At 62.9% G+C, this 111605-nt stretch carries 107 protein-coding genes, 2 tRNA genes and 3 pseudogenes; 49 read left to right on the forward strand and 63 right to left on the reverse strand.

Annotation, left to right across the window (positions count from 1 at the left end):
* Positions 1-235: 235 nt before the first annotated feature.
* Positions 236-1357, forward strand: a complete 1122-nt coding sequence (locus AC0L2C_RS13930) for a carbohydrate ABC transporter permease (protein ID WP_128170029.1) — start codon at positions 236-238, stop codon at positions 1355-1357.
* Between the two features lie 11 nt (positions 1358-1368).
* Positions 1369-2286: a carbohydrate ABC transporter permease gene (locus AC0L2C_RS13935; protein WP_027155318.1), complete on the forward strand. Its 918-nt coding sequence runs from the start codon at positions 1369-1371 to the stop codon at positions 2284-2286.
* A 274-nt stretch (positions 2287-2560) separates the two neighbouring features.
* On the opposite strand, the gene AC0L2C_RS13940 is transcribed toward AC0L2C_RS13935, so the two are convergent.
* Positions 2561-3304, reverse strand: a complete 744-nt coding sequence (locus tag AC0L2C_RS13940; protein WP_473523587.1) for a creatininase family protein — start codon at positions 3302-3304, stop codon at positions 2561-2563.
* A gap of 299 nt (positions 3305-3603) precedes the next feature.
* Here AC0L2C_RS13940 and AC0L2C_RS13945 point away from each other — a divergent pair, with 299 nt between their 5' ends.
* A complete protein-coding gene (locus AC0L2C_RS13945; RefSeq protein WP_473523588.1) occupies positions 3604-4626 on the forward strand; it encodes an aldo/keto reductase in 1023 nt (340 codons plus the stop codon).
* A gap of 75 nt (positions 4627-4701) precedes the next feature.
* On the opposite strand, the gene AC0L2C_RS13950 is transcribed toward AC0L2C_RS13945, so the two are convergent.
* The 4 genes from AC0L2C_RS13950 to clpP all read right to left on the reverse strand — a co-directional run bounded on the left by AC0L2C_RS13950 (position 4702) and on the right by clpP (position 10085).
* On the reverse strand, positions 4702-4974 hold the full coding sequence (locus AC0L2C_RS13950) for an HU family DNA-binding protein (RefSeq protein WP_023798342.1): 273 nt from the start codon (positions 4972-4974) through the stop codon (positions 4702-4704).
* 194 nt (positions 4975-5168) lie between these two features.
* Positions 5169-7580, reverse strand: coding sequence for an endopeptidase La (gene lon, locus AC0L2C_RS13955; RefSeq protein ID WP_287229749.1), 2412 nt, complete (start codon positions 7578-7580; stop codon positions 5169-5171).
* Between the two features lie 306 nt (positions 7581-7886).
* Complete coding sequence (clpX, locus tag AC0L2C_RS13960) at positions 7887-9161, reverse strand: ATP-dependent Clp protease ATP-binding subunit ClpX (RefSeq protein ID WP_027155315.1); 1275 nt, start codon at positions 9159-9161, stop codon at positions 7887-7889.
* A gap of 294 nt (positions 9162-9455) precedes the next feature.
* Positions 9456-10085 carry an ATP-dependent Clp endopeptidase proteolytic subunit ClpP gene (gene clpP / locus AC0L2C_RS13965; protein WP_128170025.1) on the reverse strand — a complete coding sequence of 210 codons (630 nt, stop codon included), beginning with the start codon at positions 10083-10085 and terminating at the stop codon, positions 9456-9458.
* A gap of 623 nt (positions 10086-10708) precedes the next feature.
* On the opposite strand from clpP, the gene AC0L2C_RS13970 reads away from it, so the two are divergent.
* Positions 10709-11008, forward strand: coding sequence for a hypothetical protein (locus AC0L2C_RS13970; protein ID WP_473523589.1), 300 nt, complete (start codon positions 10709-10711; stop codon positions 11006-11008).
* A gap of 1 nt (position 11009) precedes the next feature.
* Here AC0L2C_RS13970 and AC0L2C_RS13975 read toward each other — a convergent pair whose 3' ends face one another.
* Positions 11010-12113 (reverse strand): NAD(P)/FAD-dependent oxidoreductase, encoded by a 1104-nt coding sequence (locus AC0L2C_RS13975; protein WP_473523657.1) that lies wholly within the window; start codon positions 12111-12113, stop codon positions 11010-11012.
* A 255-nt stretch (positions 12114-12368) separates the two neighbouring features.
* On the opposite strand from AC0L2C_RS13975, the gene AC0L2C_RS13980 reads away from it, so the two are divergent.
* Entirely contained in the window at positions 12369-13622 is a 1254-nt protein-coding gene (locus AC0L2C_RS13980) for a cytochrome P450 (RefSeq protein ID WP_473523590.1), read from the forward strand.
* On the opposite strand, the gene AC0L2C_RS13985 is transcribed toward AC0L2C_RS13980, so the two are convergent.
* The 6 genes and pseudogenes from AC0L2C_RS13985 to AC0L2C_RS14010 form a co-directional block, all read right to left on the reverse strand.
* Positions 13623-13973, reverse strand: coding sequence for a cupin domain-containing protein (locus AC0L2C_RS13985; RefSeq protein WP_128170022.1), 351 nt, complete (start codon positions 13971-13973; stop codon positions 13623-13625).
* Positions 13974-13994: 21 nt separating this feature from the next.
* Positions 13995-15275, reverse strand: a complete 1281-nt coding sequence (locus AC0L2C_RS13990) for an O-acetylhomoserine aminocarboxypropyltransferase (protein ID WP_287363268.1) — start codon at positions 15273-15275, stop codon at positions 13995-13997.
* A 179-nt stretch (positions 15276-15454) separates the two neighbouring features.
* Positions 15455-15976, reverse strand: a complete 522-nt coding sequence (locus tag AC0L2C_RS13995) for a CoA-binding protein (protein ID WP_287363269.1) — start codon at positions 15974-15976, stop codon at positions 15455-15457.
* Positions 15973-16074, reverse strand: a pseudogene (locus tag AC0L2C_RS14000) (AAA family ATPase); the annotation flags it as partial. The gene AC0L2C_RS13995 and the pseudogene AC0L2C_RS14000, both read right to left, overlap by 4 nt.
* A gap of 7 nt (positions 16075-16081) precedes the next feature.
* On the reverse strand, positions 16082-16504 hold the full coding sequence (locus AC0L2C_RS14005) for a VOC family protein (RefSeq protein WP_287363270.1): 423 nt from the start codon (positions 16502-16504) through the stop codon (positions 16082-16084).
* Positions 16505-16519: 15 nt separating this feature from the next.
* Complete coding sequence (locus AC0L2C_RS14010; protein WP_473523591.1) at positions 16520-17341, reverse strand: enoyl-CoA hydratase; 822 nt, start codon at positions 17339-17341, stop codon at positions 16520-16522.
* Positions 17342-17492: 151 nt separating this feature from the next.
* Between AC0L2C_RS14010 and AC0L2C_RS14015 the strand changes: the two genes are divergently transcribed.
* The 3 genes from AC0L2C_RS14015 (at position 17493) to rpsI (ending at position 19137) form a co-directional block, all read left to right on the forward strand.
* Positions 17493-17957, forward strand: a complete 465-nt coding sequence (locus AC0L2C_RS14015; RefSeq protein WP_023798352.1) for a PaaI family thioesterase — start codon at positions 17493-17495, stop codon at positions 17955-17957.
* Between the two features lie 231 nt (positions 17958-18188).
* A complete protein-coding gene (gene rplM / locus AC0L2C_RS14020; protein ID WP_023798353.1) occupies positions 18189-18653 on the forward strand; it encodes a 50S ribosomal protein L13 in 465 nt (154 codons plus the stop codon).
* A 1-nt stretch (position 18654) separates the two neighbouring features.
* Positions 18655-19137, forward strand: coding sequence for a 30S ribosomal protein S9 (rpsI, locus tag AC0L2C_RS14025; protein WP_027155304.1), 483 nt, complete (start codon positions 18655-18657; stop codon positions 19135-19137).
* Between the two features lie 287 nt (positions 19138-19424).
* Here rpsI and AC0L2C_RS14030 read toward each other — a convergent pair whose 3' ends face one another.
* Positions 19425-20327, reverse strand: coding sequence for a LysR family transcriptional regulator (locus AC0L2C_RS14030; protein ID WP_473523592.1), 903 nt, complete (start codon positions 20325-20327; stop codon positions 19425-19427).
* Positions 20328-20421: 94 nt separating this feature from the next.
* Between AC0L2C_RS14030 and AC0L2C_RS14035 the strand changes: the two genes are divergently transcribed.
* Complete coding sequence (locus tag AC0L2C_RS14035; protein ID WP_473523593.1) at positions 20422-21294, forward strand: aldo/keto reductase family oxidoreductase; 873 nt, start codon at positions 20422-20424, stop codon at positions 21292-21294.
* A gap of 440 nt (positions 21295-21734) precedes the next feature.
* Here the strand turns inward: AC0L2C_RS14035 and AC0L2C_RS14040 are convergent, their stop codons facing one another.
* Positions 21735-22793: a glycerophosphodiester phosphodiesterase family protein gene (locus tag AC0L2C_RS14040; protein WP_473523594.1), complete on the reverse strand. Its 1059-nt coding sequence runs from the start codon at positions 22791-22793 to the stop codon at positions 21735-21737.
* Between the two features lie 403 nt (positions 22794-23196).
* Between AC0L2C_RS14040 and speB the strand changes: the two genes are divergently transcribed.
* The 3 genes from speB to AC0L2C_RS14055 are packed head-to-tail and all read left to right on the forward strand — an operon-like array spanning position 23197 to position 26007.
* On the forward strand, positions 23197-24204 hold the full coding sequence (speB, locus tag AC0L2C_RS14045; RefSeq protein ID WP_473523595.1) for an agmatinase: 1008 nt from the start codon (positions 23197-23199) through the stop codon (positions 24202-24204).
* A 31-nt stretch (positions 24205-24235) separates the two neighbouring features.
* Positions 24236-25168 (forward strand): N-acetyl-gamma-glutamyl-phosphate reductase, encoded by a 933-nt coding sequence (gene argC, locus AC0L2C_RS14050; RefSeq protein ID WP_473523596.1) that lies wholly within the window; start codon positions 24236-24238, stop codon positions 25166-25168.
* Positions 25165-26007, forward strand: a complete 843-nt coding sequence (locus tag AC0L2C_RS14055) for an aminoglycoside phosphotransferase family protein (RefSeq protein ID WP_473523658.1) — start codon at positions 25165-25167, stop codon at positions 26005-26007. The genes argC and AC0L2C_RS14055 overlap by 4 nt, the downstream gene beginning before the upstream one ends.
* Here the strand turns inward: AC0L2C_RS14055 and AC0L2C_RS14060 are convergent.
* Positions 25997-27088 carry a COX15/CtaA family protein gene (locus AC0L2C_RS14060; protein ID WP_473523597.1) on the reverse strand — a complete coding sequence of 364 codons (1092 nt, stop codon included), beginning with the start codon at positions 27086-27088 and terminating at the stop codon, positions 25997-25999. The genes AC0L2C_RS14055 and AC0L2C_RS14060 overlap by 11 nt on opposite strands.
* A gap of 152 nt (positions 27089-27240) precedes the next feature.
* Here AC0L2C_RS14060 and AC0L2C_RS14065 point away from each other — a divergent pair, with 152 nt between their 5' ends.
* The 10 genes from AC0L2C_RS14065 to AC0L2C_RS14110 all read left to right on the forward strand — a co-directional run bounded on the left by AC0L2C_RS14065 (position 27241) and on the right by AC0L2C_RS14110 (position 38177).
* A complete protein-coding gene (locus tag AC0L2C_RS14065) occupies positions 27241-27459 on the forward strand; it encodes a DUF2842 domain-containing protein (RefSeq protein ID WP_473523598.1) in 219 nt (72 codons plus the stop codon).
* 447 nt (positions 27460-27906) lie between these two features.
* Positions 27907-28914 carry an ABC transporter substrate-binding protein gene (locus AC0L2C_RS14070; RefSeq protein WP_128170006.1) on the forward strand — a complete coding sequence of 336 codons (1008 nt, stop codon included), beginning with the start codon at positions 27907-27909 and terminating at the stop codon, positions 28912-28914.
* 917 nt (positions 28915-29831) lie between these two features.
* Entirely contained in the window at positions 29832-30836 is a 1005-nt protein-coding gene (locus tag AC0L2C_RS14075) for an ABC transporter substrate-binding protein (protein ID WP_287375954.1), read from the forward strand.
* Between the two features lie 29 nt (positions 30837-30865).
* Positions 30866-31876: an ABC transporter substrate-binding protein gene (locus AC0L2C_RS14080; RefSeq protein WP_128170004.1), complete on the forward strand. Its 1011-nt coding sequence runs from the start codon at positions 30866-30868 to the stop codon at positions 31874-31876.
* A 138-nt stretch (positions 31877-32014) separates the two neighbouring features.
* Positions 32015-33022, forward strand: coding sequence for an ABC transporter substrate-binding protein (locus AC0L2C_RS14085; protein ID WP_473523599.1), 1008 nt, complete (start codon positions 32015-32017; stop codon positions 33020-33022).
* Entirely contained in the window at positions 33019-33603 is a 585-nt protein-coding gene (locus tag AC0L2C_RS14090) for an SCO family protein (protein ID WP_473523600.1), read from the forward strand. Before AC0L2C_RS14085 ends, AC0L2C_RS14090 begins: the two co-directional genes overlap by 4 nt.
* The gene (locus tag AC0L2C_RS14095) at positions 33569-36223 is read left to right on the forward strand and encodes a GAF domain-containing protein (RefSeq protein WP_128170001.1); all 2655 of its coding nucleotides are present in this window, start codon (positions 33569-33571) and stop codon (positions 36221-36223) included. Before AC0L2C_RS14090 ends, AC0L2C_RS14095 begins: the two co-directional genes overlap by 35 nt.
* Positions 36220-36585 carry a response regulator gene (locus AC0L2C_RS14100; RefSeq protein ID WP_128175946.1) on the forward strand — a complete coding sequence of 122 codons (366 nt, stop codon included), beginning with the start codon at positions 36220-36222 and terminating at the stop codon, positions 36583-36585. Before AC0L2C_RS14095 ends, AC0L2C_RS14100 begins: the two co-directional genes overlap by 4 nt.
* A gap of 13 nt (positions 36586-36598) precedes the next feature.
* On the forward strand, positions 36599-37747 hold the full coding sequence (locus tag AC0L2C_RS14105) for an adenylate/guanylate cyclase domain-containing protein (RefSeq protein ID WP_473523601.1): 1149 nt from the start codon (positions 36599-36601) through the stop codon (positions 37745-37747).
* A gap of 190 nt (positions 37748-37937) precedes the next feature.
* The gene (locus tag AC0L2C_RS14110; RefSeq protein ID WP_287326626.1) at positions 37938-38177 is read left to right on the forward strand and encodes a hypothetical protein; all 240 of its coding nucleotides are present in this window, start codon (positions 37938-37940) and stop codon (positions 38175-38177) included.
* A gap of 263 nt (positions 38178-38440) precedes the next feature.
* Here AC0L2C_RS14110 and AC0L2C_RS14115 read toward each other — a convergent pair whose 3' ends face one another.
* Positions 38441-39496, reverse strand: coding sequence for a polysaccharide deacetylase family protein (locus tag AC0L2C_RS14115; protein WP_473523602.1), 1056 nt, complete (start codon positions 39494-39496; stop codon positions 38441-38443).
* A 91-nt stretch (positions 39497-39587) separates the two neighbouring features.
* On the opposite strand from AC0L2C_RS14115, the gene AC0L2C_RS14120 reads away from it, so the two are divergent.
* Complete coding sequence (locus AC0L2C_RS14120; protein WP_473523603.1) at positions 39588-40817, forward strand: GNAT family N-acetyltransferase; 1230 nt, start codon at positions 39588-39590, stop codon at positions 40815-40817.
* Between the two features lie 134 nt (positions 40818-40951).
* Here AC0L2C_RS14120 and AC0L2C_RS14125 read toward each other — a convergent pair.
* Positions 40952-41218: pseudogene (locus AC0L2C_RS14125) on the reverse strand (endonuclease domain-containing protein); the annotation flags it as partial.
* Between the two features lie 288 nt (positions 41219-41506).
* On the reverse strand, positions 41507-43741 hold the full coding sequence (locus tag AC0L2C_RS14130) for a GumC family protein (protein WP_473523604.1): 2235 nt from the start codon (positions 43739-43741) through the stop codon (positions 41507-41509).
* A 259-nt stretch (positions 43742-44000) separates the two neighbouring features.
* On the opposite strand from AC0L2C_RS14130, the gene AC0L2C_RS14135 reads away from it, so the two are divergent.
* The 4 genes from AC0L2C_RS14135 (at position 44001) to AC0L2C_RS14150 (ending at position 48616) form a co-directional block, all read left to right on the forward strand.
* A complete protein-coding gene (locus tag AC0L2C_RS14135; RefSeq protein WP_091591533.1) occupies positions 44001-44564 on the forward strand; it encodes a polysaccharide biosynthesis/export family protein in 564 nt (187 codons plus the stop codon).
* A gap of 5 nt (positions 44565-44569) precedes the next feature.
* The gene (locus AC0L2C_RS14140) at positions 44570-45700 is read left to right on the forward strand and encodes a glycosyltransferase family 4 protein (protein WP_473523605.1); all 1131 of its coding nucleotides are present in this window, start codon (positions 44570-44572) and stop codon (positions 45698-45700) included.
* Between the two features lie 124 nt (positions 45701-45824).
* Positions 45825-47360: an undecaprenyl-phosphate glucose phosphotransferase gene (locus AC0L2C_RS14145; protein ID WP_023798379.1), complete on the forward strand. Its 1536-nt coding sequence runs from the start codon at positions 45825-45827 to the stop codon at positions 47358-47360.
* On the forward strand, positions 47357-48616 hold the full coding sequence (locus AC0L2C_RS14150; protein ID WP_473523606.1) for an O-antigen ligase family protein: 1260 nt from the start codon (positions 47357-47359) through the stop codon (positions 48614-48616). Before AC0L2C_RS14145 ends, AC0L2C_RS14150 begins: the two co-directional genes overlap by 4 nt.
* Positions 48617-49127: 511 nt before the next feature.
* Here the strand turns inward: AC0L2C_RS14150 and AC0L2C_RS14155 are convergent.
* The 3 genes from AC0L2C_RS14155 to AC0L2C_RS14165 all read right to left on the reverse strand — a co-directional run bounded on the left by AC0L2C_RS14155 (position 49128) and on the right by AC0L2C_RS14165 (position 50345).
* Positions 49128-49517: a hypothetical protein gene (locus AC0L2C_RS14155; protein ID WP_473523607.1), complete on the reverse strand. Its 390-nt coding sequence runs from the start codon at positions 49515-49517 to the stop codon at positions 49128-49130.
* Between the two features lie 47 nt (positions 49518-49564).
* A tRNA-Pro gene (locus AC0L2C_RS14160) sits at positions 49565-49641 on the reverse strand.
* 176 nt (positions 49642-49817) lie between these two features.
* Entirely contained in the window at positions 49818-50345 is a 528-nt protein-coding gene (locus AC0L2C_RS14165) for a helix-turn-helix domain-containing protein (RefSeq protein ID WP_473523608.1), read from the reverse strand.
* A 212-nt stretch (positions 50346-50557) separates the two neighbouring features.
* On the opposite strand from AC0L2C_RS14165, the gene AC0L2C_RS14170 reads away from it, so the two are divergent.
* Positions 50558-50833 carry a hypothetical protein gene (locus AC0L2C_RS14170; protein WP_023798384.1) on the forward strand — a complete coding sequence of 92 codons (276 nt, stop codon included), beginning with the start codon at positions 50558-50560 and terminating at the stop codon, positions 50831-50833.
* A gap of 53 nt (positions 50834-50886) precedes the next feature.
* On the opposite strand, the gene AC0L2C_RS14175 is transcribed toward AC0L2C_RS14170, so the two are convergent.
* A complete protein-coding gene (locus tag AC0L2C_RS14175) occupies positions 50887-51225 on the reverse strand; it encodes a hypothetical protein (protein WP_473523609.1) in 339 nt (112 codons plus the stop codon).
* 150 nt (positions 51226-51375) lie between these two features.
* The gene (locus AC0L2C_RS14180) at positions 51376-51918 is read right to left on the reverse strand and encodes a MerR family transcriptional regulator (RefSeq protein WP_023798386.1); all 543 of its coding nucleotides are present in this window, start codon (positions 51916-51918) and stop codon (positions 51376-51378) included.
* Here AC0L2C_RS14180 and AC0L2C_RS14185 point away from each other — a divergent pair.
* Positions 51917-52102, forward strand: a complete 186-nt coding sequence (locus AC0L2C_RS14185) for a hypothetical protein (protein ID WP_473523610.1) — start codon at positions 51917-51919, stop codon at positions 52100-52102. The two genes, AC0L2C_RS14180 and AC0L2C_RS14185, sit on opposite strands and share 2 nt — an antisense overlap.
* Before the next feature lie 10 nt (positions 52103-52112).
* Here AC0L2C_RS14185 and AC0L2C_RS14190 read toward each other — a convergent pair whose 3' ends face one another.
* The 5 genes from AC0L2C_RS14190 to AC0L2C_RS14210 all read right to left on the reverse strand — a co-directional run bounded on the left by AC0L2C_RS14190 (position 52113) and on the right by AC0L2C_RS14210 (position 55857).
* On the reverse strand, positions 52113-52436 hold the full coding sequence (locus tag AC0L2C_RS14190; RefSeq protein WP_023798387.1) for an integration host factor subunit alpha: 324 nt from the start codon (positions 52434-52436) through the stop codon (positions 52113-52115).
* 105 nt (positions 52437-52541) lie between these two features.
* Positions 52542-53513 (reverse strand): beta-ketoacyl-ACP synthase III, encoded by a 972-nt coding sequence (locus tag AC0L2C_RS14195; protein ID WP_287229669.1) that lies wholly within the window; start codon positions 53511-53513, stop codon positions 52542-52544.
* Positions 53514-53522: 9 nt separating this feature from the next.
* Positions 53523-54593, reverse strand: coding sequence for a phosphate acyltransferase PlsX (plsX, locus tag AC0L2C_RS14200; protein WP_473523611.1), 1071 nt, complete (start codon positions 54591-54593; stop codon positions 53523-53525).
* A 131-nt stretch (positions 54594-54724) separates the two neighbouring features.
* On the reverse strand, positions 54725-55288 hold the full coding sequence (locus AC0L2C_RS14205; protein ID WP_023798390.1) for a YceD family protein: 564 nt from the start codon (positions 55286-55288) through the stop codon (positions 54725-54727).
* 26 nt (positions 55289-55314) lie between these two features.
* Complete coding sequence (locus tag AC0L2C_RS14210) at positions 55315-55857, reverse strand: ubiquinol-cytochrome C chaperone family protein (RefSeq protein ID WP_027154625.1); 543 nt, start codon at positions 55855-55857, stop codon at positions 55315-55317.
* A 114-nt stretch (positions 55858-55971) separates the two neighbouring features.
* On the opposite strand from AC0L2C_RS14210, the gene AC0L2C_RS14215 reads away from it, so the two are divergent.
* A complete protein-coding gene (locus AC0L2C_RS14215) occupies positions 55972-56517 on the forward strand; it encodes an outer membrane protein assembly factor BamE (protein WP_128175972.1) in 546 nt (181 codons plus the stop codon).
* A gap of 292 nt (positions 56518-56809) precedes the next feature.
* Here AC0L2C_RS14215 and AC0L2C_RS14220 read toward each other — a convergent pair whose 3' ends face one another.
* Together AC0L2C_RS14220 and AC0L2C_RS14225 are read right to left on the reverse strand one after the other, a co-directional pair.
* Entirely contained in the window at positions 56810-58951 is a 2142-nt protein-coding gene (locus AC0L2C_RS14220) for a sodium-translocating pyrophosphatase (RefSeq protein ID WP_128175974.1), read from the reverse strand.
* Positions 58952-59202: 251 nt separating this feature from the next.
* On the reverse strand, positions 59203-59316 hold the full coding sequence (locus tag AC0L2C_RS14225) for a DUF2165 family protein (RefSeq protein ID WP_128175976.1): 114 nt from the start codon (positions 59314-59316) through the stop codon (positions 59203-59205).
* Positions 59317-59425: 109 nt separating this feature from the next.
* Here AC0L2C_RS14225 and AC0L2C_RS14230 point away from each other — a divergent pair, with 109 nt between their 5' ends.
* Positions 59426-59626 (forward strand): type II toxin-antitoxin system HicB family antitoxin, encoded by a 201-nt coding sequence (locus tag AC0L2C_RS14230; protein WP_023798395.1) that lies wholly within the window; start codon positions 59426-59428, stop codon positions 59624-59626.
* A 49-nt stretch (positions 59627-59675) separates the two neighbouring features.
* On the opposite strand, the gene AC0L2C_RS14235 is transcribed toward AC0L2C_RS14230, so the two are convergent.
* The 17 genes from AC0L2C_RS14235 to AC0L2C_RS14315 all read right to left on the reverse strand — a co-directional run bounded on the left by AC0L2C_RS14235 (position 59676) and on the right by AC0L2C_RS14315 (position 74992).
* Complete coding sequence (locus AC0L2C_RS14235) at positions 59676-60440, reverse strand: ABC transporter permease (protein WP_128246704.1); 765 nt, start codon at positions 60438-60440, stop codon at positions 59676-59678.
* On the reverse strand, positions 60437-61375 hold the full coding sequence (locus AC0L2C_RS14240) for an ABC transporter ATP-binding protein (protein WP_473523612.1): 939 nt from the start codon (positions 61373-61375) through the stop codon (positions 60437-60439). Before AC0L2C_RS14240 ends, AC0L2C_RS14235 begins: the two co-directional genes overlap by 4 nt.
* Positions 61372-62538, reverse strand: coding sequence for an ABC transporter permease (locus tag AC0L2C_RS14245; protein WP_287221734.1), 1167 nt, complete (start codon positions 62536-62538; stop codon positions 61372-61374). The genes AC0L2C_RS14240 and AC0L2C_RS14245 overlap by 4 nt, the downstream gene beginning before the upstream one ends.
* 38 nt (positions 62539-62576) lie before the next feature.
* Positions 62577-63488 carry a glycine betaine ABC transporter substrate-binding protein OsmF gene (osmF, locus tag AC0L2C_RS14250; RefSeq protein WP_473523613.1) on the reverse strand — a complete coding sequence of 304 codons (912 nt, stop codon included), beginning with the start codon at positions 63486-63488 and terminating at the stop codon, positions 62577-62579.
* 251 nt (positions 63489-63739) lie between these two features.
* On the reverse strand, positions 63740-64957 hold the full coding sequence (locus AC0L2C_RS14255; RefSeq protein ID WP_473523614.1) for an MFS transporter: 1218 nt from the start codon (positions 64955-64957) through the stop codon (positions 63740-63742).
* Positions 64954-65454 (reverse strand): transcription antitermination factor NusB, encoded by a 501-nt coding sequence (nusB, locus tag AC0L2C_RS14260; RefSeq protein ID WP_023798402.1) that lies wholly within the window; start codon positions 65452-65454, stop codon positions 64954-64956. The genes AC0L2C_RS14255 and nusB overlap by 4 nt, the downstream gene beginning before the upstream one ends.
* Positions 65451-65945, reverse strand: coding sequence for a 6,7-dimethyl-8-ribityllumazine synthase (ribH, locus tag AC0L2C_RS14265; RefSeq protein WP_091591567.1), 495 nt, complete (start codon positions 65943-65945; stop codon positions 65451-65453). Before ribH ends, nusB begins: the two co-directional genes overlap by 4 nt.
* 373 nt (positions 65946-66318) lie before the next feature.
* Complete coding sequence (locus tag AC0L2C_RS14270; protein ID WP_473523615.1) at positions 66319-66936, reverse strand: riboflavin synthase; 618 nt, start codon at positions 66934-66936, stop codon at positions 66319-66321.
* A complete protein-coding gene (locus AC0L2C_RS14275; RefSeq protein WP_473523616.1) occupies positions 66936-67115 on the reverse strand; it encodes a hypothetical protein in 180 nt (59 codons plus the stop codon). Before AC0L2C_RS14275 ends, AC0L2C_RS14270 begins: the two co-directional genes overlap by 1 nt.
* On the reverse strand, positions 67112-68233 hold the full coding sequence (gene ribD, locus AC0L2C_RS14280; protein WP_473523617.1) for a bifunctional diaminohydroxyphosphoribosylaminopyrimidine deaminase/5-amino-6-(5-phosphoribosylamino)uracil reductase RibD: 1122 nt from the start codon (positions 68231-68233) through the stop codon (positions 67112-67114). The genes AC0L2C_RS14275 and ribD overlap by 4 nt, the downstream gene beginning before the upstream one ends.
* A gap of 2 nt (positions 68234-68235) precedes the next feature.
* Positions 68236-68712 (reverse strand): transcriptional regulator NrdR, encoded by a 477-nt coding sequence (nrdR, locus tag AC0L2C_RS14285; RefSeq protein WP_023798407.1) that lies wholly within the window; start codon positions 68710-68712, stop codon positions 68236-68238.
* A gap of 133 nt (positions 68713-68845) precedes the next feature.
* Positions 68846-69436 (reverse strand): invasion associated locus B family protein, encoded by a 591-nt coding sequence (locus tag AC0L2C_RS14290; RefSeq protein ID WP_353842942.1) that lies wholly within the window; start codon positions 69434-69436, stop codon positions 68846-68848.
* Positions 69437-69517: 81 nt separating this feature from the next.
* On the reverse strand, positions 69518-70831 hold the full coding sequence (gene glyA, locus AC0L2C_RS14295; protein ID WP_287237386.1) for a serine hydroxymethyltransferase: 1314 nt from the start codon (positions 70829-70831) through the stop codon (positions 69518-69520).
* A 312-nt stretch (positions 70832-71143) separates the two neighbouring features.
* On the reverse strand, positions 71144-72397 hold the full coding sequence (locus AC0L2C_RS14300; RefSeq protein ID WP_287237385.1) for a L,D-transpeptidase family protein: 1254 nt from the start codon (positions 72395-72397) through the stop codon (positions 71144-71146).
* Between the two features lie 360 nt (positions 72398-72757).
* The gene (ldtR, locus tag AC0L2C_RS14305) at positions 72758-73273 is read right to left on the reverse strand and encodes a transcriptional regulator LdtR (RefSeq protein ID WP_027154640.1); all 516 of its coding nucleotides are present in this window, start codon (positions 73271-73273) and stop codon (positions 72758-72760) included.
* Between the two features lie 256 nt (positions 73274-73529).
* Positions 73530-73952, reverse strand: coding sequence for a DUF6163 family protein (locus tag AC0L2C_RS14310; RefSeq protein ID WP_287237383.1), 423 nt, complete (start codon positions 73950-73952; stop codon positions 73530-73532).
* Complete coding sequence (locus AC0L2C_RS14315) at positions 73949-74992, reverse strand: enoyl-CoA hydratase/isomerase family protein (RefSeq protein WP_287237382.1); 1044 nt, start codon at positions 74990-74992, stop codon at positions 73949-73951. The genes AC0L2C_RS14310 and AC0L2C_RS14315 overlap by 4 nt, the downstream gene beginning before the upstream one ends.
* 205 nt (positions 74993-75197) lie before the next feature.
* On the opposite strand from AC0L2C_RS14315, the gene hemB reads away from it, so the two are divergent.
* A complete protein-coding gene (gene hemB / locus AC0L2C_RS14320; protein WP_287237380.1) occupies positions 75198-76229 on the forward strand; it encodes a porphobilinogen synthase in 1032 nt (343 codons plus the stop codon).
* A gap of 418 nt (positions 76230-76647) precedes the next feature.
* Positions 76648-77292, forward strand: a complete 645-nt coding sequence (locus AC0L2C_RS14325; protein ID WP_287237379.1) for a dihydrofolate reductase family protein — start codon at positions 76648-76650, stop codon at positions 77290-77292.
* A 217-nt stretch (positions 77293-77509) separates the two neighbouring features.
* On the opposite strand, the gene ppk2 is transcribed toward AC0L2C_RS14325, so the two are convergent.
* Positions 77510-78430, reverse strand: a complete 921-nt coding sequence (gene ppk2, locus AC0L2C_RS14330) for a polyphosphate kinase 2 (RefSeq protein WP_287241815.1) — start codon at positions 78428-78430, stop codon at positions 77510-77512.
* A 255-nt stretch (positions 78431-78685) separates the two neighbouring features.
* On the opposite strand from ppk2, the gene AC0L2C_RS14335 reads away from it, so the two are divergent.
* On the forward strand, positions 78686-79729 hold the full coding sequence (locus AC0L2C_RS14335; protein ID WP_473523618.1) for an aldo/keto reductase: 1044 nt from the start codon (positions 78686-78688) through the stop codon (positions 79727-79729).
* A gap of 34 nt (positions 79730-79763) precedes the next feature.
* Here the strand turns inward: AC0L2C_RS14335 and AC0L2C_RS14340 are convergent, their stop codons facing one another.
* On the reverse strand, positions 79764-80732 hold the full coding sequence (locus AC0L2C_RS14340) for a glycosyl transferase family 90 (protein ID WP_473523619.1): 969 nt from the start codon (positions 80730-80732) through the stop codon (positions 79764-79766).
* A 203-nt stretch (positions 80733-80935) separates the two neighbouring features.
* On the opposite strand from AC0L2C_RS14340, the gene AC0L2C_RS14345 reads away from it, so the two are divergent.
* On the forward strand, positions 80936-81094 hold the full coding sequence (locus AC0L2C_RS14345) for a hypothetical protein (protein ID WP_023798419.1): 159 nt from the start codon (positions 80936-80938) through the stop codon (positions 81092-81094).
* Between the two features lie 269 nt (positions 81095-81363).
* Here the strand turns inward: AC0L2C_RS14345 and AC0L2C_RS14350 are convergent, their stop codons facing one another.
* Positions 81364-81621, reverse strand: a complete 258-nt coding sequence (locus AC0L2C_RS14350; RefSeq protein ID WP_023798420.1) for a DUF982 domain-containing protein — start codon at positions 81619-81621, stop codon at positions 81364-81366.
* 148 nt (positions 81622-81769) lie between these two features.
* Between AC0L2C_RS14350 and AC0L2C_RS14355 the strand changes: the two genes are divergently transcribed.
* Positions 81770-83023 carry a multidrug efflux MFS transporter gene (locus AC0L2C_RS14355; RefSeq protein ID WP_473523620.1) on the forward strand — a complete coding sequence of 418 codons (1254 nt, stop codon included), beginning with the start codon at positions 81770-81772 and terminating at the stop codon, positions 83021-83023.
* Positions 83024-83057: 34 nt separating this feature from the next.
* Entirely contained in the window at positions 83058-83432 is a 375-nt protein-coding gene (locus AC0L2C_RS14360; RefSeq protein ID WP_287241808.1) for a DUF423 domain-containing protein, read from the forward strand.
* A gap of 32 nt (positions 83433-83464) precedes the next feature.
* Here the strand turns inward: AC0L2C_RS14360 and AC0L2C_RS14365 are convergent, their stop codons facing one another.
* Entirely contained in the window at positions 83465-83620 is a 156-nt protein-coding gene (locus AC0L2C_RS14365; protein ID WP_473523621.1) for a hypothetical protein, read from the reverse strand.
* Positions 83621-83689: 69 nt separating this feature from the next.
* On the reverse strand, positions 83690-83833 hold the full coding sequence (locus tag AC0L2C_RS14370; RefSeq protein WP_287241803.1) for a hypothetical protein: 144 nt from the start codon (positions 83831-83833) through the stop codon (positions 83690-83692).
* Between the two features lie 121 nt (positions 83834-83954).
* On the opposite strand from AC0L2C_RS14370, the gene AC0L2C_RS14375 reads away from it, so the two are divergent.
* On the forward strand, positions 83955-85037 hold the full coding sequence (locus tag AC0L2C_RS14375; RefSeq protein WP_473523622.1) for a LacI family DNA-binding transcriptional regulator: 1083 nt from the start codon (positions 83955-83957) through the stop codon (positions 85035-85037).
* A 319-nt stretch (positions 85038-85356) separates the two neighbouring features.
* On the opposite strand, the gene AC0L2C_RS14380 is transcribed toward AC0L2C_RS14375, so the two are convergent.
* Positions 85357-86571: an OpgC family protein gene (locus AC0L2C_RS14380; RefSeq protein WP_473523623.1), complete on the reverse strand. Its 1215-nt coding sequence runs from the start codon at positions 86569-86571 to the stop codon at positions 85357-85359.
* A 203-nt stretch (positions 86572-86774) separates the two neighbouring features.
* On the opposite strand from AC0L2C_RS14380, the gene AC0L2C_RS14385 reads away from it, so the two are divergent.
* Positions 86775-87446: an alpha/beta hydrolase gene (locus tag AC0L2C_RS14385; protein WP_023798428.1), complete on the forward strand. Its 672-nt coding sequence runs from the start codon at positions 86775-86777 to the stop codon at positions 87444-87446.
* A gap of 13 nt (positions 87447-87459) precedes the next feature.
* Here AC0L2C_RS14385 and sthA read toward each other — a convergent pair whose 3' ends face one another.
* The gene (gene sthA / locus AC0L2C_RS14390) at positions 87460-88848 is read right to left on the reverse strand and encodes a Si-specific NAD(P)(+) transhydrogenase (RefSeq protein ID WP_091591857.1); all 1389 of its coding nucleotides are present in this window, start codon (positions 88846-88848) and stop codon (positions 87460-87462) included.
* 222 nt (positions 88849-89070) lie between these two features.
* Between sthA and AC0L2C_RS14395 the strand changes: the two genes are divergently transcribed.
* From AC0L2C_RS14395 to AC0L2C_RS14405, 3 genes are all read left to right on the forward strand, one after another.
* Positions 89071-89535: an RDD family protein gene (locus AC0L2C_RS14395; protein WP_023798430.1), complete on the forward strand. Its 465-nt coding sequence runs from the start codon at positions 89071-89073 to the stop codon at positions 89533-89535.
* A gap of 137 nt (positions 89536-89672) precedes the next feature.
* Positions 89673-90437: an arginyltransferase gene (locus AC0L2C_RS14400; protein ID WP_027154654.1), complete on the forward strand. Its 765-nt coding sequence runs from the start codon at positions 89673-89675 to the stop codon at positions 90435-90437.
* Between the two features lie 128 nt (positions 90438-90565).
* Positions 90566-91462 carry a DMT family transporter gene (locus AC0L2C_RS14405; RefSeq protein ID WP_128170674.1) on the forward strand — a complete coding sequence of 299 codons (897 nt, stop codon included), beginning with the start codon at positions 90566-90568 and terminating at the stop codon, positions 91460-91462.
* Here AC0L2C_RS14405 and AC0L2C_RS14410 read toward each other — a convergent pair.
* Both AC0L2C_RS14410 and parC read right to left on the reverse strand, forming a co-directional pair.
* A complete protein-coding gene (locus AC0L2C_RS14410; protein ID WP_023798433.1) occupies positions 91450-92658 on the reverse strand; it encodes an AI-2E family transporter in 1209 nt (402 codons plus the stop codon). The two genes, AC0L2C_RS14405 and AC0L2C_RS14410, sit on opposite strands and share 13 nt — an antisense overlap.
* Positions 92659-92916: 258 nt before the next feature.
* Entirely contained in the window at positions 92917-95169 is a 2253-nt protein-coding gene (gene parC / locus AC0L2C_RS14415; protein WP_419696782.1) for a DNA topoisomerase IV subunit A, read from the reverse strand.
* A gap of 251 nt (positions 95170-95420) precedes the next feature.
* Between parC and AC0L2C_RS14420 the strand changes: the two genes are divergently transcribed.
* Entirely contained in the window at positions 95421-96611 is a 1191-nt protein-coding gene (locus AC0L2C_RS14420) for a hypothetical protein (RefSeq protein ID WP_473523624.1), read from the forward strand.
* A gap of 243 nt (positions 96612-96854) precedes the next feature.
* Here the strand turns inward: AC0L2C_RS14420 and aspS are convergent, their stop codons facing one another.
* Entirely contained in the window at positions 96855-98645 is a 1791-nt protein-coding gene (aspS, locus tag AC0L2C_RS14425; RefSeq protein ID WP_473523659.1) for an aspartate--tRNA ligase, read from the reverse strand.
* A 258-nt stretch (positions 98646-98903) separates the two neighbouring features.
* Here aspS and AC0L2C_RS14430 point away from each other — a divergent pair, with 258 nt between their 5' ends.
* The 3 genes from AC0L2C_RS14430 to rnd all read left to right on the forward strand — a co-directional run bounded on the left by AC0L2C_RS14430 (position 98904) and on the right by rnd (position 102062).
* Entirely contained in the window at positions 98904-99407 is a 504-nt protein-coding gene (locus AC0L2C_RS14430; protein ID WP_473523625.1) for a DUF3280 domain-containing protein, read from the forward strand.
* 161 nt (positions 99408-99568) lie between these two features.
* The gene (locus tag AC0L2C_RS14435; RefSeq protein WP_128176021.1) at positions 99569-100813 is read left to right on the forward strand and encodes an MFS transporter; all 1245 of its coding nucleotides are present in this window, start codon (positions 99569-99571) and stop codon (positions 100811-100813) included.
* 97 nt (positions 100814-100910) lie between these two features.
* Entirely contained in the window at positions 100911-102062 is a 1152-nt protein-coding gene (gene rnd, locus AC0L2C_RS14440; protein ID WP_023798439.1) for a ribonuclease D, read from the forward strand.
* 374 nt (positions 102063-102436) lie between these two features.
* Here the strand turns inward: rnd and AC0L2C_RS14445 are convergent, their stop codons facing one another.
* The gene (locus AC0L2C_RS14445; protein WP_473523626.1) at positions 102437-102976 is read right to left on the reverse strand and encodes a hypothetical protein; all 540 of its coding nucleotides are present in this window, start codon (positions 102974-102976) and stop codon (positions 102437-102439) included.
* 25 nt (positions 102977-103001) lie between these two features.
* Positions 103002-104504: an IMP dehydrogenase gene (guaB, locus tag AC0L2C_RS14450; protein ID WP_473523627.1), complete on the reverse strand. Its 1503-nt coding sequence runs from the start codon at positions 104502-104504 to the stop codon at positions 103002-103004.
* Positions 104505-104881: 377 nt separating this feature from the next.
* Here guaB and AC0L2C_RS14455 point away from each other — a divergent pair.
* A pseudogene (locus tag AC0L2C_RS14455) lies at positions 104882-106276 on the forward strand (MFS transporter); the annotation flags it as partial.
* Positions 106277-106489: 213 nt separating this feature from the next.
* Here the strand turns inward: AC0L2C_RS14455 and AC0L2C_RS14460 are convergent.
* Entirely contained in the window at positions 106490-107185 is a 696-nt protein-coding gene (locus AC0L2C_RS14460; protein ID WP_027154665.1) for an RlmE family RNA methyltransferase, read from the reverse strand.
* A gap of 136 nt (positions 107186-107321) precedes the next feature.
* Positions 107322-108695: a Ppx/GppA phosphatase family protein gene (locus AC0L2C_RS14465; protein WP_473523628.1), complete on the reverse strand. Its 1374-nt coding sequence runs from the start codon at positions 108693-108695 to the stop codon at positions 107322-107324.
* Between the two features lie 374 nt (positions 108696-109069).
* Between AC0L2C_RS14465 and AC0L2C_RS14470 the strand changes: the two genes are divergently transcribed.
* Positions 109070-110002 (forward strand): lysylphosphatidylglycerol synthase domain-containing protein, encoded by a 933-nt coding sequence (locus AC0L2C_RS14470; protein WP_473523629.1) that lies wholly within the window; start codon positions 109070-109072, stop codon positions 110000-110002.
* Positions 110003-110142: 140 nt separating this feature from the next.
* A tRNA-Gln gene (locus AC0L2C_RS14475) sits at positions 110143-110216 on the forward strand.
* Positions 110217-110263: 47 nt separating this feature from the next.
* Here AC0L2C_RS14475 and AC0L2C_RS14480 read toward each other — a convergent pair.
* Together AC0L2C_RS14480 and AC0L2C_RS14485 are read right to left on the reverse strand one after the other, a co-directional pair.
* Positions 110264-111307 (reverse strand): tyrosine-type recombinase/integrase, encoded by a 1044-nt coding sequence (locus AC0L2C_RS14480; protein WP_473523630.1) that lies wholly within the window; start codon positions 111305-111307, stop codon positions 110264-110266.
* Complete coding sequence (locus AC0L2C_RS14485; protein WP_473523631.1) at positions 111291-111482, reverse strand: hypothetical protein; 192 nt, start codon at positions 111480-111482, stop codon at positions 111291-111293. The genes AC0L2C_RS14480 and AC0L2C_RS14485 overlap by 17 nt, the downstream gene beginning before the upstream one ends.
* Between the last annotated feature and the right edge of the window lie 123 nt (positions 111483-111605).

Consider the following 111605-nt stretch of genomic DNA (forward strand, 5'->3'; position numbering starts at 1 on the left):
TGGCCGCCGCGGGGCCCAAGCTCCCCCCCCACAGCGCCCGTAAAAACCACAACAAGCTAAACACGCCCCCGCGCGGATTTTTGGTTTATTTTTTCGCACCCGGGGCCGGGCGCCCAAACGCCGCGGCACCACAGCTTGACCGGCCTGCCGGTCATAGCACCCTGACCGGCCAGCCGGTCATAACAGCTTGACCGGCCTGCCGGTCATAGCAGCCTTCAGTGAACGGACGGGACGCGTGGCTGACCAGACCTTGCCCACCAGTGCGTGGCCGGCAAACGCCGCTCCATCCGATCTGATATCGCCGGGCCGCAAGCGGCTCGGCCGGGCGTTGATGGCCGCTGCGACGCTCGGCCTGCTGGCCGTGATCGCAGTCCAAATCCTTTACAAGTCAGAGGTCAACACTATCGGCTTCGAGACCTGGCGGCCGGTCGTCTATGCCTATGTGCTGTGGGGTGTTGCACTCGGCGTCGGCCAGGTGCTGACACGCGGCGAAGACGGCCAGCGCGCGCTGTTCCTGCTGCCGGCGCTGCTGTTCACCATCGCCATGGTGATCTTCCCGACGCTGTTCGGCTTCTACATTGCGCTGACCGACTGGAACCTCAGTTCCTTCTCCGGCCGCAAGTTCAACGGGCTCGACAATTTCTGGCAGATGCTGGCGGATCCCTATTACCGCAACGCGCTGTTCAACATGGTGCTCTATGTGCTGGCGGTGCTGGTCGAATACGTCATCGCTTTCGGCCTCGCTTTGCTGCTCAACGCACAGATCCGCGCGCGTAAATTCTTCCGTGTCGTCTTCCTGATGCCGTTGATGCTGTCGCCGGTCGCGGTGTCGTGGATGATCGGCAAGTCGCTGATGGAATACCGCTTCGGGCCGGCCGCGGCGCTGGCGCGCCAGCTCGGCTGGGAAAACCCCGCCTTCTTCTCAAACCCGATCACCGCCCGCATCTCGATCATGGTGCTGGACGCCTGGACGTTCATCCCGTTCATGATGATCATGCTGCTCGCCGGGCTTCAGGCGATGTCGCGCGAGGTGCTCGAGGCGGCCAGGGTAGACGGCGCCAATGCCTGGCAGACCTTCTGGCAGGTCACCTTTCCGCTGATGCTGCCGGTATCGGTGACGGCGATCATCCTGCGCATCATCTTCAAGTTGAAGCTTGCCGACATCATTATCACCGTCACCTCGGGCGGCCCGGGCGGCGCGACCGATTCGGTGTCGAGCTTCATCTACCGCGAGTATCGCGACCGCTCGAATGTCGGCTACGGCACCATGCTGGCGATGGCCTACCTCATCATCATCATCGTGTTCGTGACGTGGCTGTTGAAATTCGCAAACCGCTTCGTGCGCAACGTCAATTGACAGGCGGCCAGATGAGCGTCCAGACCACCGACTATGCCGCTTCCGAAATTCGCTCGCCGGCGAGCTTTTTCGCCAACCGCGTCTTCATCTATGGCGCGCTGGTGTTCTGGGCCTTCATCTGCCTGTTCCCGATCTACTGGACGATAACCACCTCGTTCAAGACCGCGGTCGACGTCACCCAGGGCCATCTCATCCCGTTCGTCGACTTCCAGCCGGACTGGAAGGGCTGGCGCTCGCTCGGCCTGTCGCCGGATGCGATCTTCCGGACCTCGACGGTGCGCGACGAGTTCATCAAGCGCTTCATGAATTCGGTCATCACCTCGGTCGGCGCATCGAGCCTCGCCATCGTCATTGGCAGCCTCGCCGCCTACGGCCTCACCCGCTTCCGCTATCACTTCGCCTGGTTCAAGAACGAGGACATCTCCTTCTTCTTCCTGTCGCAGCTGATCCTGCCGCCGGTGGTGCTCGCCCTGCCCTTTCTCGTGCTGTACCGGGAAGTCGGCATGCTCGACACGCGCATCGGGCTGATCCTGCTCTACACGCTGATGGTGCTGCCGATCGTTATCTGGATCATGCGCGACCAGTTCAACTCGATCCCAGTCGAACTGGAGGAAGCAGCCCTCGTCGACGGCCTGTCGATCTGGGGCGCCTTCTTCCGCATCGTCATGCCGATCGCGCTGCCGGGCATGGTCGCGGCGTTCATCCTGGCGATGGTGCTGTGCTGGAACGAGTATTTCTTCGCCGCACTGCTGACCTCGACCGACGCAAAAACCATTCCCGTGATGGTGGCGAGCCAGACCGGCTCGCAGGGCATCAACTGGTGGTCGATGGCCGCACTCGCCACCGCCGCGATAACACCGCTCGCCGTCATCGGCATCGCGCTGGAGCGCTACCTCATCATGGGCATGACCGCAGGCGCGGTGAAGTAGGCCCTCGCCACTCCTTCGAGCGTTGCAACTGTGGATGCTTTTGAACGCCGGCGGGACAGCGCCCCCCTCTGTCCTGCCGGACAGCGCCCCCACTTGGGGGGAGATCGGCCGTCACGCCGGTTTTCGCTAATCTCCAACGCCGCAGGAATGAGCGGGGCGCTGAAACAGCGAATCTCCCCCCTTGTGGGGGAGATGTCCGGCAGGACAGAGGGGGGCGCGAAGGATCGCTACGGTTTTCATCCTGCATCCTGCAACGCTCGAAATGGCGCATCCGTTAGCGTGACAATATCGCCCGCATATGCTCGAGGATCATCGCGACACCCTTTTGCCCCAGTTCCGTCGAGGCCTCAGGGGCGGTCGCCGTATACCATCCCGTATTGTCGGCGAAGTGGCCGGCGTCCACCGCTTCTGGGCACAGCGCCAGCATCAGCGACGTCTCGCCGATGCCGGCATGATCGAAGGGATACTGGCCGTCCGTCACCGTCGGCATCAGCGGATGCACTTGTATCCAGTTGAAGAAATTGCCGCCCTCGGCGTGCTCGGCATAGTGGCCGGCCATCGTCTCGGAGGCCCACCAGCCCTCGCCGCGCTCCTTCTCCAGAAAACGGAAGATCGCCTGGCGGCCAGCGGTCTTGAAGGCGAGATCGGTCGGCATGCCGGCAACAAAGTTCTCGGTCTGGTGGTGGATGATGGCGTGGATGTTGCGAAAACCGATGCGCAGCAGGCTGTAGAACAGTTCCTCCGCGAACGGCGCCAGCGCCCTGCCGCCGACCTGAACCGAGCCATTGCCCTCTGGCGGCGCCACCGCGTAGCTCGCCGCGCCATAGTAGAAGGCTGGCAGGATGGCGATGTTGGCTTCCTTTTCGAACAGCTCCAGCATCTTGACCACCGCCAGCGTATCCATGCCGACGGCCATGTGCTCACCATGGTATTCGAGCACGCCGAGCGGGAGCACGACCGGCCAGTTCTCGGCGATCGCCTTGCGGATCTGGTGCGGCAGCATCAGCTCGTAGCGCATGACGCCTACTCCATGTTGGTGTGGCGGGCGGCGTCGATACGGCTTTCGCCGATCCGAGCCAGCACCGTGCCACGTTCGTCGAGTGCAATCCTGAACAGATCTGTGCCGGCATTTCGTACAGACCCACCAGCTTGCTGCCCTCAAAAACCCATCTGGATTGTTTGGTCACATCTTCCCCGAACAGCTTGTTTTTGCTCATGCTATCACCGTGAAAGTTCGTGTCCAACGGCTCGGAGTGCTTTTGCAGCGCCTCAGGCATGATAGTCTCGGGACATACGGAAATGAGGAAACGGCAGCATATGAAGACACGGCATTTCGACCGCATCGGCAATGGCGGCATCAGTTTCACGGAACTCGGCTTCGGCACGGCGCCGCTCGGCAATCTTTATCGTGCCGTCTCCGACGAGGATGCCAACGCCACCCTGGAGGCTGCATGGCGGGTCGGTTGCCGCTACTACGACACCGCACCGCTCTACGGGCTTGGCCTGTCGGAAACGCGGCTCAATCCGTTCCTGCGCTCGAAAAAGCGCGACGACTATGTGCTGTCGAGCAAGGTCGGCCGCATCATGCGCGCCTGCCCGCCGGACCAGCGCACCGGCATCGGCAAGTTCTTCGACACGCCGTCGCGCCGCGAGGTCTACGACTACAGCTATGACGGGGTCATGCGCTCCTTCGAAGCCTCGCTGGAACGCCTCGGCGTCGACCGCATTGACATCCTTTTCGTGCATGACGTCGACGTCTTCACGCATGGCAGCAAGGCGGCCGCGGACCAGCGCATCGAGGAGTTCATGCGCTCGGGCTATTACGGGCTGCTGTCCCTGCGTGACCAGGGCATCATCAAGGCGTTCGGCGGCGGCATCAACGAATGGCAGGTTGCCCAGACGCTTGCCGAGCGCGGCGACTTCGACCTGTTCCTGCTTGCCGGGCGCTATACGCTGCTGGAGCAGGAGGCGCTGCAATCCTTCCTGCCGCTATGCCAGAAGCGCGGCATCGGCATCGTTCTCGGCGGGCCGTATAATTCCGGCATCCTGGCAACCGGTCCGAAGCCCGGCGCCTACTACGATTATACCGAGGCGCCGCAGGACATCATCGACCGCGTCACGCGCATCGAGGCTGTCTGCAAGCGCCACAGTGTGCGCCTGATCGAGGCGGCACTGCAATTTCCGCTGCTGCACCCTTCGGTCGTGTCGGTGATCCCCGGCGGCCAGCGGCCGAGCGAGGTCGAAAGCAATCGGTCGCTGCTCGACGCGAAGCTGCCATCGGCACTCTGGGCCGATCTCAAGCAGGAAGGGCTGATGCGCGCCGATGCACCGACGGCATAGAGCCCGCCAAAGTGGCGCGAAAGAAAAGCCGGGCATGCCCGGCTTTTCTGGTCTCTGAAAAGGGTACCAAGGCGCTTAGTTGACTGCGTCCTTGAGGCCCTTGCCGGCCGAAAACTTCGGCACGGTGCGCGCCGGAATCTGCACTTCGGCGCCGGTCTGCGGATTGCGGCCGGTCGAGGCAGCGCGTTTTGACACTGTGAAATTTCCGAAGCCGACAAGCCGGACATCGCCGCCCTTCTTCAGTTCGCCGGTGATGACGGAGAACACCGCATCGACAGCCGACTGCGCGTCACCCTTCGAAATACTCGCGGCGTCGGCGACAGCGGACACCAGTTCGTTCTTGTTCATAAAAATTCCCTTCCATGAGAAACCGGAACGTACGACTCATCCGGCAGGAAACGGACTTTAGAAAGAAGCGCTTCCGCAACCAAGTCGAAAAGCGTCAAAAGAGTCGAAAAAACCCCGGAATTCCGGGGTTTTTCACATGAAAGAGCCGGGCTCTAGGCCCGGCTCTCCGTTGTGCATTGCAACTTTAGCACGTGCTAATGAGCTAGCGACTTGCTGGCGTCGTCTCCGGCATCCACCGCAGCCGGCGCATTGACCGGCTCGACCCACTCGATCGCCTCCGGCATACGCACCAGCGCATGGCGCAAGACTTCACCGACCCGCCCGACCGGAACGATCTCCATACCGTTCTTCACGTTGTCCGGAATCTCCGCCAGATCCTTGGCGTTGTCTTCCGGGATCAGCACCTTCTTGATGCCGCCGCGCAGTGCTGCAAGCAGCTTCTCCTTGAGCCCGCCGATCGGCAGCACTCTGCCGCGCAGCGTGATCTCGCCGGTCATCGCCACGTCGGCCCTGACCGGGATGCCGGTCAGCACCGAGACGATCGCCGTCGCCATCGCCACGCCCGCCGACGGTCCGTCCTTGGGCGTTGCGCCTTCGGGCACGTGGACGTGGATGTCGCGCTTGTCGAACAGCGGCGGCTCGACGCCGAAATCGAGAGCCCGCGAGCGGACATAGGAGGCCGCCGCCGAGATCGATTCCTTCATCACGTCGCGCAGATTGCCGGTCACCGTCATGCGGCCCTTGCCGGGCATCATGACGCCTTCGATCGTCAGCAGCTCGCCGCCGACTTCCGTCCAGGCGAGCCCGGTGACAACGCCGACCTGATCGTCGGCCTCGACCTGACCGAAGCGGAAGCGCGGAACACCAAGGTAATCGGCGAGATTGTCCGCCGTGATGTCGACCGTCTTCTTCTTCGTCTTCAGGATCTCGGTCACCGCCTTGCGGCCGAGCTTCATCAGCTCGCGCTCCAGACTCCTGACGCCCGCTTCACGGGTGTAGGTCTGGATGATGCCGCGGATCGCGTCCTCGCCGACGGAGAACTCGTTCGGCTGCAGCGCGTGATCGCGGATCACCTTCGGCATCAGGTGGCGCTTGGCGATCTCGATCTTCTCGTCCTCGGTGTAGCCGGCGATACGAATGATCTCCATGCGGTCCATCAAGGGTGCCGGAATGTTCAACGTGTTCGCCGTGGTCACGAACATCACGCTCGACAGGTCGTATTCGACCTCGAGATAGTGGTCCATGAACGTCGAGTTCTGCTCGGGATCGAGCACCTCGAGCAACGCCGACGACGGATCGCCGCGGAAATCCTGGCCCATCTTGTCGATCTCGTCGAGCAGGAAGAGCGGGTTGGATTTCTTCGCCTTCTTCATCGACTGGATGACCTTGCCGGGCATCGAGCCGATATAGGTGCGCCGGTGACCGCGGATCTCGGCCTCGTCGCGCACGCCGCCCAGCGCCATGCGGATGAACTCGCGGCCGGTCGCCTTGGCGATCGATTTGCCGAGCGAGGTCTTGCCGACGCCGGGAGGCCCGACGAGGCACAGGATCGGCCCCTTCAGCTTCTTCTGGCGGCTCTGCACGGCGAGATATTCGACGATGCGGTCCTTGACCTTGTCGAGGCCGAAATGGTCGGTGTCGAGCACGTTCTGCGCGAAGCCCAGATCCTGCTTGACCTTGGAGTTCTTGCCCCACGGTATCGACAGGATCCAGTCGAGATAGTTGCGTACGACGGTCGATTCAGCCGACATCGGCGACATCGTCCGCAGCTTCTTCAGTTCGGCTTCCGCCTTTTCGCGGGCCTCCTTGGAGAGCTTGGTCTTCTTGATGCGCGCCTCGATCTCGGCGGCCTCGTCGCGGCCGTCCTCGCCCTCGCCGAGCTCCTTCTGGATCGCCTTCATCTGCTCGTTGAGGTAGTATTCGCGCTGGGTCTTCTCCATCTGGCGCTTGACGCGCGAGCGGATGCGCTTCTCGACCTGCAGGACGGAGATCTCGGCTTCCATGAAGCCCATCGCCTTTTCCAGCCGCTCCTTGACCGAAAGCGTGGCCAGCATCTCCTGCTTCTCGGGGATCTTGATGGCAAGATGCGAGGCGACCGTATCGGCGAGCTTGGAATAGTCGTCGATCTGGCTGGCGGCACCCACCACTTCGGGCGAGATCTTCTTGTTCAGCTTGACGTAGTTCTCGAAGTCGGTGACGACGGAACGGGCCAGCGCCTCGACCTCGACCTCTTCCTCATCCGGTTCGACCAGTGCTGCGGCGCGGGCCTCGTGAAAATCGGGACGGTCGGTGAACGAAACGATTTTCGCGCGCGAGGCGCCTTCGACCAGCACCTTGACGGTGCCGTCCGGCAGCTTCAGCAACTGCAGCACATTGGCGAGCGTGCCGATGTCGAAGATCGCATCGGACTCGGGATCGTCATCGGCGGCATTCATCTGGGTCGCAAGCAGGATCTGCTTTTCCTGACCCATCACCTCTTCCAGCGCCTTGATCGACTTTTCACGCCCGACAAAGAGCGGAACGATCATGTGCGGGAACACCACGATGTCGCGCAGTGGGAGGACTGCGAAGACGCCGTCGCTGGGAGCCTTGGATATTTTGGCCATTGTCCAACCTTTCATGTCGCGACCGCCAATCGGCCAACCGCGATTCTCATATTAACGACCGGGGATGGTTCCGCCTACCACCGTTTGTGACGGGAGTTTTACAGCACAGAATTCGGCGCCACGGCCTTCTTCCGTTAGTTGGAGGCACGCGAGGCAAAGATCAAGGGTCGACACGAAACCGTTCATCCAATCCGTCATAATCCATTCATCACAAGTCGGGCCGTTCATCATAGCCTGCCCATCCACAAACGGCAAAACGGCGCCTTGCGGCGCCGTTTGAAGAACTCCACTACAACAGGGCTGACGTCAGGCGCTGACGTTGCCCTTCTTTTCCTTCTGCTCGGAATAGATGTAGAGCGGCCTGGCGTTGCCGGACACCACCTCTTCCGAAATAACCACTTCGCGCACGCCTTCCAGCGCCGGCAGCTCGAACATCGTGTCGAGCAGGATCGCCTCCATGATCGAGCGCAGGCCGCGCGCGCCGGTCTTGCGCTCGATGGCGCGCTTGGCGATCGCCGACAGCGCATTCTCGTGGAAGGTCAGGTCGACATTCTCCATCTCGAACAGCCGCTGGTATTGCTTGACCAGCGCGTTCTTCGGCTCGGTCAGGATCTGGATCAGCGCCGGCTCGTCGAGGTCCTCCAGCGTTGCCAGGACCGGCAGACGGCCGACGAACTCAGGAATGAGGCCGAACTTCAACAGATCCTCAGGCTCGACCAGACGGAAAACGTCGCCGGTGCGGCGATCCTCGGGTGACGCGACGGTGGCGCCGAAGCCGATCGAGGTCTTGCGGCCGCGATCCGAGATGATCTTGTCCAGCCCGGCGAAGGCGCCGCCGCAGATGAACAGGATATTGGCGGTGTCGACCTGCAGGAATTCCTGCTGCGGGTGCTTCCTGCCGCCTTGCGGCGGCACGGAAGCGACCGTGCCTTCCATGATCTTCAACAGCGCCTGCTGGACGCCCTCGCCCGACACGTCGCGGGTGATCGAGGGATTGTCCGACTTGCGCGAAATCTTGTCGATCTCGTCGATGTAGACAATGCCGCGCTGGGCGCGCTCGACATTGTAGTCGGCCGACTGCAACAGCTTGAGGATGATGTTCTCGACGTCCTCGCCGACATAGCCGGCCTCGGTCAGCGTCGTCGCATCGGCCATGGTGAACGGCACGTCGATGATGCGGGCCAGCGTCTGCGCGAGCAGCGTCTTGCCGCAGCCGGTCGGGCCGATCAGCAAAATGTTGGACTTCGCCAGTTCGACGTCGTTGTTCTTGCCGGCATGCGCGAGGCGCTTGTAGTGGTTGTGGACGGCCACCGACAGCACGCGCTTGGCGTAGGGCTGGCCGATGACGTAGTCGTCGAGAACCTTGAGGATCTCCTGCGGGGTCGGCACGCCCTCGCGGGACTTCACCATCGAGGTCTTGTTCTCCTCGCGGATGATGTCCATGCAGAGCTCGACGCATTCGTCGCAGATGAACACCGTCGGGCCGGCGATCAGCTTGCGCACTTCGTGCTGGCTTTTGCCGCAAAACGAGCAATAAAGCGTGTTCTTGGAATCACCGCCGCTGTTGCCGACCTTGCTCATTTTCATGTCCTTTCATAGCCGCCCGCCGATGGTCTGGTTGAAAGGGCGCATAACTCAATCTATCGCGGGAAATCGCCGCCGCCAGTAGTCCGGCTCCCGCAACGCATTCCATACGAAACACATATCAGAAAACGTCGCAATGATTCGCATCAACCCCGCACAAAGCTAAGCCGTCGAAAATCAACATAGGCTTAACGTAGGCAATCGCTCCCGTCGAGGGAACAGCCAATTGTGGCCGAAATGCCGCAAGCGGCATCAAAAGCGTGTTTTCCCGCCATCCAACTGCCACCGGGCTTATGTGGCAAGACCCTCGATCGGCTCACGCGACGAAATGACCTTGTCGATGAGGCCGAATTCCCTGGCCTCGTCGGAGGTCATGAAATGGTCGCGGTCGAGCGTCCTTTCAATCTCGTCGTAGCTCTTGCCGGTGTGCTTGACATAGACCTCGTTGAGGCGGCGCTTCAGCTTGATGATGTCCTGGGCGTGGCGCTCGATGTCGGAAGCCTGGCCCTGAAAACCACCGGAAGGCTGGTGGACCATGATGCGGGCGTTCGGCGTGGCGAAGCGCATGCCCTTCTCGCCGGCGGTGAGAAGCAGCGAGCCCATCGAGGCGGCCTGGCCGATGCACAGCGTCGCCACCGCCGGCTTGATGAACTGCATGGTATCGTAGATCGCCATGCCCGAGGTGACGACGCCGCCGGGCGAATTGATGTAGAGGTTGATTTCCTTCTTCGGATTCTCCGCTTCGAGGAACAGGAGCTGCGCGCAGACCAGCGTCGCCATGCCGTCCTCGACCGGACCGGTGATGAAAATGATGCGCTCTTTCAGGAGCCGAGAGAAAATGTCGTAGGCCCGCTCGCCGCGATTGGTCTGCTCGACCACCATCGGAACGAGGTTCATGTAGGTTTCGACGGGGTTCTTCATGGACTATCCCTTATTGAAGATGGGATTCCGGCGCCGGAGATGAGCAAGTCGGGCAGAATCGGTTCTGGATCGTTATCCCTGTAAATAGGATGTCGGCTCACCCTAGCGCAAGGCCGCCCCTCCTAGCCATCCGGTTAAGTCGAATCAAGGTTTCTGCACAGAATTCGGCCGAAGCTGCGCCGGCTGCTGTTGAAGCGGCGCGGCTGCGCTGCCGGGTAACAGTTTCTTAACCGCGTCGCTTAACGAAATGTGCCGAAACTGCTTTCCCGGGATACGGCTTCCCCTACAATTCAACGTTGAGCTTGCGTGGAAAGTTCAAACTGGGGGGAGTGCAATGATCGGGAAAACTGCTTCCTCGGCCATCGCCAGCCTCGCCGTCCTCGGCATGATGTCCGAAACGGCTGCCGGCGGGCGCGCCGTCGAGTGCTACGAGCAGGTCAACAGGCCGGCCGTCTACGAGACCGTCTACGAAAACGTGCTCGTCAGCCCGGCCGGTCAGCAGGTGGAATCCGTTCCGGCGATCTACGGGACGCGCGAGCGGGTGGTGCAGATCGCACCGGCGCGTGTCGGCTACGAGATCGTGCCTGCCATCACCCGCACCATCTACCGCACGGTGAAGGTCGATGACGGGCTACTCCTGGGAATGGCGCGTCATCAACGGCCGCAAGGTGCTGTGCAAGGTCAGGCACAAGGCGCGCTATCAACGGGTGGCCGAGACCGTGGTGGTGCAGCCGGAGCGCCAACGGCGCGTCGTCAGTCCCGCCGAGTACGAGAGCGTCGCCGAGGAGGTTCTGGTGCAGCCGGAGCAGCGGCGGATCGTCAATTTTCCCGCCACCTACCAGACAGTGGCGCGCCGGGTTCTGGTCCGCGAGGGCTCGTCGCGCTGGCGGCAGGTGCGTGTTCCGCGGCACTGCCGGTTTTAGGTCAGACCGCCTCCGCCCGCAGCCACGCTTTCAGGCCGCCGACGTCGCCATTGCCGACGGTCGCTGCGACGCGCCTGCCGACCGCCGCGCCGAACTTGTAGCCGTGGCCGGAGCAGGCCGAGACGACAAGGCATTTGCCCTTCTCATGCGCCAGGAACTTTTCGTCGACGGTGAAGGTGTAGGCGCAGGTGACGACCTCGGTGACCTTGTATTCTTCGATACGGGCGATCGGCGGCGAAAACAGGTCGCGGATCGCCTCGCCCTCGCCCGCCACCGGCTGGCGGTTCCAGTCGGCATCGCTGGTCGGCACCCTGTGCAGCCCTGAGCCGAATTTCATGCCGGCGCCGCCGGACGGCGGGATCACGTAGCCGTCGACAGCGCCGCCGACGTCGAGGATGACCGGGGCCGAATGCCATGCCGCTTTCAGATCCGCCGGCGGTTCGACATAGGCGAGCGCGGTGCGCCAGGTCTCCAGGTCGCCGCCCAGCTCCGGAAACAGTTTCAGCACCCAGGCGCCAGCGGTGACGACGATGCGGTCGGCCTGCATCGTCTCGCCGCTTTCAAGCACGAGGCGGCCAGCCTCGGCGTCGACCTCCACCGCCTTGCTGTTTTCGTAGACATTGGCGCCGGTTCTCCGCAGCCATTCGGCGAGGCGGGAGGCAATCTTGCGACAATGCAGCGCACCACCCTCCGGCGAAAAATATGCGTAGCGGAACGAGCCGGGCTGCAGGAACCGCCAGCGCTTGGCTGCGGCGTCCGGCTCGAACAGTTCGATCGGGTAGTTTCCGGCTTCCATGCCCTCGCGGTATTCCTCGGCTTCGTCTCCCGGCTCCCGCGAAATGCAGATGAAGCCGCGCGGGTCGAGATGGTTCTCGCCGAGGTCGGCCCACATCTCGTCCCAGGCTTCATAGGCTTCGGTGATCAGCCGGCCATAACCCGAGGCTGCGCCATAGGCGCGGCGGATGACGCGGTGATGGTCGCCCGAGGCGGCAAGCGGATTGGGAATCGGTCCCTGCTCGACGATTGAGACCCGGTGCCCGGCCTTGACCAGCGACCAGGCCGTCGAAAGCCCCGCAATGCCTGCGCCGACCACGATCACATTCATCAAGTCAGTCTTTCCGCAGCCGCGCCGGCTGGCTAAATGCGCTTTTGTGCATGTCGTTGTTGCAAAACCGCTTCACACTTTTGGGCGACATGCATCGATTGCCGGGCGCCAACATACGATCTGGCATCAAGCTGGCAAGCCTTGGAGCGCCGCGCGTCGTTCGACGCGCAAAGGACGCTCCAAAACGTTGAATCTGCGCATGATCCTTTCCGAAAACCGATTCCGGTTTTCGGGGTCATGCGTTAATTGTCTCGCATGACCAAATTGAAGCCGACCTATCTTGCCTTCGATTCCTCGACCCGCCATGTGCGACTGGACCCACACGAGGCGGCTTTCTTCCAGAACCCCTACGCGGCCTATGCCTTCATGCATGGCGCATCGAATGTCTTCTTCTGGGAAGAGTTCGGCTTCTGGTGCTTTGGCGGCTTCGACGACGTCAGCCGGCTGCTGCGCGACCGGCGCTTCGGCCGCCAGAACCCGGCCGGCATCCCTGACAGAAGCGGCGTCGGCCAAGACCGCACCCATCTCAGCAGCTTCGACGGCATCGAGGCCAATTCGATGCTGGAGCTGGAGCCACCCGTTCACACCAGGCTCAGAACACTGGTCAACCGCGCCTTCGTCTCGCGTCAGGTCGAGCGGCTGAGGCAGCGCGTCGAGGCGCTGGCCAACGAGCTGATCGACCGTTTCGAGCCGGGCCAGGTCGACCTGCTGCCAGCCTTCGCATCGCCTTTGCCGATCACCATCATTGCCGAGATGCTCGGCGTGCCGGTCGAGATGGGGCCGCAACTCCTCGACTGGTCGCATCGGATGGTCGCCATGTACATGCACGGCCGCACCCGCGAAACGGAAGAGACGGCCAATCGCGCAGCACATGATTTTTCGGATTTCCTGCGCGGCCATGTTGCCGAGCGGCGCAAAAACCCCGGCGACGATCTGCTGTCGCTGCTGATCTCGGCGCAGGACGATGGCCAAAAACTCTCGGAGGACGAGCTGGTGTCCTCGGCCATCCTGCTGCTCAATGCCGGCCACGAGGCGACCGTCCACCAGACCGGCAATGCGGTGCGCGCGATCCTCGCGCAGGGCGGCGACCCGCGCCGCTTCTTCGCCTCGCCGCAAACGACCACCGCCACGGTCGAGGAATGCCTGCGCTTCGATGCGCCGCTGCACATGTTCACACGTTATGCCTATGAAGAGTTCGAGGTCGGTCCCGGTGTCATCGTGCGGCCGGGCGAGACGATCGGCCTGCTGCTCGGCATGGCCAATCACGACCCGATGGCCTTTGCCGAACCCTTCGCCTTCCGGCCGGATCGCGCCGACCAGAAAAACGTCTCGTTCGGCGCCGGCATCCATTTCTGCATCGGAGCGCCGCTGGCCCGGCTCGAATTGCAGGTATCGCTGAAAACCTTGTTCGACCGGCTACCGCGGCTGCATCTGGCCGAACAGCCGCGTTTTCGCGACAGCTACCATTTCCACGGGCTGGAAAGGCTCGCCGTGCACAGCGGACAATGATCAAAGCTTGATCACATACTCCTTGCGTGTCGTTTCAAGCACTTCCCAGCTTCCCTTAAACCCCGGCCTGAGCACGAAACTGTCGCCAGCCCTGACGGTGCGCGCCTCGCCGCCCGCCTCTGAAATCACCGAGACGCCCGACAGGATGTGGCAGAACTCCCACTCGTCATACTCGATGCGCCATTTGCCTGGCGTCGCCTCCCAGATGCCGGCATAGAGGCCGCCGTCGCGTTCCTCGACATTCCAGGTGCGGAACTTTGGATCGCCTGAAATCAGGCGATCCGGCGCCGGCGCGCCAGGTTCCGGGTCAACGCTTTCAACATCGACGGAGAGGAATTTTGGCGCGGTCATGGAAACTCCTTGCAGCAGGGGTCAGACCTTGGCGAGAGCCTGTTCCAGATCGGCGACGATGTCGTTGACATCCTCGATGCCGACCGAGAGCCTGACCGTATCCGGCCCAGCGCCGGCGGCGACCTTCTGTTCGTCGGACAATTGCCGATGCGTGGTCGACGCTGGATGGATGACCAGCGACTTGGTGTCGCCGACATTGGCGAGGTGCGAGAACAGTTCGAGTGCCTCGACGAATGCGATGCCCGCCGCATAGCCGCCCTTCAGGCCGAAGGTGAACACCGCACCGGCGCCAAGCGGCGAATACTTCTTCTGCAGCGCGTTGTTGTTGTCGCTGGGCAGGCCGGGATAGGACACCCAGGCGATCTTTGGGTGGTTGGACAGCCACGCGGCGACGGTGACCGCATTGTCGCAATGGCGCTGCATCCTGAGCGGCAGGGTTTCCAGCCCGGTCAGGATCAGGAACGCATTGAAGGGCGAGATCGCCGGGCCCATGTCGCGCAGGCCGAGCACGCGCGCGGCAATGGCGAAAGCGAAATTGCCAAATGTTTCGTGTAGGACGAGGCCGCCATATTCGGGGCGCGGCTCAGACAGCATCGGATATTTGCCGGATTTCGACCAGTCGAAGGTACCGCCATCGACAATGGCGCCGCCGATCGAATTGCCGTGGCCGCCGATGAACTTGGTCAGCGAATGCACGACGATGTCGGCGCCATGCTCGATCGGCCGCACCAGATAGGGCGAGGCCAGCGTGTTGTCGACGATCAGCGGCAGACCATGTTTGCGGGCGATGTCGCCGATCTTTTCGATGTCGACGAAGACGCCGCCCGGATTGGCCAGGCTCTCGATGAAGATCGCCTTGGTCTTTTCGTCGATCTGGCTTTCGAAGGTCGAGATGTCGTTGGTGTCGGCCCAGCGCACCTGCCAGCCGAAATTCTTGAAGGCGTGGCCGAACTGGTTGATCGAGCCACCGTAAAGCCTTGTCGCGGCGACGAAATTGTCGCCGGGCTGCATCAAATTGTGGAACACGAGCACCTGCGCGGCATGGCCCGACGCCACGGCCAGCCCCGCGGTGCCGCCTTCGAGTGCCGCGATACGCTCTTCCAGCACCGCCTGCGTCGGGTTCATGATCCGGGTGTAGATGTTGCCGAAGGCTTTTAGCCCGAACAGCGAAGCGGCATGGTCGGCATCATCGAAGACAAAGGAGGTCGTCTGATAAATCGGCGTGGCACGCGCGCCGGTCGCCGGATCGGGCTTGGCGCCGGCATGGACGGCGAGCGTGTTGAAACCGGGCGTGCGGGTCATGGATTACCTCCCCTGAATGCTGAATGCTGAATGCTGAGTGGTGAATGGTGAAGGGTGAAGGGTGAAGGGTGAAGGCAACGTCGGCCAGCCCCATCGTGATTGCAAGCGGCTCATATGCCGCTGTGGCCGCCTTCCGGAAAAATCCTTCTATTCACCATTCACTATTCACCATGTACCACCTACTTCCGGCGGACGCCAAAACTCTGGAATCCCGGCCGCATCAGCGGCTTCTTCGACGACAACACGCCTGAGTTGACGCCGGTCCAGCCGATTTCGCCCGACAGCTTGCCATATTCGATCTTGGGGCAGCGGTTCATCACCACATTGATGCCGGCGGCCTCGGCGCGTGCGGCTGCCTCGTCATGGCGCACGCCAAGCTGCATCCAGATGACTTTCGGCAACGGATCGAGCCGCAAGACGTCGTCGACAACGCCCGGCACCGCCGCCGAGCCGCGAAACACGTCGACCATGTCGATCGGCTCGGGCACATCGGCGAGCCTGGCATAGGTCATCCGGCCAAGGATTTCCTTGCCGGCCTGGCCGGGATTGATCGGGAACACCGAAAAGCCCTTGCCCAGCAGGTATTTCAGCACGAAATAGCTCGGCCGCACATCGTTGGCGGACGCACCGACCATGGCGATGGTCTTCACCGAATTGAGGATGCCGGCGATATAGGCATTGTCGTAGGCGTCATGGTTCATGCCTCGTCCTCATACAGGGCTTCGTCGAGGAAACCATCCGGATCGTTGCAGAAACTGCGCATCATGCGGAAATGATCGGTATCGCGGAAAGCGGTGGGAAACGGGTCAACCCGGCAGCGAGATCCTGCCGTCTTCCGCGATCGGAAAAGCCGGATTGTGCGCCACTTCCCAGACATGCCCTTCGGTGTCGGCGAAATAGCCATACCAGCCGCCCCAGAAGGCGCGGCCGGCCGGCTTGACGATCCGGCCGCCGGCCTTCTCGGCCATCGTCAGCACGTCATCGACCTCCGCGTCGGAGCGCGTGTTGTAGGCGAGGTAGATCGCCGACGGCGCCCTACCGAACGTAACGCCTGAATCGGCTTCGGCGCTTTCGCGCGGGAACAGCCCGAGAATGACGCCGCCCATCTGGAAGAAGGCGACGCCCTCGGTGATCCCGGCATGGCGGGTCAGGCCCATCGCCTCGTAGAAGCGCGTGGCGCGCTCGAGATCATCGACGGCAATGGTGATGATGGAGATGCGAGGCTCCATGTCTATTCTCCGTCCCTATTCCTCCGTCCATTCCGGCTTGCGCTTGCCGATGAAGGCGCCGATGCCCTCTTCAGCGTCGCGCGCCAGCATGTTCTCGACCATGACGCGGCCGGTATAGGCATAGGCGTCGGCCAGCCCCATTTCGGCCTGCGCGTAAAAGGCTTCCTTGCCGGTCTTGACGACCAAGGCCGATTTTGCAGCAATGGTTTGCGCGTATTTGGTGACAATCTGATTGAGATATTCGCGCGGCACGACGCGGTTGATCAGGCCGAATTCCTTGGCCGTCGCCGCATCGATGGTCTCGCCGGTCAAAAGCATCTCTATCGCCTGCTTGCGCGAAACGTTGCGCGACAGCGCCACCATCGGCGTCGAGCAGAACAGCCCGATATTAACGCCCGGCGTGCAGAAGGTCGCCTCGTGCGAGGCGATCGCCAGATCGCAGCTCGCGACCAGTTGTGCCCCGGCAGCCGTCGCCAGGCCATCGACCTCGGCGATCACCGGCCTGGGATGGCGCACGATCGCCTGCATCAGTGCCCCGCAGGCGGAAAACGTCTCCTCGAAGAACGCCTTGCCGCGATCGGCATCGGTGCGGCGCGCGGTCATTTCCTTGAGGTCGTGTCCGGCGCAGAACATTTTTCCGGCCGCCGCCAGGACGATGACGCGGACGGATCTGTCGGATTTGGCACGGTCGAGTTCCGCCGTCAGCGCCGCCATCACCGCCAGCGACAGCGCATTGGCCGGCGAATTGGCGAGCGTCAGGCGGAGCACGCCCTTGTCCAGCCTCGTGACAACAGGACCTTCGGCAACAGCAGGCTTGATGGCGACGATTTCAACCATTTTTCAAACCTCTTCCCATGTCTCCAACCTCATTATTGGCCAGCGGCATCGGGTTCGCGGGGCCATGGAACAAAAGAACTAGCACGCTGCCGATTGAAGAACAGGCTTAAGGCGTGTTTTCTCAGGCCACGGCACATATAGGAAACCGCGTATGCCTGCGCAAAAAAATCTCAAGCCGGTGCTGACCGCGGCGCAGGTCAATGCGCTGATGGAGACCGTCTATCCGCAGCTCAACGACCAGTTCACCTTCTACGAAGCGATCGAGGTGTTTGCGGGCGGCTGCACGGTACGCCTGAATGCCGACGAGCGGCATTTGCGCCCCGGCGGAACCGTGTCGGGCCCGTCGCTGTTCACGCTGGCCGACATAGGCGGCTATGTCTGCGTGCTTTCGCATGCCGGGCCGGACGCGCTTTCGGTCACCACCAATCTCACCATCAATTTTGTCCGCAAGGCCGAGGCCGGACCGATCGATGGTCATTGCCGCATCCTGAAGCTTGGCAAGAGCCTGATGGTGTTCGAAATCGACATCGTCGCCGGACCGGACGGACACACGGTAGCGCACGCCACGGGAACCTATTCAATCCCGCCGAAGCGGTTTGATCATGTGGTAAAATAATACCTTTATCTCAAACCGTTGTTTTCACTTTGTTTTCTCCGCCCTGTTGGTTTTCATCAGCCTTGACGTGATACCTCCCCCTCGCCTATAAGCCCTCACGGAACAGCGGCCCGCGAAGGCCGCCGTTTTGTTATTGGCGGCGGGCGAGCTCTCGGCGTCAATCCAAGCAACAAGAAACGCCTTTCCTTGTCGTTCGTCGATGGGGAAGGTCCGAACCGAAAGCAACAATCCATGGCAACCTTTTCGCAGAAGCCTGCGGATGTGGTGAAGAAGTGGGTGCTGATCGACGCCGAGGGTCTCGTCGTCGGCCGTCTCGCCACTGTCATCGCCAATCATCTTCGCGGCAAACACAAGCCCACCTTCACCCCGCATGTCGACGACGGCGACAACGTCATCGTCATCAATGCCGACAAGGTGGTGTTCACCGGCAAGAAATTCACCGACAAGGTCTATTACTGGCACACTGGCCACCCCGGCGGCATCAAGGAGCGCACCGCGCGCCAGCTGCTCGAGGGCCGTTTCCCCGAGCGTGTCGTCGAGAAGGCCGTCGAACGCATGATCCCGCGTGGTCCGCTCGGCCGTCGCCAGATGAAGAATCTCCGCGTCTATGCAGGCACGGAACATCCGCATGTCGCCCAGCAGCCCGTCACGCTCGACGTGGCCAAGCTGAACGCCAAGAACAAGAAGGTTTCGTAAAATGGCTGAGCTTTCCTCGCTCGCAGAACTCGGAACTGCCACCGGCAACACCAACACGCAGCCGGCTGCACCCGTCCACGTCCAGAAGCTCGACAAGTCGGGCCGCGCCTATGCCACCGGCAAGCGCAAGAACGCCATCGCCCGTGTCTGGGTGAAGCCCGGCTCCGGCAAGATCGTCGTCAACGACAAGGTGTTCGCCGAATATTTCGCGCGCCCGGTCCTGCAGATGATCCTCAACCAGCCGATCATCGCCGCCAACCGCGCCGGCCAGTACGACATCGTCGCCACCGTCATCGGCGGCGGCCTTTCCGGCCAGGCCGGTGCCGTGCGTCACGGCATCTCCAAGGCGCTGACCTATTACGAGCCGGCGCTGCGCGGCGTGCTCAAGAAGGGCGGCTTCCTGACCCGCGACAGCCGCGTCGTCGAGCGCAAGAAATACGGCAAGGCGAAGGCCCGCCGCTCGTTCCAGTTCTCGAAGCGCTAAGCACTGCTTCTGCTTCAGACAGTCGAAAAGGCCGCCTCCGGGCGGCCTTTTCTTTTGGTGCCGAGCCCACCCGCGCCTGCGGCGCGACCTCCCCATCAAGAGCCATCAAGGGGAGGTAGAAGGTCGGGACAGCTTCCCGCTCGCCGAACGGTCTGCAAAAGCCGGCCGGGCGCCGGACGATGGTCTGAGTGTAAAGCGCGACGCCCTACCTCCCCTCGATGGGGAGGTCGGTGCGCAACGCCAGGTGGGGTGACGGCGCCGGGCGCAGTTCATGCCCGACGCAGGCCTCAGGTCCGGCTGTCCCTGATGAAATCGATAAACGCCCGCAACGGCGCCGGCACGAGACGCCGGCCGGGATAATAGAGGAACGGCCCGGGGAAGCTCTGCCACCAAGGTTCGAGGACGGGTTCGAGCGCACCGCTCTCGAAGTAAGGGCGAAGCCAATCCTCGAACAGGCTGACAATGCCGGTACCGGCGATGGCTGCATCGACGGCGAGATCGGCCGCTCCGCCCAGGGTCACGAGAAGCGGCCCCGTCGGATCGACCCGCACCACCTCGCCGTCGCGCTCGAATTCCCATGGCGGCATCGCCCCGCTGGCGAAGCGGCCGCGCAGGCAGGCGTGACCGAGCAGGTCGCGCGGGTGTTGCGGCCGGCCATGGCGGTCAAGGTAGGCAGGGCTGGCGGCGGTGGCAAAGCGCTGCAGGCGCGGTCCGATCGGCACCGCGATCATGTCCTGCTCCAGCCGCTCGTCATAACGGATGCCGGCATCGCAGCCTGCCGCGAGGACGTCGACAAAGCTCTCCTCGGCGACCACCTCCAGCCGGATGCCGGGATAGGCAGCGAGAAACCCCGGGACGATGCTGGGCAGCACCAGCCGCGCCGCGCTGACCGGCACGTTGAGGCGCAACGTGCCTGCCGGCCTGTCGCGGAAGCCATTCACAACGTCGAGGGCCGATTCCACCTCGGTCAAGGCTGGGCCGAGCCGGGCCAGCAAGCTCGCGCCCGCTTCGGTCGGGACGACGCTGCGGGTCGTCCGGTTGAGCAGCCTGACACCGAGTTGCGTCTCGAGGCGGCGCACCGCCTCGCTCAAGCCCGACGCACTGCCGCCGCTGGCGCGGGCGCCATCGCGAAAACCCTTGGCCCGCGCCACGGCGACGAAGGCGTTCAGATCTCCGAGATCGACCTTCATTTTTCGACATTCCGTACAGCCCGTGCGGAATGTACCCAATTATCGTGAGATCGGACAGCGCCTATCTCAACCTCATCCTGAACGGAGATAGACCATGTCCAGCATTGACCTTTCCGGCACGTTCACTCTCGGCGACCGCACCGTGAAGCGGCTCGGCTACGGCGCCATGCAGCTCGCAGGACCCGGCGTCTTTGGTCCGCCCAAGGACCATGGCGCGGCATTGGCCGTGCTGCGCGAAGCTGTTGCGCTTGGGGTCAATCACATAGACACCAGCGATTTCTACGGCCCCCACGTCACCAATCTACTCATCCGCGAGGCGCTCGCGCCCTATTCCGACAATCTGACGATCGTCACCAAGATCGGCGCCCGTCGCGTCGCGGATGGCTCGTGGCTCCCGGCCTTCTCGCCCGAAGCGCTGACGGAGGCGGTGCACGACAATCTGCGCAATCTCGGGCTCGACGTGCTTGACGTCGTCAATCTCAGGATCATGTTCGACGCGCATGGCCCCGCCGAAGGGTCGATCGAGGCGCCGCTCACCGTGCTGGCCGAGCTTCAGCGACAGGGCCTGGTGCGTCACATCGGGCTCAGCAATGTCACGCCGGCACAGATCGAAGAGGCGCAACGGATCGCCCGGATCGTCTGTGTGCAGAACCAATACAACCTGGCGCACCGGGGCGACGATGCCTTGATCGACCAACTCGCCCGCGACGGTATCGCCTATGTGCCGTTCTTTCCGCTCGGCGGCTTCAACCCGCTGCAGTCGTCTACCCTGTCCGGCGTCGCTCAGCGCCTGGGCGCCACGCCGATGCAGGTCGCGCTCGCCTGGCTGCTCGGTCGCGCGCCCAATATCCTGCTCATCCCCGGCACGTCTTCCGTTGCGCATTTGCGGGAGAATCTTGCCGCGGCCGAACTTGAACTGCCGGAGGATGCCGTGAGGGAGTTGGACGGCGTGGCGATGGCGGCATGAGGATTGGCGAAAGCGGCAACGAGCCAATCTCGCCATGATCGACAGGCTGGCGGGACAGCGCCCCCCTCTGCCCTGCCGGGCATCTCCCCCACTTGGGGGGAGATTGGCAGCTTCGCGGACAGCGCCCTTTTTGCAAGGTTGGTGGTTGGCGAAATCAGTGATGAAGGCCAATCTCCCCCCAAGTGGGGGAGATGCCCGGCAGGGCAGAGGGGGGCGCGAAGGATCGCAACAGAGCGCTTTTATTCTGAGCCGCTGCATTCTTCGGCGGATGTCACGGAATGGATCCCAGGGTCTGCAGCGCGTCGCTTCGCTCCTTGCTCCGCCCTGGGATGACGAAGGCATGGTGGCCTGTGGCTAATCCCCAGCGTCAGAGATGTTGGCTGCAGGCCGGCCGGCAGCGCGACCGCCGGTCAAAGAACCAAATCCACGGTGCAGAGGAACTAGTTGATGCTCGCTGTATTCGCCGGCTCCGCCGGCCGCGCCTCATCCGAATAAGGCACGCGGTAGCCGTTTGCCGCCAGCCAGTCGATCGCCGCTTTCGGCTCGTCGGTCTGGATGATGGTGGCGCCGCGCTCGGCCCAGAAGCCGTAGGTCTCGCGCGGCAGGCTGGCGAACACCGCCAGTTCATCGCCGCGACCGCCGGCAAGGAAGCCGCCCGGCTTGTTGACGATGGCGTAGGTATTGGCCCAGATGTGCCAGTCGCCCCTTATCGCCGCGGCGCGCATGCGCGGGCTGAACAGCGGACCGCCGGTCTCGGTCAGCGTCTCCGCGCCGTCCCGCCAGTTGATCATCTCGACCGCGCGCGGCGAAAAGGCGCCGCTGACTTTCTCGGCGAAACCGGCGTCGCGAACCGCGTCGTCGGCAATGATCGGCATGAACTGGAAACCGCTGCCGATCGCGCCCATGGCGGCCTTGACAGCGGTGATCCTGGCCGGGTTCCACAGGTTCTCCTTGACGATCACCTGTTCGGCCATGCCAAGGTCACGCGCCACCGCGATCATGCCGGCCAGGCTGTCGACGTCGAGCTTGTTGTCGATGTTGACGAGGATCCTGTCCCTGGTCGCCATCAGCATCTCGCGCAGCGTCGAAACCGGCTCGTCGGTGACGGCGCCGGTGCCCTCGATCACCAGCCTGCAGGTTTTGAGTTCGGCCAGCGTGCGCTTGACCACCTCGCCCGTGCAGTTCGTCGTGCGGTCGAGCCAGCTGTCATGCATGACGACGAACTGGCCGTCCTTCGAGCGCCTGACATCGACCTCGACGATTTCGGCGCCAAGCGCGATCGATGCCTCGAGGGCGGCGATCGAGTTCTCCGCAAACAGCGTCTTGCGGGCCTGCAGGCTGCCGGCGCGGTGTGCCGCCACCATGACATGGTCGCGCCACTGGTTGGCGTGTTCGAAACGGTCGAGAATCTGCCTGGCGCGTGTTTCGCCAGCCAATGCCGAGCCAGTGAACAGCACCGAGGAGGCGGCAAGCACAAGTTTCAGCCAGGTCGTTCGCATGAGAATCGCTCCTACCGGATGCAAACCCGGATAAGCGACGCGCGTGACAGCCCAGTGAACGAAGCCGGCTTCGCAAATGCCGGAAAGTCAGGTCAATGCCGGCTGAAGCGGCCGTTCTTCAATCTCGACTTGCCGAGATCGATGCCGCCGTCCTGGTGGTCGGTGGCCAGCTTGGCGTGCTGAAATCTGCTGCGTTCCCCGGCTGACAACCATCCCGCGCAAGGACGGGTGGCTACTTTCGGTTGTATTCATGCATATCTACGCAAATTCCGGGTTGCCATGCGGGCTCACCTGGCAAGCAAGAAGTTGTGACCGAGCTCGAACGGCCATGGCCCTCGGAAGGGGTCGCATTTCCTGGAATTATGTCCAATAAGGTGGCGCTCGACGCACAGGAGATCGCTTCATGCCGAACACCAACATCGACCACGCCTTCACCGCCCGGGCAAGGACGGGTGCGTCCTTCGAGCCGACCTATGCCGGCGCGCTGTCGTTCATGCGACGCAAATACTCGAAGGACGTGAAGGGCGCGGACGCGGTGGTGTGGGGCATCCCCTTCGACGCCGCCGTCACCAACCGGCCGGGCGCGCGTTTCGGACCGCAGGCGATTCGCCGCGCTTCGACCATCCTCGACAACGACCCGCAATACCCGTTCTCGCGCGATCTGTTCGAACATCTCGCCGTGGTCGACTATGGCGATTGCCTGCTTGACAGCGGCAACCACCAGAAGACGCCGGGGACGATCGAGCGCGAGGCGGCAAAGATCCTGAAATCCGGCGCCTTCCTGCTATCGCTCGGCGGCGATCATTTCGTCACCTGGCCGCTGCTCAAGGCGCATGCCGCCATCCACGGTCCGCTGGCCCTGGTGCAGTTCGACGCCCACCAGGACACCTGGCCGGACGACGGCAAGCGCATCGATCACGGCTCCTTCGTCGGCCGTGCGGTCAAGGAGGGAATTATCGATCCCGACCGTTCGATCCAGATCGGCATCCGCACCCATGCGCCCGACACCTTCGGCATCAAGATCCTGTACGGCCACGAAATCGAGGACATGCGCGCGTCCGATATCGCCTATTCCATCGTCGACCGCACCGGCGGCAAGAAGGCCTACGTCACCTTCGACATCGATTGCCTCGACCCGGCCTTCGCCCCCGGCACCGGCACACCGGTCGCCGGCGGGCCGTCCTCGGCAAAAATCCTGTCGGTGCTGCGCCAGATCAATCAGCTCGACATCGTCGGCGCCGATGTCGTGGAGGTTGCGCCGGCCTATGATCACGCCGATATAACGGCAATTGCCGGGTCGACGGTGGCCATGCACTATCTCGGGCTGCTGGCGGAACGAAAGGCCCGGCTCGAAGAGCTGAACAACGGCAATCACATTGTTGCCGGATTGAACCAGGCAAGTGGCATATAATTTCGAACTATCAGGGAATTCAGGCAGGCAAATGAAACCGAAAATCTTCATCGACGGCGAGCACGGCACGACCGGTCTCCAGATCAGGGCGCTGCTTGCCGAGCGCGGCGACCTGGAGATCATCTCGATTCCGACCGAGCGCCGCAAGGAACCGGCAGCCAGAGCCGAGTTCCTCAACGCCGCCGATGTCGCGATCCTGTGCCTGCCGGACGCAGCCGCGAAAGAAAGCGTCTCGCTGATCAGCAACGACACGACAAGGGTTATCGACGCCTCGACCGCGCATCGCGTGGCAGAGGGTTGGGAATATGGTTTTGCCGAAATGGACAAGGCTCAGGCGGGCAAGATCGCTTCGGCGAAGCGCGTCACCAATCCAGGCTGCTGGCCGCAAGGCCCGATCGCGACACTGAGGCCGCTGGTGGCGGCCAGGCTGTTGCCGGCGGATTTTCCGGTCACCGTCAACGGCATTACCGGCTATTCGGGCGGCGGCCGGCCGATGATCGAGGACTATGTCGCCAAGGGCGAGGATGCCTCGGAATTCCTGCCCTACGGGCTGACCCTGCAGCACAAGCATGTGCCGGAGCTCAGGACCTATGCGAAGCTGTCGCATGACCCGATCATGCAGCCGGCGGTCGGCAATTTCGCGCAAGGCATGATCACCGTGGTGCCGCTGCAGCTCGGCGGCCTCGACTATGTGCCGACCGGCGCCGAGCTTCATGCGGCGATCGCCGACCATTTCGCCGCCATCGATGGCGGCGTGGTCGAGGTGGCGCCCTATTCCCATCTGGAGCGCGTGCCGGATATCGATCCGGAAACCTACAATGGCACCAACCGGATGATGCTCCATGTCTTCGCCAACGACGACAGGGCCCAGGCGCTGCTGTTCGCCGTCTACGACAATCTCGGCAAGGGCGCCTCGGGTGCTGCCGTGCAGAACATGGATCTGATGCTCGGCCTCAAGCACTGAATGGACGCTCCGGCATCCCAGGCCGCTGGAAGGTCAGCGCGCCAGAACTGATTGCCGAGACGTTCAGCAGCCGCATCTGGAAGGTTGTTCGCGAGGACGGCTCGCCGGCGATCGTCAAGGCCCTCAAAGCCTTCGACGACGTCGAAGACGAGTTGCGCGGCGCCCATTTCCTCGCCTGGCGGCGCGGCGAAGGCGCGGTGCGGCTGCTCGGCCGCGACGGCCACTGCATGCTGCTCGAATATGCCGGCAAAACCTTGCTGTCACAGGTTCTCGCCGAGCAGGGCGACAATGCCGCTACAGCAATCACGGCCGAGTTGACGGCAAGACTGTTCTCGCCATCCGACCACCCTGCCCCACCAGATCTTCAGCCGCTGCGGGTACGGTTTTCCAGCCTGTTCAACAAGGCGAGGATCGATCGCGACGCCGGCGAAAAGAGCCTCTACGTCGAAGCGGCTGCGACCGCGGAACGGCTGTTGGCCGATCCTGTCGACGTGCTGCCGCTGCATGGCGACCTGCATCACGACAACATCATGCTGGGAGCGCGCGGCTGGCTGGCGATCGACCCGAAGGGCGTTCTCGGCGATCCCGGCTTCGATGCGGCGAACATGTTCTACAATCCGCTCGGCCGCGACGACCTTTGCCGTGATCCCCGGCGGATTACCGACATGGCCGAGATTTTCGCCAGAACGCTCGGCCAGACGCCGCCAGCCATTCTGGATCACGCCATCGCCTATGGCTGCCTGTCGGCGTCATGGCATCATGAAGACGGCAATGCGGTCGAGGAAAGCCGCGAATTGTCCATTGCCACGGCGATCAGGACGGTGCGGCTCAGCCTCTGACGGCGATCTGGTTGGGCATGGGATAGGCGCCCTTGGTGCCGCGCCAATGCGCTGCGGCAAAGCCCAGCAGGACAAGCGCGAAAGCCTGATGCGTCAGCGCCATGTGCAGCGGCACCTGCATCAGCAGCGTCCCGATGCCGATCAGGGCCTGCAGCAGCACCAGCAGAAACAGCAGCGTCGCGCGGCGCGCATGGGTGGTGCCGGGCTGGCTCCGGTGCGTCGCGATCATGTGCCAAAGTGCTGCGACTGATATCGCGTAGGCGCCGAGCCGGTGGATGAACTGCACCGTCTTCGGGCTCTCGAAGAAGTTGCGCCATGCCGGCTCGAGGATCAACAGGTCGCCGGGGATGAGCTTGCCGTCCATCAGCGGCCAGGTGTTGTAGCTCAGGCCGGCATCGAGCCCAGCGACCAGCCCGCCGAGATAGATCTGGATCAGCGCCAGCAGCACCAGAAGGCCGGCCAGACGCTGGGTCGAGCGGTCGGCCGCGGGCTCGGAATGCGGGGCCAACCCCCGCGCGACCACCATGGTCGCGGTGAAGATCAGCGCCGCCAGCGTCAGATGCGTCGCCAGCCGGTACTGGCTGACGGAGACGCGGTCGACCAGCCCGGACGCCACCATCCACCAGCCGATCGTGCCCTGCAGGCCGCCGAGAAGAAGAATGCCCAATAATTTCGGACCAAGACCGCGTTCGATGCGGCGCGTCGCCCAGAAAAACACCAGCGGCACGGCGAAAACCACGCCGACACCGCGCGCCAGGATCCGGTGCAACCATTCCCACCAGAAGATCGACTTGAACGCTTCGAGGCTCATGCCCTTGTTGAGCTCGGCATATTGCGGGATCTGCTGGTAGCGCTGGAATTCCTCCTGCCATTCGGCGTCGTTGAGCGGCGGAATGACGCCGTGGATCGGCTTCCATTCGGTGATCGAAAGGCCGGATTCGGTGAGCCTGGTGGCGCCGCCGACCAGCACCAGCACAAACAGCACCAGGAGCACGAAGTAGAGCCAGCCGCGCACCAGCGCCCGGTTACGCAGGTCGCGGTCGCGGGCCACGAAAGGCGCGGCAGCTGATATGGCAGCCATGGTCTTGTCCCGGCAGGTTGCAGTCGCGGATTGGTGAACCATCGCAATCCAACTGGCAAGACCGGACAGCGCGGCACGCCGTCGCGCCGCTTCTTGGCTGTTGCGTGCCTCTTCCGTTGGGCCTAAGCGATAGGGATCAACCGGATCGCGAAATGCCCATTCGCCTGAAAAAGCTGATCGGAACAATCCTGCTGGTGGCGCTGGTCATCGTCTATGCGCTGGTCGCATCGATCGTGGCGGTTGCGCAACTGGCGGAATCGGGACCGTGGGCGCATTTCCTGTTCTTCCTGCTCAGCGGCATGCTCTGGGTGCTGCCGGCCATGGGCATCATCAAATGGCTGCTCCTGGAGCCGCCGCGGCCGAAGAACTGAGGTTTGCTGCAGCCGCGGTGAAGGCCTGACGTTTGCTACCCGAGGCGTAGGCAGCTCAGGGTGATTTTTCTGCCTTCCGTGTCGCCGATCGGAACGCGCCGGCGGCGCCAGATGCGGTTATTGCCGAACCACTACTCTGGCTTCCGAAAAACGATTGCAGACCGACAGCTTTGGGTCCGGGATCTTAAATAGCGGACCCTCAGCTCGGTGGGAATATTGTCGTGATGTGATCCGATCCGGTCGTTCCGGGATGGCTAAGCTCGGCCGTCCAGAAGCAGCTCGAAGCCGCCACTGACAGTCGCCGAAATAAGGCGTATGAATGTTTATCGCTGGCTAGCGCGCTCTAGCTCACAAGCCTTCGGGCGCGCCGACAAGATGTCACCCTCTGCCGGATTTCTTTGCTCGATTCCGGTCCAGGCTCATTTTCGCGGTTCGGAGAGCGTTCTGATGCAGATCATCCAAAGCCGCCGCCGCTTTCTGGCCGGCCTCTCGGCAGCCGGTGCTGTCGGCCTCGTCGGCGCCGCGACCCCGGCCAGCGCCGAGCCGCCGCCCGAGACCAGCCGGATTCGTCTGAGCAAGACCTTCGGCATCTGCCTCGCACCGCAATTTGTCGCGGAGGATCTGCTGTATGCCGAGGGTTTCACGCATGTGGATTATGTCGAGACCCAGCCTGGCACTGTGATGGCGACAGACACAGCGAGCGGCAAGATCGATTTTGGCCTGAACTTCGTCGCGCCCACGATTGTCGCCGTCGATCAGGGGCACAGGCTGACACTGATGGGCGGCGTTCATCCGGGCTGTTTCGAGCTGTTCGTCCAGCCAGGCATCGACAGCATCCTCCAACTCAGGGGCAGGAAAGTCGGTGTCCAGGCACTCGGATCCAGTCCGCATCTATTCATCGTCAGCATAGCGGCCCATGTCGGGCTGGACCCGGTGCGCGACATCGTTTGGGTGAGCGATCCCGACGTGAAGCCGAAGGAATTATTCCTGCGTGGTGATGTCGATGCCTTTCTCGGCTTTCCGCCGGAGCCGCAGGAGCTGCGCGCCAAGGGGGCTGGCCGCGTCCTCCTCAACAGTGCACTCGATCGGCCGTGGTCGCAGTATTTCTGCTGCCTGCTGGCCGGCAATCCCGGCTTCGTCGCCGCCAATCCCGTCGCGTCGAAGCGGGTGATGCGTGCCATTCTCAAGGCAGCCGATCTGTGCGTGGCCGACCCCGCCATGGTCGCGCGCCGTCTCGTCGAGGGAAAATTCACCGCTAATTATGACTATGCGCTCCAAGCCCTTGGCGAGGTCCCCTACAAGCGGTGGCGGGACTATGACGCGGAAGACACGGTGCGCTTCTATGCACTGCGCCTGCGCGAGGCCGGCGCTATCGCCGCGAGTCCCCAGGAGATCATCGCCAAGGCCACGGATTGGCGCTTCCTCAATGAGCTCAAGCGCGAGTTGAAGACATGAATATGTGGCCGGCACGCGTCTTGTTATTGGCCCTGCTCATTGCTTGGCTGGCGCATTCACATGACGCGGCGCCTGCAGGCTGACGGCCCCAAGTGCGATCAGAAGGCCGACGATCGACAAGAATGCGATTGGGCGCTGGCGCAATCATCAGAAACCGTTCGTCGTGTGCTGAGCGGGGTCAATAATCAAACAAATGAAGCTGACCAGGCTGTAGCGCAAGATCGCAGCTTATCGCCAGATTCGGCACGACACGACAAACCAGCTCTACAGCATCGCGACCGCGCTTTTGCTTCAGGACGACAGGGTGCTGAACACGGCCCTCCGCCAGCTCAGCCGGTTTGGGTACGACCTTGACCGCATGGAGTTCGTCGCTACGCAAGATGCGGAACTATTCGGGCAAGTCCGACAGGACTACGACCGGTTCACAGACGAAGTGACGCATGTGGTATACCTTGTCCCGCGCGGTACATACGGACGAGGCGCGCAGGCGCAAATGGCCCAGATCGTCCCATTGGCCAACGGACTTGAGCTTAAGATCGAAACGCATCTTCCCAGATGGCGGCAAGTCTCTTGGGACTCAACGTCGATGACTCGATCCGGCCGCGCGGTAAACTCGAAGTGGCATTCGCAACCGCGCAAACGGTCTCCTGGCCGCGAGACGGTGGCAGGACCTTTGGCGGAGTAAGTTTTGCGCTCGCAACCAACGCAAATTGGGCGTATCGTGGCATATCGTCGATTGCTAATGGATGAGCCGACGACTGAGAGCGCAAGACTCCCGCATCGGACTGAGCGCGCTAGATCCACAACTACTCGTCGCGCTCACGAGACCACCTGCCTCTGCCGAAACCTCTTTTGCTCGGTTTCGGCCAGAATTGCCTTTTTGCAGTTCGGAAGAGAGGAGCGTTCCGATTCAGATCATGCAAACCCGCCGCCGATTCCTGGCCGGCGCTGCAATGACAGGCGCTGCCGGTATCGTCGGCCTTCCCGAGTCACTCCACGCGGAACCGCCGCTGGAAACGACCACGGTTCGTCTGCCGCGGTGGGTTGGTGGTTCCTACTGTTGGGCAGGCGCGTACATCGCCGGAGAACTGATGCGCGCAGATGGTTTCACCGACGTTCGCTACGTCGAAGCCGACAGAAGCGTCGACCAATCGGAATGGATCGCACGCGGTGAGACCGATTTCTCTGTGAACTTTCCACCGAACCAGATCGCGTCGATCGATGCCGGCGTGCCGATCAAGGTGCTAACCGGGTTGCACTCGGGATGCCTCGAACTGATCGCCAAGGAGAGCATCCGCAGCGTCGCGGATCTGCGGGGCAAGAGGGTGGGCGTGGATGGTTTCAATAACTCGCGACACGTGTGGCTGACTCTCATGTCCGCTTATGTCGGGCTCGATCCCGTGAACGATATCCAATGGGTCCTTACGGAAGACGCCACCCCGACGGAGCTCTTCGTCCAAGGAAAGATCGATGCATTCCTCGGCACGCCGCCCCAGCCGCAGGAGCTGCGCGCCAAGATGATCGGCCATACGATCCTCAACAATGCCGTCGACCGCCCATGGTCACAGTATTTCTGCTGCATGATCTCCGCGACGACGGACTACGTGAACAGGCACCCGGTGGCGACCAAACGGGTCTTGCGATCCATCCTCAAGGCTGCCGACCTCTGCGTGTCGGATCCGCAGTGGGTGGCCCGGCAGATGGTCCATCGCGATTTCGTCCCGTCGTATGACTACGCGCTGCAAACGCTAAAGGATATCCGGTACGACCGCTGGCGAAACTTCGATCCTGAAGACTCCCTGCGGTTCTACACACTGCGCATGCAAGAGACGGGCATGATCAAATCGAGCCCGCAACAGATCATCGCCGACGGAACGGACTGGCGCTTCCTCGAAGAGTTGAAGCGTGAGCTGAAAACCTGATCCCATTTGTCTCAAGGGGAGACGTAGACATGCAGTTCATCCAGAACCGCCGCCGTTTCCTAGCCGGCGCTGCGGCCGCCAGCGCCGCGGGCCTTATCGGCACCTCGACACCCGCCTGGGCTGAGCCGCTGCCGGAGACCACCTCGGTCCGCCTGCCGCGGTACATCGGCGGCGCCTATTGCTGGGCGGGCCTGTACCTCGCCGGAGAGATGCTGCGCGCCGAGGGGTTCACCGATCTCCGCTACGTGCAAGGTGACAAGAAGGTTGATCATTCGGCGTGGATCGCAAACGGCGAGACGGATTTCAGTGTGAACTACGTGCCGATTCATCTGGCGTCGATCGATGCAGGAGTGCCGATCAGGGTACTAAGCGGACTGCACTCCGGGTGCCTCGAACTGATCGCCAACGACAGCGTCAAAGGCATCTCGGACCTGCGGGGAAAGCGGGTTGGGGTCTTTACGCTTGATTCGCCGCAATACGTGTTGGTTTCTCTGATGGCCGCCTATGTTGGGCTCGATCCCGTCAACGACATCGAATGGGTCATCGAAGAGCACAATTTTGCGGAAGGCTTCGTCGAAGGAAAGTACGATGCAGTGCTCGGCCAACCGCCCCGCACGCAGGAACTTCGCTCCAGGAAAGTAGGCCACACGATCCTCAACTCGACCACCGACCCGCCCTGGTCGCAGCATTTCTGCTGCATGATTTCCGCGACTGCGGATTATGTCGACAGGTATCCGGTGGCGACGAAGCGCGTGCTCAGGGCCATTCTCAAGGGCGCCGACCTCTGTGTCTCAGATCCGTCATGGACTGCAGGGCAGATGGTCGATCGAGGTTTCGTCCCCAGCTACGAACTCGCGCTGCAAACGCTTGCCGACATCCGGTACGACAGATGGCGGGATTTCGATGCCGAAGCCTCGATGCGCTTCTACGCGCTGCGCATGTACGAAACGGGCATGATCAAGTCGAGCCCGCAAGAGATAATCGCCACCGGAACGGATTGGCGCTTTCTCGATCAACTAAAGCAGGAGTTGAAGACGTAGGCGATCGCCGACACGCCGTGCCCCATCAGGGAAGGAGAGGCTAATGCAGATCATCCGGAACCGCCGAGCTCAAGCGTGAGCTGAAGACGTAGAACTATCGCCGACACGCGGTGCCTTTTTCAAGGGAAGGAGAAACTCGTGCAGATTGTCCAGAACCGTCGTCGTTTCCTCACAGGCCTGTCCGCGCTCGCAGGTGCGGGCCTTGCAAGGGGCCGCAACGCGACCGCCGCCGAAGCGGCACCTGAAACCACGGTCGCCCGCTTTGCGGCGGCGCCTGGTATCTGCATCGCTCCGCAGTACGTCGCCGAGGATCTGATCCGCGCAGAGGGGTTCTCGGATTTCGGCTTCGTGGCCGCCGAGGCCGGCATCGCCCAGACCGAGATGCTGGCGCGCGGCGACATCGATTTCGGCATAGACTTTGCCACGGCCCTAATCATTCCGGTCGACACTGGCGCCCCGATCAAGGTGATCTCCGGAGTACATGTCGGCTGCTACGAGTTGTTCGGACGGGAGGACATCAAGAGCATCGCGGATCTCAAGGGCCGCAAAGTCGGCGTCGGCGGCAATCTGTCGTCGGATCCGCATATCTTCGTCAGTGCGATGGCGACCTATGTCGGCCTCGATCCGCAACGCGACATCGAATGGATCGTCGGCGAAGCAAAGCCGGCGGAGCTCTTCGCCGAAGGCAAGGTCGACGCCTTCCTGGCTTTTCCGCCTGAGGCTCAAGACCTCCGCGCTCGCAAAGTCGGTCACGTCATCCTCGACAGTTCCAAGGACCGGCCGTGGTCGCAATGTTACTGCTGCATGCTGGCGGTCAATGCCGCCTATGCCGAGAAAAATCCAGCTGCCACCAAGCGCGTCATCCGGGCCATCATCAAATCGGCCGACATCTGCGCGGCCGAACCGGAACGGGTGGCACGCCTCCTGGTGGATGGCGGACACACCGAACAATACGACTACGCCGTGCAGTCGCTCCGCGAGCTCCCATACTCTAATTGGCGCGACTTCGATCCCGAGGACACGATGAGGTTCTTCTCGCTGCGGCTGCATGAGGCCGGGATTGTCAAATCGAGCCCAAACGAGATCATCGCGAACGGCACGGATTGGCGCCTTTTCAACGAGGTCAAGCGCGAGATGAAAACGTGAGCGAGTGGCCGGCGCGCATCTTGCTGCTGGTGCTGATGGCCGGGCCGGCACACGCGCACGACGCGCCGCACGACGAGCGCCTGCCGACGATCGGACAGGCGCCGGACTTTACCTTGGTATCGCAGGACGGTGTGCGAGTGTCGCTGCACGACTTTCGCGGCAAGGTGGTCGCCGTCTCATTCATCTATACGTACTGTACCGATGTCTGCCCCATGCTGACCGCCCATATGGCCAGCGTGCAGGAAAAGTTGGGTAGTGCATTCGGACCCAAAATCGCCTTCGTTTCGATCACCGTCGACCCGGAGCGCGATACGCCCGATGTCCTGAAGGAATATGCGCAGGGTTTTGGCGCCGCCCTGAAGGGCTGGTCGTTTCTTACCGGTGATCCGGCGGTCGTCCATGAGGTGGGACGGAAATACGGGGTCATCGCGAAGAAGGCGGCGAACGGAGATATCGACCATACCTTGTTGACGTCGCTCGTGGACCCCGGTGGCATCTTGCGAGTACAGTATCTTGGTGTCCGGTTCGACCTGGAGGAGTTCCGGGATGACCTTCTCAGCCTCTTGGACGAATCCAAATAGCATAACGAACCGGCTCGTTGGCTGGGTTGCCCGGCTGCCGGCGCGCGTCCAGACCAAGCTCTTGATCGCGTTCCTGTCGATCGTCGGCCTGCTGATCGTGCTCGGGGCCGTCGGGTTGCAGGTGCTGAGTGGGGTGAACGATCAGACCAACGAGCTGATCAAGCTGCAGCGCAGGATCGCGGCCTACCGCCAGGTACAGCACGATACGACCACCCAGCTCTACGGCATCTCCACCGCCCTGTTGCTTCAGGACGACAGGATGCTGGATGCGGCGCTGCGCCAGCTCAATCAGTTTGGCTACGACCTCGACCGCATGGAGTTCGTCGCCAAAGCCGAGGTGGAAGTGCTTGGCCAGGTCAGGCAAGAGTACGAGCGGCTGACGGCCGGGGTGACGCACGTGGCAGAGCTCGTCCGCGCCGGCCGCACTGAGGAGGCGCGCAAGGTTCAGCTTGATGAAATCATACCGTCGGCTGATAGCCTAGAGCGGCTGACAAACCAGCTGGTCAACATGGCCGAAGCCGACATGGTGGCGGCCATCGAAATGACCGAGGGTGCGTACGGCACGTCCAGACTGATCGTGGTCTCGTTCGCGGTGGGCAGTATCCTGCTGGCGTTGGGGCTCGGCTACATTATCTCCTGGTCGTTGATCGAACCGGTCAAGAAGATCGAGACGCGTCTCAGCCAGATAGCGGCCGGCGACTTCGCCCAACAGGTTGCCGTCGCCAATCGCGACGAACTTGGAGTACTCGCCGCTAACGTCAACCAGACTTCCGACCGTCTGGGGCGCCTGTATCAGGAGATTGAGACGCGCACCCAGCAGCTCGACGAAGCCCTTCAGCAGCAGACAGCCACCGCAGACGTTCTGAAGGTCATCAGCCGCTCTACCTTCGATCTGCAGGTCGTGCTCGATACGTTGGTGGAATCGGCTGTCAGGCTCTGCCGTGCCGACAAGGGTGGTATCGTGCAGTCGCTGGATGGCGTATTCCGCTATGTGTCGGCGCATGGCTACCCGCCCAGTTTCCGTGCTTATGTGGACGCCAATCCAACTCCGGCCCTTGCCGCAGGCCGAGGCTCCGCCGTAGGGCGCGTAATCGAAGAACGGCGGATCGTCCAAATCGAAGACGTGACCGCTGATCCGGACTACCGCGTTGCCTTGATCGCCGAGGCAGGCGGCTTCCGCACCGTCCTCGCTGCCCCGCTGTTGCGGGAAGGTGATCTCGTTGGCGTATTCGTCATGACGAGGGTTGAGCCGCAACCTTTCAATCCCAAGGAGATCGCCCTCGTCGAGACATTCGCCGACCAGGCCGTGATCGCCATCGAGAATGCGCGGCTCTTCGAGGCGGTGCAGTCACGGACTCGCGAGCTTGCCGCGTCTGTTGGTGAGCTCGAGGCTCTTGGTGAGGTGAGCAAGGCGGTCAATTCGACGCTGGATCTCGACACGGTGCTGAAGACGATCGTTGCCAAGGCGGTCCAGTTGTCGGCAACGGATGCTGGCACCATCTACGTGTTCAGCAGCACGCGGCAGCAATTCCGTCCGCGCGCAAACTTCGGTATGAGCGATGAGCTTATCGCCGCAGTCTCGCACCAGACGATCGGGCTGCCCGACATGGGGATCGGCGACGCGCCCGGGCGCTGCATGCCGGTGCAGTTTCCCGACCTCAGCGAGGAGACCTCATCCTTCCTTGTAAGAAAGACGATCGTCGACGCCGGATATCGCGGTATCCTGATCGTTCCGCTGCTGAGGCCCAACAAGATCGTCGGTGCACTGGTCGTCAGGCGCCACAAGCCAGGTGCCTTCGATGAGCAAGTTGTCCACCTGCTGGAGACCTTCGCAGCCCAATCGGTGCTCGCGATCCAGAATGCCAAGCTGTTCCGCGAGATCGAGGAGAAAGGCCGGGAGCTGGAGGCAGCCAGCCGCCACAAGTCCCAGTTCCTCGCGAATATGAGCCACGAGCTCAGGACACCGCTCAATTCGGTCTTGGGCTTCACAGAACTGCTGGTCGACGGCATCTACGGCGAACTCCCCGACAAGGCAAAGACGACCGTCGCGCGCGTGCAGGCAAACGGCCGTCACCTCCTCGGGCTCATCAACGACGTACTCGACCTTTCCAAGATCGAAGCCGGCCAGCTCACGCTGGCGATTGAGGACTACTCCGTCGCGCAGATTGTTCGATCGACCTTTACGGCTGTAGAGCCGCTGGCACGAGCGAAGGGTCTTGAGCTTTCAACGACTGTTGCCGAGAACCTTCCAATCGGCCGCGGGGACGAACGCCGTTTGACGCAGGTCCTGCTCAATCTTGCAGGCAATGCCGTCAAGTTCACCGAAACGGGCGCGGTCGACATTCTTGCCGATGCGGTTGACGGGCACTTCGAGATGACCGTCCGAGACACCGGTCCCGGCATCGCGTCCAAGGACCAGGCTCTCATCTTCGAAGAATTCCAGCAGGTCGACAACAGCAGTACCAGGCAGAAGGGCGGTACGGGTCTTGGCCTGGCGATCTCGAAGCGCATCGTCGAAATGCATGGCGGAACCATAGACGTCGAGTCCGTGATTGGGTCGGGGTCGACATTCCGTCTGAAGGTACCAATCCGGGTGAATGAGGACGTGAGGGCCGCATGAGCAAACGAATCCTGATGGTGGAAGACACCGAGGACAACCGCCAGATCATCCGCGATCTCATTGCCACCACCGAATACGAACTGATCGAAGCGGCGGACGGCGCCGCCGGCATCGCTGCAGCCGGAGTGCACAAGCCAGACCTGATCCTTATGGACATTCAGCTCCCTGTGATTGACGGGTACGAAGCGGCTCGCCGCATCAAGGCCGACCCGGCGCTCCGGCACATTCCGATTATCGCCGTCACCTCCTATGCGTTGTCGGGCGACGAGGCGAAGGCCCTTGCTGCTGGGTGCGATGGTTACATTGCCAAGCCATTCAGTCCGCGTCAGTTGCTTTCCGAGATTCGCGGGTTCCTTTCTTGAGGGAGGCAGCGCCGTGCACGATCCGCCTCGCATTCTCGCGGTCGACGATACTCCGGAAAACCTCGAGATCCTGCGCATGCGCCTCGAGGCGAATGGCTACGAAGTTGCAACCGCCGCCGATGGTGAAGAGGGGCTTGCGAAAGCCCGCGAACTCACGCCGGATCTGATCCTGCTTGACATCATGATGCCGAAGCTCGACGGCATCGGTGTGGTACGCATGCTCAAGCACGATCATTCGCTGCGATCGATCCCCGTTATTCTGGTCACCGCGAAAGCCGACACGCGCGACGTGGTCGAGGGGCTGGACGCCGGTGGCGACGACTACCTGACTAAGCCCTTCGAGCACAGGGCGCTGTTAGCACGGGTGCGCTCGATGCTGCGCCAGAAGGCGCTTCACGACACTGTCGCGAGCCAAGCCAAACGCCTTGAGGACCAAGCCGCGCAGCTTTCCGACTGGAATCGCTCGCTCGAGCAAACCGTGGCTGAGCAGGTGACGGAGCTCGAGCGAATGGCGCGGCTTAGGCGGTTCCTGCCCGAGCAGGTCGCCGACCTCATCGTTGCGGCGGGCAATGGAGATGCGCTCTTGCAGAGCCACCGTCGCGAGGTGACCGTTGTCTTTTGCGATTTGCGCGGCTTTACAGCCTTCGCGGAGACCGCCGAACCCGAAGAAGTCATGACAGTTCTTGCCGAGTATCATTCCTGTCTTGGTGAACAAATTGTCCGCCACGAGGGGACTCTCGAGAGGTTCGTGGGCGACGGTATCGTCGTGGTTTTCAACGATCCACTGCCATGCGCCGACCACAGCGAGAGAGCTGTCTCAATGGCGGCTGCGATGCGCGACGCGATTGACGGGCACTCAGAACGATGGCGCAAGCGGGACTATTTGCTTGGCTTTGGGATCGGCATTGCTAGGGGCCACGCAACCATCGGGCGCATTGGTTTTGATCGGCGCTCGGACTATGCCGTCATTGGCACCGTGTCGAACCATGCCGCCCGATTGTGCGAGGCCGCCAAGTCCCGCCAGATTCTCGTTAGCCAACGGGTCCTCGGCGCTGTCGAGGCGCTGGTCGAATCCGTTCTTGTTGGCGATCTGACGCTGAAGGGTTTTCGCCGCCCAATGCCTGCCTATGAAATCGTGCGGTGGTTCGGTCGGCCAGACTAGCTTTAGATGCACTCCGGTCTCTTCCGGACGATACGACCCGTCGAACCGTCGGCACAAAGCATCCCAGCCACGATCGATCTCGAAACCGCCCGCAACGGGGGAGAAAGTGTGCGTTCTGCCAGGAGCAACCCGATGGCAGCCTATGTGATGGGTTTCGGATGCCGGCCATCCACGTGTTGGCTTGGCGCCGGTGCCGGCTACCGAAACCCATCACATCGGCTGCCCGCGCCATTACCTCGTCTTCTCCGGCGGACGCATCCCGCTGCGCGGCATCGAGATGCACGGGACCTATTTCCGGCCCGACGTCTTGGTCGCGGGTGCGCTCGTCAAGAAGGGCTACCTGACCGTCGACGAGAGCGCGCAGGAATTCGTGGTCACGCCGGACGGCTGGAGCTTCGTCGCTGACACGCTGGAAGTCCTCGGGAAATAGCCGCAATGCAATACGCCCTGGTCGTGGTCGACAGTAGCGTCTTCAAGCAGAATTTCGACGCCTATCGCGAACTTCCGGCTCCGGAGTCCGACCTGGGTCAGGACCTCGTGTGGGAGAAACCGAGCGGCACATGCAAGGGACGATCGTCGGATGTGCGTCCGGGGCTTTCCGAGTGCAGGCTTGAGAACCCGGAGGCGACGAAGGCGCGCATCAGGGATGGCCCTCAGGGCTCTGTTCTTGCGGTCCACCGGAGTGTCTCACCACTAGATGGTGACGAGCATCTTTCCGGCGTTGGCCAGCGGCGTCGTCACGCCCGACAGCATCGTGCGGATATGGGCAACGCTCTGATAGCGACCGTTGACCGAAATACGCGGCAGCGCGTGCAGGAAACCGGCATGTTCGGCGCGCAGCACGCCGTGGCGTGTCGTCACCGCCGAGACATAGCCGGCGTCGCGGGCAAAGCCGACTTCGCGGTCACCAACGGCGCTGGCATAGCCATAGGGATAGGCGAAATGGCGCGGCGCCTTGCCAAGCTCGGCCTGCAATATGCCCCTGACGTCATCGACCTCGTGCCGAGCATCGGCTTCGGAAAGCCGCTTCAGATTGCGATGATTGACGGTGTGCGCGCCGATCGTCACCAGCGGATGCCCTGCCATGGCGCGGATCTCGTCCCAGTTCATCAACATGCTCTGGCGCGCGCCCAACTCGATACCGTTCGACCGCGCCAATTCGCGCAGCACCGCGCGCTGGTCCTCCTCGCGGACCTCCAGCGTCAGATAATCGTGCAGGCGCGCAAAGGCCTGGATTTTCTTGCCCGGGGTCGAGCAGTCGATCGTCACCGGACCGTTCGGTGTCGTCAAAACCAGCCGGTTGCGCGCGCTGACGATGTCCTCGACCACCTCCCACCATAGATCGGCGGCGCCGTTTATCAGCCCCGGCGCGACATAGATGGTGATTGGCGCGCCGTGCTTTTCCAGCACCGGCAGCGCCTCGGTCTTGTTGTCGCGATAGGCGTCGTCGGCGGTGATCGCCGCGAACTGGCCACCCTTGCCGCCGGCCTTGATGCGCTCGATCGCCTCGTCCAGGGTGACGAATGCATAGCCGTGCGCCTTCATGTCGGCGATGACAGCGTCGAGGAACTCAGGCGCGATGTTGAGATGCCGGTTGACGCTATCAGGCTTTTCCGGCGTGGCGGTGACCCGGTGCAGCATCAGGATGGCGCCGATGCCGCCGACGAACGGCTTGGCCAGCGGGGCAAGACCGGTATAGCGCACGACGTTGAGCGCCAGTTTCCGGATTGCCTCGCCCCCGTCGATCATTCATTCACCTTTTGCGCCTAGGCTCATCCAAGCACGGAATGCGCCTATGTGCGCCCCCAATCGCGGTGAATACGCCCTAAAGGATTGAGGTATGGTTGACGCCACCGCGTCATTTGACGGCAATCGGCTCGAGGCCATGCAGGCGGCGCCGCGCGCGGTACCTGCGGATCATGGCGGCCTGTCGGTGTCGGTCGCCGACGGTGCGGCACTTGCGGCCTATGCCGAGTTCTGCGGTTCAGCGCTGTTCGCGCCGGCGCAGAGCCCGGCCTGGATCCTGAACTGGGCCAGACATGCCGAAGCGGACACCGTCTTGGCGAGGCTGAGCGCTGACGGCCGGCCGGTTTTTTGGTTGGCGCTGGAAGTCACCAGCCGCGGTCCGTTACGCGTCGCCCGTTTCATGGGCGGCCGCCATGCCAACGGCAATTTCGCCGCCGCCGACCCGTCCTGGCTGGCCAGGGCGGATGGCGCGGCGATCCGCTCGATGCTGGCGGCGATCGCCAGGGCGCGGCCGGACATCGACCTCGTCGCGCTGGAACGGCTGCTGCCCGATCTCGACCGCGTTGCCAATCCGCTTCTGTCCCTCCCGCATTTTCCCAGCCCCAACCTGTCGCTGGCCGTCGACCTGGCGGGAGGTTTTGATGCCCTGCTCTCCCGCGCCAGCGGCAAGCGCAGGCGCAAGAGGCACCGCTCGCAGGCGCGCAAGTTTGGGGCCGTCGGCAGCCACCGCCGCATCGAGGCCCGGACGGCGGACGAGGTGAACAGGCTGCTCGATGCGTTTTTCGAGATGAAGGAGTTCCGCTTCCGCAAGATGGGCATCGCCAACGTCTTCGGCGAGCCACAGGTTCGTGCTTTCTTCCGCGCCTTGTTCGTCGAAGCGCTCTCCGACGACACGCCGTCCTTCGTGCTGCATGGGCTCGAAGTCGCCGGCAAGCTTCGCGCTGTCACCGGATCGAGCCGCTCGGGAAAACGCCTGATCTGCGAATTCGGAGCGATTGCCGACGACGACCTCGCCCATGCCAGCCCCGGCGACTTCCTGTTCTTCGACAACATCGAGGAAGCCTGCGAGAAGGGGTTCGATGTCTATGATTTCTCGGTCGGCGACGAACCCTACAAGCGGCTGTGGTGCGATATCGAGACCCGGCATTTCGAGGTCCTGATTCCGCTGACGGCAAAAGGCCGCGCGCTGGTGTTTGTCCTGCGGCAGGGCGCGCGCCTGAAAGCCTTCGTCAAGAACAGCCCTACGATCTGGAAGCTGACCAAGATGCTGCGCCGCAAGACGGCCGGACAGGCTGTGCCAGCAACGGGCGAAGACGACAGCTGAACGCTGCCGAGATTCCGGGACGTAAGTGATTTGGCTCCCCTATACCGCCACGGCTGCAAACTCTGGTCGCCGACATAAGCGATGACGGCGTTCAAATCGCGCAGCACGTCGTCGTTCCAGAGGCGCAGCACACGAAAGGCCCTTGCCTTCAATTCGGCGTCTCGCTCCCGATCATAGTTTGAATCCGCATGCTGGCTGCCGTCGATCTCGACGATCAGCCTGGCCTCGGCGCAAACGAAATCGGCGATGAATCTGCCGATAGGAACCTGACGCCGGAATTTGATGTGGTCGAGCCTGCGTCCGCGCAGTTCGTGCCACAGGCGGTCCTCCGCCTCCGTTGACTCGCGGCGCATCGAGCGGGCGAAACGACGTTTGGTCGGGGCGACGGGCTGATGCGGCATCGGGCGAGATTACCCGGCCTTGGCGCTCCGTCCAGCACCATCGTCACGCAAATCGCTGACGTTCGCGATTGGCTCCCCCTCCTTGTGGGAGAAGGTGGCCGAGCGAAGCTCGGTCGGATGAGGGGTGTTCCAGCTTGGCACCAACAGCGATCCGGCCAACACCCCTCAACCGTCTCGGCGCTGCGCGCCGATCCACCTTCTCCCACAAGGGGAGAAGGCAAGAGCACGCTATTGCCGCCACGGCTGCAAACTCTGGTCGACAACGTTCAAGAGAATTATCGAACTGTCTCAGGCGGCGGAGCGCCGTCCGGGTAGCGGCGTCCCTGGCGTGTGATGGCCGACCGGCGTCACCAGCGTCAGGTCGGGATAGCCGCTCTCGATCAGTTCGACCGCGGCCTGCGCCACCTCGTCGTTCGGCTCCAGCAGCGACAGGAAGACTTCTGTGCCCTCGCCGACAAGGCGGCTGATGCCTTGCGCGTCGGTGGGTCCGCATTCGACCACGACCAGATCGTAGGCGGTGGTCAGCGACTGCATGATGATCGGCAGCCGGTCGGCGGCGCGCATGGCGCGAACCGGATCGGCGTTGCCGACGGGAATGACGTGGCAGTCCGAATAGAGATCGACATGGATCACGTCGCTGAACTGCGCTTCGGAGGCGAGCAGATCGGTGATGCCCGGGAAAAGCCTGCTGTCCAGCGTCGGCCGCGAAGCGGCGCCCGAAGCGGTGAGATCGAGCAGGAGCACGCGCAGGCCGGTGTCGGAAACCTCACGCGCCACCAGCACCGCCGAGGCGGCCGCCTCGTCGCCTTCCGGCGACACGAATATGGCGCGTGCCGCACCGCTTGTGATCAGTTTCTCCACCGCCTTGTCGATTTCGACCTCGCCAAGGCTGCGGCGCGCCGGCCCGACGTCGTCACCAGTTGCGGGGCCAGTTGCTGGCGCCGCGGCAGCCGCTTGCGGCTCTGCCTGGACTTCCGCCATCCGATCCCCAAGGTCTTCGATATCGGCCGATTCCTGATTGGGTGGCTCGTGATCGGGCGGTTCGTGATCGGACGGTTCGTGATTGGGCGGTTCGCGGGCAACCGGCATCGCGACCTGTTCGATCCGCTCGAAGCGGGCGCCGGCGGCCGGCCGCATGGCGCGACCCGAAAACAGCTCTTGCAGAAGCGTCACGATCGCCATGACCAGCAGCGAGCCGACGAAGGCCGCACCGATGATCGGCAGGATTTTTGGATAATAGGGTTGGGACGGCGCCACCGCGCGGGAAAAGACACGGGCGTCGACCGGCGGATAATTGCTGTCCTTGCGCGAGGACGCCTCACGATAACGGGTCAGGTAGGATTCGAGCAGCTGGCGCTGGGCGGTCGCTTCGCGCTGCAGCGCGTCCAGTTCGACCTGCTGGTCGCCGGCGCGCGCCGATGCGGCCTTCAGCGTGTTGACGTCGGCGACAAGCTGGTTTTCGCGGGCCAGGGCGGTCTGCGCCTGCGTCATCAGCCCTGTCATGATCTTTTCCGCCTCGTTGCGGATCTGGCGGTCGAGATCGGAAAGCTGCGACCTCAGCGCCCGGATTCGCGGATGATTGTCGAGCAAGGAGGTGGAAAGGTCGGCGATGTTGGTCTTGAGCTCGACCTGCCGCTCGCGCAGCCGCTGGATCAGTCCGGACGACAGCACCTCCGGCACCGCATCCAGCGAGCCGCCATTCTGCAGCGCCCTGCGCACGCTGTCGGCAGTCGCTGCCGCCGAGGCGCGATTGGCCCGCACCCGCGACAATTCGCTGGACAGTTCGGAAAGCTGTTGCGTGGCGAGCACCGAATTGTTGCCGCCCATCAGAAGATCGGACTGGGCGCGGTAGCTTGCCACCTTGGCCTCGGCATCCTTCACCCGCTTCGACAGGTCGGCGATCTCCGGCGCCAGCCAGTCGGTTGCGGCGGAATTCGATTCGATGTTGGCATTGCCCTGGACGGAGATGTAGGCGTCGGCGATGGCGTTCGGGATTGCGGCGGCGAGCCGGGGATCTTCCGAGGAGAATTCGATGACGATAACGCGAGATTTTTCAACGCGATAGACGTTGAGCTTCTCACGCATCTTCGTCAGCACGCGTTCTTCCGGCGGAATCTCGTTGGGGTCGCTTTTCAGGCCGGCGACGACAAGCAGACGGCTCAACGCCGGCATATCCGCCGTCTCGTCGAACTCGGGCAGCCGCGACAAATCAAGCTTCTGCGCCACCTGCTTGAGGATGTCGGTCGAGGAAATGACCTCGACCTGGCTGGTCACGCCTTCCTCGTCGAGTATAGGCTTGTCGTTGTCATTGGTGCCGTCGGGGCGCGTGTAGACCGATTCGCGCGTTTCGATCAAAAGCCGGGTTTCGGCCCGGTAATGCGGCGTGGCGAGCCAGGTGAGCGCGAACGCCAGGCCGGTTACGACAAGCGCGACGACAAGAATGCGCAGCCAATTCCTCGCAAGGCTGGCGAAGAGCTGCCTGAGATCGACGTCGACATCTGCGGCCGCGGATTGAACGGACATGCATCCTGCTCCGGTATTTTAGTCAGTATACACCGTAAACAAATATGGTAACTCAGCCGTTAATATTGCGGTAAGCACCTGTCAGGTTTTAGGCGCACGCGGGCAGCTAAAAGCACCGGAACCGGCCGCCTGTTGTCGGTTGCCGTCGCTTCGGCCGCCCGCCTTTACCGGCCATTAACCCTAACCGGATGATAACGGGCCTCGATCTCCAGAGTTTGCCGCGGTGCAGCGGCGGCCAGTCGAAGGTACATGTCCGGTCATGAAAAGCACTGCTCCCCTGTTCCGTGCGCTGCTCGCCGTGTCATTGCTTGCCGGTTGCTCCAGCTACCGGCCGGCGCCGGCCGCCTTTCATAAAATGCTCGATCAGCCCTATCGCCTCGGCGCCGGCGACCGGGTCCGCGTCACCGTGTTCGAGCAGGAAGGATTGACCAACGTCTACAGTGTCGACCAATCCGGCTATCTGTCCATCCCGCTCGTCGGCGCCGTGCCGGCGCGCGGCCACACCGCACAGCAACTCGAAGGCGAGATCGCCGACAAACTACGCCAGGGTTATCTCCGTGATCCGGACGTTTCGGTCGAGATAGACCGCTACCGGCCGATCTTCATCATGGGCGAAGTCGGTGCTGCGGGCCAGTACTCCTATGTTCCCGGCCTGACCGTGCAAAAGGCGATTGCCATCGCCGGCGGTTTCAGCCCGCGTGCCAACCAGGGAAGCGTCGACATCACCCGCGACATCAACGGCAAGGTCATGACCGGTCGCGTTGCCACCTCCGACCCGCTTCTGCCCGGCGACACGGTCTATGTTCGCGAACGCCTGTTCTAGACCACGTGGCGGACACACTCAGGATCGTCCACTGCTTTCGCTCACCTGTCGGGGGGATTTTTCGTCACGTGCGCGACCTGACCGAGGCGCAGGTCGCCGCCGGGCATGCCGTCGGCATCGTCTGCGATTCGACGACGGGCGGCGACTTCGAGGAACATCTGTTCGAACAGATGAAGGGCATAATGGCGCTCGGCATCCATCGCACGCCGATGCAGCGGCATGTCGGACCGGGCGACCTCGCCTCGGCCTGGCGCACATTTGGGATCATCAAGGAATTGCGGCCGGACGTGCTCCACGGGCACGGCGCCAAGGGTGGCGCCTATGCCCGCCTGTTCGGCTCATTGTTGCGGGTATCAAGGTTTCGCGTAGCCCGCCTTTATTCGCCGCACGGCGGCTCTCTTCACTATGACGAGACCACCGGCACGGGGAAGCTGTTCTTCGCGCTCGAGCGGTTCATGGCGCGCTTCAGCGACTATCTTCTGTTTGTCTCCGACTATGAAAGGCGGACCTATCGCAGGAAGGTCGGCGAACCGCCGATCCCGAACAACCTTGTCTACAATGGACTGAGCGCCGCCGAGTTCGAGCCGGTGCGAACCGAACCGAATGCGGCCGATGCCCTCTATATCGGCATGATGCGCGACCTCAAGGGACCGGACATCTTCATCGATGCGCTGGTTCTCGCCGGAACGCGGCTCGGCCGCCCGGTGAATGCGGTGATGGTCGGCGACGGCGACGACCTGCCGCGCTACCATGCGCAAGTGAAGCGGCTCGGGCTCGAAGGGCATATGCGCTTCCTGCCGCCGATGCCGGCGCGCAAGGCCTTCGAGTTGGCCGAACTGGTTGTCGTGCCCTCGCGCGCGGAAGCCATGCCCTACATCGTGCTGGAGACGCTCGCCGCCGGCAAATCGATGATCGCCACCGGCGTCGGCGGCATCCCGGAAATTCTTGGCGCCGGCTCCCCTGCCCTGATCCGGCCCGATCCGCGCGAGCTTGCCGATAAGATGAGCTCGGCGCTGGCCGACCCCGATGCCTATGGCAGGCTGATGCCCGATACCGCCGACCTCAAGGCGCGATTCGGCGCCGACGTGATGGCCGCCGCGATCGAGACGGCCTATTTCGCGGCGCTCAAGCGCTAACCCGAAATGGGCGCTAACCCCAAAACGGCGCTGACTTCAAAGCTTCCCCAAAACCTATTTGTTGTTTCAAGGGTTTCTTAGCTCTATTTCGCTATTCACTTGCGTGAAGCTTTGCGGATGCATCATGAGCGACTTCGATCCCAAACGCCGCTTTTCGAAAGACGCGGTGCGCAATTTCAACGGCCCGGCCGGCGACGATAGCCCCGGCGGCATGAACGACGTCGCCCGTCAGGTGGCGTCGCAATACCGGCGCGACACCATGTCACCGATCATGGTCAGCGGCGTCTTGCGGATGGTCGAATTCGCACTGCTGTTCCTGTCGGGCCTCTGCATCTATTTTTACTATGTCGGCTTCTTCAACCATCTCGCCTGGCAATATCCGCTGGCGATCGCCGCCGCTTCGTCGCTCGCCGTGGTGCTGCTCGATGTCACCGACTGCTACCAGATCGTCTCGTTTATGCGGCCGCTCGCCAATTTCGGCCGACTGCTGATGGTCTGGGCCGGCACCTTCGCCCTGATGGCGCTGACGGCATTCGCCGTGAAGATGTCGCAAGATTATTCGCGCCTGGTTTTCGGCACCTGGTTCGTCGTCGGCTTCATGCTGATCTTCGGCCTAAGGCTGCTGATGTCGAAGCTGATCCGGCGCTGGGCGCGCGACGGGCGCATGGAGCGCCGCGCCGTCATCGTGGGCGGCGGCACGACGGCGGAAGTCCTGATCCGCTCCGTCGAAAAGCAGCCCTACAACGACATCCGCATCTGCGGCATCTTCGACGACCGCGGCGACAAGCGCTCGCCGCCCATCGTCGCCGGCTATCCAAAACTCGGGACCGTTTCCGAGCTCATCGAGTTCGCCCGCATCGCCCGTATCGACATGCTGATCGTATCGCTGCCGCTGACCGCCGAAACGCGCGTCCTGCAGCTTTTGAAGAAGCTGTGGGTACTGCCTGTCGACATCCGGCTCTCGGCGCATTCGAACGCGCTGCAATTCCGGCCGCGCGCCTATTCCTACATCGGCTCGGTGCCGATGCTCGACATCTTCGACAGGCCGATCAACGACTGGGATTCGGTCGCCAAGCGCGCCTTCGACATCGTCTTCTCGATCATCGGCATCATCGTGTTCTCGCCGGTCATGCTGGCGACCGCGATCGCCATCAAGCTCGACAGCAAGGGACCGGTGCTGTTCCACCAGAAGCGGCATGGCTTCAACAACGAGATCATCGAGGTCTACAAGTTCCGTTCGATGTACACCGACAAGGCCGACCCGACGGCCAAGCAGACGGTGACCAGGAACGACCCGCGCGTCACCCGCGTCGGCCGCTTCATCCGCAAGACCTCGATCGACGAGTTGCCGCAGTTCTTCAATTCGCTTTTCGGTTCGCTGTCGCTGGTTGGCCCGCGCCCGCACGCCATTGCCGCCCAGTCGCACAACCTTCTCTACAATGAGGTGGTCGACGGCTATTTCGCACGCCACAAGGTCAAACCCGGCGTCACCGGCTGGGCGCAGATCAATGGCTGGCGCGGCGAGATGGATACCAACGAGAAGATCCGCATGCGGACGGAATACGACCTCTATTATATCGAGAACTGGTCGCTGCTGTTCGATCTGAGGATCCTGTTCCTGACACCGATCCGGCTGCTCAATACGGAAAATGCCTATTGAGCGCAGTCGCGCATGAACTGTCGCCGGCCGCGGTCAACGCCAAGCTGATCGCGCTGATTGCGTCGGGCGCGGTTTTCCTCGGCGTCTTCCTGTCCGGCTTCGTCATCGCCGAGCCGGCGCCATACGACCTCTATATGGTCGCGCTGATGGCGGTGTGGGCCCTGTTCGGCCTGCGCATATCGCGCGCGGCGGCGCCGCTGCTGGTGCTGCTGGTGGTCATGAACATCGGCGGCATGATCGCGATGACCCAGATGTCGGATATTGCCGGCACCCCGCTCTATCTCGCCGTGTCGCTGTTCCTGGCGCTTACCGCGGTGTTCTTCGCCTCGGTGACATCGGTCCAGCCAAATCTCTACCGGGTGATCTTCCGAGCCTATGTGATGTCGGCGGTGCTGACCTCGCTGCTCGGGATCGCCGGCTATTTCCATGCCTTCCCGGGGGCGGAGATCTTCACCAGATACGACCGCGCCACCGGCGCCTTCCAGGATCCGAACGTGTTCGGGCCGTTCCTGGTGCTGCCCGGCATCTACCTGCTCCATCTCCTGCTGACCGGCCCCGTCTCACGCATGCCGTTGCTGGCGATGCCGCTGCTGATCATCACCGCCGGGATTTTCTTCTCGTTCTCGCGGGGCGCCTGGGGCATGTTCGGCGTTTCGGCGATCCTGCTCACCGGCGCCCTGTTCCTGCAGAGCGCCAGCGGAAAAATCCGGCTGCGTGTCGTCGTCATGACCATCGCCGCCATTTCGCTGCTGGTCATCGCAATGCTCGTCATCCTGCAGCTGCCGGGCGTCTCGGAAATGTTCTCCAGCCGCGCCCAGCTGGAACAGAGCTACGATACCGCCCGCCTCGGCCGTTTCGCCCGCTATAGCTTCGGTTTCCAGATGGCGCTGGAGCATCCGCTCGGCATCGGCCCGCTCGTCTTCGGCACGATTTTCGGCGAAGACACGCACAACATCTGGCTGAAAATGCTGCTGGACTATGGCTGGCTCGGCTTCGTCTCGTTCCTGACGCTGACCTGCTGGACGATGGCAGCCGGCTTCCGCATTCTCCTGCGCGACAGGCCGTGGCAGCCCTACCTTCTGTGCGCCTATGTCGCCTTCATCGGCAATATCGCGCTGGGCACCTTCATCGACATCGATCACTGGCGCCACGTCTATCTGCTGCTCGGGCTGATCTGGGGCGCGATCGCGCTCGAGTACCGCCATCAGTGGCAATTTCGGCCGGCGGCGCTGCCGTCGCCGGCGGCTAAGGCATGATGGATTTCTGGGGGCAAGTCTAAGTCTTGAAAATGGTCGGAGTCCGGCACGTGGGCGTAGCGAGTGGTGGTCTTAGCCATTGCCGTCGAATATGGCGGGAACTCGCTGCAGGGCTGGTGATGGGCATAGGCATAGCCGTCGGCATGGCGCTGGCCGGATCAACTTAGGCGAGCGTTGCGCAATCTAACGTATAGGCGGCAACGCCATCACTACGACCGCGGCAACGGCCGTATCCGGGGGCGAAACGTTGATCGTCATCTAAGCACCCCACCAAACGATGGCTGCACACAGCAAAAACACGAGCGTGGCACCCGCGATGAACATACCTCTTCGCGTTCGCCACCTTGGCGGCTCAGCCGGCACAAGCCTGAACCGCTGGGCATGCTCCGTTGCGATTTTCAGTAGGGCTGCAGCCGTTTCGCGCGGCGTCCACCCCTTCGCTTCCGAGGCAGTCACCAAGGCTGCAAATGCGGCTTCCAAGGCGACTTCACAGTTGACGTCCCGATCTGGGCTACCCTTTGGCAATATGGGTGGTTGCACGGCTTGGGACATGCACACAAAGCGGCTCGCGGATGAATGGTTCCCGCGTTTCGAGCCCCTCACTTTCGAAGGTCGGCTTCCAGGTGCGGTTCCGCTCTCGCTGCTGGCCTTTGTCGTCGGGAATGAACGTGAAGAACACCGGGCGGCGGTCGCGGCCTTCGGCCTTGCATTTGAGCAGCCAAACAGCCCGACCAGATCCTGATGCATCGATCCGCGATCTGATCCGAGCCTGTCGATCAGCACTTGGCCGCCGATCGTCGGCCCGTTCACGGCGCGATTCGGGCGGCATGGCCCCAGACTGGCACGGCCCAGAAAAGGAAAGGGCCCAGAAAGGCCCCAATTTCTCGTTTTCGCGGCTCACCAGTTTCCCCGGATTTCAAATAAGCCTTAGGGTTCTAAGGGCTTATTTGGTCGGAGTGGCCGGATTCGAACCGACGACCCCTTGACCCCCAGTCAAGTGCGCTACCGGGCTGCGCTACACTCCGGACCGGTCGCGATGTATCGTGATAACCCGGTTCGGGTCAACCGAATTCGGCGGCCGTCGCGCCGATGCCCGACATGGTGGATTTGAAGTTCCTGCTCTGGTGGATGTCGTCAGCATTCAGGAACTTCAAATCCAGTACACAGCTCGCTTGTCTGGCTTGATCCTCTGGCGTCGCTGCTATGAGACGGGTCTTGGATTTTCCACGGAATGTGTCAGCGCGGCCGTATCGATCAGCGCGCTTTCCGGGAGCCGGAGCGCAGAGGCTATTCGCCTGAGCTTCGACACATCGGCATTCCTGCCGTTCTCGATGTCCGCGATCTCATCGACCGACAGTCCGCAGGTCAGAGACAGCTCTTCCATGCTGTATCCCCTGGTTTCTCGGATGGCCTTGAGGGCGCTGTGGTCGGGCGCAGCTTCGGTCGCCGACAGTTCGGAAAAAGCTTCGCTTGTTGCTATTTGGGGCATTTGGCAACTCCGTGGATTAAAGAGTTTGATCAAATCAAGAAGTTGCCTGAGACGGCGCAGAGAATGCCCTCTCGATGGTGATTTGCCAAGCGCCAAAAACGCCGTCACGGCATCGTGATTCCGATCGGCGCAGCCCGGCACAGGCCTCGGCGGCACCGGCACGGGACCGCCATCTCGATCGGGGTCTTTGACTGGCCGATCGCCGAATTGTTCGACGGTTCTGAGCCGCTCCCTTGTCAAGCGGCTGTCGCTGGCCCGTCAGCGGTTTTGAGCGGATCGAACCTCAGCGGCAGGAGCACGCTGAACGCGGCAGGGGGCCGCGAATTTTCTTGAACCGACGCGTGAACCTTTTCTCTCCGGGCCGCACCAACACGGCATGGACGCCACAAAGGCGGTCCCAACCGGAAGGACGCCCTGACGGCGATCCTCGATCAAGAGAAGGAAATGCTCAAATGACCAACATCTCGAACTTCAAGCGCCTGTCGCTCGCCGCTGCCATCGTCGTCTCGGCCTTCGGCTCGATTTCACTGCCGGGCTCGGCCTTCGCCAACGGCACGCATCCGAGCGGCGGCGGCGCGGTTTGCAAGGGCGCGGGTCACTGCCTGGTGCTGCAGCTCGACTGCAAGGGTACTTATACGGACGCCACCGACTCCAACGGCACCGTCTACGGCAAATGCAGCCAGACCGCGCAGGTCAGCCCGAAGAACAAGCTCAAGCTCGCGCGCTGATCGACCTTTTGGTCAACGAAAATGGCGGCCGTCCGCGCCGCCATTTTCTTGTCTCAACGTGCCGATCTCGATCTCGTTCGCGACGGTTTCTGCTGACGGCTGAGGAACAGGCTGGCGACGAGCCCGACCACAACCAGACCGACTGCGGCCGCTGTCGCGGGATGATCGCGGGCTGTCTTCTCTATCACCCTGCCATGCTTCCTGATCGCAGGCAGAGCGTCACTGAAACGCTCGGCGAGGTCCGAGTAATAGTCCGACGCGGTGTCACGCCCGTCCTCGTAATAGGCGCTGCCGCGCCTGGAAACGGCTTTCCTCAACGCCGCCAATTCCCTGGAGAGGGCTGCGACCTGTTTTTCAAGATCGATGTCGGAGAGGGTCGAAAATGATACCATGACAGGCTTCCTTCTTTTGCGAAGGAACGCACGATCGCAAAACCGGTTCCGGTTTTTGCCGCGACCGATCGGGCCCAGAGCGCGTCGCGTCAGAAGCGATTCATGCGACCCGCGTGACGTTCTATGCAGTCGCTATCCCGGGGCCATGCGCTAGCGCACCTGATCGAGCAGGCGCTTGCATTCCAGAAGATCGAACAGCGCCTCCTGCAGCAAAGCGCGATTGTCGCGCGAGAGTTTCGACGTGCCCGGCTGCACCGGGCCTTCTTCCTCGGTCTTGCCCAGGCCGAAAAAGCGCCGGCTGGGTTTCACCTTGGGCTCGCCGACCAGCATCTCGTCATCGGCGCCGCGCGGCTGGGCCGCCGGCGTCAACGGCACCGCATCGGCCTGCCGGCGCTGCGAGATCGCCTCGACGGCCGCCATGTCGCCATTGCCGATGGCGACCAGGAAATGATTGCCGTTCTCGCGCAACAGCTTCTGCACACCCTTGATCGTGTATCCCTGATCGTAGAGCATGTGGCGGATGCCCTTGATCAGTTCGACATCCTGCGGCCGGTAGTAGCGGCGGCCACCGCCGCGCTTCATCGGCTTGATCTGGTTGAAGCGCGTTTCCCAAAAACGCAGCACATGCTGCGGCAGGTCGAGATCTTCTGCGACCTCGCTGATGGTGCGGAAAGCGTCGGGGCTCTTGTCCATGGGCGAAATCCTCACGCTGGAGCATGGTCCCGAAAAGTGGGAAACGGTTTTCGGCCAGGATCATGCTCAACAAAGAGTCATTCCGATCCGGCTTGTCCTGCCGAATCGAGCCTTATTTCAGCGGTTTATGAAACAATATTCAAGCCCGGCGTCAAAGCAGGCGACCGTTTTCAACGGGCTTTGAAGCGCAGGCGCTATTTGCTGCCCTTGGCCTTGCTGATCTGGTGCGCGCGCAGGATGCGGTTCTTCAGCACATTCGACGATTTGAAGGTCATCACGCGGCGCGGCAGGATCGGCACTTCCTCGCCGGTTTTGGGGTTGCGCCCGATGCGCTCGTTCTTGGAGCGGACATGGAAGGTTGCGAACGACGACAATTTCACCGTCTCGCCGCGAACGATCGCCTCACAGATCTCGTCCAGAACCGCTTCGACGAGCTCGGCCGATTCAGTACGCGACAGGCCAACCTTGCGATAAACGGCTTCAGCAAGATCGGCGCGCGTAAGTGTCTTTCCCCCCATGCGAACCGTCCCCATCAGCTCAAAAAACATAACTCTATATAAGCAAAGATAGAGCCTAAGTAATTGATCCGGCAAGGTCAAGGACCGAACCGGTCCGTTCGGCACTTACCAGCGAACCAGGACCGCGCCCCAGGTGAAGCCGCCGCCCATCGCCTCGATCAGCACCAGATCACCCTTCTTGATGCGGCCGTCGGCGACCGCCACCGACAGCGCCAGCGGCACCGAAGCAGCCGAGGTGTTACCGTGCAAATCGACGGTAACCACCACCTTTTGTTCCGCTATCCCGAGCTTCCTGGCGGAAGCGTCGATAATCCGCTTGTTGGCCTGATGCGGCACGAACCAGTCGAGATCTTCAGCGGTGATCCCGGCAGCTGAGAACGTCGCTTCGATGACGTCGGTGATCATGCCGACCGCGTGCTTGAACACTTCGCGGCCTTCCATCCTGAGATGGCCCACCGTTCCGGTGGTCGACGCTCCACCGTCGACGAACAGCTTGTCCTTGTGAGCCCCGTCGGAGCGCAGGCTGGCCGCCAGCACGCCGTGGTCGGCAATGCCGCCCGCCCCCTCGCCTGCTTCCAGCACCATCGCGCCGGCGCCGTCGCCAAACAGCACGCAGGTCGAGCGATCGCTCCAGTCGAGGATGCGCGAAAAGGTTTCGGAGCCGATCACCAGCACGCGTTTGGCGAGGCCGCCGCGGATATAGAGGTCGGCCGTCGTCACCGCGTAGACGAAGCCCGAGCACACCGCCTGCATGTCGAAGGCGAAGCCGTGATGCATGCCGAGCCGGTTCTGGATGTCGACGGCGGTCGCCGGAAAGGTGTTGTTGGGAGTCGAGGTCGCCAGCACGATCAGGTCGATATCGGCCGGCGTCAGGCCGGCATTGTCGAGGGCTGCGCGCGCCGCCGCCTCGCCGAGCGAAGCCGTCGTCTCGTCGTCGGCCGCGATATGGCGCTGGCGGATGCCGGTGCGCTGGGCAATCCATGCGTCTGACGTCTCGACCATGCCTTCGAAATCGGCATTCTTCATGATGCGGTGGGGCAGCGCGGAGCCTGTGCCGCGCACGACTGATCTGATCAAGGCTCTTTCCTATTCCTCTGCGTCGGCAACGACGTCGGATTTCCTGGATGTCTGGGCATGCGGATTGCGCGCATGGAACAGATCAAGATCGGCTTCGATGCGATCGAGCAGATTGTTGCGCACCATGTCGTAGCCAAGCTCGATCGCCGCCGCGAAGCCGTCCGAATCGGCGCCGCCATGGCTTTTCACGACGACGCCGTTCAGACCCAGGAAAACCCCGCCGTTGGAGCGGCCGACATCCATCTTTTCGCGCAGGCGATCGAAGGCGCCCTTGGCGAATACATAGCCGATCCTGGCCATCAGCGTGCGGTCCATCGCGGCGCGCAGGTAACCGGCGATCTGCCGTACCGTGCCTTCCGCCGTTTTCAGCGCGATGTTGCCGGCAAATCCTTCGGTGACGACCACGTCGACCGTGCCCTTGCCGATGTCGTCGCCCTCGACGAAACCATGGTAGTTCATCGAGGCCATGTTGGCCTCCCGCAACATGCGGCCCGCCTCCTTGACCTCTTCCTGGCCCTTGATCTCCTCGACGCCGACATTGAGCAGACCGACGCTCGGCCGTTCGATGCCGAAAACCGAGCGCGCCATGCCAGTGCCCAGAATGGCAAAATCAACCAGTTGATGCGCATCCGCGCCGATGGTGGCGCCGACGTCCAGCACCACGCTTTCCCCACGCAATGTCGGCCACAGCGCCGCGATCGCCGGACGGTCGATGGTCGCCATGGTGCGGAGGCAGAATCTCGACATCGCCATCAGCGCGCCGGTGTTGCCGGCCGAGATGCAGGCGTCGGCAGTGCCTGCCTTGACCGCCTCGACCGCTTTCCACATCGACGACTTCCAGCGGCCATGGCGCAGCGCCTGGCTTGGCTTGTCGTCCATCCGGACTGCTATCTCGCAGTGGATGAACTCGCTGACTTCCGCCAGCTTGGGCAGCTTTGCGAGTTCGGGGCGCACTGCCTCCTCGCGACCATAGATGACGAAGCGGATGTCGGGACGCCGGGTCGCGACCGTCATGAGCGCCGGGATGACCACGGTTGGCCCGTGATCGCCGCCCATGGCATCGATGGAAATCCTGATCACGCGGTGTTCATCTCACAGTTTGCTTGAGCGAGCGCCTGGCGCTGGCAACGGGTTTGGGGCTCGCGAAGGTTCGGCGAAAATAGCGTTTTTGGGCTGCCGCACAACCGGCTTTCTCCGATTGGGTCGGGTTTTCAGGATTTCCCCAGCAGGGAACGCAGCTTTTGCTGAAATTCGCTTTCCGCAGTCCCGGCATCGTCGGCAGCCTCCATCGAAACGCCTTGCTTGCGCGGATAGGGATCGATCGCCAGTCCAAAGAACTGTTCGGCGAGCGCCCCGACATCGATTGAATTGCCGGAAAATGTTTCCGGGCTGTCCGGCCCTTCGGCATCGAGCATTATCTCGCCACCGCCCTCGAAACCCTGCCGCCCGAGCTTCGACTGCTCCGGCAGGAACAGTGCGTCGACCGCCTCGTCGATATGCGCCTCGATCGGGTCCAGGGTGACGATGCAGGCCTGGGTGATATCGGCCTCGACGCGGCCGCTGACCTTGACGCCGTTGCGCTTCCATGGCGCCACCAGCAGTTCGGCGCGATAGTTCTCGACCGACAGCAACTCGTGCTCGCCTGCCAGCGCGGCGCGCTGCGCGGCGTCGGCCTCGATCAGCACCGGCAGTCCCTTTTGCGGCAGCCGGGCGACGTTGGCCACGAAGGACACGGGGCTCTGGCGATCGGGGCTCTGAGAATCGGCGTGTTTCATATTTTCCTTTAAATAGGCTTGTTTTCTTAAATAGGTTTGGCCGCGGGGAATGCCACAGTGCCGGAAACAATCGATTCGGTCGGCTGTTCCGCGAGTCGCCTGGAGACATCGGCGACGTAGCCGGCCAGATGCGTCGCCTGCGGCCAGGTGCCGGCATCGGGCCTGACATTGCGGGCAAGCGCCGCGACGAGTGCGTCATGGTCGTTTCGTTCCAGCGCATCGTCATAGGCGGCGGTGCGGCCATAAAACATCTTCGCCAGTTTCTTCATGCGCTTCGGCACGCCAACGTCGCCGATGCCGAGTTCGCGCAGCGAATGCTCGACATCCATGAAGAACTCGTCGATCAGCACCTGCGCGACCTCCCCGGCAACACCACCCTCGCCGCGCAGCCGGTGCTGGAACAGGAACATGTGCAGCGACAGCATCTCGAAGCGGCCAAGCGGCGTGTCCGGGACATCCCAGTCGGAATAAAACACGGTTTGCCGCGCCGCTGCCACGATTTGTGCGTAAAGCGCCTCGGTGATAGCGCGGTTGGCGTGACGTTCGCGACCAAAAAGGCGCTGGAACATTGAGGGTGGTCTCCCGGGGACCGTTTGTTGAATTGGCCTTGTTGCATCGGCGAGCAAGCTGGTTTACCGGTTTTGCGGCCCAGCGCAAGTTGCGGCCAGCTAATGGAGTTGTAGTTGCGCGCGCTGAAAATCAAGTCGACTTTTCTGCCCAGGTCCGCTTTTCCGAGATCCGCCGGCGCGATCTCGCTGCTGGTGGCAGCTTCGGCGCTTTGCGGCTGCAACTCGTCGAAGATGATCGGTGATCTCAATCCGAGCGAGACGCTGACGCAGGGCTACGTCATCGACCAGCAGGCGATCGACCTGGTGCCGGTCGGCTCGAGCCGCGAACAGGTGCTTCTGGCGCTCGGCACCCCGTCGACCAAGGCGACTTTCGACAACGAAGCCTTCTACTACATCTCACAGACGCGCAAGCGTTACGTCGCCTTCGACAAGCCGAGGCTGGTCGACCAGAAGGTGCTGGCCGTCTATTTCGGCGAGGACGGGCGCGTTACCCAGATCGCCAATTACGGCCTGAAGGACGGCAAGGTGTTCGACTTCATCTCGCGGACCACGCCGACCGGCGGCAAGGACCAAAACTTCCTCAGCCAGATCATGGGTGGCGCCAGCAAGCTGGCGCCCGGCCTCCCCGGCGGCGGCGGCGGCGCCTCGCCCGGCACCTGATCAATCCCGGCAGAATCGGCTTCTCGTCCCTTTTTTGCTTCCATTCTTTTAACTTCGAGGGGAAGCAGCAACATCTCAGGCGACCGAAAACCCGCGGGAGCGATCCTGCGGGTTTTTGTCTTGGGCCAGAAAGCCATTGTCGCAGGCTGCGGGCCGCAGACGACTTGAACGCGAGCTTTTGGAACTGTCACGGGCGTCAATTCCCTGATGCTGGACGTCCAAAATAGACGAACCCGCGGGATCGCTCCCGCGGGTTCGGTTGTGGATCTCGGCCTCGGAAGGCCAAGCCGCCTCAGCCGTGCGCGAGCACGGCCAGCAGCAGCAGGGCGACGATGTTGGTGATCTTGATCGCCGGGTTGACTGCCGGACCGGCGGTGTCCTTGTAGGGATCGCCGACCGTATCGCCGGTCACCGAGGCCTTGTGCGCCTCGGAGCCCTTGAGATGCTTGACGCCGTCCTTGTCGGTAAAGCCGTCCTCGAACGATTTTTTTGCATTATCCCAGGCGCCGCCGCCAGAGGTCATCGAGATGGCGACGAACAGGCCGTTGACGATGACGCCGAGCAGCGAGGCGCCAAGTGCTGCAAAGGCGGACGCCTTCGAGCCCGAGATCAGCAGCACGCCGAAATAGACGACCAGCGGCGCCAGCACCGGCAGCAGCGACGGAATGATCATTTCCCGGATCGCCGCCTTGGTCAGAAGATCGACCGCACGCGCATAGTTCGGCTTCGAGGTGCCGGCCATGATGCCCGGATCCTCGCGGAACTGCTTGCGCACCTCCTCGACGATGGCGCCCGCCGCACGGCCGACAGCCGTCATGGCGATGCCGCCGAACAGATACGGAATCAGGCCGCCGAAGATCAGACCGGCAACGACGTAAGGGTTGGAGAGGTCGAAAGAGACGTCGCCCATGCCCTGGAAGTAAGGGTATTTGTCGCCATTGGCGGCAAAGAACTTCAGGTCGTTGGAGTAAGCCGCAAACAGCACCAGCGCGCCGAGACCGGCCGAACCGATGGCGTAACCCTTGGTCACCGCCTTGGTGGTGTTGCCGACGGCATCAAGCGCATCGGTCGACTGGCGCACTTCCTTGGGCAAGCCGGCCATTTCGGCAATGCCGCCGGCATTGTCGGTGACCGGGCCGAAGGCGTCGAGCGCAACGATCATGCCGGCAAGACCGAGCATCGTGGTGACTGCGATCGCCGTGCCGTAGAGGCCGGCGAGCTGGTAGGTCGATATGATGCCGCCGACGATGACGATCGCAGGAAGTGCCGTCGATTCCAGCGAGACCGCAAGGCCCTGGATGACGTTGGTGCCGTGACCGGTGACCGAGGCCTGGGCGATGGAGTTCACCGGGCGCTTGTCGGTGCCGGTGTAGTATTCGGTGATCACCACGATGAGGCCGGTCACCAGAAGTCCGATCAGGCCGCAGATGAACAGGTTGGTGCCGGTGATGGCCATGCCGGCGACCGTGCCGATTTCGCCCCAGCCCAAGGTTGCCGAGGTGGCGATGCCGAGGCCGACGATCGACAGCAGGCCCGTGACGATCAGGCCCTTATAGAGCGCGCCCATGATCGAGCCGTTGGAGCCGAGCTTGACGAAGAAGGTGCCGACGATGGAGGTCAGGATGCAGGCGCCGCAGATGGCCAGCGGATAGAGCATCGTGGCGCTGAGAACGGCGGTGCCGCCGAAGAAGATGGCGGCGAGGACCATGGTGGCGACCACGGTCACCGCATAGGTCTCGAACAGGTCGGCGGCCATGCCGGCGCAGTCGCCGACATTGTCGCCGACATTATCGGCGATGGTGGCCGGGTTGCGCGGATCGTCTTCGGGAATGCCGGCTTCGACCTTGCCGACGAGATCGCCGCCGACGTCGGCGCCCTTGGTGAAGATGCCGCCGCCGAGACGGGCGAAGATCGAGATCAGCGAGGCGCCGAAGCCGAGCGAAACCAGCGAGTCGATGACGACGCGGTCGTTGGGCTGGAGGCCCATGAATTGGGTGAGGATCAGATAATAGATCGAGACGCCGAGCAGGGCCAGGCCAGCGACCAGCATGCCGGTGATGGCGCCCGACTTGAAAGCGATCTCGAGGCCGGCTGCGAGGCTGTTGGAAGCCGCCTGCGCGGTGCGCACATTGGCGCGCACCGAGACGTGCATGCCAATGAAGCCGGCGGCGCCCGACAGAACGGCGCCGATCAGGAAGCCGATGGCGGCGGTGATCGAAAGCAGCCACCAGGCGAGCAGCAGGACCATGACGCCGACGATGGCGATGGTGGTGTACTGGCGCGCCAGATAGGCCTGCGCGCCTTCGCGGATGGCCGCGGAAATTTCCTGCATGCGTGCATTGCCCTGATCGGCCGCGAGAACCGATTTTGTCGCCCAGATGGCGTAAAGGACTGAAAGCAGACCGCAGGCGATGACAGCTAAAATTATGGTCATTGCCGGATTTTCCTCGATTGATGACCCAAAAGAACCCCTCCCTGGGCCGTTGAGACGGGGAGCGGATTCCGCGCGCCGAATCCGCTCCCCTCGCATCGGCTTATGCGAAACAGGGCTGCGAACGTCAAGATATTGTTCGGTTTTTGCCCGGCTTTCGCCCAAAAGCCCCGGCTTTCGCCCAAAAGCAATGGCGGCAACACGCTCGCAAGTGCCGCCACCCGATCAGATCGATTGAAATCGGCTGGCGGTTGTCAGCCTTTGCGCAGGTCGCAGTCCAGCCTGACGGCGAAGATCAGCACCGCCAGCATGGTCAAGTAGAACATGAAAGCCTTCTGCTGGCCGTTGCAGACGTTGGACTGCCACACCCGTCGCGAGCCTGATCAGGCAGGCAGAACTTGCAGATAGACAGCGCTCATGCAGCTTTGCAAATATCGGCGGCGCAGCCTATCTTCAGGGTGGAGTTGGAGATGACCGATGAAGTTCAAGGCGATCATTCACGAAGCCGAAGAAGGTGGCTACTGGGCCGAAGTGCCGGCAATTCCCGGCTGCGCGACCCAGGGTGAAACCTTGGACGAACTTGTCGAGAACTTGCGTGAAGCAATCGAAGGCTGCCTCTCGGTAGAGCCGCTATCTTTCACTTCAGAACCCGGCCGGGTCATGGAAATCGCTGTTTGAAGTCCATTTCCGCCGAGATGAGCGAACGCGATAAGCTCTGATCTGTCGCCTACGCCGTCTCCTGCCCCATGCGGCGTGCGGTGTAGCGCTCGATCGCCGACAGCCCGTCATAGATCAGCACGGCAAGCGCGGCGACGATCAGCCCGCCCTGCAGGACGAAGGCGAGATTGTTGGACAACAGACCGGCGATGATCACCTCGCCGAGCGTCCTGGCCGCCACGGTCGAGCCGATCGTCGCAGTGGCGAGGCTGATGACCACCGAAAGCCGGATACCGCCGAGAATGATCGGCGCGCTGAGCGGCAGCTCGACCTTGACCAGCCTTTGCCAGCCGGTCATGCCGGCGCCGCGCGCCGCCTCGACCACATTGGCCGGCAGCGTCGTCAGCCCGGTCAGCGCGTTCTCGAAGATCGGCAGCAGGCCGTAGAGAAACAGCGCGATCAGTGTCGGCTTCTCGCCAAAGCCGACGGCCGGCACGGCCAGCGCCAGCACCGCCACCGGCGGAAAGGTCTGGCCGATATTGACCAGGCTGCGCGACAGCGGCAGGAATTCGACGCCGGCCGGCCGGGTGACCAGGATGGCGAGCGCCACGGCAACGATGGTTGCCGCCACCGTCGCGATCAGCACGGTCCTCAGGTGCAGCAGCATCAGCGTCAACAGGCTGCCCTGGTTGTAGATTGCCGGCGCGTTGCTCTCGGTCAGCGGCTTCAGCAGCGGCTCGAACCAACCCGGATTGGTCACGAACGCAATGAGCAGCACGACCAGGGCAAGCCTGAGCAGTGACGGAAGCCAGGCTTTTACACCGGCCTCTTTCATGCCGGCCTCGCCGCGCGTTTCACCAGCCCATCCACAGTCACGCGGCCGAGCGGCTTGCCATCCGCGCCTGTCACCGGCAACGCCGGGCGTCCCGACCACAACAGTTCGGCCAGCGCATCGCGCTGGCTGGCGTCGGCGGGGATCGCCTCGCCTTCGGCGGTGCCCGTCTCCACGGCGTCGCGCACCCGGCCGAGCGACAGCAGCCTGAACGGCTTTTCGCTGGCGCCGACCAGGGTCTCGACGAAGGCGCTGGCCGGCTTCGCCAGGATCTCGGCGGGCCTGGCATATTGCACCAGCTTGCCGGCATCCATCACCGCGATCTTGTCGCCCATACGCACCGCCTCCTCCATGTCATGGGTGACGAGGATGATGGTGGTGCCGAAGCGCTTCTGGATCGCCCGAAGGTCCTCCTGCGCCTTGTTGCGGATGATCGGGTCGAGCGCGCCGAACGGCTCGTCCATCAACAGCACGTTCGGCTCCGCGGCAAGTGCCCTGGCGACGCCGACGCGCTGCTGCTGGCCGCCGGAGAGCTCGTGCGGATAGCGTGGCCCGAACGCCTGGGGATCGAGCTGGTAGAGCGTCATCAACTCGTCGACACGGCGCTTGGTGCGGGCCGCGTCCCAGCCGAGCAGCACCGGCACGGTGGCGATGTTCTGTGCCACGGTGCGATGCGGAAACAGCCCATGGCCCTGGATGGCGTAGCCGATGCTGCGGCGCAGCTCGTAGCCGGGCAGCGAGCGGTTGTCGGCGCCGTCGAGCCTGATCACGCCGGCGGTCGGCTCGACCAGCCGGTTGATCATGCGCAGCAGCGTCGTCTTGCCGGAGCCGGAGGTGCCGACGATGACGGCGATGGTGCGCGGCTCGATCATCATCGACACGTCCTCGACGACGGTCGTCGCGTCATAGCGCTTGGTAATGCCTTCGATCTCGATCATGCCGGTTGTGCCTCGCGTCGCCTGGTGGAGGTCATTTCGATCAATGCATCGAGAATGATGGCGGCGGCAAAGGCCAGGGCCACCGTCGGCACGGCGCCGAGCAGCACCAGGTCCATCGCCGTCTGGCCAACGCCCTGGAACACGAACACGCCGAAACCGCCGCCGCCGATCAGCGCGGCAATGGTGGCAAGGCCGATGTTCTGCACCAGCACGATGCGGATGCCGGTGAGGATCACCGGGAAGGCCAGTGGAAATTCGACGCCGAACAGGCGCTGGCGCTCGGTCATGCCCATGCCGCGTGCGGCATCGTTGGCGGCGCGCGGCACGCCGGCAAGACCGACCACGGTGTTGGCCACAACCGGCAGCAGCGAATAGAGGAACAGGGCGACGAAGGCGGGCGCGGTGCCGATGCCGCGAATGCCGAGGGAGGCCGCGCCGGGCACATGCGTGGCGACCCAGCCGAGCGGCGCGATCAACAGGCCGAACAGAGCGATCGAGGGAATGGTCTGGATGATGTTCAGCACGTTGAGCACGCCGGCCCGCAATTTTTCGACGCGGTGGCAGAGGATGCCAAGCGGCAAGCCTGCTATCACCGCCGCCGCCAGCGAGCCCAGCGCCAGCGTCACATGCTTGGAGCCTTCGGCCCAAAAACTGTCGGCACGGTTGGCGTATTCCTTGAGAATCGACAGACTGTTCCAGCTGCCCGAGACCAGCAGCAGGCCGATCGCCGCTGCCGCGACGACGAGCACGCCGATCCGCGCCGATGGCGACAGGTTCAGCCTCGTCAGCCCATCGGCGAGCAACAGCGTAAAGGCGAAGATAAGCAGCCAGAAACCCGAAGCCGGCGAGATGCGGGCAAAGCTGTTGCCCTCAGGCGTCAGGAAGCTGCCGGCGACGCCGATCAGCAGCGCCAGTGCGGCAAGCGCGACCACGCTGGCGGCCAGGCGCGGTACCAGCGGCGTTTTCAGCAAGGCGACGACCGCCGCAACGACGACGACTGCAAGCAGCAGCGGCCCCAGCGTCGGCGGCAGCGCTTCAAGAATCGAGCGCGCCTCGCCCGGCACGATGCGATTGGCGCGCAAGGTGGCAAAGGGCGCCGCGAAGGCGGCATAGGCAACGATCGCGGCGATGACCACGCCGAGCTTGTCGAAGCGGGTGGTCATGGCGCGCCTCGCACCGGCGTCATTTTCAAACGGGCTGACTACTTCAAAAACCCGTTCTTCTTCAAAAAGTCTTCGGCGACGCCTTTGACCGGCTCGCCGCCGACCTGAACGCGGCCGTTCAGTTCCTGCAGGGTGACGAGGTCGAGCTTGGCGAAGACCGGCTTCAGCAGCGTCTCGATTTCGGGGTGCTCCTTCAGCACTGCCTCGCGGATGATCGGCGCCGGCTCGTAGACCGGCTGCACGCCCTTGTCGTCTTCGAGCACGACCAGGCCCGACGGCGCGATGCCGCCGTCGGTGCCGTAGACCATGGCGGCGTTGGCGCCGTTGGTCTGGTTCGCCGCGGCGGCGATGGTCGCCGCCGTATCGCCGCCAGAGAGCGTGATCAGCTGGTCCGGCTTAAGCGTGAAGCCATAGGTGGTCTGGAAAGCCGGCAGCGCGGCAGCCGAATTGACGAATTCGGCCGAGGCCGCCAGCACCACCTGACCGCCGCCGGAGACATATTTGCCGAAGTCGGACAGCGTCGCCAGCTTGTTGGTCTCGGCGACATCCTTGCGCAGCGCAATCGCCCAGGTGTTGTTGGCCGGCGACGGCGACAGCCAGACGATCTTGTTGGCGTCGTAGTCGAGCTTCTTGGCCGTTTCATAGCCCTTGGCGGCATCCTTCCACACCGGATCGTCGGCCTTTTCGAAGAAGAAGGCGGCATTGCCGGTGTATTCCGGATAGATGTCGATCTCGCCGGCGGTGATCGCCTTGCGCACCACAGGGGTGCCGCCGAGCTGGATGCGGTCGGTGGTCTGGATATTGTTGGCGTTCAGCACCAGCTGGATGATGTTGCCGAGCACGCCGCCTTCGGTGTCTATCTTCGACGACACGACCACCTGAGCGCTCGCCGAGGCTGCGGTGATGCCGAGCGCCAGTGCCGCGCCGGCCAGAACCTTGACTGAAAACATTTCACAAATCCCTTGCTGAGAACCGGACTGCGGCTGCCGCATATGAGCATGGCTTCAATGCCCCGTCGGGGCACACGGTTTCATAAGAAGGGGGATGGGGGCAATAATTTTGTTCGGATGCGGGTGAATCCGCTGCTGTCTGATCCCGACAGCGTCATGTCACTACAGCGCGTCGCGTCCGTTTGGACGCGCAAAGGACGCTGTAGCATTATTGATTTGCGCATGGTCCTTTCCGAACCTTTGGTTCGGGGTCATGAGCTGGTCGGCCGCGCGGTCATCTTCAGCACGCCCAGCGCCACGAAGCACAACACCGTCACCGGGAAGATGATCCAGTTCAGCATCTCCCAGCCCCAGGCGTTGTAGACCGCGCCCGACATCAGCGAGGCGAAGGCGACGGAGCCGAACAGGACGAAGTCGTGAAAACCCTGGACCTTGGCCTTTTCCGATGGCCGGTAGCTGTCGGCGACCATGGCGGTGGCGCCGATGAAGCCGAAATTCCAGCCAAGGCCGAGCAGGATCAGCGCCGTCCAGAACTGCCACAGTGCCAGGCCCGACAGCGCTACCACGGCGCAGCCGATCAGCAGCACAAGGCCGGTTGCGACAATCCGTTCGGCGCCGAAGCGATAGATCAGCGAGCCGGTGAAGAAGCTCGGCGCGAACATCGCCATGACATGCCAGGAAATGCCGAGCGTGGCGTCGTCCGTCGACAGGCCGCAGCCGACCATGGCGAGCGGCGCGCCGGTCATGACGAAGCTCATCAGCGCATAGCTGCCGACAGCGCAAAACAGCGCCGCAACGAAACGCGGCCTGGTGACGATCTCGGCGAGCGGCCGCGCGTCGCTGTCGGCGATTTCCGCTTTGCCCGTCGCCTTGGCCGGGATGCGCAGCAACGACAGGATGGCGGCGCCGACCGCCGCCAGCACCAGGATGGAGGCAAACGAGCCGGCAAACATCACCGGCGCAAACAATTCGCGGGTGAAGATGACGATCTGCGGCCCAAGGATGGCGGTGACGATGCCGCCGGCCAGCACGAAGGAGATGGCGCGCGCCTTGAATTCAGCCGGCGCGTTGTCGGCGGCGGCGAAGCGGAATTGCTGGACGAAGGCACCGCCGATGCCGATCACCAGCAGGCCGAAGGCGAACAGCCAGAAGCTGGCGTAAAATAGCGCCAGCGTGGCGACCAGACCGCCGAGCGCAGTGACGATCGTCCCGGTTATGAAGCCGTCGCGCTGGCCGAGCCGGCGGATGATGGCGGCGGCCGGCAGGGCGCCGAGCGCCACGCCGACGTTGAAGCCGGTGATCGGCGCCGTCGCCAGCGACTTGTCGGTTCCGAGCAGATAGTGCCCGGCCAACCCACCCACGGAAATGGCGATGGGTGCAGCCGAACCGATGATCGCCTGCGAAGCGGCAAGGATGAGCGCCGTGCGGCGCGCTTCCCTGCCGGCCTCGGCGATAGCGACGGCCGTCATGAAGCGTCCTTGCCACGCCCTTCGCCGCGCACCCGGCGCGACACGCGATCGAGCACCGCGTTGACCAGCTTCGGCTCGTCTTCTTCGTAAAACGCCTTGGCGATATCGACATATTCCGAGACGATGACAGCCACCGGAACGTCCTCGCGCTTCATCAGCTCGTAGACGCCGGCGCGCAATATGGCGCGCAGCGTCGAATCGAGCCTGGACAACGGCCAGTCCTCGGTCAGCGCCTGGCGGATGATCGGATCGATCGTCTTCTGGTTCTCGACGACGCCGGCGAGGATGGCGCGAAACCATTGCGCGTCGGCCTCGCGATAGAGCGCGCCGTCGACTTCCTTGCCGAGCCTGAACGCCTCGTATTCGGCGGTGATCTCGAAGACGCCGCTGCCGGCCACATCCATCTGGTAGAGCGCCTGCACGGCGGCCAGACGGGCTGCACCGCGCTTGTTGGCGTGGCGCACCGCGGGCTGGCCGGGCGATGCGGGTTCGCTCACGACCGCTCTCCCAACTGTTGCTTGAGGGCGATCATGGTCAGCGCCGCACGCGCGGCAAAGCCGCCCTTGTCGCCTTCCGAACGCCTGGCCCGCGTCCAGGCCTGCTCGTCATTTTCGGTGGTCAGGATGCCGTTGCCGATGCAGACCGCTTCCTGCACGGACAGATCCATCAGGGCACGGCTCGATTCATTGGCGACGATGTCGAAATGATAGGTGTCGCCGCGCACGATGGTGCCGAGGGCGACAAAGCCGTCATAGCTCGGCCCGCCTTCGGCGGCGCCGTCGAGGGCGAAGGAAATCACCGCGGGAATTTCGAGCGAGCCCGGAACGGTGACGACGTCGTATGTCGCGCCCGCTTCCTCGAGCGCGCTTGTCGCGCCTTCGAGCAGCGCGTCGGCAAGGTCGTCGTGGAAGCGTGCCTCGATGACAAGAAGGTGGGCCTTCTTCTTCGGGCGAATGAACGCTTTGCCGTGTTGGGATGTGCCAGCCATAGATGTCTCCGGGATCGCCGGTGACTTAGGCCGAAGCCGGTTTGATCGCAAGCAGAAGATTGGTGGAGATGCGGACGTGCCTGATTATTGGTTTCCTCCGAAGCCGGCGCTGCCCCTCGTTGCCCTGCCGGGCATTTCTCCCCGTAAACGGGGCGAAAGAGGCTGGCCGCATCGCCGGCGCCCTTCTTGCAACGCTGGTGATTGGCGAAACCATCGATCACAGCGCCCCTCGCCCCGTTTACGGGGAGAGGTCGCCGGCAGGCGGTGAGGGGCAGCGCCAACGGAACGGAACGGAACAAGGCGCCAATCGGATCCGAGGTGCTCGTCCTGTTCGGACAACCGTATGAATCCACGCCGCTCTCCGGCAGGGCCATCAAAGCCCCTCTTTCGCGGCCTCCGCCAAGCGTGCCGCGTAGCGGGCCATGGTGTCGATCTCCAGATTGACGCGGTCGCCGACCTGGCGTTCGCCCCAGGTGGTCATGGTCAGCGAGTGATGGATCAAGAGCACGTCGAAGCGGGTGCCTTCGACCTTGTTGACGGTGAGCGAGTTGCCGTCGAGCGCGACGGAACCCTTGGGTGCGATGAATCTGGCCAGGTCGCGCGGCGCTTCCAGCGTAAAGCGCACGGCATCCCCCTCCTCCTTGCGCGCAACGATCTCGGCCATGCCGTCGACATGGCCTGAAACGATGTGGCCACCGAGTTCGTCGCCGATCTTCAGCGGCCGCTCCAGATTGATCCTGGTGCCGGATTTCCAGCCCATCGCCGTCGTCAGCCTGAGTGCCTCTTCCCAGGCCTCGACCTCGAACCAGCGCGCGTTGGCGCCGCTTTCCGGCAGCGCAGTCACCGTGAGGCAGACGCCGCCGCAGGAAATCGAAGCCCCAATGGCGATCGTCTGCGGGTCATAGGCGGTGTCGATGCGCAAGCCGACGCCCTCTCTCAGCGGCTTGACGGCAGCGACGGTGCCGACATCGGTGACAATCCCGGTAAACATCAGACTCTGGCTTCTTGGTTGGCCATGATCTTTTCCGAAAACCGGTTCCCACGTTTCGGGATCATGTCTTTCAGTTTGACCATGTTCTTGTCCAAAAACCGGCTCCACTTTTCAGGATCATGGTCTTCTTGGTTGCCCATGATCTTTTCCGAAAACCGGTTCCCACTTTTCGGGATCATGGTCTTATCCACTCGGCGTAGCTGTCTTCGCCGAAACGCATGTCGCGCAATTTGCGAAATCCTGCCGGGATATGGTCGGCGTCGATGGGCGATACAATGCCGCTCCTGCCGATCGGCTCCTGCCCCTGGAACAGCACGATGCGGTCGACCAGCCCTTCGGCGAGGAAGGCCTTGGCCACCTTGGCGCCGCCCTCGACCAGCACGCTCGCCATGCCGAGTGCGGCAAGATCCTCAAGCAGTTCCGGCAGCGCAATATCGCCTTCATACGTCTCGGTGCCGATGAAGCGCACGCCGGCTCGTTCGAGCGCGGCGCGCCGGTGCGGATCGGCTTCGGCACAGGCGGCGACATAGAGCGGAACCCGGTCGAGGCCAACGACCAGTTTCGACGTCTCCGGCAGCCTGATCTGGCGGTCGAGCACGATGCGCGCCGGCGAGCGGTTCTCCAGCCCCGGCAACCGCACCGTCAGCGCGGGATCGTCCTCCAGCGCCGTGCCGATGCCGATCAACACGCCGTCGGCTTCGGCGCGCATCAGATAGACTTCGCGCCGGGCGATGTCGCCGGTTATCGAGACCTGCCCCGCGCCTTCCATGCCGATCTTGCCATCGCTGGAAATCGCAAGTTTCAGGATCACTTCCGGACGTTTTTTCAGAGATCGAATGAGATAGCCGGCCATCTGCTCGGCGGCTTCTGCCACGAGCACCTTTTCGACCACTTCGACACCGGCGGCACGCAGGATCGCATAGCCGTTGCCGGACACGCGTGGATCGGGGTCGCTCGCAGCCCCAACCACCCGCGCGACGCCGGCATTGACCAGTGCACTGGCGCAAGGCGGGGTGCGGCCATGGTGGGCGCAGGGCTCCAATGTGACATAGGCGGTGGCGCCGCGTGCGAGCTCGCCGGCCTCCGCCAGCGCCTCGGTCTCGGCATGTGGCCGGCCGCCGACAGCGGTGACGCCGGTGCCGACGATCATCGGCCCGGTGCCGTCGTCGCGCACGATCAGCGTGCCGACGGAAGGGTTGGTCGAGGTCCGTCCGGCGTTTTTCCGCGACAGCCTCAGTGCCGCCGCCATGAAGCGGCGATCAAGAACCTCTTGCTCGGCTTGGCTGCGCCTTGCCATGCTCAGCCGGCGTCCTCTTCCTTGAGCTCGTCACCTTTCAGTTCACCCAGCACGTCGTGAAAATCCTTGGCCTCGCGGAAATTGCGATAGACCGAGGCGAAGCGGACATAGGCGACGTCGTCGAGCGACTTCAGTGCCTCCATCACCAGGCGGCCGACCTCGCCCGAGGCGACCTCGGTCTCGCCGGAGCTTTCGAGCTGGCGCACGATGCCGGTCACCGCGCGGTCGATGCGCTCGGGATCGACATTGCGCTTGCGCACCGCGATCTCGACCGAGCGCAGCAGCTTGTCGCGGTCGAACGGCACCTTGCGTCCGGACTTCTTCACCACCACGAGGTCGCGCAACTGCACGCGCTCGAAGGTGGTGAAGCGGCCGCCGCAATCGGGGCAGACGCGCCGCCTGCGGATCGCCGCGCCGTCTTCGGCGGGGCGCGAATCCTTCACCTGCGTATCTTCGGACTGGCAGTAGGGACAGCGCATGGGCAGCCTTGTGTTCGCGAATCTCGTGGAGCGAAGGCTTAGAGGTTTTTGCCGCGATGGCAAAGTATCGGTCGCGCCTCAGAGATAGCGAGGCGCGGGGAAAATTGCCAGCATCAACGGCAATACCGGCCGATTACGGCGCGACGTCAGCAGTCGGGAACCCACATGACACGCCGAGGCTGCGATAGGCCTTGGTGAAGCCGTCCATCGATACGGTCGCGACCGGCGTGTCGGCGAATATGACGTCGAGCGCGCTGGCGCGGCGCATGGCACGCAGCAGCGCCAGGCTGATCTCGGGCTTGTTGTTCAACATCCATTTTCCGCTGGCACCGGCCATGGCATCGACGGTCGCCTTGACCTTGCCGTTGCCATCGCCGAACACCGCCGGAATGTTCTCGCCAGTCGGCAAGTCCTTATTCTTCATGGCGATGACGAGGGTCGGATAGCCATTGGGCGGCAGTGCATCACCGTTCGAGATGGCAAGCGTGAGCGTGCCGCTGGTACCGCTCGCGTCGAGAAAGGCGGTCGAGGCGACGCAGGTCTTGCGCAGATCCTCACCGGTATCGATCTCGTCCACAGTGGTGGACCAGTTGCCGAAGGTTTCGGTCTTCGGTGCGGCTGGGGTGGGCGCAGACTGTGCCAGGGCGGCGGACGGCAAGCTGGTTAATGTGACCAACAACACGCCAAGCGCGCCCAAGCCAGCGACACCGAAAATCTGCATCATCGTCAAGGCTCCTGTCCGGACTCCGCCCCCGCTGAAAAAGTGCTCCTCGTCCGGCCGATAAGGGCGACACTTTGCGTGAGCTCAACCGAGATAGGGATAGAGCGGAAAACGATCCGTCAACGCGGCCACCTTCGCCTTCACCGCTGCTTCGACGGCTGCATTGCCCTCATCGGAATTCGCGGCCTTGAGCCCGTCCAGCACCTCGGCGATCAGCTTGCCGATCTCGCGGAACTCGGCCTGGCCGAAACCGCGCGTGGTGCCAGCCGGCGTGCCGAGGCGCACGCCCGAGGTGACGAACGGCTTTTCGGGATCGAAAGGGATGCCGTTCTTGTTGCAGGTGATGTTGGCACGGCCAAGCGCTGCCTCGGCACGCTTGCCGGTGGCGTTCTTCGGCCTGAGGTCAACGAGCATAAGATGGTTGTCGGTGCCGCCGGAGACGATGTCGAGGCCGGTTTCCTGCAGGCTGGAGGCCAGCGCCTTGGCGTTGGCGGCAACGCTCTCGGCATAGATCTTGAAGCTTGGCTTCAGCGCTTCGCCCAGGGCCACCGCCTTGGCGGCGATGACATGCATCAGCGGACCACCCTGCAGGCCTGGAAACACCGCCGAGTTCATCTTCTTGGCGATGTCCTCGTCATTGCACAGGATCATGCCGCCGCGCGGGCCACGCAGCGACTTGTGCGTGGTGGTGGTGACCACATGGGCGTATGGCAGCGGCGACGGATGTACGCCACCGGCGACCAGGCCGGCGATGTGTGCCATGTCGACCATCAGATAGGCGCCGATCGAATCGGCGATCTCGCGAAAACGCTTCCAGTCCCAGACGCGCGAATAGGCAGTGCCGCCGGCCAGGATCAGCTTCGGCCTGGTCTCGTGGGCGGTCTTCTCGATCGCGTCCATGTCGAGCAGGTGATCGTCCCTGCGAACGCCGTAGGAAACGACCTTGAACCATTTGCCGCTCATGTTGACCGGCGAACCGTGCGTCAGGTGGCCACCAGAATTCAGGTCGAGCCCCATGAAGGTGTCGCCGGGCTGCAGCAGCGCCAAAAAGACCGCCTGGTTCATCTGGCTGCCGGAATTCGGTTGGACATTGGCGAAGTTGCAGCCGAACAGCTTTTTGGCGCGCTCGATGGCCAGGTCCTCGGCCACGTCGACGAACTGGCACCCGCCATAGTAGCGCTTGCCTGGATAGCCCTCGGCGTATTTGTTGGTCATGACCGACCCCTGCGCTTCCAGAACGGCGCGGGAGACGATGTTTTCCGAAGCGATCAGCTCGATCTCGTGGCGCTGGCGGCCGAGTTCGTTGCGGATCGCGCCGAAAATCTCCAGATCGGCATCGGCAAGGGTGGTTTCGAAGAAGGATTCGAATTTGTTCGACACTGCCGCTGCTGTTGCCATGCTTGAGATCCTTGTCGTCCGGGGGGTCTGCCGCGCCATTAACACAGTTGCTTTCGCCCCGCCACGTTTGCGGCGCGAAATTTGCTGGTCGGATTGCGGCAGCGAGGCGAAGAGCCACCTATTTCCTCGCCTTGCCGGCCGTTCAGCAAGGCCTCGCGACGTCACCAGGGCCAGCAGAGGACTTTCACCTCCAAGTCATTGACCGGCTACCATCCCGGCCAAACGGTGCTTGCGCACCACGCGCGATGCCTGGCGCACATCAAAAAGGCCGCCTCGATGGCGGCCTTTCATCAATTCAATAACATCAATGGCTTAGAGCGCAGATGTGATCTGCAGCTCGTTGGCTCCGTCGAGCCCGTAGATGTCGTCGCGGAACTGCACGACGCCAGTCCCCGTCGACCAGGCCGAGATGTAGAGGAAAAAGACCGGCACCGGATTGGTGACCTGCACCGGGATGTTCTCGCCGCTCTTGATCGACGCCTCGAAATGCTGGCGGCTCCAGCCCGGCGTGTCGCGCAGGATCCAGGTGACGAGGTCGCGCACGTTCTGGACGCGCACGCAGCCTGAGGAATCGAAGCGCATCATTTTGCCGAACAGGCTCTGCTGCGGCGTGTCGTGCATGTAGACGCCGTCCGGGCTCGGGAAATTGATCTTGACCGAGGCCATCGCATTGCCGGCGCCCGGATCCTGGCGAAAGCGGTATTTCTCCGCGTCGTCGGTCGACCAGTCGACGGTTAGTGGATCGACCTCGCTGCCATCCGGTGCGAACAGCCGGATCTTGCTGTCCTTGAGATAGTTGGGGTCCTTCCGCATCAGCGGAATGATGTCCTTGCGCACGATCGAGACCGGCGCGTTCCAGTAAGGATTGACGATGATCTCGTTGATCTTGGAATCGACGATCGGCGTCTGGCGATCGATCTTCCCGACAACGGCGGTGTGGCGCAGCACGACGCGGTCGTTCTCGACCGCTTCGATCTGGGCGCCAGGGATATCGACCAATACATAGCGGTTGCCCAGCGTGCCGGCGCGTTCGTTCAGCCGCTGCAGATTGGTCTGCAGCTGGCCAAGCCGGACCTGCGCCGAGACATTCATCGCCGCATAGCTATATTGGCCCAGGGTGCCGTCGGAAGGCAGTCCATGACGCGCCTGGAAGCGCTTGACCGCCGCATCGACATAGGAATCGAAGGCCTCTGAAAGGCCGGCGCTCTGCGCCAGGTCGCCCGAAACCATCAAGCGCCTGCGCAATGGCACCACGTCGGGATCGATGACGCCGAGTTGCAATTTCTTGGTGTCCGGGACCTGCTCCCAGCCGCCTTGCGCGACAATGTTCTGATACTGCGCGATAGCCTGCTCGGTGTACGCAACGGTCTGCAGGCTGACGATCGGCAGCGTCGAGGCCACCTTGCCGCCCTCGCTGGCGCGCGCGTCGAACTGGTCGTTCCAGTTGCCGCGGCCCGAGGATTTCAGGATGTCCGCGATCACGTCCTGCGCGCTGGCGCCACCGGCAACCATCGTCGCGGCCAACGCGGAGGCTCCGGAAAGGAAGAAACGGCGACTGGTTCTCATGTACGCTCCAGATAGTCCTGTAACAGTTTTTTCACCGGGCGATCCGCCCGCATGCTAGGCTCGGCCCACTCTAAGGTTGGCGCCCTTAACAATTAGCCAACCATGCCCCACTCGCTTCTGTGCGAAAACGCGCCGGGCGCGACGCGCCTTCACTGAGGCGGTTGGCGGGCAGACGGATTGGCTCGCGCCGCTACATCACCCGCATTCTCGCTTCCACCGGGAATATGGCGGCAACGTGACCCTGACCGCGATTTGGATCGGCTGGCCTCACGAAACGCAAAGACCGATGCTTTTCGGCACCGGTCTTTTGGATCGCTCTCCGACCGCGCCTGTGGCGCGGTTGCATGCGATGGACATGCTTTACATGCGATAGGCGATGGTGTCGTTCCAGAAGCGGTCGAGGCGCTGCAGGGCGCGGTTCATTTGCTTGAATTCTTCCGTGTTGATGCCGCCGACCTGCTCGATCGAGCCGACATGACGCTCGTAGAGGCCGGCTACGACTTCCGCCACCTCACTGCCCTTCGGCGTCAGCGAGACCCGCACCGAACGGCGGTCGATGCGCGAGCGCTGGTGGTTGATGAAGCCGAGATCGACCAGCTTCTTCAGATTGTAGGAGACGTTCGAGCCGAGATAATAGCCGCGCGAGCGCAGCTCGCCGGCGGTCAGTTCCGAATTGCCGATATTGAAGAGCAGCAGCGCCTGGATGGCGTTGATATCGGAACGGCCGTTGCGGTCGAATTCGTCCTTGATCACGTCAAGCAGGCGGCGGTGCAGCCGTTCCACCAGCTGCAGCGATTCCATGTACAGCGAACGGATCGCCTCGCGGCGGTCATCGGATACGTTGGCGGTCTTCGCCGCCGGGCGGGAATTGATCATTGTCTTTGCCTCTCGTTTGTCGCCTGGTGATTTTTTGTTTTTCACCTTGATCGCGACACTATCGAATACTCATAAAATTCGACTTAAACGCTAGGGCTAACAAGAGCTTACCGGTAATAGGTTTCGAAAGAGGCTTAACGAAGGGTCACCCCAACAAGGATGATTAACCTAAAGATTTAGCCAATGATTGCGGGCGGTAATTTGCCCCGTCCAACCGCAGGCGTGGGCTATTCTTGTAGAGCATCGGTCCGATGCTCTATTGCCGGCTCCGGCGCTTCTGCATCCAGATCACCACGCGAAAGACGATGTAGAGCAGCGCCACCGCCGCATGCGAGGCGAGGATCAGCGGCCGGTGACCGAAGAGTTCGGGAAAGCCGGCATGCATGACGGTCTCGGTCGCCGCGCAGATGAACCAGATCACCGGCCCCCAGGAGGCCAGCATCCACAGACCGGCGGCGGCGAAGGGAAAGAAGACGGCGAGCGTCACCGCCGCCACCTGCCAATGCACCGGCATCAGGTCGAAGCGCCACAACGAGCCGGGATAGAAGCCGATCAGCCGGATCCAGTACAAAATCCCGAACAACAGACAGTAGGCTGAGATGACGCGCTGAAACCAGGCGAAGATGACCTCGGCCGTCGAGGGCTGGAGCACGACGCGTCTCGACGTGACCTCGCTCACAGCGTGAGTTCCCGTTCGCCGAGCGGAGCGAAATAGGCATCGACGTCGGCAGCACCGACGTCGTCGATACCAGCCGGCCGCCATTGCGGCGTCGAGCCCTTGTCGATGATGGCGGCGCGGATGCCTTCGTAGAAATCGTGGCCGGCAAGCATGCGGTTGAGGATGCGGAACTCCATCCGCATGCACTCGTCCATCGACAGCGTCAGCCCGGCGCTGATCTCGCGCCAGGCAACATGCAGGCTGGTCGGCGAGCGGGTGCGGATCGTCGCCAGCGTCTTCGCCGCGAACGCGTCTGCGGGTGCGGCGCGCTCCAGGCTGCCGATGATGTCGCTCAGCGACGGCTGCGCGAAATGGCGGGCGATGGCTTCCAGTGTCGGACTGTCCGTTTCGCGCCGGGCCGGGACGGAAAAGCCGCGCAGCGCCGCTTCAGGGTCGCCTGTCGCAACCAGCCGGTCGAGAAAGCCGGCCTGATCCTGCGCCTTGATCGTGTTCGTCGCCAGGCCCGACCACAAAACGTCGCCATAGCGGATGCGGATTCCGGTCAGGGCCAGATACATGCCGAAGCTGCCACCGAGGCCCGGCAACAGATGACTGGCGCCGACATCCGGGAAAAAGCCGATGCCGACTTCCGGCATGGCGAACTGGGCGTTCTCGGTCAGCAGCCGATGCGAGCCGTGGAACGAGATGCCGACGCCGCCGCCCATGACGATGCCGTCGATCAGCGCGACATAGGGTTTTTCGAACCGCGCGATGCGGGCGTTCAGCCGGTATTCGTCGGCGAAGAAATCGACCGGCGGCTTTCCCACCCGGCCGGCCTCGTAGATGTGGAGGATGTCGCCGCCGGCCGAAAACGCCCTGCCCCCGGCCTTGACGACGACAACATCGACGCCGTCGTCGCGCTCCCAGGCGCGCAGCGCCTTGTCGAGCGCCTTGACCATGCGATGGGTGACGGCATTGAGCGCCTGCGGCCGCGTCAGCGTGACGACGCCGACGCTGCCCAGTCGTTCGAAGCGGATCTCGTTGCCGCCGCCAAAATCCATCGCCTAAAGAATCCCTCGCCCAATGCCGCCGGGACTGAAGTGCTAAAGCGTGGCGCATGGCTGCGTCAATGCCAAGCCGCAATCCTGTCCGGCAACAACGGTCGGGAACTCGTATACCGGTATCCAGCTTGTGCCTGGCACTATCGTGCCGCATTGGTCAGCGGCGGAGGCTCGTGTTAAAAGCCGCCAATCCGGAGTTTTGGCGATGAACAAATTCACCCCAGCAAAGCCTGCCGGCGCGCGCAGCGTCGACGAGATCACCGGCAGTCGCCGTTTGCGCCGCATGCGCAAGGCCGACTGGTCGCGCCGCCTCGTGCAGGAGAACCGGCTCTCCGTCGACGATCTGATCTGGCCGATCTTCGTCGTCGATGGGAACAATATCCGCGAACCGATCGCCGCAATGCCTGGTGTCTTCCGCCTGTCGCTCGACCTTGCCGTCAAGGAGGCCGAGCGCGCGGCAAAGCTCGGCATTCCGGCGATCGCCACCTTCCCCAATGTCGAGCTCGGCCTGCGCGACCAGACCGGCTCGCACATCCTCGATCCGGAAAACGTCATCAACCGCGCCACGCGCGCCATCAAGCGCGCAGTGCCCGAGATCGGCATCATCACCGATGCGGCGCTCGATCCCTTCACCTCGCACGGCCACGACGGCATCTTGCGTGACGGCATCATCGTCAACGACCAGACCGTGGAGCAGGTGACGGCGGCTGCCGTCATCCAGGCTTCTGCCGGCGCCGATATCATTGCCCCTTCCGACATGATGGACGGCCGCATCGGCGCCATCCGCGATGCGCTCGACGCCAATGGTTTTCAGGATGTGGCGATCATGTCCTACGCGACGAAATTCGCCTCCGCCTTCTACGGACCCTATCGCGAGGCGGTCGGCACCGCCGGCCTGCTCAAGGGCGATAAGAAGACCTACTATCTCGACCATGCCAATTCCGACGAGGCCGTGCGCGAGGCCGAGCAGGACCTCGCCGAGGGCGCCGACATGCTGATGGTCAAGCCCGGCCTGCCCTATCTCGACATCATCCGCAGGCTGAAGGACGAATTCCGCATGCCGACCTTCGCCTATCAGGTGTCGGGCGAATATTCGATGATCAAGGCGGCCGCCGCCAATGGCTGGATCGACGGCGACAAGGCGATGCTGGAATCGCTGCTCGCCTTCAAGCGCGCCGGCTGCGACGGCATTCTCACCTATTTCGCGCCTGAAGTGGCGGCGATGCTGAAGGGATGATGTGCATCTGTAGCGCCTAAATTTGGTCCTTCGTCCAAGCGCGCCATGGCCGCCGCAGGGCAAGCGTTTCAGGTTTGCGCTGCCCCTCATTGCCCTGCCGGGCATTTCTCCCCGTATAGTGACGGGGAGAAAGACGCCTTCGCAGAGGATTTCGCCAATCTCCAACATTGCAGAAGGCGAGCCGAGGTTGCGGCCAGCCCCTTCGCCCCGTCACTATACGGGGAGAAGGTGCCGGCAGGCGGATGAGGGGCGGCACCGACATCGACAATTGCTTATTCCAACACGAGTCGAAGCTTCTTTTACTGAATCCCTAGCGGCCGCCGGCCACCTCCACTCCTAAAATACCGCTTGCAAAATGCAATCAGTCTGGCTAATAACAACTGCTTGCATTTCACAACTGGATTAGAGGGAGGTCCTCATGTCAAAGCTTCGCGTCAACGCTTTCACCGTATCTATCGACGGCTTCGGCGCCGGTCCCGACCAGGACCTGAAAGAGCCGCTGGGCGTCGGCGGGGAAGCCCTGCACACATGGATGTTCGGCACCCGAAGCTTCCGCAACATGTCCGGCGAAGAGGACGGGACCACGGATACCGACGACGCGTTCGTAACGCGCAGCTTCGAAAACATCGGCGCGTGGATCATGGGCCGCAACATGTTCGGACCGATCCGCGGCGCTTGGCCCGATGACACCTGGAAGGGCTGGTGGGGAGACAATCCGCCCTACCATGTGCCGGTTTTCGTACTCACCCACCATCCGCGGGAACCTATCGTCATGGAGGGCGGCACGACTTTCCATTTCGTGACCAACGGCATTCACTCGGCGCTGGAAAAGGCAAAAGCCGCGGCTGACGGCAAGGATGTCCGGCTCGGCGGCGGCGTCGCCACGATCCGGCAATATCTGAGGGAAAAGCTCATCGACGACATGCATCTGGCGATATCGCCGATGCTGCTCGGCTCAGGCGAGAACCTTTTTGCCGGCATTGACATGGTCAAACTCGGCTACCGCTGCAGCGAGCAGGTGGGCACGCCGAATGCCATGCATGTCACCATCGAGCGGGCGTGAGCCTGGTTAAGTTCCCCCTTCTCCCCTTGTGGGAGAAGGTGGCCGAGCGAAGCTCGGTCGGATGAGGGGTGTTCCAGCTTGGCGCAGACCTACGTTCAAATCGGGCGCACAGCGCCAGGATCACCAGCGCCTCATTTCTTCCAACACCCCTCTTCCGTCTCGGCGCTGCGCGCCGATCCACCTTCTCCCACAAGGGGAGAAGGAAGAGGCGCGCTCCTCAATACTTCTCCGGAACATACAGCTCGCGCGGCAGCACCTGGCGCTCGTATTCTGGATTGAAGACGCGATCGGGCAGCGTGATCTCTTCGTGCGGCACTTCCTCATAAGGCATCTGCTTGAGGAGATGATCGATGCAATTCAGCCGCGCCCGCTTCTTGTCGTTGCCCTCGACGATGAACCAGGGGGCTTCGGGAATGTTGGTGCGGGCGAAGGTCTCTTCCTTGGCCTTGGTATACTGTTCCCAGCGCACGCGCGACTGCAGGTCCATCGGCGACAGCTTCCACTGCTTCATCGGATCATGGATGCGCATCTGAAAGCGCATCTGCTGCTCCTCGTCGGTGATGGAGAACCAGTATTTGACCACGGTGATGCCGGAGCGGACCAGCATGCGCTCGAACTCCGGCACGTCGCGAAAAAACTCCTCGACCTGGTCCGGCTCGGCGAAGCCCATCACACGTTCGACGCCGGACCGGTTATACCAGGAGCGGTCGAACAGCACGATCTCGCCGCCTGCCGGCAGATGCGGCACGTAGCGCTGAAAATACCATTGCGATTTCTCGCGCTCGGTCGGCGCCGGAAGTGCGACGACGCGGCAGATGCGCGGATTGAGCCGCTGGGTGATGCGCTTGATGACGCCCCCCTTGCCGGCCGAATCGCGGCCCTCGAAAACCACCACCAGCTTCTTCCTGGTGTAAGCCACCCAGGACTGCAGCTTGATCAATTCGGATTGCAGCGTGATCAGGTCGCGAAAATATTGCAGGCGATCCATCGAGGGCGGATGCGCGTTCTTGTAGATCTTGGCGATTTCCAGCGACAGCGCCGGTTCCGACATCTCCAGCTCGTAGTCCTCGTCGAGCGTGTCGGCGAGTTCCGCTTCCAGCCAGTCCCTGGCGGGAGAATTCTGTTTTGCTTCGGTCATTTATGCTGCTCCGCGTGCACGCCCGCGTCGGCCTCGGCCTGCCGGCCGAGATCGGACACCTTGAGCCGACTTGCATATAGGCCGGCAATGACGGTTTTATTGCAGCCGGCCCGCACGCCGGTCGCCCAACTCCGCGAGATGGGATCGATCAGCCTCCTGGCACACACGACAAGCGGCTCGAATTGTCCTACAAATGCCAGGTTTCCCCGAGCAACCTTCAAAACACTCTTTTCAACGCAATCGCGAGGATCTGACATGGAATACCGCACACTCGGCCGTTCCGGGCTGAAGGTTTCGACGCTGACCATGGGCACCATGACTTTTGGCGGCGCTGGCGCATTTTCGGCGGTCGGCAAGACCGATCTCGACGAGGCACGCCGGATGATCGACCTCTGCATCGATGTCGGCATCAATCTCATCGACACCGCCAATGTCTATTCGAACGGGCTTTCGGAAGAGATCATCGGCGAAGCGCTCGGCGGCAAACGCAAGGGCGATGTGCTGATCGCCTCCAAGGCGCGCATGCGGATCGGCGACGGTCCCAACGATGAGGGCCTGTCGCGCTATCATCTGATCCGAGAGTGCGAGAAGAGCCTGAAGCGCCTCAGGACCGACGTCATCGACATCTATTTCCTGCACGAATGGGACGGCACGACGCCGCTCGAAGAGACCATCGCCGCGCTCGACACGCTCGTCAGCCAGGGCAAGATCCGCTATGTCGGCTGCTCCAACTATTCCGGCTGGCAAGTGATGAAGGCGCTGGGGATCAGCGACCGCCAGCACCAGCCGCGCTTCGTCACCCAGCAAATCCACTACACGCTGGAAGCGCGCGAAGCCGAATATGAACTGCTGCCGATCTCGGTCGACCAGGGGCTTGGCGTGCTGGTATGGAGCCCGCTCGCCGGTGGACTGCTGTCCGGCAAATACCACCGCGACCAGGCCACCGCCCGCCAGATCAGCGGCTGGACCGAACCGCCGATCCGCGACGAGAACCGGCTGTGGCGGATCGTCGACCTGCTTGCCCATATCGGCGAGAACCATGGCGTTTCGGCGGCGCAGGTGGCGCTTGCCTGGCTGCTCGGCCGGCCCGCAGTCAGTTCGCTGGTGATCGGCGGACGGACCGAAGCGCAGTTCAAGGACAATATCGCCGCAGCCAGCCTGGTGCTGACCAGCGATGAGCGCGCACGCCTCGACGCTGTGAGCCGCCCGCCGGTTCTCTATCCCTATTGGCACCAGCAATTCACGGCAAAAGACCGGTTTGGTCCGGCCGATCTGGTTCTTGACCGGGAAGACATCTGACAACGATCCGGATCAGCTCGAAGTCGCCGCGGGCTTAGCCTGAAATAAAACGCCAGACATCGGGATCAGGCTCGATCTGGCCGCTGAGCACGAAATATTTGTAGAGCACGAGCAAGCAGATCGCCTGCTCGGCCCGCTCGTCGGCGAACTTGCGGCAATAGGCGTTGGCGGCGGCAACGATGCGTTCGGCCTCAGTCGGATGCCGTTCGAGATATTGCACCCGCTCGGCAAGATCCGTGAAATCGGGTTCGAGCGGCACATAGTGAACACCAGCCACGAGTTCGCTTTCGGCGAACCATGTCTCATATGTCGGTGGCATCAGGCACAGCGAATTCGAACTCATGACCCATTTCAAGTTGGTCGCCACATCGTTGCCTTCGAGCGAAATGATGTAGCGACAGCGCCGCTGCTGGTCGATGCTCAGATAAGACTTGCGATATTCCGGCGCTGCCGTCGGTTTGGGCGTTCCGACATCGCAAAAGGGCAGATCGCGCGCAACCTCCAGAAGCAAGGTCCTTATCGGGTTGTTGAGCTCGCCGCGCCACACCGCAACCGGAAGCTTGTCCGCGAAGGCTACATCGTCGGCGGGCATGTGGAAGTGGCGGAACTTGTTGAGCTTGAACAGCACCCCGTTGCTGTTGTCGCCGGCGATCGGCCGATCCTTGACGATCGACGGCATCGCAGGCACGTCGACGACGTCGCCGAATTCGAGATCGATGCGCAAATCGGGATCGAAGTAGCGGGTAAATTCCTTCAGATCGTAGTAATACATGCTCCGGCCTCTCGGTAGCCGGCTGACCGGCACGGCCCCGCCGCTCGGCGCGAAAGCGTCCTGCAATCTGTTGTAGCAGTTGAGACGCGCGCGGACCGATCCGTCCGAAAGCCTGGCCTGATCGAGCAACCCGGCGAGCCTGCGGCGGAACAGCGCCTGCGGTGCGATATCGCGCACGGCATTGCGCGCATAGTAGAATAGCTTCTGTGCGTTTCTTTGAAGGGTGGCCATCGGTCACTTGGTGAAAAATCGGCTTGTGATTTGCCCCCCGGTCCCTCCTACACCATTGTGCCGGCTATCTTGCAAGCCACGGAACCGTGTTCAGCCGGCCTGCCTGGCTGTCCATGGAGCCGATCGCTCTTTGCGGTGTTGTGTTTGTAGCCCAATGCTCCTAGGCAGGGCTAAGAACCTTTGGGATTGTGAAAGGAAGAGATATGGCGCGAGCACCGAATTACGGCCAGGAACGCAAGGAACGCGACCGGCAGAAGGCTGCCAAGAAGGCGGAAAAGCAAGCGGCCAAGGTTGCAGCCAAGGAACGTTCGAAGCCGGAAGACGAGACCACGTCCGAGACCGAAACGGAAACCGCAGAGTAAACTGCAGGGCAATCGCTTCATAGTGACGGCGAGAAGGGAACTGGCCGCAACTTTGGCGCGCTTTCTGCAACGCCGGAGATTGGCGAAACCCTTGGTGCAGGCCGCTTTCTCCCGTCCGGTGAGAAATGCCCGGTCCACCCTCCGCAGCTGCAGCGCAGCTGCTGCGGAGGACGGGCAGGGCAAGAGGGGCAGCGCAAGCTGAAGCGATTGCCCCTTAGTAAAAGCGCACCCGGCCCGCGAGGCGGATCAGATCAGATTTCGCTGCGTCTTCAGACCGGCGCCTTGTCGCTGACGAAAACGTTCACTTCGCGGGCGGCGGCGATGAAGGCACGCCTTGCGATCATTGCCGGTTTGTCGCCGGCCAGCGCATCATGGCAGGCCTGCAGCGCTTCGCGATGCTTGGGACTGCGCTTGCCGGGCCAGTTGTTGAGGAGGTAGTCGGAAGCCTCGCGGGCCGTGCGCAAGAGCTGAGTGGTTCCCGCCGCGCCCTTGACGGTCACGGGTGTTTCAAATCGGTTGTTTTCCATCGCCGCTCTTACGCCATCGCCGCTCGCGAAGCGAGCGCGAAAGTGGTTGCCACCGCAATCACGCCGCGAAGCTGCTAATCCCCTGGCAGGCAGGCCGCGCCAGTTCTTGTGCAATGATGCCGTCGAGAGGCTGCCGGACAGGACAGACATGCCGCAAGACCCTGCCACCCAAGGCGCCCACAATATCCATTGGCGCCGCAATCTCGCCGTGTGCTTTGCCGGCTCGTTCAGCACGCTTGTCGCCATGACTCTGCTGTTGCCCTTCCTGCCGCTTTACGTCGAGCAGCTGGGCGCCGAGGGCCACGCGGCTGTTGTGCAGTGGTCCGGCATCGCCTATGGCGCGACCTTCTTCGCCGCCGCGCTGGTCGCGCCGCTGTGGGGACGGCTTGGCGACCGCTACGGCCGCAAGCTGATGCTGGTGCGCGCCAGTTTCGGCATGGCCGTCTGCATGTCGCTCACCGGCATGGTGGAGACAGTCTGGCAATTGGTGCTGCTACGCCTGCTGATCGGTTTCGCCGGTGGCTATTCCTCGGGCTCGACCATTCTCGTCGCCATGCAGACGCCGAAGGAGCGGTCGGGCTGGGCGCTCGGAGTGCTGTCGGCCGGCATCACCGGCGGCGCTCTCGTCGGTCCCCTGCTCGGCGGCGCGCTGCCGCCTTTGATCGGCATCCGCGCCACCTTCCTGCTCGCCGGCGGCGTCATTTTCCTGGCGTTCCTGGCAACGACCTTTCTCATCAAGGAGAACCCTCGCCCGGAAACCGACAAATCGGCATCGACCGAGAAGCCGAAAGGCGGCTGGTCGCAAATCCCGGACAAGCGCCCGGTCGTCGCAATGCTGGTGACCGGCATGCTGCTGAGCTTCGCCACCATGTCGATCGAGCCGATCATCGCGGTCTATGTGGAGCAGATCATCGAGGACCAAAGCCGGGTCACGCTGATGTCCGGCGTGGTCATGTCGGCGGCGGCACTTGGCGCCATCCTGTCGGCCTCGCGTCTCGGCAAGCTCGCCGACCGCGTCGGCCATTGGAACGTCATCGTTGCGGCGCTGGCCGTTTCGGCGCTGCTGCTGATCCCGCAGGCTTTCGTCACCCAGGGCTGGCAGCTCGTCGGCCTGCGTTTCCTGATGGGACTGGCGCTTGGCGGCCTCCTGCCCTGCATCACCAGCGTCATCCGCCATAATGTCCCGGACGGCGTCGGCGGCAATGTGCTCGGTCTGTCGATCTCGGCGCAGTATGTCGGACAGGTTGCCGGGCCGCTGCTCGGCGGCTTCGTCGGCGGTCATTTCGGCATGCGCGCGGTGTTTCTCGGCACATCCGTGCTGATGGCGGGCGGAGCGGCGTATAATTGGCTGGTCCAGTCGCGCCGCGCACGCGACATGCTGGTGCAGGCGGGCAAATCCTGACACGGTTTGCGGGCCACTTCACGGAGTCCAAGACATGAGCACAGCCGACCACCCAGCAAGCGGCATCGGCCGCATCCTCGTTTTCGTCGGCGGTCTGTGCGGCGCGGCCGGTGTGGCGCTTTTTGCCGCGGCGGCACATCTGGGCGGCGCTTTCGTCGGCACGGTCGCGTCGTTCCTGCTCATGCATGCACCGGTCTTCCTGGCCGTCGGCCTCGTCGGCGCAAACCGGATCATGCGTACCGCAAGCCTTATTCTTCTCGTCGGGCTTGTCTTGTTCTGCGGCGACCTGCTCGCCCGCGACTTCCTCGGCTCGCGGCTTTTTTCGATGTCGGCGCCGATCGGCGGCACCTTGCTCATTGCCGGTTGGCTGGCGGTTGCGGCCTCGGCGCTGGTGCGCCCGCGCTCCTGAGGCAGCCGGATTCGGTTTCCGCCAAACGACGGTCAGTCAGACGATGGCCACTCTTGCCGGCGCTCGGGCAGGTCGCGATTGCGCGCCGCCGGCTTGGCCAGGCGCCGCCGCTCCGGCCTGTCGATGGCCGGCGAGATGCCCCAATAATTGCGATAGATCTCTTCGAACAGGTGATTGATCGGGTGCATGGCTTGGTTTCCTCTTCGATTTTTAGAATTGAATCGATCCAATCGACAGGCATAAAAAAGCGCTGCCGATCAGCTCCGCTTGCGCTCCACGAGAAAACGCAGATCGCGGATCCACGGGCCGGCGCTGCCGCGACGCGTCCGGGTCACCGCCTTCGAAATCATGCTCCAGTCGTTGCGATAGGTGTCTTCGAACAGGTAATTGACGGGGTGCATGGCTCACTCCTTGCTGACAACTCAATTGGATCGATTCAAAACTAGGTCTGGATTACGCCGATGTCAAGCAAAATTTGAATCGATCCAACAAAGGTGCTAGATGGCAGGCTGGAGCAGAAAAATGGCATCATCCAGCGAAAGCAATACCAGACCCATCCGGCTGGCCGACATCGCCAAGGCCGCCGGGGTTTCGCACGGCACCGCCTCCAACGTCTTCAGCCGTCCCGAGATCGTGCGCGAGGAAGTCCGCGAACGGGTCAAGGCGGCGGCCGAGGCGATGGGCTATGCCGGTCCCGACCCCAAGGGCCGGCTGCTGCGCGCCGGCAAGGTCAACGCGATCGGCGTCGCCACGACCGAGCCGCTGTCCTATTTCTTCGATGATCCCTTTGCCCGCGCGATGATGGCCGGCATTTCCGACGCCTGTGACGCCACCGGCGCGGGAATAGCGCTGGTATCGGCCGGCAACCAGGAAAAACTTGCCTGGAACGTCCAGAGCGCGCTGGTCGACGGCTTCATCCTGTTCTGCATCGAGGGCGGTTCACGGCTTGTCGAACTGACGCGCGAACGCAAACTCCCCTTTGTCGCGCTTGAGCTCGGCTTCGACGACGACACTGTTTCGGCAATCGGCGTCGACAATGTCGCCGGCGCCCGCCTGGCGGCGCAGCATCTCGCCGAGCTTGGCCATCGGCGCTTTGCCGTGCTGGCGCTGCCTTTCGCCGACGGCAGTACCGGCCTTGTCTCGCCGGAGAAGGTCCGGACGGCCCTTTACACCGGCACGCGCGATCGCCTCGTCGGCTATTTCGAGGCGTTTTCCCGATATGGTGTCGATACCGCCGGGATGCCGGTATACGAGACCGAAAACGACGAAGCCAGCACAAGGGCCGGCCTCGAAACGATCTTCGCCTCGGCAGCGCAACCGACCGCCCTCCTGGCGATGTCGGACCGGATCGCCATGGTCGCGATCGAATGGTTGGCCGCGCGTGGCATTGCGGTTCCCGGCGACGTCTCCGTCGTCGGCTTCGACGGCGTGCCTGACGCCGCACTTTGCGATCCTCCGCTGACCACGGTCGCGCAGCCAATCGCCGAGATCGGCCGCCGGGCAGCGCGAACGATCCTCGATTTCGACGGCACGGTGCGGCGCGAGACGCTTGGCGTCGAGCTTGTCGTCAGGGCATCTTCGGGACCGCCGCCCAAGGCAGCCTGAGCCCGGTCGTCAAATTAATTTAATACGTGGCGCGGTTTCCTGCGCCTGGCCAGTGTTCTTGCCCCGCCCGCAGGGAGCGCGAGGTGACCCCCGCGTGTACAAGCCTCGGTCAGGGCCCGGACCTTTGGGCTCGTCACCCACAGCCAGCGCGACCGTAGCGCGACCGATCCGGCACCGCTGCCTCCCCGCCCTTTTTTGTCCCGGTTACTATCCGGACTAGGGCGGGATGCATTCGAATTGAACTTGGGATCGCGCTCTATCTATTTGTTTTAGCCGCATTTCTGCGACGCCAAGTGATTCTACTCGGCTGCAAAAATCTCTAGGGGTTGATAGTTGCCATGCCGCCCACGCCGAAGGACGCATGGATCGGCGGCGCCTGGCTGCGGACCGGCTTGCTGTTGCCGCCAATAGAAGACAGCCATTCGAGATAATAGGCGAGCGCGAACTGCATGGCGATGCCGGCGGCGATCAGCAGGCTGTCATAGGCAAATCCGCCCGGGTTGATCAGCTTCATCACCTGCGCCGCCATGGCGATCAGCGTGCCGGCGATGAAAACCGGCAGCGATCGCTTGCCCAATATGGCGAGCGGATGATCGCGGCTGGTGCGGAACAGGTTGGAGACAGAAGGAAACGCCACGATCAGATAGCTCACCGCCAGGATGTGCAGCAGCCTGGGCAGCGACAGGAAGGTCTTGTCGAAGCCGGTCAGCACCACGGGCAGGTTCAGCCACGACACGTGCCCCCATAGCGGGCTGTGCACCCAGACCAACGCCGTCGCGACATAGGCTGCCGACGCGCCGACCAGCCAGCGATTGACCGGAATGACGCCGCCGCGCCTAATGTGCAGCATGCTCGCCAGGCCGATGTTGAAGAGGAACTGCCACGACAGCGGATTGAGGAACCAGAAGCCGGGCTCAGGGTAATTCGGCGGGGCGATCCGGTAGATCCCGGCAACCAGCCACAGAGTTCCGGACAGGGCGAGCGCCGTGAAAGGCCGGTAGCTGATGAACAGCAGGAGGGTTGGCGCCATCAGCAGCAGCACCGCATAGACCGGCAGGATGTTGTTGTAGCCAAGTTGATGGCCAAGCGTGACGATGCCGATCAGCACATGTTGCGGGTCCCTGATCAACGGCTCGATGTTGATCAGGGTCAGCATGTCCGGCCGCTTCGCGAACATCGCCGCCGCGCAGAAGATGGCCAGCACCGCCATCGTCGTGACGATGTGGGCGACATAGAGCACTCCGGCGCGGCGCCACAATTTCAGTGTCGCCAGGAGCCGGTCTCCGGACTGGAATTTTGCGCCGTAGGCGAGCGCGACGGACATGCCGGAGATCAGCACGAAGGCCTCGGCGGCATCCGAAAAGCCGAAATTCTTGTAGGTCAGAGTCTCAAAAGCCGTGCCCGGGACATGGTCGACGAATATGATCAGCAGAGCGAGAGCGCGGAACACATCGATGCGCGTATCGCGATCCGGGATACGCGGCCCGCGATCCGGGATACGCGGCCCGCGATCCGGTGAAATTGGCATGGTCATCGATAAAAGGCCTCAAAGCTGGTTGTTCATGCCGCGATCGATGCGACCGCCGGACGCACCGCTTCGATTCCTCCCGCAGGAGCATATCGGCAAACAAACGGACTGAAATGCGCCCGGTTCAATCAACTTTGAAGGAGCTCGAAAATATTCCATTTTGAAGCCGGCAAATGAATAAAAACCACACGAAATCAATAGGATGCAATATGGCCGAAAAACCTCCGGAAGACGGCTTTTTGCGGCGCGACCTGCCGTTTTTCTACCGCCTTTACCGGCCCGTGGATGCGAGCGGCGAATGCCTTTTCCTGCTGCACGGGTCCGGCGTCGACGAGACGACGCTGGTGGCGCTGGCGCGGCAAATCGCACCGCGCGCCGTGCTGGTGGCGGTGCGCGGCCGTATCGCCCAGGAGGACGGTTTCCGCTGGTTCGCGCGGATCACGCCGACGCGCTTCGAACAGGAGAGCATCCGCACCGAGGCGGACGCTTTCGCCGGCTTCATCACCGCGGCCGCGAAGCGCCACGGTCTCGATCTCGCCCGGACGAGTTTCCTCGGCTATTCAAACGGCGCCAATCTGGTTTCGAGCGTGATGCTGCTGCATTCCGGCCGCATCGAACGGGCAGCGTTGCTGCGCCCGATGCCGGTGCTCGACGACGTGCCCCCGGCCGATCTGTCCAAAGCGCGCGTGCTGATCATCGCCGGCGCAGATGACCTGACCTACGCGCCCTTCGCCCCGGCGTTGGTCGCATTGCTCGAATCGCATGGCGCCGCGGTCGAGGCCCACACCATCGCCTCCGGCCATGAAATCGGCGACCGGGATGCTGAAATCGTCAGGCAGTGGCTGGCGGGCCCGGCAGCCGCCATCGCGCTGGCGAATTGATGAGCCCGTCGCCCTATGCCCGCCCCATCCGGTTCCAGGCATCCAGCCCGGCGATCTTGTAGGCTTCGGCCAGCGTCGGATAGTTGAAGGTGTTGTTTACGAAAAAATCGACGGTGCCACCGAGATTGATCACCGCCTGGCCGATGTGGATCAGTTCGGTTGCGCCCTCGCCGACGATATGCGCGCCGAGCAGCCGGCGCGTTTCGATCGAGAACAGAAGCTTCAGGAAGCCGGTGTTGACGCCCATAATATGGCCGCGCGAGGTTTCGCGGAAGCGCGCCACGCCGACCTCATAGGCGCCGCCGCCCTCGCGCACCTGCTCCTCGGACTGGCCGACGGTCGAGATTTCCGGCACGGCGTAGATGCCGTAGGGAAAGGTTTCCGGCGGCGGTGGCAACGGCACGCCGAAGGCATGGCAGGCGGCCACCCTGCCCTGCTCCATCGAGGTCGAGGCGAGGCTCGGAAAGCCGATGACGTCACCGGCGGCATAGATGTTCGGCGCACTGGTCCGGAAGCTCTGCGGGTCGACCTTGATGCGGCCCCGGGAGTCGGCCTCGATGCCGACCACATCGAGGCCGAGCGCGCCGACATTGCCGGTGCGCCCCGCCGCATAAAGCACCATCTCCGAGCGTATGCTGCGGCCGTCGGCAAGCGTCACCTCGGCATAGTCTGGTTTCGAGGCGATCTCCTTGATCGCACTGCCGAGCCGGATCGTCATGCCGCGGTCGCGCATCTGATGGATGAAATCGTCGACGATCTCACGGTCGACGAAATCGAGGATGCTGTCGCGCGGCTCGACCAGCGTCACCGGCACGTCGAGCGCCGAAAAGATCGTCGCGTATTCGACGCCGATGACGCCGGCGCCGATCACCGTCAGCGTCCGCGGCAGGCGCTCGAGTTCCAGCATTTCGTCGCTGTCGAAGACACGGATCTTGTCGAAGGGCACGTCGCGCGGCCGGTGCGGGCGGGTGCCGACCGCGATCAGCGCATGCGCAAAACCGACCTCGCTGTAGTCGCCGGTATCCGTCGTCAGGCTGGCTCTGTTGGGACCGAGAAACTTGACTGTGGCGCGCGCGCTCTTGACCGTGTTGCGCATGAACTGGTGCTGCAGCACCTCGACCTCGTGATCGAGCGTTTTGTGCAGGCGTTCGATCAGATCACCGACCGATATATCCTGCTTGACCCGGTAGCCGCGCCCGTAGAAGCCGCGCTCGCGCCAGCCCGAGAGGTTGAGCACAGTTTCCCGCAAGGTCTTCGACGGAATGGTGCCGGTATGCACGGACACGCCGCCAAGGCGCCGCCCCCTGTCGGCCACCAGCACGGATTTGCCGAGCTTGGCCGACTGCACCGCGGCGCGGCGCCCTGAGGGCCCGCTGCCGATGACCAGCATGTCGTAGTCCATATTGGCCCTGTCCCTCGCCCCTTGGGCGCATTTGCCGTATTTGTTGCGCTGCAGCAAACTAACGTCATCCGTGCTGCAAATTCAACCGATCCAGTCTACATTCGGCGATGCCTCCGGTAGCAGGGCCGAAAAAAGGCTCGATCTTGATTCCGCCGCAGGACTTCACCATTTCAACACCAGGCGGCCCGCACCCTATGCCGGGCCTGATTGCGAGGAAATGACATGAACGCGCGCGTTCTCGACGGCGAAATCAGCAGGCTCGATGATGTCAGGGCCTATGATGGCGTGCGCACGCGGCGTGTCCTCGCCTTCATCATCGATTATTGCATCGTCGCGCTGCTCACCATTCCGTTCGCGATCCTGGTGTTCTTCCTCGGGATTTTGACGCTTGGCCTTGGCTGGATGCTGTTTTCCATTCTCGTGCCGGCCGTCGCCATCCTTTACATCTGGAACACGCTCGGCAGCGCCGACCAGGCCACGACGGGCATGAAGATGATGGGGATCCGGCTCGACCGTCTGGACGGCACCCGCATCGACGGGCTGACGGCGGTGGTGCATTCGGTTCTGTTCTGGGCCGGCAACGTCATCCTGACGCCGCTGGTCCTTCTGGTGTCGCTGTTTGCCGACCGCAAGCGCACGCTGCACGACCTGCTGCTCGGCACGGTGGTCAGCCGCAGTGACCGCTGAAACAGCTTTTCACCAGCCCCAGCGAGCATTTATGTGCAAAGTGAAGGCGTCCGGTAGCCACGCTTTCACAATCCTGTTGAATTTTTCGCCGTGCGCGCCAAAGGTATGATGATTCGCAGGAGTGTTTCCAAGGGTCGATGACGCAGCATCCAACCCAGTCGCCGCAGTTCTTCCTGACCGCGCCGTCGCCATGCCCGTATCTTGAGGGCCAGTTCGAGCGCAAGGTGTTCACGCATCTGGTCGGCGACAAGGCATCGGAGATGAACGACCTGTTGACGCAAGGCGGCTTCCGGCGATCGCAGAACATCGCTTACCGGCCGGCCTGCGAGACTTGCCGCGCCTGCGTTTCGGTGCGCATCCTGGCGCAGGAATTCACTGCCAGCCGCAATATGAAGCGGGTGATACAGCACAATTCAGACCTCATCGGCGCGATGCACGACGCGCAACCGTCGACCGAGCAGTATTCGCTGTTCCGCAGCTATCTCGATGCCCGCCATCGCCGCGGCGGCATGTCCGACATGACGGTGCTCGACTACGCCATGATGGTCGAGGACACGCATGTCGACACCAAGGTCATCGAATACCGGCGCCGCGGCCCCGACAGCTTTATTACCGGCAAGGGCCAGGGCGAGCTGATCGCAGTCGCCCTCACCGACAAGATGGCCGATGGCCTGTCGATGGTCTATTCCTACTTCAACCCGGACTTCGAGGACCGTTCGCTCGGCACCTTCATGATCCTCGACCACATCGCTCGCGCCAGGGCGATGGGCTTGCCCCATGTCTATCTTGGCTACTGGGTCAACGGCTCGCGCAAGATGAACTATAAGATGCGCTTCATGCCGCAGGAGCATCTCGGCCCGAAAGGCTGGGAACGCTACGACCACGAAGCGGTTTCGCGCTGATCCGCTCTTTCGCCAACCATCCTTAAACTGCTTCAAGGGAGGATGCTTCTGGTTTTCGGCTGCGTGGCTGAAACGCCAGACGCTGGGCCAATTTTGCGCCTGCCTCCAAATTCATTGCGGGAACTGCCATGTCGTCCCACAACGATCATCAAAAAGGCCTTCTCATCACCGCCATCGGCGGGCTGACGCTGACCATCGACATTCCATTGATCCGGCTCGCCGACGGCGGCGCATGGACGATCCTCCTGCTGCGCACCGGCACCACCCTGGTCGCGGCGCTGATCATCTGGGCCGTGTGGCGCTCGCTGAGCCGTAACGCGCCGCAGCTCATCCCCGGCTGGTCAGGGCTCGTCGTCGCCCTGTGCTACGGCCTGACCTCGGTTACCTTCGTCATCAGTATCTATCACACCACGACCGCCAATCTGGTCTTCATCCTGGCCTTCAACGCCGTGTTCGCGGCGCTGCTGTCCTGGCTGTTCCTGAAGGAGCAGCCGCGACTGGTCACCGTGATGGCGATGCTGGTCATGATCGTCGGCGTCGCGATCATCGTCGGCGATTCGATCGGCACCGGCCACCTGTTCGGTGATCTCATGGCGTTGTGCTCGGCTTTCTTCATTGCGCTGGCCATCACCATCTCGCGCGCCAGCGGCAAGGACATGGGGTTCACTTCGCTGATCGGCGTGATCCTGCCCCTGGCCGTCGCGGTGTTCATGGTTTCGGGCGAAGGGTTCCAGGTGAACGCGCCGTGGTGGATCATCTTCAACGGCGCCGTCATCATGCCGATCTCGTTCTTCTGCCTCGCCAACGGACCGAAATATATTTCGGGACCGGAAGTGGCGATGTTCTATCTGCTCGAAACTGTGCTGGCGCCGGTCTGGATGTGGATGATCTTTGCCGAGATGCCGTCGCGCAACAGCCTGATCGGCGGTGCGATCCTGATCGTCACGCTGGTCGCCCATTCGCTATGGCAGCTGCGTGAGGGGCGAAAACGCCGCGCCAGCCTTGCAGTCCGTCACCCGGCCTGAGACTTCTTCTCGGCAACGATTTCGATTTGCGGCGGCGCCCCTTCGAGTTCCGCCGGCGCTGCGGGGGCAAGCTCGTCGGCCAATTCCACCTCGCGCAGCCATTCGCGCCAGATCGCGACCAGCAACGCCATCAGCACCGGACCGATGAACAGGCCAAGAAAGCCCATCGTCTTGACGCCGCCGACCAGGCCGAAAAAAGTCGGCAGGAACGGCAGCTTTATCGGGCCGCCGACCAGCTTCGGCCGCAATGTCTTGTCGACGATGAACAGTTCGACGCTTCCCCAGATGAACAGCGCCAAACCGGCCATCGGCGAGCCGCTGGCGGCGAGATAGATCGAAACAAGCGTGAAGGACAGCGGTGCGCCGCCGGGGATCAGCGCCATGATGCCGGTCAGGGCGCCGAGCGTCACCGGCGACGGCACGCCGGCCAGCCAGTAGGCCACGCCCAGCACCACCCCCTCGCCGATGGCGATAATGGTCATGCCGGTCACCGTCGAGGAAATCGTCGCCGGCACGACGCGTGAAATCCGCTCCCACCTGGTCGGCAGGATGCGTTCGCCGAGACGGTCGACCTGCCCGGCGAAATGCTCACCGTCGCGATAGGCAAAGAACAGCGCGATCATCATGAACAGCAGCGCCAGCAGAAGGCCGAAGGCGCTGCCGCCGGCGGCCAGCACGCCGCGGTAGATGCTGCCGATGTTGGCGCCGCTGATCAGCTGGATCAGCTCGCCGATGCCGCCGGGATGGCCGAGATTGCGCGTCCACTGCTCGTTCAGCCAGTCGCCGACCACCGGCAGCGTGGCGATCCAATGCGGCGTCACCGCACCATGGCGGTTGGTCTCGATCGCCCAGCCAACCCATTCGCGGACTTCGTTGCTGGCGTAGGCGCCGGCGAGCGCGATCGGCACCACCAGGAAGGCGAGGATGAACAGGATCGCCAATGTCGCGGCGACCGTGCGGTTGCCGCCGACGGCAGCAAGCAACCGCCGATAGAGCGGCCAGCTGGCAAAGGCGATGACCAGAGCAGCCAGCACCGGGACCAGGAAACCATGAAAGAAATAGACCCCGGCGGCAACGATCAGCACCAGCAGCCACCGCGCCGCCGACAGCGGTGGAATCACGGCGGATCTGACCGGCGTCGACAGGCCGAACAGGCGTTGCTGCCCTTCCGGTTTCCGAACCCTGGCTTCTTTCAAATGCCCATTTCTCCCAAACGCGTGTGTCCGCGCCTTATGTAGCGATGCTTATGCACCGACATAGTGCAGCAATCGTGACGACATTCCAAATGTTTGGATGGAGCTGCTAATCTCCCCCCCTTGAGGGGGAGATGGCCGGCAGGCCAGAGGGGGTCGGAACGTTCAGACGCGACCCTAACAGAGGAGGCTGGAGCTTCACGCGCGACGACCCCCTCTGTCGCCTTCGGCGACATCTCCCCCTAGGGGGGAGATTAGCAACTACCCGAATTTCCCCGTCCTCGGGAATCCCTTCGGCACCATGCGTCCAGCCGAGGCTCGGGCGCCGATCCATTCGACCAGCTCTTCACGTGATTTGATGAAGGTGCGGTCGGCAGAATCCTGCCAGGAGAGACCGCTTGCGAGCGTGAAGGTCTTGAGGTCGAGGACGCCGCCATCCTTGTATTTCTGCAGGCGAACGCCCTTGCCGCGCCCCATTTCAGGGATCTCGGCGAGCGGGAAGACCAGCATCTTGCGGTTCTCGCCGACGATGGCGAGATGGTCACCGGCGACCGGCATACAGCGTTGGGCCTCGTCGGGCGCCTTGACATTCATCACCTGCTTGCCCTTGCGGGTGTTGGCGACGACTTCCTCTTCCGGCACGATGAAGCCGTTACCGTCGTGCGACACCAACAGCAGCTTGCGCTTGGGATCATGGACAAAGGCGGTGACGATGTCCTGGTCGTTGTCCATGTCGACGATGATGCGGATCGGTTCGCCATGGCCGCGCCCGCCCGGAAGCCGGTCGGCGCCGATCGTGTAGAACTTGCCGCCGGTGGTGAAGACCAGCACCTTATCGGTGGTCTGGGCGTGGAAGGCCAGCTTGAGGCTGTCGCCCTCCTTGAAGGTCAGCAACGAATGGTCGGTCAGATGACCTTTCATCGCCCTGAGCCAGCCCTTTTCCGAAACGACCACGGTGACCGGCTCGCGCTCGATCATGGCATGGGCGATGTCGGTCAGGTCATGTTCGGGTGCGTCGGCGAACTGGGTGCGGCGCTTGCCGAGCGCGGTTTCCGGTCCGAATTTCTCGCGGATGCTGGAGACCTCCCACTTGATCATCGACCACTGCCGGGCGTCGGACGCGAGCAGCGCCTCGATCTGCTTCTTCTCGGTGGTGAGACCGTCGAATTCCTTGCGGATCTCGAATTCCTCGAGCTTGCGCAGGGCACGCAGCCGCATGTTGAGGATGGCTTCGGCCTGGTTGTCGGTGAGCGACCAGCGCGCCATCATCACTTGCTTAGGCTCGTCCTCCTCGCGGATGATCCTGATCACCTCGTCGATGTTGAGATAGGCGATCAGATAGCCGGCGAGGATCTCCAGCCGCCTTTCGATCTCGCCGAGGCGATGCCTGGAGCGGCGGATCAGCACCTCGCGGCGGTGCTCCAGCCATTCCTTGAGCACGCCTTTCAGCGACAGCACGTTGGGTATCTTGCCGCGCGACAGGACGTTCATGTTGAGCGGAAAGCGGCTTTCGAGCTCGGTCAGCTTGAACAGCGATTCCATCAGGATACCGGGATCGACCGAACGGCTCTTCGGCACCAGCACTACGCGGACGTCTTCGGCGCTCTCGTCGCGGATGTCCTCGAGCAGCGGCAATTTGCGCGCCATCAGCAGCTCGGCGATCTTTTCGATCAGCCGCGCCTTCTGGACTCCATAGGGGATTTCGGTGACGACGATGCTCCAGGTGCCCCTGCCCTGGTCCTCCTGGCTCCATTTCGCCCTGACGCGGAAACCACCGCGACCGGTCTCGTAGGCTTCGAGGATCGAGGCGCGGCTGTCGACGATGATGCCGCCGGTCGGGAAATCCGGGCCTTGGACGAAATCCATCAAGGTCGTCACCGGCGCATCGGGTTGCTCGATCAGATGCAGGGCGGCGTCGCAGAGCTCGGCGGCATTGTGCGGCGGGATCGAGGTCGCCATGCCGACGGCAATGCCGGACGAGCCGTTGGCGAGCAGGTTGGGGAAGGCGCCGGGCAGCACGACCGGCTCCTCGTCCTCCTCATTGTACGTCGGCCGGTAGTCGACCGCATTCTCGGTGATGCCGGACAGCAGCTCGGTCGCCACGTCGGTCATGCGCGCTTCGGTGTAGCGCATGGCGGCAGCGTTATCGCCATCGATATTGCCGAAATTGCCCTGGCCGTCGACCAGGGGATAGCGCATCGAAAAATCCTGCGCCAGCCGCACCAGCGCGTCGTAGATCGACTGGTCGCCATGCGGATGGAACTTGCCCATCACCTCGCCGACGATGCGGGCGCATTTGGCGAAGCCCTGGTCGGGGTTGAGCCTGAGCAACCGCATGGCATGCATGATGCGGCGATGGACCGGCTTCAGCCCGTCGCGCACATCCGGCAGCGCCCGGTGCATGATGGTCGACAGCGCATAGGCGAGATAGCGCTCTTCCAGCGCTTTCTTCAGATCGACCGGCTCGATGTTGTCGCCACCGCCATCGCCAGGCGGCAAAAGCCTTTTTCCCATAGGTTGGGACTAGCCGAGCGGGTGATTCGCGGCAAGAGGCGCCTGAATGGGGCAGCCTCTTGCGCAATACGAACCGGATGCCAGCAACATCACTCGGTTACATCCCGCTTCTATGACAATGGATCGGATTTGCCTTTCGCCGTAGTTTTCGACCATTGTGCGGCGGAACGCCTTTTTCCCGTCCAGTTCGTCACCGAAGGGTGACGGCGCAACAAATTGAAAAATCTTCAGCACACTCTCAGGGAACCGCGATGACGATCAGACGCTCGACACTCAACAAACTCGCTTTTTCGACCTTGCTGCTGACGCTGCCGCTGAATGCGGCCCTCGCGCAAGATGCGGCGGTCGCCGACCGGCTGAAGGCGGCTCTCGCCGCGCAGGGCGTCGACATCTCCTGGACCGGGGTGACGGGCGATGCCTCCAGCATGGTGCTGCAGGGCGTGGCCCTCAAACCGGCGGCCGAAAAGGAAGCGCTCAAGATCGGCGACATCAAGCTCGAAGGCGTGACCGAAGCCAATGGCGGTTATGAAATCGAAACCGTCTCGACTTCGGCATTCCAGCACAGCGAAAACGGCGTCACGCTCGACCTCAGCCCCTTCATCATCCACGACATGACGGTTCCGGCCGACGGCGCCACAGGCCCGCTCGGTTCAATGATGATGTATGAATCGGCCGAGCTCGACAACATGACGGTCAAGGTCGCCGACAAGACCGCCTTCTCGATGGACGGGCTCGCCATCGAAATCACCCCGCCAGCCGACGGCAAGGCGATGGCGTTTTCCGGCACCACGGAAAAGTTCAATGCCGACCTGATGCTGGTCGAGGACCCGAAGTCCAAGGACGTGATCAACGCGCTCGGCTACCAGAACATCACCGGAAACCTTGCCATGGAGGGCACCTGGCAGCCTGCGGACGGCAAGATGGAGCTGTCGAAATACGACATCTCCGTCGACAATGCCGGAACGCTCGGCATGACCTTCGGTTTCGGCGGCTACACGCTCGACGTCATCAAGTCGCTGCAGGAGATGCAGAAGAAGATGGCGGCGCAGCCCGAAAGCGCCGACAATTCGGCGCAAGGCATGGCCATGCTTGGCGTTTTGCAGCAGCTTTCGTTCAACAGCGCTTCGATCCGCTTTGACGACGATTCTCTGACCAACAAGGTGCTGGACTATGTCGGCAAGCAGCAAGGCATGTCCGGCAAGGACGTCGCCAACCAGGCCAAGGCGGTCGTGCCTTTCGGCATGGCGCAGCTCAACAATCCGGAATTGTCGGCGCAGGTGTCGGCTGCGGTCGGCAAATATCTCGACGATCCGCAGAGCATTGAGATCCTGGCCGAGCCGCCGGCAGCGGTGCCGTTCGCGCTGATCATGGCAGGCGCCATGTCCAACCCGGCGGACCTGACGAAGACGCTTGGCGTGACGGTCAAGGCGAACGAAGACTGATTGGGGCGGGGGCCTCGGAGCGTCAGCGCCGCCCCTCACTGCCCTGCCGGGCATTTCTCCCCGGATAGTGACGGGGAAAAAGCACCGTCACAAAATGATTTCGCCAACTGGCAGCGTGGCAAGACGGGTGCCAACGTCGCGGCCATCTGTCCTTCTCCCCGTCACTATACGGGGAGAAGGTGCCGGCAGGGGGATGATGGGCCGCGCAAAACGACAGCGTTTAGCGTCGGTTGCGGGAGGCTTTTAACCTTCTTTCTTGGTCACGGCGACGCGCAGCGACAATTCGCGAAGCTGCTGCGGGCTGGCTTCCGCCGGCGCGCTCATCAGCAGATCATAAGCCTGCTGGTTCATCGGGAACATTGTTACTTCACGCAGGTTCCTGGCGCCGACCAGCAGCATGACGACGCGGTCGATGCCGGCCGCCATGCCGCCATGCGGCGGTGCGCCGTACTGGAAGGCGCGGTAGAGGCCGCCGAAGCGCTCCTCGACCGTCTCGCGATTGAGCCCGACAGTCTCGAATGCCTTGACCATGGTTTCCGGCAGATGGTTGCGGATGCCTCCGCTGGCGATCTCGAAACCATTGCAGACCATGTCATACTGGAACGCTTTGATGCCGAGCAGATCCTTACCGTTGAGCGCATCGATGCCGCCCTGCGGCATCGAGAACGGGTTGTGGGCGAAATCGATTTTTTTCTCGTCCTCGTTCCATTCGAAGAAGGGAAAGTCGACGATCCAGCATAGTTCGAAACGGTCGCGATCGACCAGGTTCAGCTCCTCGCCGGCGCGGGTGCGCGCCGCGCCCGCGAACGAGACGAACTTTTTCGGGTCGCCGGCGACGAAGAAGGCGGCGTCACCATCGGCAAGCCCGAGTTGGAGGCGGATTGCCTCGGTGCGCTCCTCGCCGATGTTCTTGGCGAGCGGACCGGCGCCTTCGAGCTTCTCGCCCTCCTTGCGCCAGAAGATGTAGCCGAGGCCCGGCTGGCCATCGCCTTGCGCCCAGGAATTCATCCGGTCGCAGAAAGCGCGTGAACCGCCGGTCCTGGCCGGAATGGCCCAGACCTCGGCCTTCGGGTCGTTGGCAAGGATGTTGGCGAACACCTTGAAGCCGGACTCGCGGAAATGTTCGGAGACCGCCTGCATCTCGATCGGGTTGCGCAGGTCCGGCTTGTCGGTGCCGTATTTGCGCATGGCGACGTCATAGGCGATGCGCGGAAACTCCTGCGTCACCGGCTTGCCGGCGGCAAAGGTTTCGAACACGCCCCGCATCACCGGCTCCATGGTCGCCAGAATGTCGTCCTGCTCGACGAAGCTCATTTCCAGGTCGAGTTGGTAGAATTCGCCCGGCAGCCGGTCGGCGCGCGGGTCCTCGTCGCGGAAGCAAGGCGCTATCTGGAAGTAACGGTCGAAGCCCGACACCATGATCAATTGCTTGTATATCTGCGGCGCCTGCGGCAGCGCGTAAAAGGTGCCGGGATGGATACGTGACGGCACCAGGAAATCACGCGCGCCTTCGGGCGACGAAGCGGTCAGGATCGGCGTCGAGAATTCGGTGAAGCCGACCTCGCCCATGCGCTTGCGCATCTCGGCAATGATCTTCGTGCGCGCCACGATGTTCTTGTGCAGCGTGTCGCGGCGCAAATCGAGGAAGCGGTATTTGAGACGGATGTCCTCGGGATAGTCCGGCTCGCCGAACACCGGCAGCGGCAGTTCCTTGGCCGCCGACAGCACTTCGATCTCGCGCGCGAAAACCTCGATTTCGCCGGTCGGCAAATTGGCGTTCGCGGTCTCGGCCAGACGAGCCTTGACCTCGCCGTCGACGCGGACGACCCATTCGCCGCGCACGGTCTCGGCAATCTTGAAAGCCGGCGAATCCGGGTCGGCGACGATCTGCGTCAGGCCATAGTGGTCGCGCAAATCAATGAACAGCAGGCCGCCATGATCGCGTACGCGATGCACCCAGCCCGAAAGGCGAACGGAAGAGCCGACGTCGCTTTTCCTCAACTGGGCACAGGTATGGCTGCGGTAACGATGCATTGTCATGGATAAGTCCGGATGTCTGATTGCGGCCAAGGCATGATGGCCCGGCCCGAAAATTTGCGCGAAAAGCACATGAGAGGCCGCCTTTGTCAAGGCAGGCGTCGCCCGGGCAGCATCTTGATTCGAACTTCGGCATTCGTCCGTGGCTGTGTGAAAACTCCGCACCACAGTCAAAGTGTAGAATTTCCTCCGCCTGATCGTGATCAGCGTGGCCGAGCCGTGTACAATGGCCGTCACATTGGCGGGAGGACTACCATGCGCATTCGCACATTGACTGTCCTGGTGATGCTGCTTGTCGGCACCTGCGCATTTGCACACGCACAGACAAAGCCGATGTCCATCGAGGTGTTTCCTTTCGAATTGGAAGACAAGAGCGCTGGCGCAGGCATAATTCCGCCGGATGAACATGATAGGCGCTATCTGTCCGAGTCGGCACAAATGGCGAAGGACATGCTCTCCCAGTCAGGGCGCTTTACAGTGCTTGATGTGCCAGTCGGGGATGAGCAGGCGGTGGCGCCGCACGGATTGCGCAATTGCGGCGGCTGTGAAAGCAAGATCGCCAAAGAGCACGGCGCGTCTCTTGCCTTGCTGGGCGTCGTAACGCGCGTCAGCCGAACAGAGCATACGATGTTCATTCGCATCCTCGACGCTGATACCGGGCAACCTGTTTCGCAGGGGTTTACCGACCTGCGCATGGGTGCGAATTACGCGTGGCCCCGCTCCGTCAAATGGCTGATGAAAAACAGAATTCTTCGGTAGGGCGGCAAGCCACCCGAGTGCGCCATCGGCAGCGCGAAGGATTCCCAGCTAAAATCAAACTGATACGTTGATAGCCGGCGCTGGCCTGCTAACCGCCGGCAATTGCCGCTGGCATTGGCGTGGGCGATGGTTCAAGAAGGATCAACGACAGGCCCTCCTTCATGTCCTCCATGCGCCCGCTGATCCCGCTCCTTATTGCCGCCGGCATCCTGCTCGGCGGCAACGGCCTGCAGAGCACCTTGATCGCATTGCGCGGGGCGCAGGAGGGGTTTTCGGCCTCGACCATCGGCCTGATGGGGACGTTCTATTTCGCCGGCTTCCTGCTCGGCTGCCTCGCCGTCACCCACATCATGAAGGCCGTCGGCCATGTCCGCGCGTTTTCCGCGCTGGCGGCGATCGCTTCGGCCGGGACATTGCTTTTGGTGCTGGTCGTCGACCCGGTCATGTGGTGCGCGTTGCGTCTCGCCGGCGGCTTCTGCTTCGCCGGCCTGTTCACCATCATGGAAGCCTGGCTCAATTCCGGAGCCGCCAACAAGGACCGCGCGCGGGTGCTGGCCATCTACCGGATGGTCGACATCGGTTCGGTCACCGGCGCACAGTTCCTAATCCCGATCGTCGGCGCCAGCGGTTTCGCCATCTTCGCCGTCATGTCGATCATGATCACGCTCTCGCTGGTACCGGTGTCGCTTGGCGATCGCTCCAACCCGACCCCGCCCGAAGACGTCAAGCTCGATCTCGCCCGCGTCTGGCGGATCTCGCCGCTCGGCTGCTTCGGCTGCATTGCCGTCGGCGTCACCAACAGCGCTTTTCGCACATTGTCGCCGGTCTATGCCGAACAGATCGGCATGTCGGTCACCGACGTCGTCACCTTCGTCAGCGTCGGCATATTCGGCGGCGCCATCATCCAGTATCCGCTCGGCTATCTGTCCGACCGCTGGGACCGGCGTTCGGTGCTGCTGATAACGACGTGCTGCGCGCTGCTGGCGTCGCTGGCGCTGGTGTTCTGGGCGCGCAGCGATCCGTCCCTCAACTTCGTGATCGTCTTCATCTTCGGCTGCTTCGCCATGCCGCTCTATTCGCTGTCGGCGGCGCACTCCAACGACCGCGCCGACAAGGGCGAGTTCGTGCTGATCAACGCGGCGCTGATGCTGTTCTATTCCTTCGGCGCCATTGGCGGGCCGTTCGCCGCCTCGACGGCGATGCAGTATTTCGGGCCAAGCGCGCTGTTCGTGTTCACCGCCACCGTCTACGCCATCTTCGTCGTGGTCATCCTGTACCGGATGCAGGTGCGATCGGGCGTGCCGGCCGGCCATCGCAGCCGTTTCATCGGCCTTTTGCGCACATCGACGGTGTTCGCCCGGCTGGCCAAGCGCAACGATGATTCCGACGGGCCTGCCAGGCACTGATGACGGCCCGCCAGGTCTTGAAACCCGGACAGCGGCTTGACGAAAGCCCGCGCGGCTGAAATTGAAGGAGACCTTACACTTTGCCAAAAGCGATTTGATGCACGTCATCACCACCCAAAAAGAACTCGAGACCGCTCTCGCCGCGTTCGAAAAGTCGGATTTCGTCACCGTCGACACCGAATTCATTCGGGAGACGACCTTTTGGCCGATTCTCTGCCTGATCCAGATGGCAGCACCCGGGGTGACGGCGCTGATCGACCCGCTGTCACCCGATATCGACCTGAAGCCGTTCTTCAGGCTGATGGCCAACGAGGCGGTCGTCAAAGTCTTCCATGCGGCGCGCCAGGACATCGAAATCATCGTTCATCTCGGCGATCTGGTGCCGCATCCTGTGTTCGACACCCAGGTGGCGGCGATGGTTTGCGGCTTCGGCGACAGCGTCTCCTATGACCAACTCGTCCAGAAGGTCACCGGCGCCCGGCTCGACAAGTCCTCACGTTTCACCGACTGGCGCCACCGGCCGCTTTCCGAAAAACAGCTCGACTACGCGCTTGCCGACGTCACCCATCTGATCGAGGTCTACCAGCACCTCAGCGCGGAGCTGGTGCGGGAAAACCGCGCCCACTGGCTGAACGAGGAGATGGACGTGCTGACCGCCCGCGAAACCTACGATCCGCATCCGGAGGACGCCTGGAAGCGGCTGAAGATGCGGCTGCGCAAGCCGCAGGAACTGGCGATCGTGCAAGCGGTGGCGGCATGGCGCGAGCGTGAGGCGCGCGAACGCGACGTGCCGCGCGGCCGGGTGCTCAAGGACGACGCCATCTATGAGGTGGCGCAGCAGGCGCCGCGCGATGCGGCAGCACTCGGCAAGCTGCGCACCACGCCGAAAGGCTGGGAACGCTCGGCGACGGCAACGGCGCTGCTTGGCGCGGTCAACAGCGCGCTTGCCTTGCCCAGGGAAGAGATGCCGAAGCTGCCGAAGAGTTTTCAGCCGCCCGAAGGCTCCAATGCCGCCGCGGAACTGCTGAAAGTGCTGTTGCGGATCGTCGCCGAAAAGGAGGGCGTCGCTTCGAAGGTGCTGGCCTCAAGCGACGACATCGACCGCATCGCCGCCGAGGGCGAGGACGCCGACGTGCCGGCCTTGCAAGGCTGGCGACGCGCCGTGTTCGGCGAGGCGGCGCTCAAACTGGTGCGCGGCGAGCTCGCCATCAAGTTCGACAAGCGCAAGATCGCGCTGTTCGATTTGTAGCGTCTGCGACGTCCTTCTCCCCTTGCGGAGAAGGTGGATCGGCGCGTTAGCGCCGAGACGGATGAGGGGTTCTGGAAGAAACGCCGCGTTAAAATATTGAATGATTTTAACGATTTAATGGCCGCGATCCTTCCAACACCCCTGCCATGAAAGTAACTTCAAACTCTGTTTCATTTCAATCGGATAGCGGCTTGGGCCAAGGGCTCGATTTCAAAGCCGATATATCAGAGAAAGCGCCCGCGCACCTTTCATCTACGATGGCGCCCGGCGCCGGGCGATGTGTCTCATCCGACCGAGTTGAGCCTGTCCTCGGGCTTGCCAAAGGCATGACCCGTGGGCTCGGCCACCTTCTCCCACAAAGGGGAGAAGGGCAGTCAGCGCTGTTTCTGAGCGGCCAGGTGAAATACCGCGATGACGATCACGGGTATCGCCAGAAGCGCGAATTTGATGACGATCAGCGCAGAGGCGAAGGACAGCGAGTCCGGATTGGCCGACAGGAAATCGGAGAGCATGCGGGCCACCGCGATGTTCTGCGCATAATCGGCAAGCGTGTAGGGCAGCACCAGGACGAGCGCGAACAGCGACTGAAGCTGGGCGGACAGAGCCCGGAAGTTCTTCAGCCGCCGCCCGGCGGCAAGGATCAGGCTGACCAATGTCAGCGACAGCAGCGCCGGAAATAGCAGGTCGAAGGTCAGGTAATGCCAGACCAGGATGATCTCGCTGCCGCGACGCCCGAGTGCCGTCAGCCAGGCCATGCCCTCGTCCGGGGTGGACCCGGCAAAGCGCAAATCGAGCGACGGCAGGCCGCCGCTCAGCTGGCGGAAATAGAGGAACTCCATCGCCGTCATGGCGACGAAAACCCCCGCGCAGACAAAACAGAGCGCGGCAGCGTGGCGCGACAGCCGCAGCATCATTGCCGTCAGGCTTCGTGCGAACTGGTTAGGCTCCGCCGGGGTAATTCGGGCTTTCGCGGGTGATCGTGACGTCATGGGCGTGGCTTTCACGAAGTCCGGCGTTGGATATGCGTACAAACGTGGCGCGGTCGCGGAAATCGGCAAGGTCGCGCCCGCCGACATAACCCATAGCGGCTTTCAGGCCGCCGGCAAGCTGGTGCAGCACGCCGGACACAGGTCCTTTGTAAGGCACCTGCCCTTCGATGCCTTCCGGCACCAGTTTCAGCGTGTCGCGAACCTCGGCCTGGAAATAGCGGTCGGCGGAGCCACGCGCCATGGCGCCGACCGAGCCCATGCCGCGATAGGCTTTGAACGAGCGGCCCTGGTGCAGATAGACTTCGCCCGGGCTCTCGTCGGTGCCGGCCAGCAGCGACCCGATCATGGCGGCACTGGCGCCGGCGGCGAGCGCCTTGGCGAGATCGCCGGAATATTTTATGCCGCCATCGGCGATGACCGAGACGCCCGATTTCTGCGCCGTCTCGACCGCCGACATGATCGCGGAAAGCTGCGGCATGCCGACGCCGGCGACGATGCGGGTGGTGCAGATGGAACCCGGCCCGATGCCGACCTTGACGGCATCGGCGCCGGCATCGATCAGCGCCAGCGTGCCTTCTGAAGTGGCCACGTTGCCGGCCAGGATGCGGACCGAATTGGACAGTTTCTTGGCCCGCGTCACCGCATCGAGCACGCGTTGCGAGTGACCATGCGCGGTGTCGATCACCAAAAGGTCGACGCCGGCATCGATGAGCCGCTCGGCGCGCTCAAAACCGTCATCGCCGACGCTGGTGGCGGCCGCCGCGCGCAGGCGCCCCTGCACGTCCTTGGTGGCGTGCGGGTTGAGCTGCGACTTCTCGATGTCCTTGACGGTGATCAATCCGACGCAATTGCCGCCGCTATCGACCACGACCAGCTTTTCGATGCGGTGCTGGTGCAGGAGCCGCTTGGCCTCCTCCTGATCGACATTTTCCTTGACCGTGATCAGGTTCTCACGGGTCATCAACTCGTAGACTTTCTGGCCCGGGTCGGAAGCGAAGCGCACGTCGCGGTTGGTCAGTATGCCGACCAGCCGTCCGACCGTGTGCCCGCCAGCGCCGCCATTCTCGACCACCGGAATGCCCGAGATGCTGTAGTTGCGCATCAGCCCCAGGGCGTCGGCGAGCGTCGCATCGGGGCCGATGGTGACGGGGTTCACCACCATGCCGGATTCGAACTTTTTGACTTGCCGCACCTGCTCGGCCTGTTCGGCAGGCGAGAAATTGCGGTGGATGACGCCGATGCCGCCGGCCTGGGCCATGGCGATGGCAAGACGCGCCTCGGTGACGGTATCCATGGCGGCGGAGAGGATCGGCACGTTGAGGTCGATGTCGCCGGCAATGCGGGTGCCGATATCGGTTTCGCCGGGCATGACCTCGGAATGACCCGGCTGCAGCAGCACATCGTCAAAGGTCAGCGCCAATGCGCCCGTGGACGTTTCGATAATCTTTGCCATGGCCAGCCCTCGGAATGCATGAAAAGCGCTGGACCGGATGGACAGCGCCGACTCGTCTTCTTCCCTTTCAGGATTGGCGCTGGCTCGTAACACGTCCCGTCGCCGTTGAAAAGCCGATTGCTTGTGCACGACAGGGCCGCGAACTCAGCTTAATGCCTTTCGCGGTGACGGATGGCGACCGGCATTCACCGCTGGTGATTGGCGAAAGCCGAAGCGGCCGCCTCGCCGACGGCGCTGCTCCGGAGTGTTGTTGGGCATGCCCGCTGCCAGGTCGCTCAAATGTGACAGCAAGTTAAGGCGACATCCAACGCAACCCGTGGTAACCGCCCTGCCTGTCGGCTTGCCCGGTCGGCAACAATCGAATCCGGACGCGCTCCATGAACCGCACCATTCCGCTTATCCTGGCGGTCGCCCTTTTCATGGAAAACATGGATTCGACCGTTATCGCAACGTCGCTGCCGGCGATCGCCGTCGACCTCCAGACCAGCCCGGTGGCGCTCAAGCTGGCGCTGACCGCCTATCTGGTATCGCTGGCGGTGTTCATTCCGATCAGCGGCTGGATGGCCGACCATTTTGGCGCCAAGACCGTGTTTCGCGCCGCGATTGCCGTGTTCATCGTCGGATCGGTCGCTTGCGCGGCGTCGAATTCGCTGCCGGCCTTCGTGGTCTCACGCTTCCTGCAAGGCATTGGCGGCGCCATGATGACGCCGGTGGGACGGCTGGTGCTGGTGCGCGCCACGCCGAAGAGCGAGCTCGTCGCCGCGATGTCGTGGCTGACCGTTCCGGCATTGGTCGGGCCGCTCGTCGGGCCGCCGGTCGGCGGTTTCATCACCACCTATTTCAGCTGGCACTGGATCTTCCTGATCAATGTGCCGATCGGGCTGATCGGCATCTGGCTGGCCACGCGCTTCCTGCCGGAGACCGAAGCGGCGCCAACGCCGCCGCTCGATTTCATCGGCTTCGTGCTGAGCGGCCTGGCGGCATCGGGCATCGTTTTCGGCCTGTCGGTGGTCAGCCTGCCGGCCTTGCCGCCGATTGCCGGCTTCCTCACCGTGGCTGTCGGGCTGGTTTCTGCCGTGCTTTACCTCCTGCATGCGCGCCGCGCCAAAAATCCGCTGCTGGCGCTCGAACTGTTCCGCAACCAGGTGTTCCGCGCCTCGGTCCTCGGCGGCGGGCTGTTCCGCATCGGCATCGGCGCCGTACCCTTCCTTTTGCCGCTGATGTTCCAAATCGGCTTCGGGCTGACGCCGTTCCAGTCGGGAATGATCACCTTCGTGGCGGCGATCGGCGCCATCGGCATGAAATTCGTCACCGCGCTGATCTTCCGGGTCGCCGGCTTCCGCCGCGTGCTGATCTTCGGCTCGCTGATCGCGGCGGCGTCGATTGCCATCAACGGCCTGCTGACGCCCGAGACGCCATATCTGCTGATCCTCGCCGCCATGCTCGCCGGCGGCTTCATCCGCTCGATGTTCTTCACCGGCATCAACGCGCTAGCCTATGCCGAGATTTCGACCGCCGACACCAGCAGGGCAACGCCGATCGCCGCAGTGTTCCAGCAACTGTCGATCGCGCTCGGCGTGGCGCTGGCCGGCGGCATTCTGGAAGTGTCGACGACAATCCATGGCGGGGCGCTGACGCTGAGCGACTTCCACATCGCGTTCTTCATTGTCGCGGCGGTGTCGGCCGCCGCATCGCTGTCATTCATGCGGCTGGCGCCCGATGCCGGCAACGCCGTATCGGGACATGGCGGGCTGACGGCGCCGAAGACGCTGGGTGGGTCCACCGGGATCGTAGGCTCTCTCCCTTCTCCCCTTGTGGGAGAAGGTGGATCGGCGCGCAGCGCCGAGACGGTTGAGAGTGTTGGACGGAATGAGGCGTTGGTGATTTTGCCGATGTATACGAGAGTTTGCGTCAAGCTGGAGCACCCCTCATCCCACCGAGCTTCGCTCGGCCACCTTCTCCCACAAGGGGAGAAGGAAAGGACGCTAACCCTTAAAATCCTTCGCCAGCAGATAAAGCTCCACCGACTCGTCGCGCGAGGCCGGCGGTTTGACGTGGTGGACCGAGCGGAAATTCTGCTTGAGCCTGGCGAGCAATTCGTTCTCGGCGCCGCCCTGGAAAGTCTTGGCGAGGAAATGGCCGCCCGGCTTCAGCACCGAGAGGGCGAAATCGGCGGCCACCTCGCACAGATACATGGTGCGGATGTGATCGGTCCGGCGATGGCCGGTGGTGGGTGCGGCCATGTCGGACAAAACGATGTCCGGTTGGCCGCCGAGCGTTTCGGCGAGCTTTTGCGGCGCCTGCGGGTCGAGAAAATCCATCAACAGCACCGGCGCGCCGGGCACCGCGTCCATTTCCAGATAGTCGATGCCGACGACATGCGGGTGTTCGGCCGTCGATTTCGTGCGCGCGGCGGCGACCTGGCACCAGCCGCCGGGTGCCGCGCCAAGGTCGATGACTTTCATGCCGGGCTTGAGCAGATGGTGCTTGTCGTCGATCTCGATCAGCTTGTAGGCCGCGCGCGAGCGGTAGCCGTCGGCCTTGGAACGCTGGACATAGGGGTCGTTGATGTGGCGCTGCAGCCAGCGGCGCGACGATTCCTTCAGGCCGCTTTTCTTCTTGATCCGCGTCTTCAGCACGCGAATGCCGGCAGAGCCTGGTTTTTCCGGTTTCCTGGTCATTGCCTGACTTCTTGTTTGAGCATGATATTTTCCGAAAACCGGTTGCCACTTTTCGCTGACGCGGTTCTGCGGTTCGGGATCATGCATTCTGGTCTGAGCATGATCTTTTCCGAAAACCGGCTGCCACTTTTCGGGATCATGCTCTGCCCCGCCCATTGTTGCGCCAGACACCGTCGTCGGCCATCAATTCGCTCAATATGCCCTCGCGCAGGCCGCGGTCGGCGACGCGCAGCCGCTCCGACGGCCACACCGCGCGGATCGCTTCCAGGATGGCGCAGCCGGCCAGCACCAGATCGGCGCGATCGGCGCCGATGCAAGGATTGGCGACGCGCTGCTGAAAATCCCAGCCGACCAGTTTTTCGACCATGCGGTCGACGCTGTCGCGATCCATCCAAAGCCCGTCGACGCGACGGCGGTCGTAGCGGTCCAGGTCGAGGTGGACGCCGGCCAGCGTCGTCACCGTGCCCGAGGTGCCGAGCAAGTGGAATTTCGGGCTGGCGAGCACATGGCTCAGCCGGTCGCGCCCGTCGAAGGCGTGCAGGCGCACAGCCACATCCTCGACCATGGCGGCAAAGATCTCACGGGTGACGGCGCGGCCGCCGAAGCGCTCGGCCAGCGAGACGACGCCGACCGGCAGCGACGTCCAGGAGACGATGTGGTTTGCGAGCCTCGGCGAGCGGTGGCCGGTGAGATCGATCAGCGCGATTTCCGAGGAGCCGCCGCCGATATCGAACAGGACGACGCCTTGCGTGTCGCGGTCGACCAGCGAGCCGCAGCCCGACACCGCCAGCCGCGCCTCGGTCTGGCGGTCGATGATCTCGAGTTTCAACCCCGCCTCGCGCTCGACGCGGTCGAGGAACTCGGCGCCGTTGGCGGCCGTGCGGCAGGCTTCGGTGGCGATCAGCCGGGCCTTCCTGATCTTGCGGTTGCGCAATTTGTCACCGCAGATCTTCAGCGCCTCGACCGCACGGTCCATCGCCGGCTGCCCGAGCCGGCCATTGGCGGTGAGGCCCTCGCCCAGCCTGACGATGCGCGAGAAAGCGTCGATGACGCGGAACTGGCCGTGGCGCGTCGGCACCGCCACCAGCAGCCGGCAATTGTTGGTGCCAAGATCGAGTGCCGCAAACACCGGCAGTTCCTGCAGCGGCGGGCGGCGAGCAGCCGGCTCCGGCCGGCCTGGCGCAACCGACGGCAAGGCCGCGACGATCGCCGCGGGCGGGCGGCTGGCCGGAGCGCTGACAGCAGCAGACGCCACTCCGGCCGCAGCGAGGCGAGCGTCGTCGCGCGCAAAAACCTTGCGGCCGCGCCGGCGTTTGCGCCGCTTCCTGGTCTTGGCCTTCTGGCCATTCTGATGCTGGGACGCGTCGCCTGCCTGTCCCTGACCGGACCAAGGCTGCACCGGGCGGCCATTGTGCCGGCCGGTGGGTGGGCTTGCCTGGCCCGAAGGCGGCGGCGAAGCCCTGGACACGCCCACTTCCGGCGCGCCGGCGCCGGTGTCGTGGTCTTCCACTTCAGTTCCTTCCGGCGCCGCGCGAACCGGAGACCGGACGCAGCAGGCGCTTTCATGTGTTCCAAGTTGCCACCAGACTAGCAGCGCCGGGCCGGATCACCAAGAGCGCAGGGGTCGAATTTGTCGGCGGCATTGTCTCGCCGCTCCGCTCGGCCCAATGATGGCGGGACAGCGCCCCCCTCTGTCCTGCCGGACAGAGGGGGGCGCGAAGGATCGCTAGCCTTTCCTTCTCCCGCAGCAGCGCCTTGCCGGTTGAATAGCCGGCTTCGATAAGGCATTTCTGAAATGGCGGGTATGAAACATTCGAAATCGCGGGCAGTTTTCCTGACGCGAACCGAACGGGCAACGGGGCTGCAACGCATGATCGTCACGCCATGAACTGGAGGCGTTATTTCTGGCCGGTCGTCGGCGTTGCGGCGGTCGTCTTCTCGCTATGGCTGCTGCTGCACGAGCTGCGCGGCATCTCGCTCGACGACGTCTGGGACGGCATCGTCGCCATCCCTGCCCGCGGCTGGGTGCTCGCCGCGCTGAGCTCGGTCATCGCCTATGCGTCGCTGGCCGGCTACGATCACATCGCGCTCCTGCATATCGGCAAGAAAGTGTCGCGGCTGTTCGTCACCCTGTGCTCCTTCACCACCTACGCGCTGTCGCACAATATCGGCGGCTCGGTATTTTCAGGCGCGGTGATCCGCTACCGCGCTTACGGAACCAGGGGGCTGACCGGACAGGACGTCGGCATTCTGGTGGCGATCTGCTGGATTACCTTCGTGCTGTCGACGGTGTTGGTTTCAGGCATTGTGCTGGTGCTCGCGCCGGAGATCGTCGACCGTTTTTCCGGCACGCCGCATCATCGGCTTTCGCAGGCGGCGGGGCTCGCGATGCTGCTCGTGGTGGCGGCCTATGTCTTCGGCAGCTGGCTGCATCTCAGGCCATTGAAGATCGGAAGCTTCCAGGTCCATTATCCGGCGCTGCCGATCGTCGCGCGGCAATTGCTGATCGGCCCGATCGAGCTGCTGGCGGCGGCGGCGATCATCTTCTTCGCCCTGCCCGAAGCTGGCAATCCCGGATACTTCGTCGTGCTCGGCGTCTTCCTGATGTCGTTCTCGATCGCCCAGATCTCGCATGCGCCGGGCGGGCTCGGCGTGTTCGAGGTCGTCTTCCTGGCCGGCCTGTCGCATATGGATCCGGTCGGCGTGCTGGCAGCACTGCTGGTGTTCCGGCTGTTCTACCTGATCATCCCGCTGGTGATGGCGCTCGGCGTCGTGCTGTATTTCGAGCACTCGCAGCTCGGGCGAAGGGAGAATTGAGGGGCGGCTTTGAACCACGCCCTTATGAAATGTGCCGATTGAAATGCCTTCGGCAGGCTTGACTATTTTCCGACGGCGGCTACAAGGCACGCGCGGCGCCATCGTCGCCCTGCCGCGTGGTTTTCAACAGCCGCGCCTGCTGGGGAATAGGTTAACGGTAGACCCACGGACTCTGACTCCGTTAGTCCTGGTTCGAATCCAGGTTCCCCAGCCACTTGATATTAAAGCGATTTTCCCTTTTCATTGTTAGAACATTTCGTGTCAGTCGGACGCACGGTCGGGAATTTTTGTTCCCGTTTCGAGCTTGCGGATGGCGCTTTCGCCGAGCGCCGGATCGCGATTGAGGTAGTTGGAATCGAGGATCGCGTTGACGTCGCGCAGGCTATGGCCGGTGATCGTCGCGATCTCCGGCACGGTCGCGCCGACGATCGCCAGGCGCGTCACAGCCGTTCCGCGAATGTCATTGAAGGTCACGCCAACCACGCCGGCGCCGGCACAGGCCTTGCGCCAAGACGATCGAAAGCCGTCGGCTGTCCATGGCACATCGTCGCTGTTGAGCAGGATCTGGCCGGCCTTTCCACGCTGCGCATCAAGCGCAGCTTTCAAAGGCGCGCCGACCGGGATGACCACGCGGGTTCCGGTCTTGGATTGCTGCAGGCGGATGACCTTGCCATCATACTGCTGCCAGGTAAGGCGCAGCAGGTCGCCCTGGCGTTGGCCGGTCCACAAGGCGAGCGTAAGCGGCAAATGCAGATGCTTCGGCGCGTTGGCAAGGAATGCGGCCTCGTCCGCAGCGGTCCAAACGTTGGCCGCCCTGGTGCCGCGATAGAGGCGCCCGCCCTTCTCGCATGGGTTGGCCGAAACAAGGCCGCGACCATGCGCCCATGACAGGATCCGGGCAAGCACCTGCCAACCATAGTCAGCTTGCCGGCGAGAGGCCTTGGCGCGCTCGTCGCGCCATTCCATGAAGATGCCGCGCGTGCGGCGGTCGCTCATGCCCGACAGCGGGAAGTCGCCGAACTTCTTTTCAATGATCTTGATCAGCTTGACGTAGTCGTCCTGCGTGCGCGGCGCCAGGTCATCCCAATCCGAGCTGGCCTGAAATGCGTTCAATACGGAAAGCAGCACTCCCTGGCGCGGCTTGGCCTTGCTGGCGACGGCAGCGTTGTAGGCCGCCATAAATTCCGGATCTCCAGGCTTGCCTGGAAGCCGTGGGCCGCCCTTCCAAGCCCAGTAATAGGTAACGACGCTGCCATCGGCGAGCTGCTTGGTGCGGCTGTTCAGCCCTTTAAGACGAACGCGCATTGTCTCTCATCCACTTATCGACGGCGTTTTCAGGTTCGCTCGTCTGTGTGGCGGCGATGATGACGATCTTTCCGGTCGCCGGATCGATTTCGGCACGGCCGACCTGCATGCCGCCCTTGCTCGCCCCTTTGATGGCCCGCGATATGTCGGCAATCTTGAACTGGACGTTAGCCATCGTTCTCACCTTTGGAAGTTTAAGTGCGCGCGGCCGGCCGTCACGTCGGCCGCGCGCCAGGCAACCCGTGGCCGGGGCAGGAGAACCCCGGCGAGGCGATGTTGCGGCGGTTTCCATCCCGCG

This window comes from Mesorhizobium sp. WSM4845 (assembly GCF_055811455.1).

Bases quoted from the DNA above. Each gene is read 5' to 3' on its own strand.
- AC0L2C_RS13935 (WP_027155318.1), top strand. From the start codon at position 1,369: ATGAGCGTCCAGACCACCGACTATGCCGCTTCCGAAATTCGCTCGCCG.
- AC0L2C_RS13940 (WP_473523587.1), bottom strand. From the start codon at position 3,304: ATGCGCTACGAGCTGATGCTGCCGCACCAGATCCGCAAGGCGATCGCC.
- AC0L2C_RS13945 (WP_473523588.1), top strand. From the start codon at position 3,604: ATGAAGACACGGCATTTCGACCGCATCGGCAATGGCGGCATCAGTTTC.
- AC0L2C_RS13950 (WP_023798342.1), bottom strand. From the start codon at position 4,974: ATGAACAAGAACGAACTGGTGTCCGCTGTCGCCGACGCCGCGAGTATT.
- lon (WP_287229749.1), bottom strand. From the start codon at position 7,580: ATGGCCAAAATATCCAAGGCTCCCAGCGACGGCGTCTTCGCAGTCCTC.
- clpX (WP_027155315.1), bottom strand. From the start codon at position 9,161: ATGAGCAAGGTCGGCAACAGCGGCGGTGATTCCAAGAACACGCTTTAT.
- clpP (WP_128170025.1), bottom strand. From the start codon at position 10,085: ATGAAGAACCCCGTCGAAACCTACATGAACCTCGTTCCGATGGTGGTC.
- AC0L2C_RS13970 (WP_473523589.1), top strand. From the start codon at position 10,709: ATGACGGGCTACTCCTGGGAATGGCGCGTCATCAACGGCCGCAAGGTG.
- AC0L2C_RS13975 (WP_473523657.1), bottom strand. From the start codon at position 12,113: ATGAATGTGATCGTGGTCGGCGCAGGCATTGCGGGGCTTTCGACGGCC.
- AC0L2C_RS13980 (WP_473523590.1), top strand. From the start codon at position 12,369: ATGACCAAATTGAAGCCGACCTATCTTGCCTTCGATTCCTCGACCCGC.
- AC0L2C_RS13985 (WP_128170022.1), bottom strand. From the start codon at position 13,973: ATGACCGCGCCAAAATTCCTCTCCGTCGATGTTGAAAGCGTTGACCCG.
- AC0L2C_RS13990 (WP_287363268.1), bottom strand. From the start codon at position 15,275: ATGACCCGCACGCCCGGTTTCAACACGCTCGCCGTCCATGCCGGCGCC.
- AC0L2C_RS13995 (WP_287363269.1), bottom strand. From the start codon at position 15,976: ATGAACCATGACGCCTACGACAATGCCTATATCGCCGGCATCCTCAAT.
- AC0L2C_RS14005 (WP_287363270.1), bottom strand. From the start codon at position 16,504: ATGGAGCCTCGCATCTCCATCATCACCATTGCCGTCGATGATCTCGAG.
- AC0L2C_RS14010 (WP_473523591.1), bottom strand. From the start codon at position 17,341: ATGGTTGAAATCGTCGCCATCAAGCCTGCTGTTGCCGAAGGTCCTGTT.
- AC0L2C_RS14015 (WP_023798352.1), top strand. From the start codon at position 17,493: ATGCCTGCGCAAAAAAATCTCAAGCCGGTGCTGACCGCGGCGCAGGTC.
- rplM (WP_023798353.1), top strand. From the start codon at position 18,189: ATGGCAACCTTTTCGCAGAAGCCTGCGGATGTGGTGAAGAAGTGGGTG.
- rpsI (WP_027155304.1), top strand. From the start codon at position 18,655: ATGGCTGAGCTTTCCTCGCTCGCAGAACTCGGAACTGCCACCGGCAAC.
- AC0L2C_RS14030 (WP_473523592.1), bottom strand. From the start codon at position 20,327: ATGAAGGTCGATCTCGGAGATCTGAACGCCTTCGTCGCCGTGGCGCGG.
- AC0L2C_RS14035 (WP_473523593.1), top strand. From the start codon at position 20,422: ATGTCCAGCATTGACCTTTCCGGCACGTTCACTCTCGGCGACCGCACC.
- AC0L2C_RS14040 (WP_473523594.1), bottom strand. From the start codon at position 22,793: ATGCGAACGACCTGGCTGAAACTTGTGCTTGCCGCCTCCTCGGTGCTG.
- speB (WP_473523595.1), top strand. From the start codon at position 23,197: ATGCCGAACACCAACATCGACCACGCCTTCACCGCCCGGGCAAGGACG.
- argC (WP_473523596.1), top strand. From the start codon at position 24,236: ATGAAACCGAAAATCTTCATCGACGGCGAGCACGGCACGACCGGTCTC.
- AC0L2C_RS14060 (WP_473523597.1), bottom strand. From the start codon at position 27,088: ATGGCTGCCATATCAGCTGCCGCGCCTTTCGTGGCCCGCGACCGCGAC.
- AC0L2C_RS14065 (WP_473523598.1), top strand. From the start codon at position 27,241: ATGCCCATTCGCCTGAAAAAGCTGATCGGAACAATCCTGCTGGTGGCG.
- AC0L2C_RS14070 (WP_128170006.1), top strand. From the start codon at position 27,907: ATGCAGATCATCCAAAGCCGCCGCCGCTTTCTGGCCGGCCTCTCGGCA.
- AC0L2C_RS14075 (WP_287375954.1), top strand. From the start codon at position 29,832: ATGCAAACCCGCCGCCGATTCCTGGCCGGCGCTGCAATGACAGGCGCT.
- AC0L2C_RS14080 (WP_128170004.1), top strand. From the start codon at position 30,866: ATGCAGTTCATCCAGAACCGCCGCCGTTTCCTAGCCGGCGCTGCGGCC.
- AC0L2C_RS14095 (WP_128170001.1), top strand. From the start codon at position 33,569: ATGACCTTCTCAGCCTCTTGGACGAATCCAAATAGCATAACGAACCGG.
- AC0L2C_RS14100 (WP_128175946.1), top strand. From the start codon at position 36,220: ATGAGCAAACGAATCCTGATGGTGGAAGACACCGAGGACAACCGCCAG.
- AC0L2C_RS14115 (WP_473523602.1), bottom strand. From the start codon at position 39,496: ATGATCGACGGGGGCGAGGCAATCCGGAAACTGGCGCTCAACGTCGTG.
- AC0L2C_RS14120 (WP_473523603.1), top strand. From the start codon at position 39,588: ATGGTTGACGCCACCGCGTCATTTGACGGCAATCGGCTCGAGGCCATG.
- AC0L2C_RS14130 (WP_473523604.1), bottom strand. From the start codon at position 43,741: ATGTCCGTTCAATCCGCGGCCGCAGATGTCGACGTCGATCTCAGGCAG.
- AC0L2C_RS14135 (WP_091591533.1), top strand. From the start codon at position 44,001: ATGAAAAGCACTGCTCCCCTGTTCCGTGCGCTGCTCGCCGTGTCATTG.
- AC0L2C_RS14145 (WP_023798379.1), top strand. From the start codon at position 45,825: ATGAGCGACTTCGATCCCAAACGCCGCTTTTCGAAAGACGCGGTGCGC.
- AC0L2C_RS14170 (WP_023798384.1), top strand. From the start codon at position 50,558: ATGACCAACATCTCGAACTTCAAGCGCCTGTCGCTCGCCGCTGCCATC.
- AC0L2C_RS14175 (WP_473523609.1), bottom strand. From the start codon at position 51,225: ATGGTATCATTTTCGACCCTCTCCGACATCGATCTTGAAAAACAGGTC.
- AC0L2C_RS14185 (WP_473523610.1), top strand. From the start codon at position 51,917: ATGGGCGAAATCCTCACGCTGGAGCATGGTCCCGAAAAGTGGGAAACG.
- AC0L2C_RS14180 (WP_023798386.1), bottom strand. From the start codon at position 51,918: ATGGACAAGAGCCCCGACGCTTTCCGCACCATCAGCGAGGTCGCAGAA.
- AC0L2C_RS14190 (WP_023798387.1), bottom strand. From the start codon at position 52,436: ATGGGGGGAAAGACACTTACGCGCGCCGATCTTGCTGAAGCCGTTTAT.
- AC0L2C_RS14205 (WP_023798390.1), bottom strand. From the start codon at position 55,288: ATGAAACACGCCGATTCTCAGAGCCCCGATCGCCAGAGCCCCGTGTCC.
- AC0L2C_RS14210 (WP_027154625.1), bottom strand. From the start codon at position 55,857: ATGTTCCAGCGCCTTTTTGGTCGCGAACGTCACGCCAACCGCGCTATC.
- AC0L2C_RS14220 (WP_128175974.1), bottom strand. From the start codon at position 58,951: ATGACCATAATTTTAGCTGTCATCGCCTGCGGTCTGCTTTCAGTCCTT.
- AC0L2C_RS14230 (WP_023798395.1), top strand. From the start codon at position 59,426: ATGAAGTTCAAGGCGATCATTCACGAAGCCGAAGAAGGTGGCTACTGG.
- AC0L2C_RS14235 (WP_128246704.1), bottom strand. From the start codon at position 60,440: ATGAAAGAGGCCGGTGTAAAAGCCTGGCTTCCGTCACTGCTCAGGCTT.
- AC0L2C_RS14240 (WP_473523612.1), bottom strand. From the start codon at position 61,375: ATGATCGAGATCGAAGGCATTACCAAGCGCTATGACGCGACGACCGTC.
- AC0L2C_RS14245 (WP_287221734.1), bottom strand. From the start codon at position 62,538: ATGACCACCCGCTTCGACAAGCTCGGCGTGGTCATCGCCGCGATCGTT.
- osmF (WP_473523613.1), bottom strand. From the start codon at position 63,488: ATGTTTTCAGTCAAGGTTCTGGCCGGCGCGGCACTGGCGCTCGGCATC.
- AC0L2C_RS14255 (WP_473523614.1), bottom strand. From the start codon at position 64,957: ATGACGGCCGTCGCTATCGCCGAGGCCGGCAGGGAAGCGCGCCGCACG.
- ribH (WP_091591567.1), bottom strand. From the start codon at position 65,945: ATGGCTGGCACATCCCAACACGGCAAAGCGTTCATTCGCCCGAAGAAG.
- AC0L2C_RS14270 (WP_473523615.1), bottom strand. From the start codon at position 66,936: ATGTTTACCGGGATTGTCACCGATGTCGGCACCGTCGCTGCCGTCAAG.
- AC0L2C_RS14275 (WP_473523616.1), bottom strand. From the start codon at position 67,115: ATGATCCCGAAAAGTGGGAACCGGTTTTCGGAAAAGATCATGGGCAAC.
- ribD (WP_473523617.1), bottom strand. From the start codon at position 68,233: ATGGCAAGGCGCAGCCAAGCCGAGCAAGAGGTTCTTGATCGCCGCTTC.
- nrdR (WP_023798407.1), bottom strand. From the start codon at position 68,712: ATGCGCTGTCCCTACTGCCAGTCCGAAGATACGCAGGTGAAGGATTCG.
- AC0L2C_RS14290 (WP_353842942.1), bottom strand. From the start codon at position 69,436: ATGATGCAGATTTTCGGTGTCGCTGGCTTGGGCGCGCTTGGCGTGTTG.
- glyA (WP_287237386.1), bottom strand. From the start codon at position 70,831: ATGGCAACAGCAGCGGCAGTGTCGAACAAATTCGAATCCTTCTTCGAA.
- AC0L2C_RS14300 (WP_287237385.1), bottom strand. From the start codon at position 72,397: ATGAGAACCAGTCGCCGTTTCTTCCTTTCCGGAGCCTCCGCGTTGGCC.
- ldtR (WP_027154640.1), bottom strand. From the start codon at position 73,273: ATGATCAATTCCCGCCCGGCGGCGAAGACCGCCAACGTATCCGATGAC.
- AC0L2C_RS14315 (WP_287237382.1), bottom strand. From the start codon at position 74,992: ATGGATTTTGGCGGCGGCAACGAGATCCGCTTCGAACGACTGGGCAGC.
- hemB (WP_287237380.1), top strand. From the start codon at position 75,198: ATGAACAAATTCACCCCAGCAAAGCCTGCCGGCGCGCGCAGCGTCGAC.
- AC0L2C_RS14325 (WP_287237379.1), top strand. From the start codon at position 76,648: ATGTCAAAGCTTCGCGTCAACGCTTTCACCGTATCTATCGACGGCTTC.
- ppk2 (WP_287241815.1), bottom strand. From the start codon at position 78,430: ATGACCGAAGCAAAACAGAATTCTCCCGCCAGGGACTGGCTGGAAGCG.
- AC0L2C_RS14335 (WP_473523618.1), top strand. From the start codon at position 78,686: ATGGAATACCGCACACTCGGCCGTTCCGGGCTGAAGGTTTCGACGCTG.
- AC0L2C_RS14340 (WP_473523619.1), bottom strand. From the start codon at position 80,732: ATGGCCACCCTTCAAAGAAACGCACAGAAGCTATTCTACTATGCGCGC.
- AC0L2C_RS14345 (WP_023798419.1), top strand. From the start codon at position 80,936: ATGGCGCGAGCACCGAATTACGGCCAGGAACGCAAGGAACGCGACCGG.
- AC0L2C_RS14350 (WP_023798420.1), bottom strand. From the start codon at position 81,621: ATGGAAAACAACCGATTTGAAACACCCGTGACCGTCAAGGGCGCGGCG.
- AC0L2C_RS14355 (WP_473523620.1), top strand. From the start codon at position 81,770: ATGCCGCAAGACCCTGCCACCCAAGGCGCCCACAATATCCATTGGCGC.
- AC0L2C_RS14360 (WP_287241808.1), top strand. From the start codon at position 83,058: ATGAGCACAGCCGACCACCCAGCAAGCGGCATCGGCCGCATCCTCGTT.
- AC0L2C_RS14365 (WP_473523621.1), bottom strand. From the start codon at position 83,620: ATGCACCCGATCAATCACCTGTTCGAAGAGATCTATCGCAATTATTGG.
- AC0L2C_RS14370 (WP_287241803.1), bottom strand. From the start codon at position 83,833: ATGCACCCCGTCAATTACCTGTTCGAAGACACCTATCGCAACGACTGG.
- AC0L2C_RS14375 (WP_473523622.1), top strand. From the start codon at position 83,955: ATGGCATCATCCAGCGAAAGCAATACCAGACCCATCCGGCTGGCCGAC.
- AC0L2C_RS14380 (WP_473523623.1), bottom strand. From the start codon at position 86,571: ATGACCATGCCAATTTCACCGGATCGCGGGCCGCGTATCCCGGATCGC.
- AC0L2C_RS14385 (WP_023798428.1), top strand. From the start codon at position 86,775: ATGGCCGAAAAACCTCCGGAAGACGGCTTTTTGCGGCGCGACCTGCCG.
- sthA (WP_091591857.1), bottom strand. From the start codon at position 88,848: ATGGACTACGACATGCTGGTCATCGGCAGCGGGCCCTCAGGGCGCCGC.
- AC0L2C_RS14395 (WP_023798430.1), top strand. From the start codon at position 89,071: ATGAACGCGCGCGTTCTCGACGGCGAAATCAGCAGGCTCGATGATGTC.
- AC0L2C_RS14400 (WP_027154654.1), top strand. From the start codon at position 89,673: ATGACGCAGCATCCAACCCAGTCGCCGCAGTTCTTCCTGACCGCGCCG.
- AC0L2C_RS14405 (WP_128170674.1), top strand. From the start codon at position 90,566: ATGTCGTCCCACAACGATCATCAAAAAGGCCTTCTCATCACCGCCATC.
- parC (WP_419696782.1), bottom strand. From the start codon at position 95,169: ATGGGAAAAAGGCTTTTGCCGCCTGGCGATGGCGGTGGCGACAACATC.
- AC0L2C_RS14420 (WP_473523624.1), top strand. From the start codon at position 95,421: ATGACGATCAGACGCTCGACACTCAACAAACTCGCTTTTTCGACCTTG.
- aspS (WP_473523659.1), bottom strand. From the start codon at position 98,645: ATGCATCGTTACCGCAGCCATACCTGTGCCCAGTTGAGGAAAAGCGAC.
- AC0L2C_RS14430 (WP_473523625.1), top strand. From the start codon at position 98,904: ATGCGCATTCGCACATTGACTGTCCTGGTGATGCTGCTTGTCGGCACC.
- AC0L2C_RS14435 (WP_128176021.1), top strand. From the start codon at position 99,569: ATGTCCTCCATGCGCCCGCTGATCCCGCTCCTTATTGCCGCCGGCATC.
- rnd (WP_023798439.1), top strand. From the start codon at position 100,911: ATGCACGTCATCACCACCCAAAAAGAACTCGAGACCGCTCTCGCCGCG.
- AC0L2C_RS14445 (WP_473523626.1), bottom strand. From the start codon at position 102,976: ATGATGCTGCGGCTGTCGCGCCACGCTGCCGCGCTCTGTTTTGTCTGC.
- guaB (WP_473523627.1), bottom strand. From the start codon at position 104,504: ATGGCAAAGATTATCGAAACGTCCACGGGCGCATTGGCGCTGACCTTT.
- AC0L2C_RS14460 (WP_027154665.1), bottom strand. From the start codon at position 107,185: ATGACCAGGAAACCGGAAAAACCAGGCTCTGCCGGCATTCGCGTGCTG.
- AC0L2C_RS14470 (WP_473523629.1), top strand. From the start codon at position 109,070: ATGAACTGGAGGCGTTATTTCTGGCCGGTCGTCGGCGTTGCGGCGGTC.
- AC0L2C_RS14480 (WP_473523630.1), bottom strand. From the start codon at position 111,307: ATGCGCGTTCGTCTTAAAGGGCTGAACAGCCGCACCAAGCAGCTCGCC.
- AC0L2C_RS14485 (WP_473523631.1), bottom strand. From the start codon at position 111,482: ATGGCTAACGTCCAGTTCAAGATTGCCGACATATCGCGGGCCATCAAA.